Source organism: Inquilinus sp. CA228 (assembly GCF_052078665.1).
GTDB lineage: Bacteria > Pseudomonadota > Alphaproteobacteria > DSM-16000 > Inquilinaceae > Inquilinus.
On record NZ_JBQJIK010000010.1, the window covers coordinates 1 to 111,258 of the forward strand.

The window sequence follows — 111,258 nt, forward strand, 5'->3', positions numbered from 1 at the left end:
CCCCCGGCCGAGGGCCGCATCGTCTGCGCCTGCCTCGGCGTCGGCATCGAGCGGATCCTGCGCACCCTTCGCGAGGGCCAGGGCATCGGGGTCAAGGAGCTCGGCACCCTGCTCGGCGCCGGGACCAATTGCGGCTCCTGCGTGCCCGAGCTGAAGGAGATCGTCGCCCATGCCGCCCTCCCTGCCGCAGGTTGAGCCGTTGAATTCCGGCGTGGACGCCCAGGTCTGCTCGGCCGGCGCCAGCCCCCTCACCCTCCCGCCGCCTGCGGCGTCGGGCCCCTCCCTCTCCCCAAGGAGAGGGAAGGTTCACCTCTCCTCGGGGAGAGGTCGGAATCGCGAAGCGATTCCGGGTGAGGGGGCAGCTCCGGCCCCACCGGTTGCGCAGGACCAAGCCCCCCTGCCGCACCTCCCCGTGTTCCTGACCGTGCGCGGCCGGGTCTGCGTCCTGGTCGGCGGCGGCGACGCGACACCACCGAAACTCGAGCTGCTGCGCCGCGCCAGTGCTTCGATCCGGCTGGTCGGCGCCGATCCCAATTTCGCCGAGACGGCGGCCGCGGCCGGTGCCGAGATCCTGCCCGCCCCCTTGACCGCCGGCCACCTGGCCGGGGCCTGCCTGGTGATCGACGCCTCGGGCGACGACCGGACCAATGCCCGCAGCGCCGCCCTGGCGCGGGCGGCCGGCGTGCCGCTGAACGTCGTCGACCGGCCGGCGCTGTGCGACTTCATCCTGCCGGCGATCCTGGATCGGTCACCCGTCGTCGTCGCAGTCTCGACCGGCGGCGCGGCCCCTGCCCTGGCCGGGCTGATCCGGCAGGAGCTGGAGGCGCTGATCCCGCCCGGCCTCGGCCGCCTGGCCGCCCTGTCCGGCACGCTGCGCGGCGAGATCCGCCGCCGCATCGCCGACCCGGCCCGCCGCCTGGCCTTCTGGCGCCGGCTCTACCGCAGCGGCGCCTCGGACCGGGCGGCGGCGCTCGACCTGCTGGACCAGGTGGCGGCGGAGCGCTCGCCCACCGGGTCGCTGACCCGGATCACAATCGGCCCGGGCGGCGAGCAGGATCTGACGCTGCGGCAGGTGGCGGCGCTGCGCCGGGCCGATCTGCTGCTGGTCGAGGACGGCGGCGACCCGGCCGTGCTCGACCATGCCCGCCGCGACGCGCCGCGCCGAGGCCTGGTGCGAACGCCGGCCGAGGCCGCCGCCCTGCGCGAGGAGCTGGGACGGGGCCTGCAGGTGGTGCAGTTGGTCGCTGAGGAGATCCGGCAGGCCATGCCACGGCTGGCCGCGGAATAGCGGACGCTCTTGCCGCATGGCGTCGCCTCGCCCGCTTGCTTAGGTTTGGTGGGCCGTTGTCCCACGGATGCCGATGATGACCCGTCGCCTGATCCTGATCGCAGCCCTGACTCTGGCCGGGGGCGCCCCGGCCCTGGCGGCGCCCGAATTCCACGCCGGGGCCTGCGGCTTCACGGTGCCGGACGGCCGGGCCGCCACCTGCGGCACCGTCACCGTGCCGGAGAACCGGGACAAGCCCGACGGCGCCACCGTCACCCTGGCGGTCGCCATCCTGTCCACGCCCGACAAGCTCGGCGACGCGCCGCCGGTGCTGTATCTGGAGGGCGGCCCGGGCGGGGCGGCCGGGCTGGACCCCGACGGCATCGCCCGCTGGTGGGACCTGATCGCCCGCAACGACTGGCTGCAGCAGCGCAAGCTGGTGCTGTACGACCAGCGCGGCATGGGCAAGTCGGAGCCGAACCTGACCTGCCCCGAGATGGTCGACGCCCAGATCCGCAGCAACGGCCCGGAGGGGGACGGCGGCAATGACGCGGCCGCGGTCGACGCCGCCCGCGCCTGCCGCACACGCTGGGAGGGCGAAGGCCACGACCTGACCCGCTACACCACGCCAGACAGCGCCCGCGACGTCGCCGATCTGCGGCTCGCCCTCGGCATCGACCGATGGGTGCTGTTCGGGTCGTCCTACGGCACCCGGCTGGCGTTGGAGACGGTGCGGCGCTACCCCGACGGCATCGCCGCGCTGATCCTCGACGGCGTCTACCCGCCGGGCACGAGCCTGTTCACCGCGTCGGAGGAGGACGACCCGGACGGCGACCGGTCGCTGCAGCGCATCTTCGCCGCCTGCGCCGCCGATACGACCTGCAACGCCGCCTATCCCGACCTGGCCGGGCGCTACCGCACCCTGCTGGAGCGGCTGGACGACGAGCCGCCGACCGTCACCGTGGCGCGGCCGGACGGCAACGGCGAGGCCGAGCTGATGTTCACCGGCGGCCTGCTGGCGGAGGTGGTGTTCAACGACCTCTATTCCCGCGACGACGCCGCCACCCTGCCGGCGCTGATCGCCGGCATCGATGCCGACCGCGACGAGGCCTATGAGGAGGCGGCCGAGCAGTGGCTGGCCGGGCTACTGGACCCGACCATCGCCAACGGCGCCTACGACCTGGCCGAATGCCTGGCGCCGGATGCCGGCGACCTGCGCGACGCGCCGGGGTCGACCTGCCCGGCCTGGCCGGCCGGTGCCGCGGACGATCTCGGCTCGCAGCCGGTCGACAGCGCCATCCCGGCCCTGATCCTGTCCGGCGGGCTCGACCCGGTGACGCCGCCGGCCTGGGCCCGCGCCACCGCGTCGCATCTGCCGAACGGCTTCCTGGTCGAGCGCCAGGACCAGGGCCACGGCCTGATCGGCAGCGACCCCTGCGCCGAGACCCTGGCCGGCAAGTTCCTCGACGCGCCGGACCGCCAGCCGGTCGATTCCTGCCAGCTCGCGCCCGACCCGCTGCGCTTCCTGGTCAACGGCTGAGCCGGCGGCCCCGCGTCAGGCCGCTTCGGGCGTGTAGCCGGCCTCGGCGATGAGCGCGGCGACCTGGGCCCGGTCGGCGGCTCCGGTGACGGAGACCAGCTTGCGCACCGGGTCGGCCTCGACCTTGGCGCCGGGGATGCTGCCCTCGATCGCGCCCTTGATCGTGCCGGCGCAATGGCCGCAGGTCATGTCCTCGACCCGGAAGGACAGCGGGACACCCATGATGGTTCGGCTCCTGTTTCGCGTGGACCGGACAACTCTCCGACCTTCCAATATGGGAAGGTCAAGCCGCTTCTGCCGCCCTCAAGGCTGGTCTGCGGGCAGGCCGATCACCGCGTCGGCCAGCTCGGGGCGCTCGGCCTCCCCGACCAGCACCGCCAGCTTGACCTGGCTGTCGCGGCGCACACGGGCGACGGCGTCCTCGGTGAGACGGTCGAACCAGCCCGCTTGCATCACCCGCAGGACGGGCGGCGCCAGCTGCCGGTCGCCGCGGAGCGCGGCGTAGTTCTCGTTGACCGATCCCAGCGCCCGGTCGAAGCGCTGCAGCAGCTGCGGCAGGATCGCGGCCGGGACCGGCTCCGCCGGTTCGATCTGCAGCGCATAGCGGCGGGCCGGCAGCTCGGCCGCCACCTGGAAGTGGCGCAGGTTGAGCCCGGCCTCCGACGTCATGGCGGTGACGGCACCGACCACATGATCGACGGTCAGCATTTCGCCCTGCAGGTTCTGCACCTGGCCGCCCTTGTACAGGAAGTGCAGCACCGGCGAACCGGCCACCCGGCTGGTGACGCGGACGACGTCGTTCATGGCATAGCGGTACAGCCCACCGGTGGTGGTGAGGACCATCTGGTAGTTCTGCCCGGGCTCGACCTCATGCGCCAACAGGCTGCGGGCATCGGGCCGGCCGAACTCGTGCTCCGGCACGAACTCGAACACCGCGGTGTGCAGGGTCAGGATCCCCCCCGGGCTCTCATTGCCGAGCGGGATGGTGAAGATGCCCTCGCTCGCCATGTAGCCGACATCGCGCAGCGGCACCCCCGGGCGGCACCAGTCGCGCAGCGCCGGCGCGAAATGGCCCATCGAGCCGCCGATCCAGCAGCCCAGCGCCTGCAGGTCCGGCCAATAATCGGCCGGGCGCAGCCGGCCGCCGCGCCGGCGGCGTTCGGCCAGGGCCTGGGCCCGCTGCGGATCGGGCCGGAAGTCGTTCACGGCGATGGCGCGGATCGCGTCCGGCACCGCGAAGTCGCCGCACATCGTGCCGTCATGGAGGTCGCGGATCAGCACTTCGGAATGGCGGTCGGCGAATTCGAACACGCCCAGCAGCGCCGCGGCATTGCCGCTGAACACGAAGCTGCACGGCCGCTCGATGCCGAAGCGGAGCAGGGCATAGCGCCGCGCCGCGCCGTCCTCGATGTGATACGCCGCGTACGGATGGCAGAAGGTCCGCCGGATCGCCGACGGCAGGCGGAAGTAGGCACTGCCCGACAGCGCGCCATAGGGGAAGTGCCGCTCGGTCACCCCCTCGACGGCGGTGTTGAGCAGGGCCAGCGTCCGCCCCTGCAGCAGGCGGGGATTGTCGAGCACGGCGCGATCCAGCCAGCGGCGCAGCGTGTGCTGCTGCAGGGCCAGGCAGCGCCGGGTGAACGGAATCATCTTCGGCGTGCCGGTGGTGCCGGTGGTGCGGTGGAAGAAGAAGGGCGGCTCGGATGTCAGCACGCCGTCCCGCCCGGCCAGGACGGCGTCGACATAGGGCATCATGTCGGTCCACTGCCGGATCGGGACCGCCGCCCGGTACGCCTCGACCGACTTCAGCGCGCCGAAGCCGTGCTCCTGCCCGAAGCCGGTCCCGGCGTTGCGGCGCAGGATGTCGTTCAGCAGCGCCCGCTGCTGCGCCGCCAGGCCTTCATGCTGCCGCATGAAGCGCGTCCAGGCCCGTTGTCGATGGCTGATGGCGGCAGAAGGCATCGTCATGGGCTCCCTGAATATCTTTTTTTCAAATTCGCCTCGGATCTGCTGAAGGCTAGCAGAGGCTGCCGCGATCCGTGACTCCCCGCCGCGCCGAGCGCGCTCGGACACGTCGCATTCGCGCCGGCTTGACCGGTCCCGGCCGTTGTGATCCAAATTGTCTGATTATAATAGCAATGTTGACCGACCCCGCCACAGAGCGCGGTTCGGAAAACGGGAGGAACCCAATGAAGCGCCTGATTCTGGCGGGCCTCGCGGCCGCCGTCGCGTCGGTCCTCGCCATCGGCCCGGCCAACGCCGCCGACAAGACCATCGCCTTCGTCGTCAACGGCTCGTCCGATTTCTGGACCATCGCCCACAAGGGCACCGACAAGGCGGTGTCCGAGCTCAAGGGCTACAGCGTCGAGTTCAAGATCCCCGGCGAATCCAGCGCGGCGGAGCAGCGCCGCATCGTCGAGGACATGCTGGCCCGCGGCGTCGTCGGCATCGGCATCAGCCCGGTCGACCCGGACAACTCGACCGCGCTCCTGAACTCCGCCGCCGGCCAGGTGCCGCTGTTCACCTTCGACAGCGACGCGCCGAAGAGCAACCGGCTGCTGTACATCGGCACCGACAACGTCGCCGCCGGCGTGCAGGCGGGCGAGCTGATCAAGAAGACCCTGCCGGACGGCGGCAAGATCATGCTGTTCGTCGGCACGCTGGGCAACGCCAACGCCCGCGAGCGGGTCGAGGGCATCAAGAAGGCGATCGCCGGCACCAAGATCGAGATCGTCGACGTCCGCACCGACGACATCGACTTCGTCAAGGCCAAGCGCAATGTCGAGGACACGCTGACCAAGTATGACGACCTGGCGATGCTGGTCGGCCTTTACTCCTACAACACGCCGATCATCTACGACGCGATGAAGGCGGCCGGGAAGCTGGGCCAGATCAAGGTCGTCGGCTTCGACGAGGACCCGGTCACCCTGCGCGGCGTGCAGGAGGGCGTGATCGAGGGCACCGTGGTGCAGCAGCCCTATGAGTTCGGCTACCAGACGGTGAAGCTTCTGGCCCAGTACATTGAGGGCGACAAGTCCTTCATCCCGGCCGACAAGCTGAAGATCATCCCGACCCGGCTGATCGACCAGAGCAACGTCGCCGACTTCCAGAAGCAGATGAAGGAACTGCTGGGCAAGTAGCACCGGCAGCATGAGCCATCGGTTCCGACGATCCCCTTCCTTGTCCCCCCTCCCCTCGCGGGAGGGGGTCAGGGGGAGGGGATTCGCGCGACCAGAGCAGGCGGACTTCCAAGCATGACCGATGCCGTCCTCGCCATGGAGGGGATCTCCAAGACCTATCCGGGCGTGCAGGCGCTGAAGGATGTCAGCCTGTCCGTCCGCCGCGGCGAGGTGGTCGGGCTGATCGGCGAGAACGGGGCCGGCAAGTCGACGCTGATGAAGATCCTGGGCGGGGTCGAGGCCCCGACCGTCGGCACCGTCACCGTCGGCGGCACCCCGCGCGCGGCGCTGACGGTGACGGAGGCGATCGCCGCCGGCATCGCCTTCGTGCATCAGGAGCTGAACCTCTTCGACAATCTCGACGTCGCGGGCAACGTCTTCATCGGGCGCGAGCCGCGGCGCTTCGGCCCGCTGAAGCTGATCGACACCGCCCGGCTGCACGCCGACACGCAGAGGCTGCTCGACCGGCTCAGCGTCGATTTCGGGCCGGCCACGCCGCTGTCCGAGCTGTCGATCGCCCAGCGCCAGATGGTGGAGATCGCCAAGGCGCTGTCGCTCGACGCCCGCATCATCATCATGGACGAGCCGACCTCGAGCCTGACCCTGACCGAGACCCAGACGCTGCTGCGGGTGATCGGCGAGCTGAAGGCGGCCGGGGTGGCCATCATCTTCATCACCCACCGCCTGGGCGAGATCGAGGCCTGCGCCGACCGCGTGGTCTGCCTGCGCGACGGCCGGGTGGTCGGGGCGCTGGACCGCGACGAGATCCATCACGACCGCATGGTGCGGATGATGGTCGGGCGCGACCTGCGGGCGCTGTACATCCCGCCCGCCGTCGCGGCGCAGCCGGGCGCGGTCGAGATCCGCGGCGTGCGCACCGCCACCTATCCGGACCAGGAGGTGACGCTGTCGGTCGGCCGCGGCGAGATCCTGGGCCTGGCCGGCCTGGTCGGCTCCGGCCGCACCGAGCTGGCGCGCGCCATCTTCGGCATCGACCGGATGCTGGCCGGCGAGGTCCGGCTGGACGGCGCGAAACTGACCATCGGCACGCCCCGTGCGGCCATCGCCCAGGGCCTGTTCCTGGTGCCGGAGGACCGCAAGCGCAGCGGCCTGGTGCTGGACATGACCATCGCCGAGAACGTCACCCTGCCCGGCCTCGGCCGCGTTGCCAAACGCTGGCTGATCGACGGCCGCGGCGAGGCCAAGGAGGCCGAGGCCCAGCGCGAGAAGCTGCGCATCCGCACCCCGTCGGTCACCACCACCGCGCTGAAGCTGTCCGGCGGCAACCAGCAGAAGATCGTGCTGGCCAAGTGGCTGGCGCTGCAGCCGCGCTTCCTGATCTTCGACGAGCCGACGCGCGGCATCGACGTCGGCGCCAAGTCGGAGATCTACCAGCTGATGCGCAACCTGGCCGATCGCGGCGTGCCGATCCTGATGATCTCCAGCGACATGGAGGAGGTGATCGGCGTCAGTGACCGCATCGCGGTGATGCATGAGGGCCGGATCAGCGGCATCCTGGACCGCGACCGGTTCAGCGAGCCGAATGTGATGCAGCTGGCCGTCGGCCGGCCGCTGGCGGCGTAGCCGAGAGAAAGTCCGGGAGGACGTCAGGGACGATGAGGAAGGAACTGGGGCTGGCGATCCTGATCCTGGTGATCGGCACCATCTCGGCGCTGATCCAGCCGCGCTTCATCTCGGCGGTGAACCTGCTGAACATGGCCAATCTGGTCGGCCTGTACGGGCTGTTCTCGATCGGCCAGGGGCTGGTGATCATCACCGCCGGCATCGAGCTGTCGGTCGGGTCGATGTTCGCGCTGATCGGCGTCGTCTTCGTCGACATGGTGGTGAACTGGGGCTGGTCCTGGCCGCTGGCCCTGGCCGCCGCCATCGCCATGGGCGGGGTGTTCGGCGCCATCCACGGCTTCCTGGTCGCCCGGATCGGCATCCAGCCCTTCGTCGTCACCCTCTGCGCCCTGCTGATCTACCGCGGCGCCGCCCGCTACTACACCGACGACGCCACCGTCGGCTTCGGCTATGGCGGCGATTTCGACACGCTGGCGAACTTCGCCACCGGCCGCAGCTTCGGCATCCCGAACAGCTTCCTGGCCATGGTGGTGGTGGCGCTGGTGATGTGGGTGGTGCTGCACCGCTCGGTGTTCGGCCGCTACCTCTTCGCCGTCGGCAAGAACGAGGAGGCGGCGCGCTATTCCGGCATCAACACCCGCGCCGTGATCGCCTCGGCCTATGTCATCTGCGGCCTCCTGGCCGGCCTCGCGGCCGTGTTTCTCGCGTTCTACACCAACTCGATCCAGCCCTCGGCGCACGGCAATTTCTACGAGCTCTACGCCATCGCCGCGGCGGTGCTGGGCGGCTGCTCGCTGCGCGGCGGCGAGGGCTCGATCCTCGGCATCATCCTCGGCACCGTGCTGCTGCAGGTGCTGCAGAATCTGGTCAACCTGCTCGGCATCCCCTCCTCGCTCAACTTCGCGGTGATGGGCTCGGTGATCCTGATCGGCGTGCTGGCCGACCAGCATCTGCAGAGGATGCGCGCCGCCCGCCAGGCCCGCGCCGTGCCGGCCGCGGCCGACCGCCCGGCCCAGGCGGTCGCCGGATCGTCACCGAAGCCCTGACCGGGCGCGGCACCGACGAAACCGCGTGCGCCAGGGACCATCGAGGGTCATGATCGTCCCTCGGAGGCGCCAATGTCCGAATCCTCGATGCCGATCGTGGCGGTCGTCGAGCCGGCCGAGAGCGAGCGAGCCGTCGCCACCATCCTGCTGGCCTTCGCCACCGATCCGATGGCCCGCTGGACCTACCCCGACCCGCAGCAATACCTGCTGCATTTCCCGGGCTTCATCCGTGGCCTCGGCGGCGCGGCCTTCGCCGATGGAACGGCCTGGCAGGTCGACGATCATGCCGGGGCGATGCTGTGGCTGCGGCCGGGCGCTCATTCCGATGAGGAGGCTTTGGGAGCACTGATCGAAACGACCATTCCACAGGAGAGACAAGGCGAAATCGGCGCCATAGTCGAGCAGATGGCCCGGTATCACCCGGTCGAGCCGCACTGGCACCTGCCCCTGATCGGCGTCGACCCGCTGCACCAGCGCAAGGGTTATGGCGCGGCGCTGCTGCAGGACGCCTTGCAGCGCTGCGACCGGGACCATCTCCCCGCCTATCTCGAATCGAGCAACCCCGCCAATATCGGGCTGTACCGGCGGCACGGCTTCGAGGTCACGGGGACGATCCAGGCGGGGTCGTCGCCGCCCGTGACCCCGATGCGGCGCGCCGCGCGCTGATCGCCCGCGCGTCCGGAGCCTGGCCGGGCGGCCTGGCGGATCGAGCACCGTCGGTCGCGGGATCGTCATCGGAACCGTGATATCCTCTCCGAAACGCGGCGATCCGCCGTCTGATGGGAGGCAACGATGCCCGAACACGGAACCTTCTGCTGGAACGAGCTGAACACCCGCGACGCCGAGGCCGCCCGCGACTTCTACGCCAAGACCCTGGGCTGGACCTTCGATTCCATGACGATGGCGGCCGGCGGCGAATATCTGGTCGCCAAGGTCGGCGACCGCATGGTGGGTGGCATACTCGACATCCGGGCCGTCCCCGGCATGGAGAGCGTGCCGCCGCACTGGTTCGCCTATATCGAGGTCGACGACGTCGACGCCCGCGTCGCGGCGGCGCAGCAGGCCGGCGCCACCCTCATGCGCGACATCTTCGAGGTACCGGGCGTCGGCCGCATCGCCATCGTCCGCGACCCGACCGGCGCGGTCGTCGGCTGGATGACCTCGGCGCCCCAGCCCAGCTGACGGCCGCAGCCGACCCGTGCGATTGACGGCCCGGCGGCGCCGCGCATATGGTGCCGCCATGCGTCGCACCGTCTCCCTTCGCCTGCAACAAGCCCGCCGCAATCCGGCGGTCGCTGTCGCTTGCGCGCCCGGGACGAGGCTGCGGTCTTCCTGACCGGCGGCTGACGGCCCGACGCACGACGCCCCGCCCAACCGGCGGGGTTTTTCATGATCCTCGCCGGCCCCTCCTGCCTTCGGAGAGCCCGATGATCGACCCGCACCTCCTCCTCGCCTTCGTCGCCACCGTCACCCTGGTCATGCTGATCCCGGGGCCGAACGTCGCCCTGATCGTCGCCAACAGCGTCGCCTGGGGGCCGCGCTATGGCCTGCTGACCGTGTTCGGCACCAGCTCCGCCATGGTGCTGCAGCTCGGCCTCACCGCCCTCGGCATGGCCGAGGCGCTGGGCACCGCCGGCGGCTGGTTCGAGACGCTGCGCTGGATCGGCGTCGCCTATCTGGTCTGGCTCGGCATCGCCCATTGGCGGGCTCCGCCGGCTGACCTGACCCGGATTGCGGCGCAGCCGAAATCCGCCGGCGCCATCTACGGCCGCGCCGTGCTGGTGTCGCTGACCAACCCGAAGACCTTGCTGTTCTACGGCGCCTTCTTCCCGCAGTTCGTCGACCCGGCGCGGCCGGCCGGCGCCCAGATGGCGCTGCTGTCGGCGGTGTTCCTGCTGCTCGCCGTCATGCTCGACAGCGTCTGGGCGCTGCTGGCCGGCCGCGCCCGGACCCTGCTGGCCCGCCACGGCCGGCTGCGGCAGCGAATCACCGGCAGCCTGCTGGTCGGCGCCGGCATCGGCCTGGCCCTGGCGCGAGGCAAATAGGACAGATCGGCCGCTCCATCAGCTATTCGGCGATGGTCAGCCAGGGCCAGCGCGCCCGGTATGCCTCGACCTTGGCGCGAAACAGCCCGGGCGACGGGTTCAGCGGATTGGGCCGGAGGATGCCTTCGACCATGTCCTCGAGCCCGTTCGGGGCGTAGAGCCGGCCGGTCGCCGCCTCGATGCCGATGCAGGTGCATTGCACGAGGTAGCGGTCGATGCCGTCGGTGGCCGAGCGCAGCTGCGGATAGGCGCCGCCGAACCGCTTCCGGTACCAGAGATGGACCCGGGCCTGGTTCTTGACCTCGACCGGCACGCCGAGATCGGCGAACAGGACGGCGGCCTCGCGGATCATCGCATCCTCCGCCTCCCAGGACAGGTCGCGGTCGTCGAAATAGAAGACGTCGTAATCCTTGACCGACGTCTCCGGCGGCTGGCCGGAGCGCCGGTTCCACACCGCCTGGAACAGGCAGCCGGCGGTGAGATAGCACTGCGGCAGGCCGAGCCGCGGCAGCCGCTGCATCAGCGCGGCGTTCATCGGGTTCTCCATCGCCTGGGCGATGACGGTCTCGGCGGAGATCGGCATGGCTGGACGGCCGTCAGCCCCTCAATCTTCCGGCCCCTCCGGCTTCGCCTTCAGGTCGAAGTCGAAGTAGCGGAAGGTCGCCACCATGTGCGGCGGCAGGGGGGCGGTGACGTCGATGGTGCCGCGCGTCGGGTGCGGCAGCACCAGCCGGCGGGCGTGCAGATGCAGCTGGCGCGGCAGCTCCGCCCCGGCGATCGCGGCCTTGCCGGCGCCGTACTTGCCGTCGCCCAGGATCGGCGTGTTCAGCGCCGCCATGTGCAGGCGCAGCTGATGGGTGCGGCCGGTGACCGGCCATAGCGCCACGAAGGCAGCGTGCCGGACCGCGGCCTCGACCACGCTGTAGTCGGTGACCGCCCGTTGGCCGTCCTCGTCATCGTCCTCGACCACCCGGCCGACATTGTTCGGCGACCGCGCCAGGGCCAGGTCGATGCGGCCCTGATGCGGATGCGGCACGCCGACCGTCACCGCCCAGTACTCCTTGCGCGTGGCCCGCTCGCGAAAGGCCTCGCTCAGCCGCCGCGTCGCCTTGGCGGTGCGGCCGATCAGCAGCACGCCCGAGGTCTCCTGGTCCAGCCGGTGGACCAGCCGCGGTCGCTCCTTGGCGTCGAACTGCAGATGGTCGAGCAGCCCGTCGACATGCGCCTTGACCTTGCCGCCGCCCTGCGTCGCCAGGCCGGACGGCTTGTTCAGCACGATCACGTCGTCGTCGATCAAGAGGATGGCGCGCTTCAGCTCCGCCGCCAGGCCCTCGGCCTTCTCCGCCTTCAGCGGCATCGGCGCGCGCGGCACCGGCGCCTGCGCCGCGGCCTCGTCGAGCGGCGGGATGCGGATGGTCTGGCCGGCCTCCAGCCGCTGTGCCGCCTTGGCGCGCTTGCCGTCGACCCGGACCTGCCCGGTGCGCAGCAGCTTCTCCAGCCTGCCATGGGTCAGGCCGGGGAAGCGCTGGCGGAACCAGCGGTCGAGCCGCAGCTCGCCGTCGTCCTGCGACACCGCGACGGTCTGCACGGCGCGCGGCGCTGGGTTCCCGGATGGCGGGGTGGCGTCGGCCGCGGGCTTCGGCGCAGGATGGCGGATCTTCGGCGGGGCTGGCATTCGGCTCATCGGCGCTGTGTAGCATGCGGAGACGCAAGAGGGGATCGTCGCGTGGGGACGTATCTGTGGGTCGCGGCCGGCAGCGCGCTGGGCGGCATGGCGCGGTACTGGTGCTCCGGCTTCGTCGCCGAGCGCGCCGGCGAGGCCTTTCCCTGGGGCACGCTGATCATCAACGTCCTCGGCTCCTTCGTCATCGGCCTGTTCGGCGGCCTGACCGGGCCGGACGGCCGCTTCCTGGTCAGCCCGGAGGTGCGGATCTTCGTCATGGTCGGGCTGTGCGGCGGCTACACCACCTTCTCCGCCTTCAGCCTGCAGACCTTGGCGCTGATGCAGGAGGGCGAATGGGCCCGGGCCGGCGCCAATGTGGGGCTATCGGTGGTATTGTGCCTGATCGCGGTCTGGCTCGGCGTCGCCGCGGCCGGGGCGGCGCTGAAAGGAGTCTGACGGCACAGGATTTTCCCGCCATCCGTGCATAAAGGGATATTATCATCCCGCAAGGGAATCGAGTCGGTTCAAGGACGGGGAGAACAGGTGATGAGGCTCGGGATCGTGGCGGGAATCGTGCTGCTGGGGGTGCTGGCGGGCTGTGTACCGAAGCCGCTGCCGCCCGACCCAACCGCCGAGCAGCTGCTGGCCCACGGCGCCAAGCCGATCCCGCGCACGGCGCTGGCCGAACGGCTGACCGACAAGACGGTCTACGGCACCTTCTCGGTCGACACCAACACCGCCACGGCCGGCGACGCCTGGACCGAATACTTCGCCCCGGACGGGCAGCTCTGGTACCGCGACCGGCGCACCACCTTCCGCGGCCGCTGGCATGTGCCGGACGACAAGGACGAGCTGTGCCTGAGCTTCCGCGAGGGCGAGGACCGCTGCGCCAAACTCTATGAGCTCGGCACCACGCTGCAGTTCATCTCCACCGCCCAGGGCCCCTATCAGGGTCGCGCCATCTCCTACGCCGACAAGGTGGCGGATGGCGACATGGAAGGCTTCGTGCCGAAGAAGCCGGAGCCGCGCAAGCGCCGGCCGCGGAAATAGGGGTCATCCCAGCGGCCACATCACGCCGAAGCTGAACGGCGCCCACAGCGCGGTCGGCGCCCCGGCCGCGCGCAGCGCCTCCGCGGTCCAGACATTGCAGGTGCGCCAGGCGCGGTAGGTGCCGTGCGCGGCGTAGAAGGCCTCGTGGGTTCCGGTCCCCGGCGGCGCCGCCAGGATACCGCGGCCGGCCGGGTCCAGCGCCGCGGTGCCGCGGATGAAGCCGATCAGCGCGTCTCGCCCCGCCCGGTCCAGCGCCAGCCGGGTGCAGCCCGGCACGCCCGCCGGGTCCAGCACATAAACCACGTGCAGGGCGGTGGGGCCGCCGCCGAACAGCGCCGCCATCGCGGTGCGGAGGCGGAGATCGGCCCAGCTCGGCGTCTCGCGGTAGAAGGTCAGGTCGCCCCAGCCGAAGGCGACATGCAGGTTCGGCACGAAGGCGACCGGCACCGCATCCGGGAACACCGCGGTCCAGTCGACCAGCCCGTCCCGCGCCGGCAGCACGATGTCGGTGTGTGTCAGCGTGGCGCAGACATAGGCCGGCGGATCGCTCGCGGCGACCTGCTGCGCACGGCCGCCGAGCGGCACCAGGGCCAGCGCCGCGGCGACGGCGATGTAGAGCACGGCGAGGCCGAGCAGCCCGGCGGCCAGGGCGGCGACGGTCGCCAGCAGCAGGCGCAGCGCCCTCATCCGCGCACCCCGAAGATCCAGCCCTCGGTCCGGGCGGTGGCGGGGTCGAGGCCCGGCGGCGACCACACGGCGGGGTCCGCGGCCAGCGCCCGCAGCCCGGCCGCGGCCACCAGCGCGTCGGTGGCGTGGTCGGTCAAGGGATCGGGCGCCGCGGCCGGCCCGCTGCCGAGCCGCGCCAGCGCGGCATCGAGCTCGCCCCGGTCGCGCACCTTGGCGCTGGCGGTGCGGCCGGACCGGCGCCAGAACAGGCGCGGGAAGATCTCGACCATGACCAGCGGCTGCACCGCCGGCGCCTCGAACGGCCACACCGCCAGCCGCCCGTCGAGCCGGCGGCGCAGATGATGCAGCACGCGCATCCCGGCCAGCGCGCCGGGCCCGACCGTCTTCGGCCCGAACTGCTTGAACGGGCTGTCGGGCGCGCCCAGCCGGTCGCGGCGGCAGGCCAGCTCGGCGGCGCGGTGCGGCTCGACCCAGCCGGCCGGGCGCGGCCCGCGAAGCCAGAAATCGGCGACATAGTCGGCATGGCGGGCGAAGCCGGCACCGTGGAAGTCCGGCGCCTCCGCCGCGACCCGGTCGACCAGCGCCCACAGCGCCCGGGCATCGCCGCCCGGCGGCAGATAGCCGGCGGCGACGGCGAAGGGCAGCGAGAAGGCGCAGTCGATCCCGGCCAGCACCCTCCCGCCGCCCGCGGCCTGGGCCTCGAGCCATCCGGCCACGGCGGTCCGGGTCCAGCACCGGCCGGCCGGCGGCGGCAGCAGCATCGGCCCCTCGGCGCCGGCCCGGCACTCGGCCACGGCGACGCCGTCATAGGCGCCGAGCGCGCCGGACCAGTCGATGGCGACGAAACGGTCGAAGGTCTGTTCGCTGTCGGATGTCACGAGGGCCACGCCTGGCAAAGGCATTCCGGCAAGCCTGGTCCAGGGGCGTGGCCGAAGCGTGGCGGAGTTACGCGAGAACCAGGAAGGCGCCGAGCAGCCCGCCGAAGAAGGCGTATTTGATCGCGTAGTACAGCTTCCGGTTCTTCTTCTTGATGCCCTTGAAGTAGGTCCGGATCGGATAGATGTAGGCGAACGCCTTGTTCAGCCCCGAGACCTTGTCGCCGTCGGCGTTGCGGGTGGCGCCGGCCTGGATCAGGTATTTGGCGAAGAAGCGGTTCACCGCCAGCGCCCAGCGGAACCGCATCGGCCGCTCGACGTCGCAGAACAGGATCACCCGGTTCTCGTCGGAAAAATTCTCGGCGTAGTGGATGAAGGTCTCGTCGAACACCACATCCTCGCCGTCGCGCCAGCTGTAGGACTTGCCGTCGACGATGATGCGGCAGCGGTCGTCGTTCGGCGTGATCAGGCCGAGATGATAGCGCAGCGAGCCGGCATAGGGGTCGCGATGCGCCACCAGCTTGCCGCCCGGCGGCAGCGAGGTGAACATCGCCGCCTTCAGGGTCGGGATGGTCTGCACCAGCGCCACCGAGCGCGGGCACTGCGCCGCGGCCGAGGGCAGCGGGTCGCCGTACCACTTCAGATAGTAGCGCTTCCAGCCGCGTCGGAAGAACGAGTTGAAGCCGACATCGTCGAGCTTGTCCGAGCCCTTGATGTCGCCCTCCTCCTGCAGCTTCAGCGCCTCGTCGCGCAGGACGTGCCAGTTGTCCTTCAGCGCCTGCAGCTCGGGGAAGCTGCGCGGGTCGTGATAGGGCGTGCTCGGCACCCGCGAGAACAGGTACATGAAGCAGTTGATCGGCGCGAAGAAGGTCGAATGGTCGGTCAGCTGGCGGGTGAAGCGGTGCCGCACCTGGCCGCGGAAATGCACCCACAGCGCCGAGGCGATATAGGCGTAGACGATCAGGAACTTCGGCGCGAACACAGTGGCCAGCATCTGGGCCATACCTCCAACCGGGACCCGGGCGACGGGACCGGGTTTGCGACCAATTCGCACGCTCTATACCATTCCCCCGACCTTACCGATAGGTCAGGGCGCCGCAGGGCCCCTGCCCTGCCGCGGCCGGGTGGAGTCGCGGATCACCAGCTCCGGGTCGATCAGCCGGACCTCGGGCTGCGGCAGCCGGTCGGGCGACCCGATCAGGATCATCAGCCGCTCCACCGCCAGCCGGGCGACGGCATCGACCGCGTAATGCACGGTGGTGATCGGCACGGCCGAGAAGGCCGCGATTTCGGTGTCGTCATAGCCGACGATGGCCAGGTCCTGCGGGATCCGCAGCCGGTTCTCGACGCACCAGCGCATGGCGCCGATCGCCAGGGAATCGTTCGTGGCGAACAGGGCGCTGGGCCGCAGCCCGGCCTGCATCATCCCGGCCAGCGCCCGGTGGCCCTCGGTCGCGCCATGGCCGCCGGGATCGACGATCAGGGCCGGGTCCGCCGCCATCCCCGCCTCCGCCAGCGCCGCCAGATAGCCTTCCAGCTTCTCGCGGTTGCCGAGCGGATGCGCCGCATCCAGGAAGCCGATGCGGCGGTGGCCGAGATCGAGCAGGTGCCTTGTCGCCTTATAGGCGCCGCGCCGGTCGTCGACCGTGACCACATCCATGCCGGCATCCGGGTCCGCGACCAGCAGGATCAGCGGGTGGTCGGCGTCGCGCAGCGGCCGGATATGGTCCAGCCGGCGATGGCTGGTCGGATAGACCAGGATGCCGTCGACCTGGCGCGCCCGGAACACGTCGAGCGCCCGGATCTCCTTCTCCAGCACATTGTCGCTGGCCGCCAGCATCAGGCTGTAGCCGCGGTCGGCCAGTTCGCGCTCCAGCGCCCGCGCCGCCTGGGTCAGGATCGGGTTGGTGATGTCGGTCAGCAGCAGCCCGACCGTCCGGGTCCGGCGGCTGACCAGGGACTGGGCGACGCTGTTCGGCAGGTAGTTCAGCCGCCGCGCCTCGGCCCGGATGGCCGCCCGCGTCTCCTCGGGGATGCGCGGGCTGTCGCGCAGCGCCAGCGACACCGTGTTGGCCGAGAAGCCGGTGGCGTCGGCGATGTCCTTCAGGCGGGCGCGCGATTTCGGCATCAAGGTCCTCGCGGCCGGCTCAATCCCAGGCCGGCCCCCACTCCGGATCGATCATTCGCCCGCCGCGGTCAAGGCCGGCGATCGCCGCCCTCTCGGCATCGTCCAGCGTCAGCGCCGTGGCGGCGAAGTTGGCGCGCATCCGCTCCGGCCGGGCCGAGGCCGGGATCACGATCAGGCCGAGGCGCAGCAGGAAGGCCAGCGCCACCTGGCCGGGTTCGGCGCCGTGCCGCCGGGCGATGCCCTGCAGCACCGGGTCGTCCGCCACCTTGCCCTTGGCCAGCGGCATATAGGCGGTGACGGCGATCCCGGCCGCGGCGCAATGGTCGCGCAGGAGGCGGTTCTGCAGGAAGGGATGGACCTCGACCTGGTTGGTGGCGATCGCGTCGGCGCCGATCAGCCCCCGCGCCCGGTCGACCAGCGCGATCGGGAAGTTCGACACCCCGATCAGCCGGGCCAGGCCGCGGTCGCGCGCCTCGGCCAGCGCCGTGACGTAGTCGGCGAAGGGCACCGCGTCGCCGGGCGACGGCCAATGGATCAGCAGCAGGTCGACCCGGTCGGTCTGCAGCGCCTCCAGGCTGGCCCGCACGCTGGGCAGGAAGCGGTCCCGCGACAGGTTGGTGGTGTTGACCTTGGTGGTCAGGAACACCTCGTCCCGCTTCAGGCCGGACCGGCGCAGCGCCCGGCCGACCGGCCGTTCGGTGTCGTAGCTCTGCGCCGTGTCGAGATGGCGGTAGCCGATCTCCAGCGCCGCCAGGATCGCCTCGGCCCCCGCGTCGCCGGTGCGGCCATAGGTGCCCAGCCCCATCGGCGGAATCCGCGCCTCGCCCATACCTCCGCTCCATCCAAAGGACCCGATCGCCGGCCCGGTACACACGCTATCCTGCCCGTTCCCGGTTTAACGTTAATACGCAACCTCCCGACCGCGCGGTCAAGGGCCGCGACACGAAGGTGATCGGACTGTCCGGCCTGCCGCCTCGCGAACCGTGAGGCCCTGGGCGATGAGTGTCCTGGCCCGGCGGAGCTTTTTCTCCCGGCTTCTGTCCGCCCCGGCCGCGGGCCGCCCCGGCCGCGGGCGGCGTCGAGACCGGCGCGGGTCCGTTCCCGGATGAGGTCACGCTCGAATGGCCCGAGGGCGCCGAAGATGTGGTGGATCAGCCGGCCGCCGGGCGTGGTGGTGTCGATCGCCTCCGTCAGGGAGCGGAAGCCACGCGCCCCGAGTCTCCAACGCGTTCACGGTTTCGATCAGATGCGGTAGCGCGCGGCCGAGGCGGTTCAGCGTCCACGCTGCCCTCTCGCACGAAGGCCAAGGTCACCGTCAGACCTGGCCGGTCAGCTTCGCCGCCGGACGCATTGTCCTGGACCACCCGGACGCAGCCGCCCTTGGCAAGAGCGTCGAACTGCAGCGCCGGATCCTGGTCGGCCGTCGAAACCCGCGCATACCGATCTCCGCCATCGCGCACCGGCCCGTGTCCGGAAACCCGTCCGGCAAACCATCTGTCCGGAAAGCCATCGACACCGCGCCTGGCGGAAGATTGCGGCCCGGCCGTTGAGCGGACAGGCACCAACGCTTTCACGATGCTGCACCTCCCTTCGGGGCCTGCTTTCGGCTCGGTGCGGACCGCTCCCTGCGATGCCTCTGGAGGCCGCTCCGTCCCCTTTGCCGTCATTCAGAGGCCCACCAGGTTGCTCTGAACCGGACATGCCCCGTCACCGTGGCGGCTCCCAAAACCGGCGCCCAGGGCGGAGCCGTCCGTCGTCTTTGCGGACATGGGAAGCGTTAACCGATCACGTCCGGAAAGCACCGTCTGCCCGGCCGGCGGGCCGCGGCTCAGCCCGGCACCAGGCCGGCCAGCGGCGGCGGCAGGCGCAGCCCGGGCACCGCGGCGCACAGCCGGCCGGCGCGCAGCGCCATGGCCGGGTCGGCCGGGTCCTGCGCCAGCAGCAGCCCGGTCCCGGCCGCCGCCAGCAGCGCGCGCTGCCGGTCGCGCGCCTCGGCCACCGGCGGCAGCCGGATGCCCGGCAGCAGCGGGCCGCGGACCAGGCCGAGGGCCAGATCGAAGGCGGCGAGACGAGCCGCCATGTCCGCCGCCGGGTCCTGCATCGCCGCCAGGGCGGCGCGCAGCCGCGCCACGTCGGTCCGCACCTGCCCGGGCGCGAGCCCGATACGGTCGTCCTCGTGCCGGACGGCCCGGGTGCCGATCAGCTTCCGCAGCCGGTAGATCGCGCTGCGCAGCGCCGGGATGGCGCGGTCGCCCTCCAGCTCCGGCCACAGCTGGTCGGCCAGGTCTTCCTGGGTCCAGTCCTCGGCCGGCCCGGCGATCAGGCACCACAGCAGCTCCATCGGCTTGCGCTGCGCCTTGCCGGTGCCCATGGCGATGCGGGCGCCGTCGACCTCGACCGCGAAGCCGCCGAGGGCGTGGATCTCGACCGGGAAGGGCCACAGCTCATGCGCGCCCTTCGGCGGCGGCAGGTCCCACAGCGCGATCACCCGCCGCGTCGCCTCGGCTTCGGCGCCGGCGGCCAGCGCCCGGTCGGCCAGCCGGGCCAGGGCCGGGCGGTTCATCCCGGCGATCCGGCGGCAGCCGAGGCGCCCGGCAGCCTCGGCGACGCGGCTCCAGGGACCGGTGACATCGCCGTTCGTGGCCGCAGCCAGGAAGGCCTCGGCCAGATCGGCATGCAGCAGGAAGGTGGCGTTGCCGGTCTGCGCCGCCACCTCGCGCAGCGTCCCGATATACGGCCGCGCCGCCTCGTCCCCGGCCATGGCATGCGCGGTCGCCAGCGGCAGGCTCTGGAGCGCGATCTGGTGCGGCCCGGCATAGCGCCGGGCATAGTCCAGCGACTGCCCGGCCTCGGTGATCGCGGCCGCCGTGTCGCCGGCGCACAGCGCCACGAAGGCGCGCAGGTAGTGCAGCCCGATGAAATCGGTGTGCCGCCAGTGCTGCTGGGCGCAGGCGGCGTAGCGCTGCAGCATGGTCTCGGCGGCGGCCCGGTCGCCGGCGGCGGCCACCGCCTGGACGATCACATAGAAGACCATGGTCAGGCGGTGCGAAACCCGGCGGTCGCCGGCATAGGCCACGGCCTCGTCCGCCAGCCGCAGCAACGCCGCGTCGTCGCCGTCGAAATGGGCCTGGGCCAAGGCGGCATAGTACCAGGCCATGACCGACATGGCTGTCGGGCCGCGCTGCCGTGCCAGCCCCTCCAGCCGGGCCACGAAGGGACGGGCGGCGGCGAGGTCGCCGCGCAACCAGATCAGGTGGATGGCCAGCACGCTGCCCAGCATCAGCTGCATCGTCGGCGGCAGGAAGGGCAGGGTGGCCTCGATCCAGCGCCGCGCCTCCGCCGCCCCGGGATGGTCCGGCCAGCCGGTCAGGATCGCCATGCAGCGGGTGGCCATCAGGATCTGGCGGGCCACGGACGGCAGCGCCTCCAGCCGCGGCAGGGCGGCGTCGATCTGCTCGATCAGCAGCCGCAGCTCACGGTAGTCGAAGGCGTCCCACAACACCGCCCGTGCCTCGCCGCTGAGCGCCAGGGCGTATTCCAGCGGCGCCGTCTCCGGTTCCAGCGACCGGCGGATCTCGGCCAGGGTCCGCTGGGCCTCCCGCGGCTCGTAAGGAAGCCGGGCATAGGTCAGCCAGATCCGCGGCAGCGGCCGGGTCGCGACCTCGGCCGGGAACAGCTCGATCGCGTCGCACAGCTCGCGGGTGCGGCCGGTCCGCGACAGCACCGGCGCCTGGTCCAGCACCAGCAGCAGCGCCTCGTCCCCGGCGCCGGCGGCAACCAACAGGCGGGCGGCCGCCAGCGTCTCGCCGCGCCGGCCGAGATGCCGGGCCGCGATCGTCCGGGCCCGGTCCAGGGCGGGCGGCGGCAGCTCTTCGGCGGCAGCCCGCTCCAGCGCCGCCTGGAAGGCGTCGTGCTTGCGCAAGGTTCCGCCGGGCAGGCGCGAGACCAGGCCGCCGGCGCCGGCCAGGCGGTCGAGCACCGCCGGCGCCCCGGCCCCGCCCAGCTCGGCCCAGTCGGCGGCCTCCCCTTCCGGCAGGAAGGCGGTGGCCAGCAGGGCCTGCCGGTCCGCCGCAGCGTCCGCGCCGGGGCCGGCGGTGCCGGCCTGCAGCAGGGACGGGGTGACCGCGGCCAGGATGCCGGGCATCCAGCCGCCGGCCCGCCGCAGGCAGGCCAGGAACAGGTCCCGGGCCAGGGCATGGCCGCCCGGCAGGTCGCGCACGAAGTCCGGGTACTCGTCGGCGGCGACGCGCAGATCGGTCAGCAGCATCGGCGGCGGCCCGGACACTGGGTCAGGCGGGTCGAGCCGCGACAGGCAGAGGATTCGGTCCTCCGGCCGCAGCGCCGCGGCGAGGATGGGCAGCAGCGCAACCGTCACCGCCTCGGGCGGCGCCCGGTGCACGTCGTCGAAGACGATCAGCCGGGGGCCGGCCTTCCGGTCCGCCGGCGCTGAGGCGAGCCAGCGCCGCGCCGCCTCGGTGATCTCGGCGACGGCCCGGGGCGTCGGGTCGGGCGGAATGTCGGTGCCGAAGCCGTGCGGCAGGCCGAGGAAGCCGCCCAGCGTGGCGAAAAGACGCAGCGGGTCGGCGTCGGCCTCGTCGACCGCGTACCACAGCACCGCGGTGCCCTCGACCGGGTGCCAGCGCGACTCCGCCCAGGTGGCGGCCAGGGCAGTCTTGCCGGTGCCGGGCGCGGCCGAGACCCACAGCAGCGCCCGGGCCGGCGCCTGCTCCAGCCGCTCGAACAGGCGGGTGCGCAGGACCAGCCCCTCGGCCGACGGCACGGTCGGGGCGTCCAGGTCGCGGGCGTCGTCGCGCCGGCCCAATGCCTGCATGTCCGGCCCTTGTCACAAGGCGTTGAGCGTCCGGTTCTCCGGGCGGCGCCGGATCATCGGAAATATTTCCCGCTGCTGCAATCTGTGATGCATCCGTGAGGGGATCTCAGGGGCCGCGAGCCTATCGTGCCGTCAGGTTTCAAACCTTTGGAGACGGCCATGGGCACGGATTTCCTGCTGCAGGCAGCAGATGGCCGTGTCGTGAAGTCACAATGATCGGGCCTGCGGCCATGGACGGCATTCATGCCAGCTTCGACTACGGCTACGATCCCAACGTGGTCGAGACCTGCCCGATCGTGGTCCCGCCGCCGCCGGACCGGCTGCCGGTGCGGGCCACGGTCGATCCGGCCTGGCTGCCGCCGGTCGGCACCCAGACGACGCCCAGCGGCTTCGTCTGGGCGTCGATCTACGGGCTGGCCACCTACAAGGCGGCCCGCACCGCGCGCCGCACACCGTTCGAGCCAGCGTTGCAGGCCAGCCCATTCTATCCCTACATCAAGATCCTGGAGCAGTTCGGCGCGCAGCCGGGCGCCTGCACCAGCGGCCTGATCTCCTGGTGCCTCGATTTCTTGCTGGCCAATGACGGCACGCCGACTCTCGAGCAGGCGCCGGCACCGGTGCCGAAGCCCGGCCACAGCGACTGCCAGGCGGCCTGGCGGTCCTATGGCGGCGTCCTGCTGGTCTCCGACTATGCCTTCAGCATCAGCGGCTGCGGCCAGGTCGGCATCACCGGCAAGGACGGGCTCGACGCCCTGCGCGGCCTGATCGCGCGCGGCCTGCCGCTGGCCTGCGGCATCTCGCTCTATACCGATTTCCCGGCCTATGGCCAGGACGGGCCCGTGCCCTATGCCGGCAACGGCCGCCTCCTGACCCGGCCGAACGGCCGGCGCGCCGGCCAGTGCCTGATGATCCTGGGCTATGACGACGCCCTGGGCGCGGTGCTGCTGCGCAACAGTTTCGGCCCGGGCTGGGGCACCGAATGGGCCGGCAGCGGCGGCCACATGTGGATGGCCTACGACACCTTCCAGGCCCTGGCCCAGGGCAGCGCCTTCTTCATCCACGAGATCTGACCCCGTTCACCGACAGCACGCGCAACTGCAGGTCGTCCTGGCCTGTGCCGCCGGGGCGGATCAAGGCGGCGTCGAATGCGCCGCCGCGCAGCCCGGCGATCCGTTGCGTGCTGTCCGCCTCCTCGAGCGACAGACCCTTTGAAGGGACACCTCATGGCCCAAGACAGATCCCTCCCGATGCGCGGCTGGCTGTTCACGCCGGCGACGCGCCCCGACCGCTTCACCAAGGCCGCGGAGGCCGGGGCCGATGTCCTGATCATCGATCTGGAGGATGCGGTCGCGCCGGCCGACAAACCCCGCGCCCGCGCCACCGCCCTGGAGCATCTGGCGGCCCCGGCAGCGGCCGGCCCGCTGCGCGCCCTGCGCGTCAACGGGCTCGACACTCGGGCGGGCCTCGCCGATCTCGACGCGCTGCTCGGATCCGCGGCGGCGCCGGACATCCTGGTCCTGCCGAAGGCCGAGGGCCCCGGCCATCTCCAGATCCTCGACCGGCTGCTGACCGCGGCCGGCAAGGCAGCCCGGCTGGTCGGCATCGTCGAGAGCGCCCGCGGCCTCGTCGCTGCCGAGGCGATCGCCGCCGCGACGCCGCGGCTGGCCGGCCTGATGCTCGGCGCCGCCGACATGGCCGCCGATCTCGGCGCCGCCACGGCGTGGGAGCCGCTGGTGCATGCCCGCTCCCGGCTGGTTGCGGCCTGCGCGCTGGCGGGCGTGACGCCGATCGACTCGCCCTTCTTCGACCTGAAGGATGTCGCGGGCCTGGAGCGGGAGGCCGCCGCATCCGTGGCGCTGGGCTTCGCCGCCAAGGCGGCAATCCACCCGGCCCAGATCCAAGCCATCAACCGGGCGCTCACCCCGACGCCCGATCAGGTCGAGACCGCCCGCGCCATCCTGGCGGAGAACGCCAAGGGCGTCGGCACCGTCGGCGGCCTGATGATCGATGAGGCGGTGGCGCGCAACGCCCGCCGCGTCCTCGCGGCCGCCGGCCTGACCACCCATCCCCAACCCTAGGAGACATCCCCATGGACAGCATCCTGCCGGCCTACAAAGCGGTCGGCGAGCGCCGCTACCGCGAGACCTCGGGCCTCTACTGGGAGGATTTCGAGCCGGGCGACGTGTTCGAGCACCGGCCGGGCCGCACCATCCTCGACACCGACAATGTCTGGTTCACCCTGCTGACCCTGAACATCCAGCAGGTCCATTTTGATGCTGCCTACGCTGCCAAGACCGAATGGAAGAGGCTGCTGGTGGATTCGACCCTCACCCTGGCGCTCGTGACCGGCATGAGCGTGCGCACGGTCAGCGCGAAGGTCGTCGCCAATCTCGGCTGGGACAAGGTGAAGGCCAGCCATCCGGTGTTCGTCGGTGACACCCTCTATGCCGAGAGCAGGGTGCTGCACAAGCGCGAGTCAAAGAGCCGTCCGACCCAGGGGATCGTCACGGTCCTGACCCGCGGCGTCAACCAGGACGGCGTCGAGGTGATGGGCTTCGAGCGGACCATGCTGATCTACCGCCAGGGCCATTCGCCGGAAACCGCCGCCAACTACTGACCCACCCGCAGACAAGGAGACACGACGATGGACGTCGTCTTACTCTACCAGTCCAAGCTGACCACGGCCGAGGAGGCCGTGGCGGCGATCCCCTCCGGCTCCCGCCTGTCGATGGGCTTGTCCGCGGCCGAGCCGCCTGCGCTGCTGCGGGCACTGGCCGACCGCGCCGCCGCCGGAGCGGTCGGGGATCTCAGGGTCTACTACTACGAGGCCGCACGGACCGCCGGCGACACGATCCTCCGCTACGAGCTGAACGACCGCATCCGCCCCTATTGCATGTTCCTCAGCGGGGTCGAGCGGGCGCTGATCAAGCGGGGAATGGAGGAGGGTGGCCGCAAGGTGGTCGACTACGTGCCATCGACCTTCCACCAGGCCGTGCGGCTGATGACGGAGGAGATCGGCATCGACACCTTCGTCTGCACCGTCTCACCGATGGATCGGCACGGCTATTTCAGCTTCGGCACCGGCAACGACTACTCGACCAAGGTCGCCCGCTCGGCCAAGCGGCTGCTGGTCGAGGTCAACCAGAACATGCCGCGGGTGTTCGGCGAAGGCGCGCAGCTGCATGTGTCGGAGGTGGGCGCGATCGTCGAGAACCACGTGCCGCTGCTGGAGCTGCCGGGCCGCGACCCGGCGCCGGAGGACGAGGCCATCGGCCGCATCGTCGCCGGCCTGGTCCCGGACGGCGCCTGCCTGCAGATGGGCGTCGGCGCTTTGCCCAATCTGGTCTGCGCCGCGCTGCGGGACCGCAATGATCTGGGTGTGCACACAGAGGCCCTGAACCAGGGCCTGGTCGACCTCATCCGTGCCGGAACCGTGACCAACCGGCGCAAGGTACTCGACCGCGGCAAGTCGGTGTTCACCTTCGCCATGGGGCCGAAGGCGATGTTTGACTTCCTCGCCGACAACCCGGCGATCCAGAGCCGGCCGGTGGACTATGTCAACGATCCGCGGATCATTTCGCAGAATGACAATGTCATCTCGATCAACGCCACGATCCAGATCGACCTGACCGGGGCGTGCAACTCCGAGCACATGCTCGGCCACCAATACAGCGCCTCCGGCGGGCAGCTGGACTTTGTGCGCGGCGCCTATGCCTCTCGGGGCGGCAAGTCGATCATCGCCGCGCGTTCGACGGCGGCCAAGGGCACGGTCTCGCGCATCGTCCCGCGGCTCGAGGGGCCGGTGACGACACCGCGCATCGATACACATCATATCGTCACCGAGTTCGGCGCGGCGAACCTGAAAGGCTTGTCCTCGACGGAGCGCGCCCGGGCCCTGATCGGCCTGGCCCATCCCGACTATCGCGACGAGCTGACCGAGGCCGCGAAGCAGTTTCACCTGCTCTGAGCCGAGCGCCGCAACGAGGACACGGGAGAACATCATGGTTGCCGACCAGATGGTCGAGACCCTCGCCGCCGCCGGCGTCGAGCAAATCTACGGCATCGTGGGCGACAGCCTGAACGGCTTCACCGACTCGCTGCGGCGCGCCATGGCGGCATCTGGTGGCTACATGTCCGGCACGAGGGCGTCGCGGCCTTCGCCGCCGGCGCCTATGGGCGGCCGATGGTCTGTAAAAGACCGAACTCCGCCGGTGTAGCGGAAGTCCGCTTCCGGAACGCGCTCGCGATGTCTCCTATCGGGGCCTCTCGACAGGGCCTCGCGAGCGCAAAGGGCCGGCTGCGGCCAGTCCGGTGGGCGCCCGCTTTGAGGACAGCTCGGCCATGTCTGCAAATGGCGCACTCCAGCCCGCCTGGGCTGTCCGCAAATGGCCGGATCGGTTGGGTTCGGGCGGCGTCGTGGAGCCTTTCGCCAACGCCCGGTCACGGCCGACAGGGCACGGTCGCGCCGTGATCCTGCGACAGGCTATGCAGCGTGTTCCTGCAGGTCGCCGGCCACGAGGCTCCAGATGCGTCGCTTCAGCGCTCCATAGGCAGCCAGGAGTTGAGCCTCGATATCACGTGGTCTGGGCAGATCGTTCTCGATCACGGCGGCAATCCGGCCGGGACGGGGCGACATCACCACGATCCGGTCGGCCATCACCAGCGCCTCGTCGATATTGTGCGTGACGAAAACCACCGTCTTGCCGCTGTGGGCCTGAATGCGCATGAGCTCGCCTTGCAGCACCTCGCGCGTCATCGCGTCGAGCGCGGCAAAGGGCTCGTCCATCAGGAGCACCTGCGGATCGGCGGCGAGGCAGCGCGCGAGCGTCACGCGTTGCTGCATGCCGCCGGAGAGTTCGACCGGGTAGTGCTCCGCGAAGCCCGACAGTCCGACCAGCTCGATGAAGCGCTCGGCGATATCGCGTCGCTCTCCGCGTCGGAGACCTTTCATCTTCGGACCGAAGGCGACGTTCTCGCGAACGGTCTTCCATGGGAAGAGCGCATAGGACTGGAAAACCATGCCGCAGCGCGGGTCGATGCTTCGTATTCCCTCGCCGCGCAGGCTGACGTCCCCGCTCGTCGGCGCGACGAAGCCGGCGAACATGTTGAGCAAGGTGGATTTGCCGCAACCGGAGGCGCCGAGCAGGCAGAGGAACTCGCCTTCGCGCACGTCGAGCGTGACGTTGCTCAGGGCCAGCACGCCGCCACCATGACGGCCGCCGAAGCGCTTCGAGACAGTGTTGGCCGACAGGATGGTGGTCATGATCGCTCTCCGATCAGGGCGTGCGCCGGTTGCGTTCCCAGGGCAGGAGCCAGGCCTCGATGCGGTTGGCTGCGAGGTCGGCGATCAGCACGGTTGCCGAGATGCAGACCATGCCGACCAGCACGAGCGGCATGTTGCCCCAGTCCTTCGCCGACCAGATCAGGGCGCCGAGCCCGGTCTGGGCCGCGACCATCTCGGCCGAGAGAACGCAGGACCAGGCGATGGCGAGGCTGACCTTGAGGCCCGCCAGGATTCCCGGCAGCGATCCCGGCAGCACGACCTCGCGCATCACGGCCAGTCTGGAGGCCCCGAGATTGCGCGCCGCCTTGACCAGCAGCGGATCGACGCGCTTGGTGCTCTCGACCGTGTAGAGCAGGATGTAGATCCACGAGCCCATGAACACGATCGCGATCTTCTGGCTCTCGCCGATGCCGAGCCAGAGCATGGTCAGCGGGATCCAGGTGATCGAGGGCAGCGGCCGAAGCAACGAGATCAGCGGGTCGATCACCGCCTTGGCCGGCCACCAGGCGCCCATCACGATGCCGAGCGGCACGGCGACGACCGCCGCAAGCCCGAAGCCCAGGAACACGCGCCGCGACGAAGCTGCGATCGAGATCCAGAGGTCGGTCGTGCCGGCGATGCCCCTGGCCTCGGCCGCGACCATCGACGGCGAGGGAAAGAACAGCGGCGAGATCGCTCCGGTCTCGGTCGCCAGTGCCCACAGCCCGTAGAGCGCGAAAATGCCGAGGAGGTTGAGCAGGAGAACCGGTCGGCCAAGGCTCGGCAGCCGCCATCTCGGCCGGCTGGCCGGCTCGTCAACGGCGGACAATGCGAGATCGCTGATGGCGGGTGTGGACATGGCTTCGCTCCACTGCGGCGGGTCAGGGCTTCGGCACGAAGGCGGTGTTCTCCCAGGCGCGGACATCGGGCTTGACCGGGATCTTGCCGCTTTCGGCAAGCCAGCCGGCGAGATAGTCCATCTGCTCGCCATGCTTGCGCATGTGCTCGGGCCAATCCTTCGTCCCGTAGTAGGTGAAGCCCTTGATGCCCGCGAGAACGGCTTCGGGCGGCTGGCGGAAGTAGTGCGCGACCGTCTGCGCCGCCTCCTCGGGATTGGCGTTGACGAAGTCCGCCGCCTTCATCACGGCCGCAGCCAGCTTGCCGGCCGAGACCGGGTCCTCTTCTACGAGCTTGCGGGAGATGATCATGATGTCGGGCGCCGACATCGTGCCGAAGCGCTCGAACATCTCGGTGTCCTTGTCGGTGCCGAGCAGGGCGCCGTCCGGCACGGCCTTCTTCAGCCCGTCGAGGATGGGCTGCCAGATGCAGGCCGCATCGACATCGCCACGTGAGAGCGCGAGCTGCATCTCGTTCGGCGGCAGGTTGACGTACTGGATGTCCGACGACGTCAGTCCAGCCTTGGCAAGGAGACCCGCCATGGTGATCTCGGCCGAGGTGTTGGCTGCGATCTTCTTCCCCTTGAGATCGGCGAAGCTCTTGAAGCCCGGCCGCGCCCAGCAACCCTCGCTGCCGGGGGAGTCGTCGATGTTGGCAAAGTAGTAGAAGCTGGCATTGCCGCGCGCCATCTCGCTGATCACGGTGGTGCGGCCGAGATTGCTGAAGGCGACGGAGCCGGCGGTCAGCGCGCGCACCCGGTCGCTCGAGTTCAGCACCACCTGCAGGCTGACATCGAGCCCGGCCTCGGTGAAATAGCCCTTGTCGACGGCGAACAGCACCGGGACCATCCCGAGCCATGTGACAGAGCCGGCGAAATCGAGCTTCGGCCTCTCGGCGTCTTGGGCGATGCCGGCGGCGGGAGCCGCGACCGTGGCAAGGCCGAGCGCGACCGCGAAGGCCGCTGCTGCGAGGAAACGGGGTCTGGCCATGGTCGATCTCCAATCCTGGTCGAGTGGGGTGGACGGCGGTGGGCCTAGTAGCCGGCGACGGTATCGACCTCGTTCACAAGCTCCCGGCCGGAACGGAAACGGCGGACGTTCTCGGCGAAGGTGTCGACGATCGTCCTGATGCTTGCCGTCGAGGAGCAATGAGGCGTGACATGGAGGTTCGGCACGTCCCAGAGGGGGCTGTCCTTCGGCAGCGGTTCGACCGGAAAGGCGTCGATCGTGGCGGCGCGAAGCCGTCCGTTCCGCAACGCGGCGACCAGGTCGGCCTCGACCAGGTGCCCGCCGCGCCCGGCCGAGATCACGACGCCGCCTGGCGGCATGCCCGCGAAGGTCGCGGCGCTCAGGATGCCGCGCGTCGTCTGCGTCAGCGGCAGCAGGTTGATCAGGATCTCGGTGCGGGCGAGAAATTCATCGAAGCCATCAGGTCCGGCAAAGCAGGTGACGCCCGGCACCGCATGGCGCGAGCGCGACCATGCGGCGGTGTCGTAGCCGACGCCGGCAAGGCGCTCGGCCGCGAGGCGGCCCATCTGGCCAAGCCCCATCACGCCGACGCGGACCTCGCGCGCGGAGCGCATGATCTTGTAGGCCCATTCGTGCTGCTGCTGGGCGGCGAGGAAATGCGCGATGTCGCGGTGGTGGAACAGCGTCCAGGCGAGGGCGTAGTCGGCCATACGCGAAGCGAAGTCGTGGTCGACGATGCGCACCATCCGGATCCCCTTGGGGAAGTCGGGATCGAGCAGGTAGTGGTCGATGCCGGCGCCGGTCGCCGACATCAGCTGGAGGTTCCGGAACAGCTTGAGGAAGCCATGCGGCATGCGGAAGACGATGCAGATGTCGATCTCGGCGGGATCGCCGGCATCGGGCCATTCGCGGACATCCTCATCGGGCAGCGCGGCGCGGATGCCCTCAATCAGATCGCGTCCGTAGGCGTTGTGGAGCCAGGCGAGGATGGCCATGGGCGTCAGGATCCGTTTCTGATGGCAGGAGAGCGGGCTGGCGGCGCCTCCCGGCGCGCCTGGCGGTCATCGATGCGGCGAATGAGTTCGGCCGCGGCGGCGACGGCCAGCCGCGAGCCCGGCAACCAGGCTCTCCGGCGCCCCGCGGCATCGGGGAACCCCGTCTCCTCGGCCCGTTCACCACGGGCTCTTTGCGCAAGAGCCACCCCGAGCGCAGTGCCGAGCCCGATGCCTCGTCCGCTCAGCCCATAGCCGACGAGCAGACCCGGGAGCGGTTCCGTCAGCCGGGGATATTGGTCCGTCGCCAGATCGACCCAGCCTGACCAGGTCTCGGCAAAGGATTCGATCCCGAGGGCGGGGAAGAGCGTTCGAAGGCGCGCGAGGCCTTTCGCGAGATCACCCATAGCGCACCCGCTCGCCGGACCTGAGAGCGTGACGATGAGCCGGCCGTCGCCCGTCCGCCTGACGCCGGAGGGCAGCCGTCGTGTATCGGTCAGCGCCCGGTAGCGCTCGAGAACACCGGCGAGCGACTCCGCCGGCAACGGCGCGGTCGCAGCCTCGTGAATGCGGAACGGCAGAATCCTGCGCCGCAAGGCCGGCAGGAGATGTCCTGTCTCGATTCCGGCTGCGACGATGACCGTTTCGCAGGCGAGGCTGCCGGCCGGCGTGACAACGCGCCAGCCGCCAGCCGCCGGTGCGATCCCGATGACGGGACTTTCCTCATGCAGGCGTGCGCCTGCCGCGATCGCGGCGCGAACCAGGCCACGGACATAGGCCAGAGGATTGAGCGTGCAGCCGCGCGGCTCGACGAGAGCGCCGTGATAGGCCCCCCCGCCGATCGCGGCCGCCGTTTCGCCGGCGTCGAGGTACGGCAGCGAGACGCCGCGTCGGCCCCACGCGTCGCGCCGGATGGCAAGCGTTCCCGCGCCCGCAGCCGAATGGGCGGCGAAGAGCAGGCCGCTGTCGTCGAGGTCGCAGGCGATGGCGTGGCGGGCGACGTTCTTTCGGACCAGGGCCGGAGCGTCCGCTGCCAGGGCGATGAGCCTTTCTCCGGCGTCCTGCCCGAGATCGGCGACCGCGCGGGCCGGCTCGGTGCGGAGATAGGGGACGACCTGGCCGAAGGCACGGCCGCTGCCGCCGGCGCCGACGCTCCGCGCCTCCACGAGGCGCACCGAAAGACCTGCCTGTGCGAGATGGAGGGCCGCGCTCGCTCCGGTGATCCCGGCGCCGATCACGGCGATGTCGGTCCGCACCTCGCTGCGCAGGGGTTCGCCAGCGGGCTCCCGCTCGCCCGAACCCGCATAGGCTTGCGGCAGCGATGATGTCGTCAGATCGGGATGGCGCGCCATGGTCAAGGCTCCGTCACGGGTGGCAGGCCACGTCGGCGCAGCACGGTTTCAAGGCGCATCAGCAGGAGCGGCGCGGTCCAGGACGCGGCGATGGCGAGCCAGGCCACCCGGTCCATGCCGGCAAGCATGCCGTTGGGCCTGACGCTCAGCAGCAGCGGCGCCGTGCCGGCGCCGATCGCCTGGGCGAGATTGGTCACGGCCGCCGCCAGCGACTGGAAGGCGGCGCGCTCCGCGGGCAGCGGCACGCGCGTCGCGGAGCCCTGGCTCACGGTGCTGCGGACGAGCTGCAACACCAGCACCATCGCCAGGATGGGGAGCGCCGGCAGCAGCGGTGCTTCGCCGAGGAATGCGGCGCCGAGGACGAGCGTGGTCGTGAGCGCAGCGCCCGCAGCGACCGGCAGGGCGCCGAAGCGATCGCTCGTGCGGCCCGCCAGCGGCACGACCGCGAGCGTGAGCGCGCCGCCCAGCAGATAGACCGCCGAGAGGCCGGTCGGCCCAAGGCCCGTATTGCGCAAGACGAAGACCGGAAGGTTTGGCGAGACCAGCAGCGCCGAGAAGGAGGCGGCGGCGATCAGCAGAAAGGCGATCAAGCTCGGCTGACCTGCAATCAGCCTGAACACGGCGCGCCATTCGACGTTGAAGGGCTTAGCCACGACATCGGACAGATGCCCTCGGTGCGGGCCGATCGCGTAGACGGTCACGGCCGAGATTGCACCGCCGCCGAGAGCCAGGGCGAGCAGCGCCCAACGCCAACCGCCTGGCATCGCCGCCAGCAGCGTGCCGGCCGGCAGACCGAGTACGAGCGCTAGACCATAGGTGCCGACCAGCCGGCCGACGGCAAGGCCCCGCCGCTGCGGCGGGACGACATCGCTGGCGACGGCGATGAGAAGGCCCCAGAGCGGACCTGCCGCACAGCCGGCAAGCGCGCGCGTCAACATCAGCGCGGCCATATCGGGCGCTGCGGCGCTCGCGCCGATCGCGAGCGTGAAGGCGCCGACGCAGCACGCCAGCGCATCGCGGCGGTCGAAGCGGTCGAGAACGAAGGAGGCCGCGAAGCCGCCCACCGCGGCGGCCAGCGAGTAGACCGCGCCGAGATAGCCGACCGCATCGGCCCGGCCGCCGACCTCCGCGACGAGGAACGGCCCAAGCGGAAACATCACCGTGGCGTTCAGCGCCACGACGAAGGCGACCGCGGCGAGCAGGGCCACCAGGCCGCGCTCCGAGAGACCGTTTGTCGTCGCGAACATGCGATCGCCCTTCATCTGGCCTGGCTCAGGCTTCTCACGCGCGTGCCCGCGCCGGAGCAGCGGCGGGCGCAAGCGCAGCGCAGGCCGAGGCGATACGCTCGATCGCCCGGTCGAGCTTCTCGTCGGACGCCGCATAGGAGAGCCGGAGATGGCCGGGACAGCCGAAGGCCGAACCGTGCACGAGGCCGATTCCGGCGGCATCGAGCAGGTAGAGCGCGAGATCCTCGTCCGTGGCGATGACACCCCCATCGGGGGCCTGGCTGCCGAGCAGCGCTCCGCAGGACGGGAAGACGTAGAAGGCGCCCTCGGGCACGCGGCAGGACAGGCCCTCGACGGCATTGAGACCGGCAACGACCTTGTCGCGCCGCCGTTCGAAGGCCGCGACATGGTCGGCAATGAAATCCTGCGGTCCATTCAGCGCCGCGACCGCGGCGGCCTGGCTGATGGAGGCGGCGTTGGTCGTCGAATGCGACTGGATCGCCGACATCGCCCGGATCAGCGGCTTGGGTCCCCCGGCATAGCCGATGCGCCAGCCGGTCATGCAATAGGTCTTGGAGACGCCATTCATCGTCAGCGTCCGCTCGCGCAGCTTCGGTTCGACCGCCGCGATCGTTGCAAAACGGAAGCCGCCATAGGTCAGGTGTTCATAGATGTCGTCGGTGAGAATCCAGACCTGCGGATGACGCAGCAGGACCTCGGCAATTGCCGCGAGTTCCTCCCGCGAATAACCCGCGCCGGAAGGATTGGCGGGCGAGTTCAGGATCAGCCAGCGCGTCCGCTCGGTGATTGCCGCCTGGAGAGCCTTCGGGTCGAGGCGGAAGCCGTCCTCCGGTGCGCAGGGCACGATCACCGGCGTGCCTTCGGCCAGCAGAACGATCTCGGGATAGGACACCCAGTATGGCGCCGGAATCACGACCTCGTCGCCGGCGGAGAGGCTCGCCATCAGCGCGTTGTAGACGACCTGTTTGCCGCCTGTGCCGACGATGATCTCGTCCTGGGCATAGGCAAGCCCGTTCTCGCGCTCGAACTTCGCAGCAACGGCGCGACGCAGGGCGGGCGTCCCGTCGACGGCGGTGTACTTCGTTTCACCGCGGTCGATCGCCTCCTTGGCCGACTGCTTGATATGCGCCGGCGTGTCGAAGTCAGGCTCGCCCGCCACCAGGCTCAGCACGTTGCGTCCCTGTGCGGCCAGATCGGCGACACGTCCGTTGAGGATGACCGTCGGGGACGGCTTGACCCGCCGGAGGCGCTCCGCTGTCTGGAACATGTTCATTATCCCCAAAATGGCGTTGGATAAATTCTGACATATCCGTATCTTGAGTCAATGAACCGGTTCCAAATTCTTTGCACAAATGCCACGCATAAGCTGCCCGATCAGGCAACTTCGTGCCTTGATTTGCGGCAGGCGGCGCTTGGGGTGGGCATCGGCGTTTGACAGGATGGCGCCGCGATGAAGCAGGGTGGGGCGATGGCAGTGATCAAGAAGGCGACGATTCGGGACGTGGCGGCCAAGGCCGGCGTTGCGCTCGGGACGGTGTCGCGCGTGCTGAACGACCATCCGTCGGTGACGCTCCAGGCGCGCCGCCGCGTGCAGGACGCGATCAAGACACTCGGCTATCAGCGCGACGCGGTCGCCGGAAGTCTGCGCAACGCCCGCACCCGAATGGTTGCCTGCGCGATTCGCGACTTCGATATCCCGGCCTTCGCGAGCTATGTGAAGGCGGCCGAGGCCGTGTTCCGACGCGCTGGCTATACCTTGCTTCTGGCCAGCACCTCGAACGAGAAGGATGTCGAACTCGGGCTTCTGCGCGGTTTTGCGCAACGTCGTGTCGAGGGCGTCATGATGACGATGAGCGACGAGGCGGATGCCGAGCTCGCGTCAGCGATCGTCGGCGCGCCGATGCCGATCGTGCTGATCGACCGCGAACTGCTGCAGAACGTCGACCGCGTGATGGCGGACCATCAGTCCGGTGCCGAGGAGGCGACGGGGCATCTGCTGTCGCTCGGCCACACCCGCATCGGCATGATCGTCGGCGACCCGGCGGCTTATCCGTCACGCAGCCGCATCGCCGGGTTCAGGCGCGCCCATGAGCAACGAGGCGTCGAAGTCGACGACGCGTTGATCCGCGACCATGCCCTCTCCAACGAGATCACGTTCCGCGAGACCTGCGCCTTGTTGTCGGGGCCGAATCGGCCGACGGCCCTGTTCGTCGCCGCGGTCGACATGCTTGCCGGCACGCTGCGCGCGATCCGCAGCAGCGGCCTCGAGCCCGGGCGCGACATCACGATTGTCGCGGGCAGCGATTCCGACCTCGCGGAACTCGGAACTCCCCCTGTCTCGGCACTGTCCTGGGACCGTGCCGAGATGGGCCGTCATGCCGCCGAGATGCTGCTGGAGCGCATCCGCGATCCGCAGCCGCGGGCGCCGCGCTGCGTCAGACTGCCGGTGTCCTTGATCGTGCGGGGCAGCACCGCGGAATCCCGGTCCCGATAGCGAGGTTGCCGACGATCATGCCACATGCTTGACGACCGGTGCGACCAGCGAGGGCAACTCGAGCCGAGCGACTCCATCTCTCATGCTGGGGAGAGGCGTCTTTCCACGATTCGCGCCAGGAGGCTCGCGCCGACCGGCAGGATGCCGTCATCCAGCACGAAGCCGGGATTGTGCACCGGCACCGAACCTGCATGCCCGACGGTGCAGTAGACGCCCGGCGTCGCGTGCAGCATGTCCGCAAAATCCTCGCTGCCCATCACCGGCGCCGTCTTCAGATAGACCTGATCCGGCCCGACGATATCGCGAGCCGCTTCGAGATAGCCCTCGACCAGATCCTCGGTGTTCACCAGGACGTCGAACACGTTGCGGATGTCGCATTCGATCTCGACCTCGAAGGCGGCGGCGGTGCCCTCGGCGATGGCGCGCATCCGCTGGCGCACGAGCTCATTGACCTCCCGGTCCAGGAACCGGACCGTGCCGGAGACGACGGCCTCCTCCGGCACGATGTTATAGGCGCCGCCCGCGTGGATCTGGGTGACCGAAAGCACGGCCTGCTTGAGCGGACTGACGTTGCGGCTGACGACTGATTGCAGCGACTGGACCAGCGCGGTGGCGACGATGATCGGGTCGCGCGAATGCTCGGGCATGGCGCCATGGCTGCCGCGCCCGCGGATCCGGAAGTCGACCCAGCAGAACATCAACGAGGCCGGTCAGCGCCTCACCGAGAAGTCGCTCGACATCCAGCCCACCATCACTATCCGCCCTGGCTGGCCGCTGCGCGTCATCGTCCACAAGGACCTGGTGCTGCGGCCCTATCGGGGCTGACGGGAGACCGCCATGACCGAATTGAAGCTCGGCCGGCTGCCGGATCGGACGCCCGCCCCGATCACCTTCGTGGCGCCGCCAGAACTTGCGCGGGCGCTCCAGGCCTATGCCGAAGCCTATCGCACCGAGATATGGAATTATTGCGCACCTCAGATGCGGAATAATTCCATGCTGCACCTCGTCGGCGAAACCATAGACGCCAAGCGTGCCCATCTGCGCGCCCAAGCCGGCGAGCTTATCCAACTCGTCCGCGGTGTCTATGTCGATGCCGACGGTGATGCCGAGACAACGGTTCTTGGCCATGCCGTCCGCATCGCGCGCTATCTCTATCCGATGGCCTACCTGTCTTCGGCGAGCGCCGTCCTGCTCGGGCCGGCACCGAACGGACGACTGTTCATCACCGGGCGCCGCAACCAGCGCACCCGTCTTCGATCGCTCGAGATCATCCAGAACGAGGCTCCCGCACACCCATCCACGGTCGGCGTCGTTGTCGGCGACGATCTGGGAGAATTGCGGGCGGAGGCCTCGTCGCCACGGCAGCGTCTCCTGGAAGCCTTCCGCCTGCGCAGCGAGCATGCGAGCGCGATCACGGACACGATGCGGGCCCAGATGGCGACGCGCTTGGTCGAGGAATATGGATCGTCGGGCGCGGCCGCGGATGCGGTATGGGCTCTCGCCCGCGAGAACGGCTGGTATCGTGAAGGCGAAGCTGCCGAGCGCTATTTCCTGGTCCGGCCGGATGCCGAGAAGGTCAGCCGGAACAAGGCGGCCCTGGATTTCATCGTCGCTTGGCACGGCACGCCGCTCGGGCACCTGATTCCATGACGGCGGACAACCGGGAACGGTCCGTCCGCCTTCCAAGCCCTTGTCCCGTCGCGGAATTCCGCCGGAACGCACAGGAAATTCGATGGTAGCTGGGGAGGGATTTGAACCCCCGACCAAGGGATTATGATTCCCCTGCTCTACCACTGAGCTACCCAGCCATCGGGGCCGAGCGTATACGCGCCCGCCGCCGCCCCTGTCAAGCCACCCGGGACAGTGTCGCAGAACGCCGCCTTTGCTTGCGGCAGCGGCTGTGCTTCCGGTACCTAGAAGCATGACCGCGATGCCCCCCTCCGTCCGCCGGTTGGCCGCCGCCTTCGTGCTGAGCGCCGCCGTCGCCGCGCCGGCCCTCGCCCAGGAGGCCGCTCCCCCGGCTGTGCCGACGGCCGCCCCGCCGCTGGCGGCGCCGGCGCCGCTGCCGGACGATCTGCGGATCGCGCCGCAGGCCCAGAGCTTCACCCTCGGCAACGGGCTGCAGTTCATCGTCATCCCGGCCGGCACCGCCCCGGTGGTGACGCAGATGGTGTGGTACCGCGTCGGCGCCGCCGACGAGGCGCCGGGCCAGTCCGGCATCGCCCATTTCCTGGAACACCTGATGTTCCACGGCACCAATTCCCATCCGCAGGGCTACTCGCAGGAGCTGGCGGCGATCGGCGGGGTCGAGAACGCCTTCACCACCGCCGACTACACCGCCTACTACCAATCCGTGGCCAAGCAGAACCTGCCGCTGGTGATGCGCTACGAGGCCGACCGGATGCAGAACCTCGTGCTCGAGGAGAAGCGGGTCAACGCCGAGCGCAACGTGGTGCTGGAGGAGCGGCGGATGCGGATCGAGAACGAGCCGTCGTCGCGTCTCGGCGAGGCGATGAACGCCGTCCTGTACCTCAACCACCCCTACCGCGCACCGGTGATCGGTTGGCCGTCGGAGATCGAGGCGCTGCGGCGCGAGACCGCGCTGGCCTTCTACGACCGCTTCTACACGCCGAACAACGCCACGGTGGTGATCGCCGGCGACGTCGACCCCGCCGCGGTGAAGGCGCAGGCGGAGGAAATCTACGGGCCGGTCAAGCGCCGGGCCGAGCCGCCGCCGCGGGTGCGGCCGCAGGAACCGGAGCCGCCGGCGCCGCGCCGGCTGGAGCTGACCGACGCCCGCGCCGGGCAGCCCTATCTGCGCCGCAACTACCTGGCCCCGTCGGTGGTGACGGCGGCGCCGGGCGAGGCCGCGGCGCTGCAGGTGCTGGCGGCGGTGCTGTCGGGCGAGACCGGCCGGCTCTACCGCGCCCTGGTGACCGAGCAAGGCAAGGCGGCGATGGCCGGCGCCGGCTACGACCCCGACGCGCTCGACTACAGCCCCTTCGCCGTTTACGCCGTGCCGCGCGGCGACGTGGCGCTGCCGGATCTCGAGGCGGCGATGGACGCCGTTCTCGCCGGCGTTCGCGACGAGGCGGTGCCGGAGGATGAGCTGGCGCGGGCCAAGCGTCGCCTGCTGGCGGGCGCGATCTACGGCCAGGACGATCCCGGGGCGCTGGCCCGGGCCTTCGGCGAGGCGGCGGCGCTGGGCCGCGGCGTCGCCGACGTGCAGGGCTGGCCGGGCCGCATCGCCGCGGTCAAGGCCGCCGATGTGCAGAAGGCGGCGCGGACATACCTGCAGCCGCCGCGCTCCGTCACCGGGCTCCTGACCCGGCCGGCGGATGCGACCCAGGCCAAGCAGCCCTGACCGCGCGAGGACCATGCCGATGAACGCGATGCTTTCCCCATTGCGCGCTGCCCTGGGCGCCGCCCTGACCGGTCTGCTGCTCGCCGCCGCCACGCTGCCCGCCGCCGCGACCACGATCGACCGCGTGGTCAGCCCCGGCGGCATCGAGGCCTGGCTGGTCGAGGACCACACCGTGCCGGCCGTCACCGTCTCCTTCTCCTTCGACGGCGGCGCCGCCCAGGACCCGGACGGCAAGGCCGGCCTGGCCTCGCTGCTCAGCGAGATGCTGACCGAGGGGGCGGGGCCCTACGACGCCCCCGGCTTCAAGACCGCCCTGGCCGACCGCTCGATCCAGCTCGGCTTCTCTGCGTCGCAGGATTACAACGGCGGCCGGCTGAAGACGCTGACCACCGAGCGCGATGCCGCCTTCGAGCTGCTGCGCCTGGCGCTGGCCGAGCCGAAGCTGGCGCAGGGCGACTTCGACCGGATCAAGGCCGGCCGCATGGCCGAGCTGAACTTCCAGGAGAACGACCCCGGCACCATCGCCGACGACCGCTGGTCCGCCGCCGCCTTCCCCGGCCATCCCTACGGCCGGCCGTCGATCGGCACCAAGGACAGCGTCGCCGCGATCGGCACGGCCGACCTGCAGGACCTGCGCCGCCGCCTGTTCGCCCGCGACGGGCTGCGCCTGGCCGTGGTCGGCGACATCGACGCCGCCACGCTCGGGCCGGCGCTGGACCGCGTCTTCGGCGGCCTGCCGGCGAAGGGCGACCGCACACCGGTGCCGGAGATCGAGGCCGCCGCCAAGGGCACCGAGATGGTGCCGCTGGCGGTGTCGCAGGCGTCGATCCAGCTCGGATTCCCGGCGCCGCGGCGCGACGACCCCGACTATTTCCCGGCGATCGTGATGAACCACATCCTCGGCGGCTCGACCTTCACCTCGCGGCTGTACCGCGCGGTGCGCGAGCAGCGCGGCCTGGCCTATTCGGTCGACAGCGACACCATCCAGCTCAAGCACGCCGGGCTCCTGCTGATCACCGCCGGCACCCGGGTGGACAAGGCGGGGGAGAGCCTGTCGGTGATCCGGGACGAGATCGCGCGGCTGGCGAAGGACGGCCCGACCGAGCAGGAGGTGGCCGAGGCCAAGAGCTACCTGATCGGCAGCTACCCGCTGGGCTTCGCCTCGCATGACAGCCTGGCGTCCTATGTGCTGTCGCTGCAGCTTGCCGGCCGCGGCCGCGACTTCATCGACAAATATCCCGGCCTGATCGAGGCGGTGACGCCGGCCCAGGTCAAGGCGGTGGCCGCCCGGGTGCTGCAGGTCAAGGACCCGACCGCGGTGGTGGCGGGAACGCCGGCCAGCTAGGCCGGCTGCGCCTTCCGCGCCCGGCCGGGCAGGGTCATGGCGGCAACGCCGATCACCACCAGCACCAGGCCGTACAGCGCGGTCGGGGCCAGGGTCTCGCCCAGCAGGACCACGCCGATCGCCACCCCGATCGGCACCCGCAGATAGGCCTGCGCCATGGTGGCGACCGAGCCGAGCGAGGCGATCAGCCGGAAGTAGAGCACGAAGGCCAGGGCGGTCGAGACCACGGCCAGCCCGGCCAGTGCGCCGAGCGAGCTGGCGGAGGGCGCCAGCGTCCAGGGCCGGTCCAGCACCAGGCTCAGCGGGATCAGCATGGCGGCGCCGGACAGCATCGACCCGGCGGCCGGCACCATCGGGTCCAGCCCCTTGAAGTTGCGGCCGAAGATGGCGGCGATGCCGTAGCACACCGTGGCCGCCACGATCGCCAGCTGCGGCAGCAGGTCGTGCCCGGCGCCGGACAGAGCGTCGAGGCCGATCACCAGCGTGATCCCCGCGACCCCGGCGGCGATGCCGAACATCTTGCGCCCGGTCACCGCCTCATGCCGGGTGATCGCCCAGGTGAACAGGAAGGTGAAGATCGGCGAGGTCGAGTTCAGGATCGCCGCCAGCCCGGCATCGACCCGGGTCTCGGCCCAGGCGATCAGCACGAAGGGGATGGTGCTGTTGACCAGCGCCTGCACCGCGAACAGCCGCCATGTGCGCCCATCGGTCGGCATGCGGATGCCGCGCAGCCGCAGCACCAGCAGCAGGATGGCGCCGGCGATCACGGTGCGCGCCGCGATCAGCGTCACCGGCGGGATGGTGGCGACGCCGAGCTTGATGAAGCTGTAGGAAGCACCCCAGAGGGTGGCGAGCAGCACCAGCAGCAGATAGTCGGTGACGGGCGCGCGATCGGCGGCGGGTGCGGACATGGAGGCCTCCTCGTTTGGTGGCCCGACCATGCCCTGCGCGCGGGCGCCTGTCGCGCGCCGACGCTGCGGTTTCCGTCGAAGTGTCGGGGCTTCGCCGCAGCCCTCAGTCGTCCAGCAGCGCCGCCAGCTTCATGCCGACGGTCAGGGAGCCGTTGGCTTTGATCTTGCCGGTCATGTAGGCCATGGTCGGGCTCAGGCTGCCGTCGACCATCCGCCGCAGCGTCTCCGCCTTCATGCTCAGGGTGACGTCGGCCGGGGCGTCGCCGATCGACACCGCCGGCGCCGGGCCGGTGCCGTCGAGCACGATGAAGCCATCGGTGCCGAGGTCGAACTTGACGCGGGCGTCGAGCGGGGCACCGCCGGCAGCACGGCCGCGCACGGCTTCGGCGAGGGCGTCGAGCGACATGGGCAAAGTGTCCTTTCTGTCGGCGGAAAACTGAGGTCAGGCGGCGGCGCGCTCGGCCCGGGCGATGAAGCCGCCGCCGAGCACGCGGTCGCCGTCATAAAGCACGGCGGCCTGTCCCGGCGCCACCCCGTGCTGCGGCGCATGCAGCTCCAGCACCGCCGCATCCGGGCCGGTCAGCCGCACCGTCGCCGGCACCGGCGACTGGGCGGAGCGCAGCTTGGCCTCGACCGTCCGGCCCTCCGGGCCGGGCGCCGCGTCCAGCCAGTTCAGCTCGGTCAGGGCGACGCTGTGCCGGGCCAGGGCCGACCACGGGCCGACGATGACGCGCTTGGCCTCGGGGTCGAGCCGGACGACGTAGAGCGGCTCGTCATTCGACTTGCGGCCGCCGATGCCCAGGCCCTTCCGCTGGCCGATGGTGTAGTGGACGATGCCCTGGTGGCGGCCCAGCACGGTGCCGTCGAGATGCACGATCTCGCCGGGCCCGACCGCGCCCGGGCGCAGCCGCGCCACCACCTCGCCGTAGCGGCCCTCGGGCACGAAGCAGATGTCCTGGCTGTCCGGCTTGTCGGCGACCACCAGGCCCAGGCGCACCGCCTCGGCCCGGGTCTCGGACTTGCTGTTGCCGCCCAGCGGGAAGCGCAGGAAGCCCAGCTGCTCGGCGGTGGTGGCGAACAGGAAGTAGCTCTGGTCCTTGCCCGGGTCGATGGCGCGGTGCAGCTCCGGCCCCTCTCGCCCCTCGACCCGGCGGACATAGTGGCCGGTGGCCAGGCAGTCGGCGCCCAGGTCGCGGGCGGTGTCCATCAGGTCGCGGAACTTGACCTTCTGGTTGCAGCGGATGCAGGGGATCGGCGTCTCGCCGCGCAGGTAGCTGTCGGCGAAATCCTCCATCACCGCCTGGCCGAAGCGGCTCTCGTAATCCAGCACATAGTGCGGGAAGCCGATGCGGTCGGCCACGGTGCGGGCGTCGTAGATGTCGGCCCCGGCGCAGCAGGCGCCCTTCTTCTGGATGGCGATGCCGTGGTCGTACAGCTGCAGCGTGATGCCGACGACGTCGTAGCCCTGCTCGGCAAGCTGGGCCGCGACGACGGAGCTGTCCACGCCGCCGGACATGGCGACCACGACGCGCGTCGCGGCCGGGGGCTTGTCGAGACCGAGTGAATTCATGGCGGGCTGAATATAGGGAGGGATCGGCGCCGAGAAAACCGGCAGATGGTCCGGGCCGCCATGCTGGCCTGTTGTCGGACATAACGAGGGGTGCGTACACTCCTGGGAAAGCGAGGAGGGAACCCCGGAATGTTTCGCCCCAACCGGTTGAAGGAACGGCTGCGCCGCGGCGACCAGCTGTTCGGCGCCTGGGTCGGCAGCGGCTCGCCCACGGTGGCCGAGATCATGGCCCATGCCGGCTTCGACTTCGTCATCCTGGACACCGAGCACGGGCCCGGCGGCATCGACGAGACCGTCGACCTGCTGCGCGCGATCCAGGCGTCCGACACCCCGGCGGTGGTGCGGGTGCCGGCGCATGACCCGGTCTGGCTGAAGCGGGTGCTCGATGCCGGCGCCGACAGCCTGATGGTGCCGATGATCGAGAGCGCGGCCGAGGCCGAGGCGCTGGTGCGCGCCTGCCGCTACCCGCCGGCCGGCCGCCGCGGCTATGCCGCCGGCGCGGTGCGCGCCTCGACCTACGGCTTCGAGCCGGACTACATGCGCAAGGCCAACGACAACCTGCTGCTGCTGGCCCAGATCGAGTCCAGGGATGCGGTGCCCGAGGCCGCGGCGATCGCCAGGGTCGACGGCGTCGACATGGTGTTCATCGGCCCCAACGACCTCGGCGGCTCGATCGGCCTGCTGGAGCAGTTGCACGATCCGCGGGTGCAGGACCTGGTCCGGCAGATCGAGGATGCGGTACGGCCGACCGGCACGCCGCTCGGCACCGTGCCCAGCTCGGCCTCGACCTGGGCCGAGCTGTTCGACCGCGACTACCGCATGGTCACCGGCGGCGGCGACGTGCCCTATCTGCGGCAGGCGGCGTCGGACTCCGTCGCCGCGTACAAGGCCTATCGCGAAGGCGCCGGGAAGGGGACCAAGGGCGGCGGCTACTGACGGAAATTTGTAGGTTGGGTTCGCCCTGCGAACCCAACATGGCGACGCCGACAATGTGTTGGGTTCGCGCCGCGAACCCAACCTACGACACCAAACCGGCGCCAAGACCGGTGCGGAAGCACACAGAAAACAGAAGGGGGAAACCATGCTCAAGACCGTGATCGCCGGCCTCGCCGGCGCCCTGCTGGCTGCCGTGGCAGCGCCCGCCGCCCAGGCCGAATGGCCGGAGCGGCCGATCACCTACATCGTGCCCTGGGCGGCCGGTGGCGGCACCGACGCCGTCTCCCGCATCCTCGCCTCGTTCCTGGAGAAGGAGCTGGGGCAGCCGGTCAACGTCGTGAACCGCACCGGCGGCAGCGGCGTGGTCGGCCACACCGCGATCGCGACCGCGGCGGCCGACGGCTACACCATCGGCACGCTGACGGTCGAGATCAACATGATGCACTGGCAGGGCCTGACCGACCTGACCTGGGAGAGCTACACGCCGCTGGCCCTGGTCAACGCCGATCCGGCGGCGGTCGAGGTGGCCGCCGACTCCCCGCATGGCGACATCAAGGCACTGCTGGAGGCGGTCAAGGCCAATCCCGGCAAATTCAAGGCCTCCGGCACCGGGCAGGGCGGCATCTGGCACCTGGCGCTGGCCGGCATGCTGCGCGATGCCGGGCTCGACCCCGCGGCGGTGACCTGGGTGCCCAGCCAGGGGGCGGCGCCGGGGCTGCAGGACCTGGTCGCCGGCGGCGTCGACCTGACCCCGGTGTCGCTGCCGGAGGCCCGATCGCTGATCGACGCCGGCAAGGTCAAGGCGCTGGTGATCATGGATGCGGAGCCGAGCGCCCTCTACCCCGACGTGCCGACGCTGAAAAGCGCGACCGGCAGCGCCTGGACCATGGGCGCCTGGCGCGGCGTCGGCGGGCCCAAGGGCATGCCGGAGGACGTGACCAAGAGGCTGACCGAGACCATCGGCCGGATCGTCCAGAGCGCCGAATACCAGGACATGGTCAAGTCGCGCGGCTTCGGCACCAAGGTGGCGCTGGGCGGCGAGTTCGCGACCTATATGAAAACCTCGAACGACGCGCTCGGCGAGGTGATGAAGGCCACCGGCCTCGCCAAGTAGCCGGACGCTTCCCGTGCGCTTCAACGATGCGTTCTTCGGTGCCGTGCTGCTGCTGGCCGGCATCGCCATCGCCTGGGCCACGGCAGGGCATCCGCCGATGCCCGGCCAGGCCTTCGGGGCGGGGTCGTTCCCGCTCGTCATCGGCGTGGCGCTGGCGGTCACCGCCTTGCCGCTGATCCTGTCCGGGCTGCGCCGGCGCAGCCCGGCGCTCAGCCTCAGCGACTGGGCGCGGTCGCCGCGCTGCTGGCGCGACCTGGCCCTGACCCTGGCGGCGCCGGCCGTCTACATCGTGGCGGCGGATCTCATCGGCTTCGTGCCGACCGCCTTCGTCATCCTGCTGGTGCTGGCGGCCGCGCTCGGCGCCCGGCTGGCGACGGCGACGGTGTTCGCCGCCGTGCTGGCGGTCGGCCTCTATCTCGGCTTCGCCCGGGGGCTGCGCGTGCCGCTGCCCCGCGGCTGGCTGGGCCTGCTCCTGGGGTGACGCCATGACCGACCTGCTGCTGGCCCTCGAGCTGGTCTTCGATCCCTATGTCCTGGCCGTGATCGCCGGATCGGCCGTCTATGGCATGCTGGTCGGCGCCATTCCGGGGCTGACCGCGACCATGGCGACCGCGCTGCTGGTGCCGGTCACCTTCTTCATGCCGCCGATCCCGGCGGTGGCGGCGATCGTCACCGCCACGGCGATGGCGATCTTCTCCGGCGACATCCCGGGCTGCCTCTTGCGCATGCCCGGCACCCCGGCCTCGGCCGCCTACACCGACGAGGCCTACGCCATGACCCGCAGCGGGCGGGCGGAGATGGCGCTCGGCGCCGGGCTGTTCTTCTCGGCGCTCGGCGGGCTGTTCGGCACGGCGGTGCTGATCGTGGCGGCGCCGGCCCTGGCCGATTTCGCGCTGAACTTCAGCTCCTATGAGTATTTCTGGCTGGTCCTGCTGGGCCTGTCCTGCGCCGTCTTCATCTCCGGCGCCCAGGTGACCAAGGGTATCGCCGCGCTGCTGGTCGGGCTGTTCATCTCCTGCGTCGGGCTGCAGAACCCGGCCGGCGTGCCGCGCTTCACCTTCGGCAGCGTCGACCTGATGGGCGGCATCAACGCCATCAACGTCATGGTCGGCCTGTTCGCGGTGTCCGAGGTGATGCGCGGCGTCCTGGCCATCCGCCAGCCGATCGAGGTGGCGCGCCGGCCCTCGGGCAACGTGCTGGCCGGCCAGTTGAAGCTGCTGTTCACCTATCCGAAGAGCTTTTTGCGCGGCAGCGTGCTCGGCACCGTGATCGGCATCCTGCCCGGTGCCGGGGCCGACATCGCCGCCTGGATGTCCTATGCCGTGTCCAAGCGCTTCTCGAAGACGCCGGAGAAGTTCGGCACCGGCCATGTCGAGGGCATCATCGAAAGCGGCTCGGCCAACAACTCGGCCCTGGCCGGCGCCTGGGTGCCGGCGCTGGTGTTCGGCATCCCCGGGGATTCGATCACCGCGATCGCCATCGGGGTGCTGTACCTCAAGGGCCTGAACCCCGGGCCGACCCTGTTCATCGAGCAGGCGCCGCAGATGTACGCCATCTTCCTGATCTTCATCCTGGCGAACATCGTGATGATCCCGCTCGGCCTCGCCACCATCCGGGCGGCGCGCCAGATCCTGCTGCTGCCGCGCAGCCTGCTGAGCCCGCTGATCCTGATGTTCTGCATCGTCGGCGCCTTCGCGATCGAGAACTCGCTGCTCGGCGTGCTGGTGATCCTGGTGTTCGGCGTGATCGGCTTCGTGATGGAGGAGAACGGCTTCCCGGTGGCGCCGCTGATCCTGGGCCTGATCCTCGGGCCGATGCTCGAGGACCATTTCTTCACCTCGATGATCAAGGCCGACGGCAGTATCCTGGCGTTCTTCGAACGGCCGATCGCCGGCGTGCTCGGGGTGCTGGCGGTGGCGATCTGGGCGCTGGTCCTGCTGGCCGGGCTCCGTCGGGCCGTTACTTCAGCGCCCCGGCCGTCAGCCCGCTGACGATCCGGCGCTGCAGCAGGGCGAAGACGATCAGGATCGGGGTCACATAGATCGCGGCATAGGTCATGATCCCGCCCCAGTCATTGGTGTTCGGGCCCATGAAGGAGGACAGGCCGACCGTCGCGGTCTGCAGGGTCTCCGCCGCGATCAGCGAGCGCGAATAGACGTATTCGCCGAAGGACTGCAGGAAGATCAGCACCGACACCACCAGGATGCCGTTGCGGGCGAGCGGGATCATGATGCGGAGGAAGGCGCCGATGCGCGAGGCGCCGTCCACCCGCGCCGCATCCTCCAGTTCGCGCGGCACCTGCAGGAAGGTCGACCGGCACAGCACGATGTAGAGCGGCAGCACCTTGGCGGTCTGCGCCAGCACCACGGCGGCGCGGGGCGTCTCGAGCAGGCCGACCTGGTTGAAGGCGACGAAGATCGGCGTCACCATCAGCGACGGCGGCAGCACCTGCAGCATCAGCACCAGGAACAGCGCCACCGCGGTCCAGGCGTTGCGGTGCCGCGACAGGGCATAGGCGGCGCCGGTGCCGACCAGCGTCGCCAGCGCCGTGGTGCCGACCGCGATCAGCAGCGAGTTCCACAGATACCGGTCCATCGCATGCTCGGCGAAGATCTTGCCGAACTGCCATTGCGGGTCGGCCGGCCAGAAGCTCGGCGGGAAGGCGAAGATCTCGGTGCCCGACTTCAGCGCCGTGACGTACATCCAGTACAGCGGGAACAGGTAGATCGCGGCGAAGACCAGGGCCAGGCTCAGCAGGATGAAGGGCTTGGCCGTCCTCATGCCGCGTGCTCCCGCTCGGTCGAGCGGACATAGAGCGCCGCGACCAGGATCACCAGGGCGATCATCAGCACCGCGACGACGCTGCCGGCCGAGATCTCGTAGGTCTCGAACGACATCTGCCAGGACCAGTACTGGGCGACGTTCGACGCGTTGGCCGGGCCGCCTTTGGTCAGGGCCGCGATCAGGTCGAACTGCTGCAGCGTGAAGATGATGCCCAGCGACACCACGGCGCCCAGCGTCGACCGCATCATCGGCAGGGTGATGTGCAGGAAGCGCCGACCGGCCCGGGCGCCGTCGATCTCCGCCGCCTCGTACAGGTCGCGCGGGATCGCCGCCAGCCCGACCGACAGCAGGATCATGTTGAACGGGATGCCCAGCCAGATGTTGGCGATGATCACGGCGAACAGGGCCATGTCCGGGTCCGACAGCCAGAAGATCTTGCCGCCGGTCAGGTGCAGGCTGGTCAGGGCGTAGTTCAGCACGCCGAAATCGCCGGCCAGGATCCATTTCCAGATCGCGCCGACCACCAGCGCCGGCATGATCCAGCCGGCCAGGAACACGCCGCGGATATAGGTCGCGCCCGGGAAGGGCTGCTGGAAGAACAGCGCCAGGCCGAAGCCGATGCTGAGCTGGAAGGTGATCGACAGCACCACGAAGATCACGGTGTTCTTCAGGATCTGCAGCGCCTCCGGCCGCGAGAACACGTCGCGGTAGTTGTCGAGCCCGGCGAAGGGCCGGTCGAACGAGGCCAGCGAGAACATGTCGACCTGCTGCAGCGACATCACCAGCGTGTAGGCCAGCGGGAAGGCGGCGAAGACCAGCAGGTAGCCGACCGCGCACAGCACCAGCGCCACGTCGAAGCCGCTGCCGTCCCGCAGAGTGCGCAGCAGCGGGATGCCGGCCAGGGCGGGGCGTGCATTGACCGGACGATCGGTCGCCGATTGGCGGATCCGGGCACTCGTCATCGACACCCCCTCCCCCTGCCCCCTCCCGCGAGGGGAGGGGGAGCTTGAATGACCAGGCCGCGCCCGGCCCGCCTCACTTCTTCAGCACGCGGTCGATCGTCGCCTGGGCGGTCTGCAGCGCGGTCCTGGCGTCGGCCTGGTGCGTCAGGGCCGACTGGATCGCGGTCTGGATCGCCTTCGAGATCTTCGGCCAGTCCGGGTTCGGGCCGCGCGGCCGGGCGTACTGCATCTGCTCGGTGAACACGGCATAGGCCTTCGGCCATTGCGGCGAGTCGACCTTGACGTCCTGGACCGGCGGCAGCAGGCCGAACTCGTTCCAGATCCGGTGGTTCTGCGAGTAGATGTACTCCAGCAGCATGAAGGCCTCCTTCGGGTGCTTGGAGGTCTTGAAGATCGCGTTGTTGAAGTCGCCCAGGGCCGAGGCGCGCGGGCTGCCCTGCTTCTCGATCGGGAACAGCGCCACGCGATAGTCGAACTTGGCGTCCTTGGCCATGAACGGCAGCTCCCACGGGCCGGAGATGACCATGGCGGCGCTGCCGGCGTTGAAGGTGCCGGACGAATCATGCTGGCCGCGGATCAGCGTGTCGGGCGAGGCCAGCTTCTCGTCGAGCAGCGTCTGCCAGAACTCCAGCGCCCGAATTGCGCCGTCCGACCCGACGCTGTCGTAATCGGCACCGGCGCTCTGGATGAAGGGCAGGAACTGGAAGGTGCCTTCCTCCGTGCCGATAGCGGAGAAGGCCAGGCCGTACACGTTCTTGGCCGGGTCGGTCAGTTTCTTGGCCGCCTGGTGCAGCTTGTCCCAGGTCTGCGGCGGCTTCTCCGGGTCGAGGCCGGCCGCCTTGAACATGTCGGCGTTGTAGTAGAGGGCCAGCGTGTTGGAGGCGCGCGGGATGGCGTAGAGCTTGCCGTCCCAGGTCGCCGAGTTGCGCGGCCCGGGATAGAAGGACTCGGCCTTGATCACCTGCGACTGCTGGACATAGGGCGACAGGTCCAGGAGCACCCCGCGCGACGAGAACATCGCGGTCTCGGGGTTGTCGATGCCGATCACGTCGGGGGCCGAGCCTGCCGCATAGGCCCGCATCACATCGTTGACCACATCGGCGAAGTTGACGTGCTTGATGTTGACCGTGATGTCGGGGTGCTGGGCCGCGAACTCCTTGGCCAGCACGTAGGTGAACTCGCCCTCGTCGTCATGGGTCCAGACCTCCAGAGTCACCGGCTCGGCCTGGGCGAGGGTGGCGGAGGCCAGAAGGGCGGCGGTTCCCAACAAGAGTCGCAGGGTCCTGGACATGAGCTTCCTCCACTGTGTTGATTGTTCTATTGCGGATTGGCGATGAACTCCCCGCCGCGGCAGCGCTGCAGGTGGCGCAGCCCCTGGACCTGGCCGGTCATCTCGAGGTCATCGCGGTAGACCGGGTCGTGCCAGCCCTCGATGTCGATCGCGCCCCGGAAGCCGCCCAGCCGCAGCTCGGTGATCACCCGGGTCCAGTCGGTGTCGCCGAAGCCGGGGGTGCGGTGGAAGGCGAACGGCTCCTTCCCGTGCACGCCGTGCTCCTTGACCACGTCCCAGCGCACCGTCGCGTCCTTGCCGTGGACGTGGAAGATCTTCGGCGCCCAGCGCCGGATCTGCGGCACCGGGTCGATCAGGTAGTACAGCTGGTGGCACGGCTCCCATTCCAGGCCGAGATTGTCGTCCGGCAGGGCGTCGAACATCAGCTCCCAGGCGGCCGGGTTGTGGGCGATGTTCCAGTCGCCGGACTTCCAGCTGCCCTCCATCGGGCAGTTCTCGAAGGCCAGGCGCACGCCCTTGTCGGCGGCGCGCTTGGCCAGCCGGCCGAACACCTCCTTGAACCGCGGCAGGCTCTCCTCCAGCGGCTTGCCGCGCACCCGGCCGGTGAAGCCGGCGACGATGTCGGTGCCGAACAGATGGGCGTTGTCGATCAGCGCCTCCCACCCGGCCAGGGTCTCGCGGTCCTGCGCCTGGTCCTCCAGCGGGTTGCCGAAGATGCCGAGCGCGCCGATGGTGACGCCGCTGTCGCCGATCGCCTCGCGGATCTGGCCGGCCAGGCGGGGGATGTCCTTGCCGCCCAGCGTCTGCCAGAAGAACGGTTCGATGCTCTCGAAGCCATGGGCGATGATCTGGCGGACGTATCCGGCCGGGTCGTCGCCATTGGCGCGCACCATGGTGCCGATGCGGATGTCCTGGTGCCCGGTCCGGGCAGGCTTGGCGCTGGTCATGGTTCCTCGATCGTCTGGATGGCCACGCGGCGGCCCTGGCGCGCACTGTCGATTGCGGCGAAGACCATGGCGAGGCTGTGGAAGTTCTGGTGGCCGACCGTCTCGGGCTCGGTGCCCGAACGGATCGCGCCGACGAAGTCGCGGATGACGCCCAGATGGCCGCCGGTCCGGTCGGCCGGGTCCGCCGGCGGCATCTCGACGGCGGCGGGCTCGAAGAACAGGCCGTCCCGGCGGTCGCTCGCCACCTCGGCCCGAAAACCCTCGGCCCCGTCCCAGCTCAGGCTGCCCCTGGTGCCGGTCAGGCGCCAGGCGCTCTCCCAGCTGGTGCGCAGCCCTTCGGCGCACCAGCTGCCGCGATAGGTCAGGACGGCGCCGCCCTCCAGCTCGAAGATCGCATGGGCGCTGGCGCCATGGGCGTACCAGGACCCGGCCGGGTTGCTCTCATGGCAGTAGACGGCCAGGGGGCGACGGCCGGCGACCAGGCGGGCCGCATCCAGCGTGTGGATCGCCATGTCCAGCAGCAGCACATGCTTCATCTCCTCGCGGAAGCCGCCGAAATGCGGCCCGACGAAGAAGTCGCAATGCACGCCCGTGATGTCCCCGATCAGGCCGCCCGCCGCGGCCCGCTGCAGCCGGCGCACGCCGGGATGGTAGCGCCGGTTCTGCACCACCGCATGCACCCGCCCGGCCTTTTTCGCCGCCGCCACCAGCTCACGCGCCGCGTCGAGGCTGTCGGCCATCGGCTTCTCGCTCAGCACGTGGCAGCCGCGCTGGAGGCCGGCCAGCACCATTTCGCGGCGGGCGGAAGGCACGACCACGTCGAACAGGATGTCGGGCTTCAGCCGGTCCAGCAGGGCCGGCACCTCGGTGCCGATCTCGGCATCGGTCAGACCGAACTCGGCCGCGCGTCCGCGAGCTCGCCCGAGGTCGAGATCGGCCAGGCCGACCACCTCCAGCCCCTCGATCTGGCGGGCGGCTTCGAGCCAGGCCCGGCTCATGGCGCCGCATCCGGCAAGGACGGCTCGCACTTGGTGTCGCTCCCGTCGCTTCGGCGGCCCGGCGCTGGCCGTTTGTACGATTGTGTCGCCGTAAACGTTTACGATACCCTGCGTGATAATGAAGTCGGACAATTCATCCTGTCAATCGGCTTGCGGCGCCGGCCTCGCATCGGTTGCACTCTGTCGCCGCCGGAAGGGAGGGACTGCGTGGGGATCCGCGAGCTCGCGAAGCATCTGAACATCTCGATCGGGACCGTCTCCCGCGCCCTCAACGGCCGCGGCGACGTCAACCCGGAGACCCGGCGCCGGGTGCTGGAGGCGGCGGCGGAGCTCGGCTATTCGCCGAACCAGTCCGGCCGGAGCCTGCGCCAGGGGTCGACCAACGCGGTCGGCTTCATGCTGCAGACCTACAGCGGGGGCGAGCTGTACGGCGAGCCCTTCTTCATGGGGCTGTTCAGCGGCGTGCAGGAGGCGCTGGGCCGCCATGGGCTGGACCTGATCGTGCTGCTGAACACGCCGGATGGCGACCAGGAGGCGCAGCTGCGCCGGGTGGTCGAGCGGCGCATGGCCGACGGCATCCTGCTGCCCTGGACCCGGCGGATCGACCCGCGGCTGGACTATCTGATCGACCGTCGCTTCCCCTTCGCCGCCTTGGGCCGCAGCCTGTCCGGCGGCGACCACCCCTGGCTTGACCTCGACTTCGAGCAGGCGGCGGATGTCGCGGTCGACCGCTTCGTCGGCTTCGGCCATCGCCGCATCGGCCTGGCCAACAACGGCCACGACCTGATGCACGCCCATATCCTGGCGGACAGCTACCGCCGGGCCCTGGCGCGGCACGGCATCGGCTTCGACGAGACCCTGGTGCGGAGCGAGGAGATGACCGAGGCCGGCGGCTACCGCCTGGCGGAGGGGCTGCTGGGCCAGGGGCCGCTGCCGACGGCGCTGCTGGTGTCGAATGAGCGCATGGCGGTCGGCGTCTACCGCCGGCTGAACGAGGCGGGGGTGCGGCCCGGGCGGGACATCGCCATCATCGGCGGCATGATCGACAGCCCGGCCAGCCGCTTCCTGTCGCCGGCGCTGACCTGCTTCCGCCTGTCGCTGCACGATCTCGGGGTGAAGCTGGCCGAGGCGCTGCTGGCGACCATGCCCGGCCATGCCGATGCCTATGGCGGCCTGGTGCAGGACCTGTGGCCGCTGGAGCTGGTGCCGCGCGAGAGCGACCGGGTGCTGCTGGGCGGGTAATCCCGCTCCGTGAGGGTTCTGATTGACGGAATGGGAATTCCATCCGTAGCCTTCCCTGTCACAATAATTTCAGGAATGCGTCACAGCCGACGGGAAGGCGATCATGAGCCTGAGCTTCAGGGATGCCCTTTCCGGAGTCGCGCAGACTCGCGGCCCGGCCGCCGTCAAGCGGACCCCGAACGCGGACCAGTTCAACCAGTCCGTGCAGCGCGCCAAGGACGAGACGCCGGCCACGCCTGTCGCGCAGCAGCCGGAGGCGCCGCCCGTCTATCGCTGGAACAGCGATCCGGCGGGGATTTCCGAGCACAAGATCAAGCCCGGGCTGTGGCCATTCCGAATCTATGCGAAGGCGGGCGTCGACCCGAACGACAACAAGGCCCTGCATGACCAGCTGGCGGCCACGCCCCAGCTCGACCCGAAGGCCTTCGGCAACCGGCCCGGCGCGCCCGCCGACATCGACCGCGCGCTCGAGACCTGCGACAAGGTCTATGTCCTCGATTCGGACCGGCTCGGGCTGCTGGACAACCAGCGCAAGGCCCTCGGCGTCGCCAGCGACCCGAAGAAGAGCGAGGCGGAGCGGGACACGGCGAAGGACGACCTGGTCGTCGCCATCGCGCAGGAGGTCGACCAGGCCTCGCTGGGCCAGGGCGCGCCCAGCTTCGGCCGCGACGCCAATGGCGACGGCAAGCTCGCCGGCAGCGAGTTCAGCCCCCTGGTCGCCCCGATCGCCGAACGCGCCCCGAACGACCCGGTCTTCCTCGACGCCCTCAACCAGGTCCGCGAGATGAAGGAGCGGTCGTGGAAGGCCGACGGCCGGACCACCGACCAGCTCGGCAAGATCGCCGAGGCCGGCGACCGCGGCGACTATGCCGCGGTGACGGCCGAGACCAAGCGGCAGCTGGTCGCCCTGGCCGACGGCACGGAGGGGCCGGACGCGGCGAAGATCACCGCCCTCACCAAGCGGGCCGGCATCTACCAGGCCTATGTCGGCGGGGACGAGAAGCAGTACCTCGCCGCCGTCCAGGAAGGGACCAAGCAGGCGGTCCAGGAGCTTCGGGTCGACCGTCCGGTGCGGGAGCTCCAGGCCGCCTGGGGCAAGGGCGGCACCGACGGGGCCAAGGCCTTCCTGGCCAAGCTGCGCGAGACGACCGACACCAAGGACACCCTGCCGGGCAGCGGCTCGCTGCTGGCGTCCGACCCGCGCGTCCAGGGGCTGGTCGACCAGTCGATCGACGCGATCGCCGGCTCGCAGTCCACCGGCGACGACCGGGGGGCACAGATGCAGGCCCTGCTCGACCTCGGCGCGGCGTCCCAGACCATCCTCTACAACGACGGGGACAAGGCCGGCGCGGGCAAGGCCTTCGTCGATCGGGTGGCGTCCCGCATCGTCGACAAGATGAACAGCGATCTTCCCGCGGACCGCTTCAGCCTGCTCCACGAGGAGCAGTTCTTCAGCATCATGAGCCGCGAGGACGCGGCGGGGTCGGGCACGTCCCTGCTGACCGCCGTCGCCGCCCGGACGGCGGTGCTCGGCAGTGACAAGCAGGCGGAGCTCGAGCAGAAGGGCGAGCTCGGGTGGAACGACTACCTGTCGCAGAACTCGAACGCCCAATGGGCGGTGCGGCGCAGCATCGAGAACTTTGACGCCGCCGCGACCGGCCAGGACGAGAAGATCAACAAGCTCTACAACGAGCTGTACCACGGCCTCACCGGCTGGGGCGGGGTCAAGGGCGACGACCCGATCCCCGCATCGGACCAGCTGGCGCGCGACATGGAGGCGATCGACAACCTGTCGCCGGAGAACAAGCAGAAGGCCCAGGACCTGACCAAGGAGGGCGAGAAGAAGCTGCCGCAATGGGAGCGGCAGGAGAGCATCCAGCTCGCCCTCGGCCTGTACAAGACCGACCTGAAGAAGGTCGACGGCTTCGACAGCGCCGCCCCGATGCCGATGCTCATGGGCACCGGGATCATGATGACCAAGTCGCAGTCGATGCAGGAGGCGATGGACGACCTGCCGGAGCTGCCCAAGACCAAGACCGATCCCTACGCCAATGCCTCGACCACGGATCCGGCGACCGCCGGCACGATCTGGGTCCAGCGCGCCACCCGCGCCCTCGCCACCTTCGCGGTGGTCGAGACGATGAAGGGCGGCGTCAAGGACATCAACCAGGCCATGGCGGAAAATCGCTACCAGGCGATTCTCCGCGGCGAGGCCGTGGCCAGCCGGGCCGAGATCGACGCCCTGCAAAGGTACGTCAAGGGCACCACGCCGAACCCCAACGAAGACTTTGCCAAGTTCTTCAACGGGCTGAAGGCAAGCATGGGGCAGGGACGGCTGGAGGACATCATCGCCGGGCGGGCGCAGCCGACCGACGCCGAGCGGCGCCAGCTGGCGAGCGCCGACCGGCTGAACATCGGCACCAACGCCATCACCCGCCTGTCCGGCGGCGGCAGCGCCATCCTGTTCGGCCGCAACCTCGGGGCGCTCGACGGCTCGCCGGCCGATCTCGTCTACTACGTGCCGCACACGATCATGATGCTCAACGCCGCCCAGACGGCGCTGCTGCCGAACGCCCGGGAGATCCTGACCGGGAAGGATGCGGGCGCGCCGGGCAGCCTGGAGACCCGGCTCAAGGGTGCCCAGGCCCGGGTCGCCGGCAGCAATCTCGGCTCGGCGCAGAAGGCGATCTGGGGCAAGTCCCTCGGCGCGCTGAACGGGCTGCGCGGCGGCGGGGTCGACGTGCTCTATGTCGGGGCCGATCTGAGCAACGCCATCATGAACGGCTTCGGCGTGGCCGGCACGAAGCAGGATTTCGTGAAGACGGCCGGCTACGCCACCGCCACGGTCAGCGACGCGATGTTCGCCCTCACCGCCAGCGCGACCCTGTCGAACGGGGTGATCGCCGAGACGGCCCTCGGCCGGCTGATCACCGCCCTCGGCCCGCTGAGGATCAGCGGGGTGGCGGCGGTGCTGCAGGTGGCGGGCGCCGGTATCGTCGGGGGCCGGGGCGCCTACAACGCCGCGCACACCTTCGACAAGGCGGATGCCGACGCCATCCAGGTGCTGTACGGCGTCAAGGACCGGAAGGTGGCGGAGGTGCTGGCCGACCACAACGACCTGCTGGACGAGGGCCTGCTCGGCATCCTGCAGACGGTGTTCCCCGGCGACGAGCACCTGATGGGCGGCGACGAGCGGACCCGCAGCGCCGGCAATGAGCTGACCGGCGCCTACAGCGATCTCGACTACACGCGGGCCCGCCTCGGCGCGATCTTCAACGGCTGGACCCCGGAGCAGGCGGAGGAGGTGGCCAACACCGTCAAGGACATGACGGCCAAGGACGGCAAGCTGCCGGACAGCCAGGACGACCTCAAATATCTCGAGCTGCCGCCGGACCCGACCAAGGCCGATCTCTCGAAATACCCGGCCGTCCGCTACAACGGCGAGACCAAGCGCTACGAGGATTCGACCACCAAGATGTACTGGCAGGGCGACCGCTGGTGGGCGCCGCCGAAGAAGGTCACCGCCCCGGTCGGCCTCGGCTCGGTGCCGAGCCAGGATCCGCTCTGGTACGATCCGGAGCAGCAGACGCTGATGCGCGAGGACGGGTTCGCCTGGCAGGTGAGGCCGGACAGCAAGCAGGGGCTCAAGGCCTGGCTCAAGGGCAAGGGCTATCTCGACTAGGGGCCCTCGCGCCGGTGGCCGGGTGACGCCGGCCGGGTAGGATCCTACTCCGCCGCGGCCGCGCACCCCATCGTCCCCACCGCGGCGGCGAAGCTGGCCAGGCTGGCGGTGCGCAGGGGCACGAACGGCTTCTCGGCCTCGCGGCACAGGCGCTTCACCTGGCCCGCCGCGTGGTGGCTGACGCAGTCCACCGGGAAGAAGGCGACATCGGCCTGGCTGACCAGGCCCGGCAGCAGCGTCGGGCTGTCCTCGACGCCGCCATCATGGCTCAGCAGCACGCCGCCGAACCGCGCGGTCAGGGCCCGCAGCTGCTCGACCTGCTTCGGCCGGCCGCCGACATAGAGCAGCGTCCGCCCCTGCAATTCCGGCGCCGGTCCGGTCGCCTCGGCAGGCCCCGCCGCCGGCCCGTCCAGCGCCGCCTCCAGCGCGGCGATCTCGTCCCGCAGCGCCGTGGCTTGCCCTTCCGCCCGCTCCGCCCGCCCGGTCAGCCGGGCGACGGCCTCGTCCTGCGCCGCCAGCCGCTCGGCCAGCAGGGCGGAGCGCGCCTGCTCGTCGGCCAGGCGCCGGCGCAGCGCCTCGTCCTCCGCCGGGGCGGCGGGTGCCGGCACCGTGGCCAGTCGCCGCGCCGCCTGCTCCAGCTCCGCCACCCGGCGTGCCAGGGCGTCGCGCTCGGCCCCGATCTGCTGCAGCCGCTCCTCCTGCCGCGCGATCCTGTCGTCGCGGACGCCGAACTCCTGCTCCAGGTGCCGCAGCCGGGCGATGTCGGCGCGGTTCGACATGCCGACGAGATGCGACAGCATGTGCACCTCGCCATACACCTCCTGCACCAGCGGGCCGTCGGTGGCGGGGTGGCTCAGCACCGCCCAATAGGCGCCGGGGATGTCGCCGCGCTCCAGCGCCTCCTGCCACAGCGCCCGCACCTCGGCTGCCGTGCGGGCCTTGGCGAAGCGCTTGATCGCGATGTCGTGCCGCTTGTCGAGCAGCTTGTTCAGCAGCTTGCCGGCGACCTCCTTCTGCCCGGCGGCCCGCACCGCCCGGCCGTGCAGCACATGGTCGGAGGCGGTGCGTGCGTCCGGGTCGTCCAGCTTGGCGAAGAGCTGCCGCAGGTCACCGGTCGACAGGCAGGTGCCGACCACCGAGCAGTGCAGGTTCGGCGACAGCTCCCAGATCCGGTCGCGGCCCTTGGCCGGGAGGAGGAGGTCCCCCGACTCGGCCGCGGACGGGCGCGGGATGGCGACCCGGGATGGCGTCAGCGCCGAGGCCGCCTGAAGCGGATGCGCGAAAATCGGCAGGGTTGGCACGCCGAGACTCCCAACGATATATTCGTCTGAATATAACGATGACAGATCATCGCTCGCTCGGCAACGGCGCTCCGTCGCTGGTTCATCCCGACACCGGATGACGGGTCTATGGTGCGATCCGGACAGTGATCATGTCTGCCGCAAGCTGCTATCCAGGTCTGCGGCCGAGACTTATTCTATGCACGGGCGATCATGGAGGAACGGCATGTCCGCAGCGGCCGACATCATGGCCGAACTGGCCTCGCTGGAAGATCCGAAGCTGCGGGCAGCCAATGAAGACCGCGGCGACGATCATGGCGTCAACCTGTCTGCTCTGCGTGCGGTCGCCAAGCGCCTGAAGACCCAGCATGAGCTGGCAAAGGAGCTCTGGGCCACCGGCGACACGGCCGCACGGCTGCTGGCGACGCTGATCGCCAGGCCGAAAGCCTTCTCCGCCGACGAGCTCGACACGATGATCCGCGACATTCGCGCGCCGAAACTCCTGGACTGGTTCATCACCAACATCGTCAAGCTCGGGAAGCACGCTGAAGAGCTGCGTCTGCGCTGGAAGGACGGCACGGATCTGGTCGGACGGGCCGGCTGGAGCTTGACGACCGATCGCGTGGTCAAACGTGCTGCCGGGTTGGACCTGGACGGCCTGCTGGACCAGATCGAGGCGGAGATGAAGGATGCGCCTGCACCCAAGCAGTGGTCGATGAACCACTGCCTCGCCGAAATCGGCATCCGTCACCCCGCGCACCGCGCTCGCGCCATCGGCATCGGCGAAAAGCTCCAGGTTCTTATCGACTATCCGGCGTCGCCGGGCTGCACGCCGCCTTACGTTCCGGTCTGGATTGCCGAGATGGTGCGTCGCCACGAGGCGTCGGCCTAAGAGAGACCGCGGCGCGCCGCGGTCCTCAGGCGATCACCGGCCGAGCCGTTTCGCCGGCGGGGATTCGCCGGGCGGTGTCGGCTCCGGCCGGGTGCCGAGCCGGGCCACCGGCGCCGGGGCGTAGCGGAACGGCTCGCCCAGCGCGCCGCAGGCGGCGGCGAAGCTGCCCGCGGCGCCGAGCATGGCGCCGGCGGCGAAGCGGCGGAGGAACGACAGGCTCATCAAGGCCTCCCGGTCAGAGCCTGGCGACGTCGAGCACCGCCCGGGCGAAGGCCTGCGGGGCCTCCTGCGGCAGGTTGTGGCCGATGCCGCCGGTGATGGTGCGGTGCTCGTACCGGCCCGAGAACTTGCCGCGATAGGCCGCGGGCTCAGGGTGCGGCGCGCCGTTGGCGTCGCCCTCCATGGTGATCGTCGGCACCGTGATCGCCGGGGCCTGGGCCAGGCGCTGCTCCAGCTCGTCGTACTTCGCCTCGCCCTCCGCCAGGCCCATGCGCCAGCGGTAGTTGTGGATCACGATGTCGACATGGTCCGGGTTGTCGAAGGCCGTGGCGCTGCGGTCGAAGGTGGCGTCGTCGAACTGCCATTGCGGCGACGCGAGCCGCCAGATCAGCCTGTTGAAGTCGTGCCGGTTCGCGCTGTAGCCCTCGCGGCCGCGCTCGGTGGCGAAGTAGAACTGGTACCACCATTGGAGTTCGGCCTTCGGCGGCAGCGGGCGCTTGCCGGCGGCGACGCTGCTGATCAGGTAGCCGCTGACCGAGACCAGCGCCTGGCAGCGTTCCGGCCACAAAGCCGCGACGATGCAGGCGGTGCGGGCGCCCCAGTCGAAGCCGGCCAGGATCGCCTTCGGGATCTTCAGCGCGTCCATCAGGGCGATGGTGTCGACCGCCAGGGCCGCCGGCTCGCCGTTGCGGGCGGTGGCCTCCGACCGGATCCGGGTGGTGCCGTAGCCGCGCAGATACGGGATGATCACCCGGTAGCCGGCCGAAGCCAGCACCGGGGCGACGTCGACGAAGGCGTAGATGTCGTAGGGCCAGCCGTGCAGCAGCAGGACCACGGGCCCGTCGGCCGGGCCGGCCTCGGCGTAGCCGATGGTCAGGTCGCCGGCGTCGATCTGCTTCAGCGGGCCGAAGCTGGCGCCGGACTTGGCGGGGGCCGCCCCCGCGGCCATGGTCTGGGCGGCGGCCGGGCCGATCGAGACGAACGGGGCGGCGGCCAGGGTCATCAGCGCGGTGCCGAACAGGCGGCGGCGCGGGAGATCGATGTCTTCGGACATGGGGACTTCCTTCGGGACCGGCAGGGGGCGGCTCAGACCACGGTCAAGGTAACGTCGATGTTGCCGCGGGTGGCCTTCGAGTAGGGGCAGATCTGGTGCGCGGCGTCGACCACGGCGCGGGCTACCTCGCGGTCCAGGCCGGGCAGGCTGATGGTCAGCCGGGCCTGCAGGAAGAAGGCGCCGTCGGTGGTGCCCAGGTTGACCTCGGCGTCGACGGCGCGGTCGGCCGGCAGGGTGACCTTCAGCTCGCTCGCCGCCCGGCCCATCGCGCCGATGAAGCAGGCCGACCAGCCGGCGGCGAACAGCTGCTCCGGATTGGTGCCGGTGCCCGGGCCGCCGGGGGGCGACAGCTTGAGGTCCAGCCGGCCGTCGGAGCTGCGGGCCAGGCCGTCGCGGCCGCCGGTGGCGTGGGTCCTGCCGGTGTACAGCACCTTGTCGATCCGGGTCATGATGGGCTCCTTGCTGATAGGGGGGTGACGGCCTGCGCCGCCGTCTGATTGCGCCGGCGCCAGGCGCTCGGGGTCTCGCCGAGCCAGCGGCGGAACAGCTTCGACAGATGCGCCTGGTTGGTCAGGCCGCAGGCCAGCGCGATCTGGCTCAGCGGGTCGCGGGTGGTCAGCATCAGCCGCTGGGCGCGTTGCAGCCGCAGGCCGGTGATGTAGCTGTGCGGGGTGGTGCCGAAGCTGTCCTTGAAGGCGCGGGCGAAGTGGCTGACGCTCAGCGCCGCCTGCTCCGCCAGCTCCTCCAGCCGCAGCGGGCGATGCAGCGACCGCCGCAGATAGCGGTCGACCCGGCGCTTCTGCCATGGGGCCAGCCCGCCGCGGGTGCCGTCCGCCGCGCCCGACAGCGTCAGCAGCGTCACCAGCCGCACCGCGGCGGCGCGCGCGGCCGCCGGGTCCCGCGCCAGTCCGCGGCGGACATCCTCGATCAGCGCCGCGGCGGTCTCCGCCGGACCGCAGGGCGCGTCGGCGGCCAAGGCACCGTCCTTCTCCATCCTCGCGTCCTCCAGGCCGTCGTCGATGCTGGATATCTAGGCGGCGGGACGGGAGGACGCTCGTTAGGGCTTGTGAGCCGTCGTTAGCGGTCATCGGGCCCGGCAGGAAGGCCGGGCCCGTGCCGTGCCGCTCGACGCGGTCAGCGCAGCGTCCGGAACGCCGCCCGCAGCTCGGTCGAGAACAGCTCGGGCTCTTCCCAGGCGGCGAAATGGCCGCCCTTGTCGACCTGGTTGAAGTGGATCAGCTTGTGGTAGGCGCGCTCGGTCCAGCTGCGCGGGGCCTGATAGATCTCGCCCGGGAACACCGTCACCGCGGCCGGGATCGAGATGTCCACGGCGTTGAAGTTGTTGGCGTTGTTCTCCCAGTACAGCTGCGACGCCGAGGTCGCGGTGCCGGTCAGCCAGTACAGGGTGATGTCGTCGAGCATCTCGACCGGCCGTGGCCGCTCCGTGCGCGAGCCTAGCGCCGCGGCCGCGCCCGTGCTTTCACCGGACCGCCGGGTTTGCCGCCGCTTGCTGGATTCTGCGGCCCGGGGGCGCCGATGGCATGCCGCGGGCCCTTCCCCTAGGATGCGCACCGAGTCATGGCAGAGAGTTGCGAATGATCATCGGGCGGACGCAGGACGTCTTCGCCTTCGGTCCGTTCCGCCTGGCCGTGGGCGAGCGGCTGCTGACCCGGGACGGCGCCCCGGTCGACCTCGGCGCGCGGGCGCTGGACATCCTGGCCGCCCTGGTCGCCCACCCGAACGAGCCGGTCGGCAAGCGCGAGCTGATGGCCGAGGTGTGGCCCGACGTGACGGTCGAGGAGGGCAGCCTGCGCTTCCACATCGTCGCGCTGCGCAAGGCGCTCGGCGACGGCCAGGACGGCGCGCGCTACATCACGACCCTGCCGGGCCGGGGCTATTGCTTCGTCGCGTCGGTCGTCCGGTCGGGCGGCGCTGCGAACGGGGCGGCTTCCTTCACCGGCGCCACCTTCCTGCCGGCGCGGCTGGTCCGGATGGTCGGGCGGGAGGACAGCGTCCGGGCGCTGTCGGCCCAACTGGCCACGGCGCGCTTCGTCACCATCGTCGGCCCCGGCGGGGTGGGCAAGACCACGGTGGCCGCCGCGGTCGCGCATGAGCTGCTGGAGGGTTTCGCCGGCGCTGCCCTGTTCGTCGATTTCGGGCTGGTGACCGACCCGCGCCTGGTGCCGGTCACGGTGGCGTCGATGCTGGGCCTGCCGATCCGGTCGGAGGACCCGGTCCCCGGCCTGATCGCCCATCTGCGCGGCCGGCGCTTCCTGCTGGTGCTGGACAGCTGCGAGCATGTCATCGACGGCGCGGCCGGCCTCGCCGCCGAGATCTTCCGGACCGCGCCCGAGGCCCATATCCTGGCCACCAGCCGCGAGGCGCTGCGGGTCGAGGGCGAGCAGGTCCACCCTCTGGCGCCGCTCGGCTGCCCGCCGGACGAGCCTGGGATCACCGCCGCGACCGCCGGGTCCTTCCCCGCCGCCCAGCTGTTCCTGGAGCGCGCGGCGGCGGCCGGCGCGCCTCTCGAACTCAGCGACGCGGACGCCGTCCTGGTGGCGGAGATCTGCCGCCGGCTCGACGGCGTCGCGCTGGCGATCGAGCTGGCGGCCGGGCGGGTCCAGGCCTATGGCCTGCGCCAGACCGCGGCCCTGCTGGACCAGCGCCTGCCGCTGTCCTGGCCCGGGCAGCGCAACGCGCCGCCGCGGCAGCGGACCCTGCAGGCCACGCTGGACTGGAGCTACGGCCTGCTGTCCGAGCCGGAGCGCCTGGTGCTGCGCCGGCTCGCCGTCTTCGTCGGGCCGTTCACGATCGAGGCCGCGCTGGGCGTGGTGACGGGCGGGGCTGTGGACGATGCCACGGTCTTCAGCGCCATCGACAGTCTGGTCGCCAAGTCGATGGTCGCGACCCGCCCGGTCGGGGCGATAATGCGCTACCGCCTGCTGGACACCACGCGCGCCTACGCCCTGCAGGTCGAAGGCGACGAGGCCGAGCGCGCCGCCCTGGCCGTGCGCCATGCCGGCTACCATCGGCGCTGGCTGGAGCTGCTCAAGGTCGAATGGCCGACCTTGTCGAACGCGGCGGAGCGGGGGCCGCAGCTGTCCGCCATGAACAATGTCCGCGCGGCCCTGCAATGGTGCTTCGGCCCGGGGGGCGATGCCGGGCTCGGCATCGCCCTGGCGGCCGCCGCGGCGCCGGTGTTCCTGGCGATGTCCCTGCTGACCGAATGCGAGCGCTGGTCGGACCAGGCGATCCGGGCCCTCGACCTCGGCACCCGCGGTGGCAGCGACGAGATGCATCTGCAGGCGGCGCGCGGCATGGCGCTGATGCTGATGCAGGGCGGCAGCGGCGCGGCCCGCGCGGCGCTGGAGCAGGCCATGGCGATCGCCGAGGCCCGCGGCGACGTCCCCAGCCAGCTGATGGTGCTGGGCCCGCTGCACATGTACCACCTGCGCATCGGGGCGTTCGACACGACACTGGAGCTGGCGCGGCGGGGCGTCGTCCTGGCCGGCTCGGTCGAGGACCCGGCCGCCGTGGCGTTGGCGCAGTTCCTGCTCGGCATCTCCCTGAATCTGGCCGGCGATCTCGGCGGCGCCCGCACGGCGCTCGAGGCGGCGCTGCGCCATCCGCCGGGCGCGCCATCGGCCGGCCTGATCTATCTCGGCTTCGAGGGGCCGAACCTGGCCGGCGTGATCCTGGCGAAGACCCTGTGGCTGCAGGGCCGGCCGGTCCAGGCGGCGGAGCGTGCCGCCCGCGCCGTGTGGGAGGCGGAGCGCATGGACCATCCGGTCACGCTGTCCGTCGTCCTGCTGTGGGCGATCACGGTGTATCTCTGGATTGGCGACCTGGACCGGGCGGAGGCGGCGGTGGCCCGCTTCACCGCCCGCGCCGGCTCGCATTCCCTGGGGCCCTATCTCGCCGTGGGCCAGGCTCTCGCCGCCGCCGTCGCCATCCGCCGGGGCGACGCCGAGGCCGGGGTCGCGGCCCTGCAGCCCGGCCTGGCGGCGCTGCACGAGGCGCGCTACGAGGTGCTGACCATCTCGCTCGAGATCACCCTGGCCGAGGGGTTGGCGGCGACCGGCCGGGCGGCCGAGGGCCTGGCGGTGGCCGATGCGTCGCTCCGGCGGGTCGAGGCCCGGGGCAACCTCGTCTACATGGCGGAGCTGCTGCGGGTGAAGGGCCGGCTGCTGGCGGCGCTGCAGCGGGCGGCGGAGGCCGAGGCGTGCTTCGGGCAGTCGCTGGACTGGGCCCGCCGCCAGGCCGCGTCGGCCTGGGAGCTGCGGACCGCGACCGACCTCGCTTCGCTGCTGGCCGGCCAGGGCCGGTCCGCGGAGGCCGCGGCACTGCTGCGGCCGGTGTTCGAGCGCTTCACCGAAGGCGCGGAGACGGCTGATCTGCAGGCCGCCGGGCGCCTGCTGGCGACGCTGAAGTAGCGAGAACGCGCTAAGCTCCGTCGATCTCCGCCGTGATCCATCGGGCAAACGCCTGCATCGACGCCGTCTCGGTTCTCGACTTCAGGCGCGTCAGCCAATAGCTGCCCATGGACGCGGTGACGTCGAAGGGCTGGACGATCCGCCCCGCCTCGATCTCCCGGGCGAACATGGCGACGGGAACCAGGGCCACCCCGACCCCCTGCGCCGCCGCCTCCACCAGGGTCAGCGAGGAATCGAACATCCAGCCCCGCAGCTTCGGCGGCTCGATGCCGGCCGCCCGGAACCACAGGCCCCATTCGTCGACCCGGTACGATCGCAGCAGCTGCTCGTTGGCCAGGTCCGCCGGGCTGCGCAGGCGCGGAAGAAGCGACGGGGCGCAGACCGGCGACAGGGGGGCGTCCATCAGGCGCACCGCATCGGTGCCGTGCCAGGCGCCGTCGCCGAACCGGATGAACCAGTCCAGCCCGTCGAGCAGCATGTCGGCAGTGTTGTTGTTGGTCTTGATGCGCAGATCCACGAAAGGGTTCTGCTGCTTGAAGCCGTGCAGCCGCCGCAGCAGCCAGCCGGTCGCGAAGGTGGCGACCACGCCGATGGTCAGGATCTCCTGGAAATTGCCGTCCTCGAACTGGCTCAGCGTCGTGCTCATGCGCCGGAACGCGTCGGTCAGCACCGGCAGCAGCGCCAGCCCCTCATCGGTCAGGGCCAGGCCGCGCGGCAGGCGCTCGAACAGGGTCACGCCCAGCGTCTCCTCCAGCGCCTTCACCTGGTGGCTGATGGCGGTCTGCGTGACCCGCAGCTCCAGCCCCGCGCGGGTGAAGCTGCCCAGCCGGGCGGACGCCTCGAAGGCCCGCAGGGCGTTGAGCGGCATCTTCGAGACTTCCATGGTCCGATCTCTATGGCCAACATTATCTCATGTCTATGCGAAGTATTCTTCGTTTGGCTAGGGGCATGGCATCCGCTTATTCAGGGTCTCGGACAGGGCCCGTCCGGCAGCCACCCGACTCATGGAGACAGGATTGACGATCTTGGTATCGCGCCGGCTGGCGCTGGCCGGCTCTCTGCTTGCGGTTCCCGCGCTGGCCGCTCTTCCGGCGGTGGCGCAGTCCGGTGAGGACGTCGCGGCCCGGCTGACCGAGCTCGAACGCGCGCAGGGCGGCCGCCTCGGCGTCGCCGCGCTGAACCTCGCGACCGGCGCCCGCATCGGCTATCGCGCCGATGAGCGCTTCCTGCTGTGCAGCACCTTCAAGGCCCTGGCGGCGGCCTTCGTCCTCGCCCGGGTCGACCGGAAGCAGGAGCGGCTCGACCGGCGCCTGCTGGTCTCGCGCAAGGATCTCGTCGGCAAATCGGTGCTCGAGCCCCGCATCGGCGGGGCCGGCATGACGATGGCCGAGATCTGCGATGCGGCGGTGACCTACAGCGACAACACGGCGGGCAACCTGCTGCTGGCCAGCTTCGGCGGCCCGGCCGGCCTGACCGCCTTCCTCCGCTCGCTCGGCGACGAGGTCTCGCGGCTGGACCGCACCGAGCCGACGCTGAACGCCTATGCCGGGCCGGGTGATCCGCGCGACACCACGACGCCGGCGGCGATGCTGGAGACCCTGCGCAAGCTGCTGTTCGGCGATGCGCTCTCCGCCGCCTCGCGCCACCAGCTGGCGGCCTGGCTGATCACCAACAAGACCGGCGACACCCGGCTGCGGGCCGGCTTCCCGGCGGGCTGGCTGGTCGGCGACAAGACCGGGACCGGCGGCAACCCGGAAGGCAGCACCAACGACGTCGCCGTGGCCTGGCCGCCGGATCGCGGCGCGGTCATCGTCACCGCCTATTGCGAGCTGCCGTCGCAGAATTTCGAGCAGCGCAACCCGGTGGTCGCCGAGATCGGGCGGATCGTGTCGCGGGTGTGAAACGGCCGGAGCGCCGCCGGACCCATGGTGGCGCTCCGGATCTGCCGGTCAGGCGATGTGCAGCCGGACGTCGACATTGTTGCGGGTGGCGTTGGAGTACGGGCAGACGTGGTGCGCCTTTTCCACCAGCGCCTGCGCCTGGGCCTTGTCCAGCCCGGGCAGCGTGATCGTCAGGTCGACATCGATGCCGAAGCCGCCCGGGATCTCGCCGATGCCGACCTCGGCCTTGACCGAGGCGTCGGCCGGGACCGCGACCTTCTCCTTGCCCGCCACGAATTTCAGCGCGCCCAGGAAGCAGGCGGAATAGCCGGAGGCGAACAGCTGCTCCGGATTGGTGGCGCCGCCCTTGCCGCCCATCTCCTTCGGCACGGCCAGGGGCAGGTCGATGATGCCGTCGGACGACTTCGAGCGCCCGTCGCGGCCGCCGGTCGAGGTCGCGGTGGCCTTGTAGATGATCTTTTCGACAGACATTGCGCGCTCCTTGGTTGAGCCGCACCGGCGATGCGGCCAGGGGGATGACGGTACAAAGATGGGGCGGCGGCCTGAGGCTGCCACCCGGGTCCGGCGCTATCGGTCGAAGCGCCGGGGATCGACCGCGGCGAAGCTGCCGCCGCGGCTGAAATCGTCGAAGCGGACCACCAGCGGCGCCGGCGACGGGTCGCGGTAGGGCCCGAACTTGAAGTACTGGTCGCGCCCCGCCGGGGAGCCGACCGGGCCGCGCACGGTGACGACCGGCCGGCCGTCGGCCCAGACCTCGATCAGGTCGTCGGGGCGGCCGGCGACGCGCAGATGCACCACCATGTCGACCCAGGCGCCGAAGGGCGAGGGCAGCGGCGCCGTGCGGTCGATGGCGAGGCCGCGGGCGCATTCGGCGGCGGGGGCGGGTGGCGGCGACTCCAGCTCGTCGCCGCCGCCATGCAGGAAGCTGCGCGTGCCGGCGGAAAAATCCGAGAAGTCGTAGCCGTCCTGCCAGGCGATCAGCACCCGGCATTGCCGGCCGGGCGACGCGGTCGCCTGCTCCACGGTCAGGTGGAAGGCGCCGCCCTTGAAGCGCTGGGCCAGGATCGGGCTCTGGCTGCCGCTCTGCTTCCACTGGCCGACCACCAGCCGGTTGCCGCCGGCCCCGGCGTCCGGGCTGTCGATGCGGAAACTGAAGCCGAACCAGCTGTCGGTGCCCGGCGGCTCGGTCGATTGCAGCCACAGCTCGGCGCGCTGGTCGTCCTCCGGCGCGAACATCGCCCCCGGCGCGGTGTCCAGGCAGCCGCTGCGCCGGCGCTGCACCTCGGCCGGCGGGATGGCGGGCGGCATGGTCGCGTCCGGCAGCAGGGCCATGCCGGCGGCATAGCGGCCGGACCGCACCACCGTCTCCTCGATGAAGAAGCGGTTCTCCGTGCGCGGGCAGGGGGCCCAGACCTGGGGATCGATGCGGCCCGATTCGAAGCCGTCGCTGATCTCGGCGGCGGCGGCCGGTGCTGTTGTGAGGATCAGGATGGCCGGCAGCAGAAGCCGCCGCAACGGGGCTGGGAGCATGATCGTCCCGGGGGTGTCGGGCCGCGGCAGGATAGCGGACGCAGCCAAGCGGCGGGGCCTCCTATTGATCGAACCGGCGGGGGTCGACCTCTTCGAAGCTGTGGCCCAGGCCGAAATTGTCGAGATGCGCCACCACCGGGGTGTCGCCGGGGTCGCGATACGGCCCGATCTTGAAGTACTGCCGGCCGCTGTCGCGATAGCCCAGCCGGCCGCGGACCGTGACGATCTTCCGGCCATTGGCCCAGACCTCGATCAGGTCGTCCGGCTGCGCGTCGACCTTGATGTGGATCACCATGTCGACCCAGGCGCCGTAGGGCGAGGGCAGCGAGGCCTTGCGGTCGATGGTCAGGCCGGTCGCGCAATCGGTGGTGGTGTCCGGCGGCAGCCTGGCGCCGCTGGCGTCGAAGCCGTCATGCAGGAAGCTGCGATGCGGCGGGAAGTCGGAGAAGTCGTAGCCGTCCTCCCAGGCCACCAGCACCCGGCATTGCTGCAGCCGGGCCGGCCCGTCCTGCTCCACCGTCAGGTAGAATTTGCGGTTGCGGAAGCGCTGCCCCAGGAACGGGCTGTACTGCCCGGCCTGCTTCCATTGCCCGACCAGCAGGCGCCGGGCATCGGCCTCGGGCGCCGGCGGCGCGTCGATCCGGAAGCTGAAGCCGTACCACAGGTCCGTCCCCTTCGGCTCGGTCTCGCGCAGCCACAGCTCGGCCCGCTGGTCGCTGCCGGCCATGAAGTCCATGTCCCGGTCGGAATCGATGCAGCCGCTGCGCCGGTGCTCGGTGTTGACCGCCTCGACCTCGGGCGGCAGGTCCGGCGTCGGCAGCAGCGCCATGCCGGCCGAGTACCGGCCGGAGCGCGCCAGCATGTCGTCGATGAAGAAGCGCCCCTCCGGCCGGCGGCAGGGCGACCAGACCTGCGGCGGGATGCGCCCGCCCTCGAAGCCGTCGCTGAGCCGGTCGCTCATCGGATCGGCGGCGGCCGGGGTGGCGGCCAGCAGGAGGACGATCGCCGGCAGGGACCACCGCAGGAAGGCTGGAAGCATGGATCTGTCGGGCCGCCGAATCGGGAGACGAAGCGGCAGGATAGGTCAACGCGGCGGCCGGGTGGCCCCGAGAAGACGCGGCAGGTCGCCGCGCCAGGCCACCAGCGAGAACACCAGCGCCGCCACCAGCACGAACAGCACCGTCACCGAGGCCATCACCGGGGTGTAGCCGTAGCGCAGGGCGTTGAAGATCTTGATCGGCAGCGTCTCCACCGTCGACCCGGCCACCATGTAGGCGACGATGTACTCGTTCAGGCTCAGCACGAAGGCGAAGGCGTAGCCGGAGATGATGTAGGGCCGCGCCAAGGGCAGCACGATGGTGCGGAACACCGTGCGCTCGTCGGCGCCCAGCGTGCGCGCCGCCTCCACCGCCGCGCGGTCGATCGAGGCCAGGCCGAGGGCGATGTTCACCAGCGGCAGGGTGACGAAGAAGATGCCGTGCGAGACGATGGTGGCGGCGATGTGCCCGTACAGGCCGATGATCTGCCAGAAGATCAGGAAGCCCAGGGCCGAGACCACCGGCGGCAGGATGAAGGGGGCGATGCCGAGGGTGTAGAGGGCGCGGCCCCAGCGCGGGTTCCAGCGCCACAGATACCAGGCCATCGGCAGCGCGATCGACACCGACAGGGCGGCGGCCAGCACGGCGATGATCACGCTGTTGCTCAGCGCGCCGACCCATTCCGGGTCCTGCAGCATCTCGCCGTACCAGGCGACGGACAGGCCCTGCGGCGGGAACAGCAGGCGCTTCTTCTCGTTCAGCGACACGCCGATGATGACGACGATCGGCGCCAGCAGCACGGCCCCGATCAGGCCCATATAGAGGCGGGAGAGCATGCGTCCCATGGTCAGCGTCTCCGGCCCTGGCCGAGCAGCAGGGTCAGCCCGATCAGGGCCAGGCTGACCAGCACCAGGAACACCGCCAGCGCCGCGGCGAAGGGGATGTTCGACTGGTAGATCGCCTGGTCGGTGATCAGCACCGACAGGGTCCAGTGCTCCGGCTTGCCCAGCACCTGCGGCAGCACATAGCAGCCGAGGGTGAAGACGAAGACCAGGATGGCCGTGGCCAGGATCGCTTGGCGCAGCGACGGGATCACCACGGTGAAGAAGCCGCGCAGCGGCGAGGCGCCGAGGGTGCGGGCGGCCTCGGTGATCTCGGGGTCGAGGCGGTTCACCGCCGGGTACAGCATCAGCACCGAATAGGGGAAGCCGATGAAGCACAGCCCCATCAGGAGGGCGCCGAAGCTCGGCGTCCAGGCCTCGGGCGTCGAGAGGACACCGAGCGTGACCAGCAGGTTGGACAGGCCGGCCGACCGCGACAGCAGGATCGACCAGGCGAAGCCCATGATCACCTCGGACAGCGACAGGATCGACAGGATGCCGACCAGCCACGCCACCTGCGCCCGGCGGGGCGTGCGGCTGAGGCACCAGGTGAAGGGCACCGCGGCGATGACGCAGAACACGGCCGCCAGGCCGCAGATCAGCAGCGAGAAGCCCAGCACCCGGGTGAACAGCGGCGTCCAGAACCGGGCGTAGTTGTCGAGCTCGAAGGCCGGCTCGTACAGCCCGCCCTCGACCCGATGGTAGAAGCTGAACGCCACCATGATCACGAACGGGATCAGGAAGAACACGCCCAGCATCGCCGCCGGCCACAGCGCCGGCAGCCGGGCGACCAAGCCGCGGGGGGCGTTCCGGGCCGGCGCCGGCGGGGCCGATGCTGCGGTGATGGCGGGCGCGGTCATGCCGCCAGCACCACGCAGGATTCGGGGGGCAGCTCGACCGTCACGGTCTGGCCGGCGGCGATCGGCGGCAGGTCCTTGCGCGCGGCGGCGGCGACCAGCCGGGTGCCGGCGCAGTCGACATAGACCTCGACCGAATTGCCGACGTCGCGCACGAAATCGACCGTGCCGGCCACCCGGTTCGGCCCGGCCTCGCCGGCCGGGCGCAGCTGCACCTCCTCCGGCCGCACCAGCAGGGTGGCGCCGGCGCCGGAAGCGAGACCGCCCAGCCCCTCGCTCGCGGTCAGCACGGTGTCGCCGAGGCGCAGGCCCCCGCCGTCGACCCGGACCGGCAGCAGGTTGCCGGTGCCGATGAAGTCGGCGACGAAGGCATTGGCCGGGCGGCGATAGATCTCCAAGGGCGCGCCGGCCTGCTGGATCCGGCCCTGGCCCATCACCACGATCACGTCGGCCATGGTCATGGCCTCGCGCTGGTCGTGGGTGACCAGGATGGTGGTGACGCCCAGGCGCTGCTGCAGCTGCCGCAGCTCGATCTGCATCGCCTCGCGCAGCTTGGCGTCCAGCGCCGACAGCGGCTCATCCAGCAGGAACAGGCTGGGGTCGATCGCCAGGGCCCGGGCGATGGCGACGCGCTGGCGCTGGCCGCCGGACAGCTGCGAGACATGGCGGTCGGCCACGCCCGGCAGCTGCACCAGGGCCAGCAGCTCCTCCGCCCGCCGGCGCTGCGTCGCCTTGTCGGCGCCGCGGATGCGCAGGGCATAGGCGATGTTCTCGCCGACCGTCAGGTGGTCGAACAGCGCCAGCGACTGGAACACCATGCCGAAGTTGCGCTGGTGCGTCGGCACCGGGGTGACGTCGCGGCCGTCCAGCAGCAACTGGCCCTTGGTCGGGGATTCGAGGCCGGCGATGATGCGCAGCAGCGTGGTCTTGCCGCAGCCCGACGGGCCGAGGAAGCAGACCAGCTTGCCGGCCGGGACGGCCAGGTCGACATCGGTGACGGCGGTGACCCGGCCGTAATCCTTGGCGATGCCCTGGAGGCGGAGCTCGTGCATGCGGCGCGGGTCCTGTCTCGGAGGTAAAGGCCCCGGCCGCAGGGTCTGCGGCCGGGGCGTGCTCGATCAGCCGGTGATCATGCCGGTCCACTTCTCCGCGACCCAGTCGCCGCGTTCGGTGTACAGCTTGTAGTCCGGGATGATCGGCTTGACGTCGCTGGAGACGGCGGCGAACTCCTCCGCCGACAGGCTCAGGATCTCGCGCGGCACGATCGGCGCGGTGCCGACCTTGCGCGACAGCGTCTCCTGCTGCGCCGGCTGGCACATGTAGTCGATGAAGACCTGCGCCTCCTCCAGCTTTTTCGACGCCTTGCTGACGGCCCAGGAGCCGCGGTCGGACACGCCGCCCTCCTTCGGGAAGGTCGAGCGCACCGGGAAGCCGTCTTTCACCGCGAGGCCGGTGACGTCGTGATAGTACTCGCCCATCGGGATCTCGCCCGACTGCAGGGCGTTCTGGAACTGGCCCTCGTCGCGGTACCACAGCGACACGTTCGGCTTCAGCTCGGCCAGCTTGGCCAGCACGGTCTCGACGCCCTCATTGGTCGCCAGGATGTCGCTGTTGCCGCCGAAATGGGTGTGGGCGGCGATCTCCAGCAGGAAGGAGTTGCTGGCCAGCGCCATCAGCCCCAGCTTGCCCTCATTCGCCTTGTCCCACAGCGCCGCCCAGCTGGTCGGCGCATCCTTGTAGGTCTCGGTGTTGGTGACCAGGGTGATGAACCAGGCCACCGCCGCCACGCCGGCGATGCGGCCGTCATCGTATTTGTTGATGAAGTCGGGGAACACCTTCGCGGCGCCCGGCATCTTCGCCGGGTCCAGCGCCTGCCACAGGCCGGACTTGATGCCGCGCAGCATGGCCACCTGGGCCATCATCGACACGTCGGCCGGGGCCTCGCCGGCATTGGCCGCGGTCTGCAGCTGGACCAGCCAGGCCTCGCCGGTCGGCTCGCCGACGCCTTCGACCTTGATGCCGCTGGCCTTGGTGAACTCCGGGAAGACGTGCTTGCCGAAGCTCTCCTCGAAATAGCCGCCATAGGTGCCGATCTTGATGCTGCGCTCCTGCGCATGCACGAAGGGCGCCCGGCCGATCGTGGCCAGGGCGGCGCCGGCGGCGGACAGCTTCAGCAGCGTCCGCCGGCTCGGGGAAGTGCGATAGATCTCGCGGGTCATGAAACCTCCTCGTGTTTTCTTATGATGACGCTAAAGCGGCCGTCAGCCGGTCCGCGACGATCGGGGCCGCGTCGCTGCCGACATTGGCGAAGGCGACGCGCAGGAACCGGTCCTGCCCCGGCCCGAACATGCTGCCCGGCAGGGTCAGCAGATTGTGCTCCAGCGCCAGCCCGCGGGCCACCGCGACCGCGTCGCGGCCGGGGAAGGGATGCTCGAGATAGGCGAAGAAGGCGCCCAGGCTGACCAGCCGCCAGCCCTCCAGCTGCGACAGGGCGCTGCGGAATACCGTCGCCCGCTCGCGCATCGACGCGGTGTTGGTCTCGACCCAGCCGCCGAGCTGCTCCAGCCCGAACAGCGCCGCCTCCTGCCCGATGCGCGGGGCGCAGATGGCGACGCAATCCATCGCCTTCTCGATCTGCGCCATCAGCGCCGGGCCGGCGGTCAGGGCGCCGACGCGGTGGCCGGTGATCGCGAAGACCTTGGAGAAGCTGTAGAGATGGACCACCGTCGACGCCCAGTCCGGATCCGCGAACAGGTCATGCGGCCGGTCGTCGGTCGGCAGGAAGTCGATATAGGTCTCGTCCAGCACCAGGGCGATGCCACGGCGCCTGGCCAGGTCGTAGAAGGCGCGCAGCGTCTCGGCCGGATAGATCGCGCCGGTCGGGTTGTTCGGCGTCACCAGCACGATGGCGCGGGTGCGGTCGGTGATCAGCCGCGCCACCTCCTCGACATCGGGCACGCCGCCGGCATCGGGCCGGAAGGCCGGGTGCAGCGCCTCGATGCCGGTCGCGTCCAGCCACATGCGGTGGTTGAAGTAATAGGGCAGGGGCAGCACCACCTGGTCGCCGGGCCGGGCCAGCGCCGCCATGGCCAGGCAGAAGGCCTGGTTGCAGCCGGCGGTGATCGCGACATTGGCCGAGCCGATGGCGCCGCCGTAGTAGCGGGCGAAGCGTGCCGCCAGCGCCGCGCGCAGGGCCGGCAGGCCGAGGATCGCGGTGTAGCGGTGCACGGCCGGGTCGCGCAGCCGCTCGGCCAGATGTGCCGTCAGCGCCTCCGGCGGGGCATAGCCCGGCACCGCCTGGGCCAGGTCGATCAGCGGCCGGTCGGCCGGGAAGCTGCGGCCTTCGACCCAGCGCTGGGCCTCGGCGATCGGCGGCGCCGCGACCGCGGCGAGGAGAGGATTCAGCATGGTCATGGCCATGACTATACCGGATCGCGGCGCAGCGGCATGGTCATGCAATGGATGCTGCCGCCGCCGGCCGCCAGCAGGTCCAGCTCCGGCTCCAGCACCGTCAGCCCTTCGGCCCGCAGCACGGCATTCACCCGGGCGCTGTGCTTCGGTGACAGCACCCGGTCGCGGCCCAGCGCCAGCAGGTTGCAGCCCATATGCATCACCTCCTTGTAGCTGACGTCGATCAGCCGGATGCGGCGGCTGCGCAGCCAGTCCAGCAGGCCGTCGTCCAGCACCTCGGTGCAGGCCACGGCCAAGCCATCCGCGGCCATGCAGAAGATCACGTCGAGATGCAGGAAATGCTCGGGGAAGGGCTCGACCCGCGCCTCCCAGCCCTCGGCCTCGAACCAGCGGGCGAATTGCCGGGCGCCGACCTCGTTGGTGCGCTCGCCGGAGCTGCCGATCAGCACCAGCCCGGGGCGGATGATGTGGATGTCGCCGCCTTCCAGCGTGCCGTCGGTGGCATAGCGCCAGATGCCGCCATGCTGCTGGTAGAACTCGATCACCGAGGCGTATTCGCCGCGGCGCTGCGGCCGGAACAGCTGGGTCACCACCGGGCCCCAGGGCGTCACCTGGCTCGAATCCCTGGTGTAGACCTGATAGGGCAGGTGCGGCTCGATCTTGAGGTAGTGGCAGGTGACGCCGGCGCTCTCCAGCGCGTCGACCATCTGCCGGTACTGGCCCTGCACCCGCTGATGGTCATAGGCCGACCCGGCCTTCAGCGTGGCCCGGGCGATGCTGTTGGTCGGCTGCCAGGCATAGTGCTCCGGCGTCGCCAGCAGCACGTCGCGCAGCACGCCGGTCTCGGAATCCAGGGTCCAGGTCACGCGCCGCCTCGCTGTTCATCACGTTTCGTTGGCGGAAGGATGGCAAATGTCGCGGCGCTGAAAAATAGCGGCGTCGCGACGTTCACTTCGCAGATTCTCGATGTAATCTCGTCGGCATGAAGAACGTATCCGATGTCGAGCTGCGGCTGCTGCGGATCTTCGTCACCGTGGCCGATGCCGGCGGCTTCGCTGCGGCGCAGGCGGCGCTGAACCTCGGCGCCTCCACCGTCTCGACCCAGATGGCGCATCTCGAGCAGCGGCTCGGCGCCCGGCTATGCGAGCGCGGCCGCTCCGGCTTCCGGCTGACCGAGAAGGGGCGGGCGGTCTATGACGCGGCGCGCCGCCTGCTCGACTCGGTCGAGGCCTTCCGGACCGAGACCCTGGCCCTGGACGCCCGGCTGGCGGGCGACCTGCGCGTCGGGCTGGTCGACGCCACGGCGGGCGACCCGGGATCGCCGGTGATCGACGGGCTGCGCCGGTTCGGCGACCGCGATCACCGGGTGCATCTGCATCTGGCGATCGACACGCCGCCGCTGCTGGAACAGCGGCTGCTGGACGGGCGGCTCGACCTGGTCGTCAGCGCCTTCCCGCGCCACATCGCGGGGCTGGTCTACACGCCGCTCTACCGCGAAAAGCAGGTGTGCTACTGCGGTGCCGGGCACCGGCTGTTCGGTGCGCCGGACAGCCCGGACCTCCTGGCCGAGATGCGGCGCGAACGGCTGATCACGCGCGGCTACTGGAATCTCAGCGACCTGGCGCGGCTGGGCCTGTCCGAGGCATCGGCATCGGCCACGGTCGACTGCATGGAGGCACAGGCGATCCTGATCCTGTCCGGGGGCTATATCGGGTTCCTGCCGACCCACTACGCGGCGCCATGGCTGGCGGCGGGCCGGCTGTACCAGCTGTTGCCGGGTCTCTTGTCGTATGACGCGCCGTTCGAGATCGTGACCCGCAAGGGCGTCACCATCTCCCGCGCGGCGCAGCTCCTGATCCAGGATCTGCAGGCGTCGCGGCGCTCTGTCGCGGAGCCGGCATCGCGCGCCTGAGGCGGCCTGGTCAGGCCCCGGAATCGGCCGGGGAAGGGCACATTTGTTTAAAGTTTCGAACACTTGTCAATTTGTCCGATAAATCCGATAGTGCCGCCGCCGGACGCGATTCCGGACAGAATATTTCGGGAGGAACCATGCGTGGTGTGAGAAACTGGGCGCTGGCGGCGCTCCTGTGCGGCGTCGCCGCGGTGCCGGCTCATGCGGCGGACGGCGTCGCCACCGGCGACACCTCGGGCAAGAAGATCGCGCTCAGCAACAACTACGCCGGCAATTCCTGGCGCCAGGCGATGCTGAAGAGCTGGGACGAGGTCGGCAAGGCGGCGGTCGACAAGAAGCTGGTGGCCGAGGCCCCGGCCTTCACCACCGCCGACAACTCGCCGACCGACCAGGCGGCGCAGATCCAGAACATGATCCTGCAGGGCTATGACGCGATCGTGATCGACGCGGCCTCGCCGACCGCGGTCAACGGCGCGGTGAAGGAGGCCTGCGACGCCGGCATCGTCGTCGTCTCCTTCGACGGCATCGTCACCGAACCCTGCGCCTGGCGCATCGCCATCGATTTCGAGGGCATGGGCAAGGCCCAGATGGACTACCTCGCCGGCCGCATGAACGGCGGCAAGCTGCTGGAGATCCGCGGCCTGGCCGGCGTCTTCGTCGACGACGAGATCCACAAGGGCATCGAGGCGGGGGTGAAGGCCCATTCCGGCTTCTCCGTCGCCGGCTCGGTGCATGGCGACTGGACCCAGACCGTGGCCCAGCGCGAGGTCGCCGGCATCCTGCCGACCCTGCCGCAGATCGACGCGGTGGTGACCCAGGGCGGCGACGGCTACGGCGCGGCCCAGGCCTTCCAGGCGGCCGGGCGCAAGGTGCCCCTGATCATCATGGGCAACCGCTACGAGGAGCTGAAGTGGTGGAAGGAGCAGACCGCCGGCGGCTATGAGACGATGAGCCTGTCGATCGCTCCCGGCTCGGCCCAGGTCGCCTTCTGGGTGGCGCAGCAGATCCTGGCCGGCAAGGACGTGCCGAAGGACCTGCGGCTGCCGACCGTGGTGGTGGAGCAGGCCAAGCTCGACTACTGGCTAGCCCACACGCCGGAAGGCGGCGTCACCAACGCCACCTACCCGCAGGACTGGACGGTGCAGCTGATCGACGCCATCACCGCGGGGAAGGAGCTGCCGGCGACGCCGACGGAGGGGTAAGCGCGGGCCAGAGCCTATGGTCTCTGTTCTCGAGAACCTCGTAGGTTGGGTTCGCTGCAAGCGAACCCAACAAGGCCCCCGGCGACGGCTCGGACGGGATGTTGGGTTCGCGTTCGCGAACCCAACCTACGACCCGAAGTCGTTCGATCCGGGAATCCTGGGCCCGATCCGGAGCATCCGGTGATGACCGTTGTACCGATCGTCGACTTCGCCGGGGTGGCCAAGAGCTTCGGGGCGGTCCGGGCGCTGGGCGGGGTCGACCTCGCGGTGGCGCCCGGCGAATGCCTCGGCCTGGCCGGGCACAACGGCGCCGGCAAGTCGACGCTGATGAACGTCCTGGCCGGCACACTGGCGCCGGACGAGGGGCGGCTGACCGTGCTGGGCGAGGACCGCACCGGCCGCTACGCCATCGGCCCGGCCCAGGCGCTCGGCATCCGCTGCGTGTTCCAGGAGCTGTCGCTCTGCCCCAACCTGACGGTGGCGGAGAACGCCCGGATCACCCATCCCGGGCTGACCGGACCGGGCTGGCGCCGCCGCGCCGGCGATCTCATCATCGGCACGCTCGACCGCATCTTCCCCGGCCACGGCATCGCGCCGGAGGCCGAGGTGGCGGACCTGTCGATCGGCCGGCGCCAGATGGTCGAGATCGCCCGCGCCTTCAGCGTCACCGATGCGCCGCTGCACCTCGTCATCCTGGATGAGCCGACCTCCTCGCTCGACGCCGTCGCCGCCGGGCAGCTGCTGGACTATGTCCGCCGGCGGGTGGCCGAGGGCCTGTCGGTGATCCTGATCACCCACATCCTGGGCGAGATCCTGTCGACCGCCGGCCGCATCGTGGTGATGCGCGACGGCCGGGTGGTCGGCGCCTGGCAGGCGGGCGAGATCGACAAGCCCGGCTTGGTCGCCGCCATGGGCCACGCCGCCGCCACGGCCGCCGAGGCCCGGGCGGAGGTCGACCGGTCGGCGCCGATGCGGGTGCGCGTGCCGGCCGGGGCGGGGCTGGAGCTGGTGGCGCGCGAGGGCGAGATCATCGGCCTCGCCGGCCTGGCCGGGCATGGCCAGAGCCGGCTGCTGCAGCGGGTCTACGACGCCGCCACGGGATCGCGCTTCGGACTGCGCCGCGGCATGGAGGTGCGCGGCCGCGTCGCCTTCGTCGCCGGCGACCGCCAGACCGAGGGCGTGTTCCCGCTGTGGTCGATCGAGCGCAACATCACCATCCGCTCGCTGTCGGCGCTGCGCCGCTTCGGCCTGATCTCGCCCGCCGCCGAGGCCGCGCTGGGCCGGGAGTGGCAGGAGCGGATCGGCATCCGCGCCCCCGATTTGTCCGGCGGGATTCTCACCCTGTCCGGCGGCAACCAGCAGAAGGCGCTGTTCGCCCGCGCCCTCGGCTGCGACGCCGACACGGTGCTGATGGACGACCCGATGCGCGGCGTCGATGTCGGCACCAAGCACGAGGTCTACGGGCTCGTGCGGGCCCAGGCGCAGCGGGGCCGCAGCTTCCTCTGGTACACCACCGAGATGGAGGAGCTGGAGCACTGCGACCATGTCTATGTGTTCCGCAACAACCGCATCGTCGCCGATCTCAGCCGGTCGCAGCTGACCGAATCCGCCGTCCTCCAGGCCTCCTTCGCGGAAGAAGAGCGCCGCGCCTCATGACCGATCTCGTTTTGCCCCGCCCGCGTGCCCCCTGGTCCGCGCCCCTGACCCGCGCCTCGACCTGGCGGGCGCTGCTGCCCTTCCTGTCGCTGGCCGCGATCCTGGTGGCGATCTTCCTGCAGCAGCCCAGGGCGATGAGCTATTTCGGGCTGAACCTGATGCTCGGCCTGGCGATCCCGATCATGTTCGCCACCCTGGCGCAGATGTGCATGCTGACGGTCAACGACCTCGACCTCGGCATCGGCGCCTATGTCGGCTTCGTCACCTGCGTCGCCGCCACCTGGCTGGTCGACGAACCGCTGCTCGGCATCGCCGTGCTGCTCGGCGGTGTCCTGGCCTATGGCGCGGCGGGCGCGCTGATCCATTGGCGCAACGTGCCGTCGCTGGTGGTGACGCTGGGCATGAGCTTCGTCTGGCTCGGCCTCGCCATCCTGGTGCTGCCGTCGCCGGGCGGCGCCAGCCCGGCCTGGCTGCGCGCAGCGATGAGTTGGAAGCCGCCTTTCGTGCCGCTGCCGATCCTGGTCGCGGTCGCTCTGGCCGCGCTGGTGCATCTGTTCCTGATGCGCTCCGCCCTCGGCGCGGTGCTGCGCGGCGCCGGCGGCAACCCGAAGGCGATCACCCGGGCCGGCTGGTCGCTGCTGCGGATCCGGGTCGGGCTCTACGCCCTGGCCGGGGTGTTCGGGCTGCTGGCCGGGCTGTCGCTGCTGGGCCTCTCCACCTCGGGCGACGCCAACATCGCCCAGCGCTACACCCTGCTGTCGATCGCCGGCGCCATCCTCGGCGGCTGCGACTTCGTCGGCGGCCGGGTGTCGCCGGTCGGGGCGGTGACGGGCGCGCTGGTGCTGACCCTGGCCGGGTCGCTGCTGACCTTCATGCGGATCTCGCCCGACTGGCAGATCGGCGCCCAGGGCGCGATCCTGATCATCGTCCTGGCCCTCAGGGCCCTGACCAGCCGGAGGCGGCGATGACCCGGTTCTCGACCTGGACGTCGGACCGGCCCTGGCTCTGGTCCTGGGTCGGCGCGCTGCTGCTGTGGCTGGCCGTGGTCGTCATCGCCTCGGGCGAGGGCGCGGGGCAGGTGCTGACCGCCGCGCTCAGCTTCGGCGTGTTCTGCGTCGTCGTCGCCATCGGCCAGATGTTCGTGATCGCGATGGGGCCGGGCAACATCGACCTGTCGATCCCGGCCAACATCGCCCTGTCCGGCTCGGTCGGCATGATCGTGATGGCCGGGCAGGACGGCATGATCCTGCCCGGCCTGGCCGCGGCGCTGGCGTGCGGCCTCGCGGTCGGCATCGCCAACTGGGCGCTGATCCGCGGCTTCGCGATGCCGCCGATCATCGCCACCCTGTCCTCCAGCCTGGTGTTCCAGTCGGTCGCCATCGCCTATGGCCGAGGCCTGCGCATCTCGCCGCCCGACGGCTTCGCCGCCTTCACCACGGCGCAGGTGGCGGGCGTGCCGGTGATGGCGGCCGGCGGCTTCATCCTGGCCGCGATCATGGCGGTGGTGCTGCAGCGCACGATCTACGGCCGGTCGGTGCTGGCGGTCGGGCAGAACCCGCGCGCCGCCCATCTGGCCGGGGTGAAGGTCGAGCGCACCCGGTTCGTCACCTACACCCTGTCCGGCGGCTTCGCCGGCCTGGCCGGGGCGCTGATGGCCGGGTATTTCGGCGGCGCCTCGCTCGACATGGGCAAGGACTACCTGCTGAACTCGATCGCCGTGGTGGTGATCGGCGGCACCAGCGTCGCCGGCGGCCGGGCCAACCTGCCCGGGCTGTGGGGCGCGGCGCTGTTCCTGTTCCTGCTGGTGACGATGCTGAACGCGCTCGGCACCGGAACCGGGTTGCGGCTGGTGCTGACCGGCCTGATCATCATCGCCGTAATCGTCGCGGCGGGCGGCGAGAAGACGCGCTGAGACTGGAGACCCCTTTGACCACCCACAAGATCGCCGTCATCGGCCTCGGCAAGATCACCCAGGACCAGCATCTGCCGGTGATCGACAAGAGCGGCGCCTTCGAGCTGGCGGCCGTGGTCAGCACGCGCGGCCTCAGCCATGGCGGGGTGCCCAGCTACCGCACCCCGGCCGAGCTCTACGCCACCCGGCCCGACATCGGCGTCGTCGCGGTCAACACCCCGCCGGAGGTGCGCCACGCCATCGCCCGCGAGGCGCTCGAGGCCGGCCGGGACGTGCTGCTGGAGAAGCCGCCGGCGGCGACGCTGACCGAGCTTGCCGACCTCGAGGCGACGGCCGCTGCCCAGGGCCGGGTGCTGTTCGCCACCTGGCATTCGCGCTTCAACCCGGCGGTCGAGGCGGCGCGCGACCTGCTGGCCGCGGGCGTCCGCTCGGTGAAGATCGAATGGCGCGAGGATGTCCGCAAATGGCATCCGGGCCAGGATTGGGTGTGGGCGCCCGGCGGCTTCGGCGTGTTCGACCCGGGCATCAACGCGCTGTCGATCTTCACCCGCATCCTGCCGTTCACCCCCTTCGTCCGCAGCGCGGAGCTGACCTACCCGGCCAACCGGCAGACGCCGATCGCGGCCCAGATCGTGTTCGGCAGCACCGACCCGGCGGCGCCCACCCTGACCGCCGATTTCGACTGGCGCGAGCAGGGCGACGAGAAGTGGCACATGACGATCGAGACGGCGGACGGCCGCCCGGCCCGGCTGTTCAAGGGCGGCGGGGCTTTGTCGGTCGGCGGCACGGTGGTGGCCGAGGCGCCGAGCGAGGAATACGAGCGGATCTACGAGCATTTCGCCGCGCTGCTCGACGCCCGCCGCAGCGACGTCGACGGCGCCCCGCTGCGCCTGGTCGCCGACGCCATGCTGGTCGGCAAGCGGCTGACCACGGACGCGTTCGAGTGGTAGCGTCACAGGCAAGCTGAGCGTACTGCCTCTCCCGCTTGGCGGGAGAGGTCGGGCGTCCGCAGGAGGACCGGGTGAGGGCTGGCCCAGGCCTCGACAAACTCCCCTCACCCGGAGCCGCTTCGCGTCTCCGACCTCTCCCGCAAGCGGGAGAGGCAACGCGAAAGAGCCCTCGTCGATCCCGTAGGCCAGAAGGCTTCACTTGCAGGCGCAGGTGGCGCCCTGGCTGCCGAAGTTCTTGGCCACGAAGCTCTGGGCGTCCGAGAGATAGTCGAAGGCGCCGAACTGGCAGACATTGCTGCCGCGCGCGGTCTTTTCCTGCTCCAGGGTGCGCATCTCGATCTCGATCCGCCCGTCGGCGCAGAACACGCCGTACTCGCCGGCGGCCCAGGCCGGCCCCGCCGCCGCGATCAGGCCGGCAAGGCCGAGCAGAACGCCACGCATGATTGACCTCCCCCTGTCGGTTCGTTCCGCCGAGCATAGCACAGGGGAAGGGTCCGCGCCGGCCCGGAGACCGGCGCGGGACTGTCCGTCAGGCCTGGCCGAAATCGCTCATGGCGGGGTCGGACACGCTCGGGTTGCCATCCTCCATGCGCCCGGCGAAGCGGCGGGTGAACAGGGAGTCGCCGTCGATCCGCGCGGTGAAGTCGTACCACTTGCCCGACAGCAGCAGCGGCAGGTAGGCCGTCGACTGGCCATGCGGCAGCACCAGCTGACGCCAGGGGAAGTTGAACAGGCTGTAGGCATTGGCCTTCAGCGTGAACACGCAGGGGGTGCTGCCGCGGTTGCTCAGCCGCACGATCAGGCCGCCGGCACGCTTCTCGTAGCTGACCGCGATCTCCGGCACGGCCTTGCGGCCGCCGGCGACGACGGTGCCGGTGAAATGCCGGTGGAAGCCGTTCGGCCCCAGCACCCACAGGTCGTACTTGCCGTAGTCGGGCGACGTGGTCCACTCGCCGTCCAGATCCTTGCCGGCCTCGACCGAATAGCGCCGCGGCACCCGGTCGAGATGCAGCCGGTCATAGACGTGGAACACCGCGCCGGCCTTGCCGGTGTTGGCGAAGCTCAGCCGCACCCGGTTGTCGTCGGCCTCGGCATTGACGGCCAGCTCATAGGGCAGGGCGCGCGACGGGCGGATGCCGCGGTCCTGGCGCGGCGCCGCCTGGCTGGCCTCGGCCGGCACCGGCACCTGCGGCAGCGTCTCCTGCTGCGCCCGGACGGCGTCGGCCGCGGCCTTGGTCTGGCTCGGCAGCCGCGGCGGCCGCTCGCTGTTCGGGTTGAAGAAGTTGAAGGCCGAGGTCAGGTCGCCCAGGACCGCGCGGCGATAGGGCGGGATGTTCGGCTCCTGCACCTCGAAGCGACGCTCCAGGAAGCGCAGCACCGAGGTGTGGTCGAAGCTCTCGGAGCAGACCCAGCCGCCGCGGCTCCAGGGCGAGACGACGTAGCAGGGCACGCGCGGGCCCGGGCCGAAGACGCGGCCGTCCGGCTTCGGCTGGCCGGTGGTGCCGGGCGGCACCGGGTAGTTGAAGCGCTCGAAGGCGATCGCCTGGTCGGACAGGGTCGAGGCGCCGGCCGGGCTGCCGTCGGCGTTCAACGAATGCACCGTCGGCGGCGGCACATGGTCGAAGAAGCCGTCATTCTCGTCGAAATTGACGATCAGGACGGTGCGGCTCCACAGGTCCGGATCGGCGATCAGCGCCGCCAGCACCTCCTGGATGTACCAGGCGCCCTGCACCGGGCTGGACGGGCCGGGATGCTCGGAATAGGTCGCCGGCGCCACCACCCAGGACACCTGCGGCAGGCGGCCCGCCTGGATGTCGGCCCGGAACTCCTCCAGCCGGTTGCTGGAAGGGGTGGTCAGGGCGCTCTTCGGCATGGTGTTGCCGACGCCCTTGTACAGCGGCTGGGCCTGGTCCTGCGCCTGGGTCCAGGGGACGTAGGGCGCGCCGGTCGGGCCGTTGCCGACCGCCTCGCTGGCGCGGCGGTACTGCTTGAAGCCGACCAGCGGGTTGTCGCCGAAATTCTCCGGGATGTTCTGGTAGACCTTCCAGCTGACGCCGGCCTTGTGCAGCCGCTCCGGATAGGTGGTCCAGGTGTAGCCCAGGCTGGACGGGCCGAAATCGTCCCACTCGTTGACCACCGCGGCGACGCCGGCGCCGGTCGCGCCGTTGGTGCCGGTCCAGTGGTACAGCCGGTTCGGGTTGGTGCCGCCATGCAGCGAGCAGTGATAGGAATCGCAGAGGGTGAAGGCGTTGGCGAGGGCGAACTGGAAGGGAACCTCGCCCTCCTTGTAGTAGCCCATCGACTGGTTCTGCTTGTAGCGCGGCCAGTCGGTCATCCGGCCGTTCGCCCAGGCTTCCTGCGAGTCGACCCAGCTGTGCGGCGTGCCGCTGACGCGCTGGGCGTTGCCCTTCTTGGCGTCGAGGTGATACGGCATCACCACCCGGGTGCCGTTCGACTGCTGGAACACGCTGCGCCCGTTCGGCAGCGGGATGGTGAAGCGGTCGCCGAAGCCGCGGACGCCCGGGAAGGTCCCGAAATAGTTGTCGAAGGACCGGTTCTCCTGCATCAGCACGACCACATGCTCGACATCCTTGATCGAGCGGGTGGCGTTGTGCGCCGGGATGGCCAGCGCGTCGCGGATCACCGGCGGGAACATCGACAGCGCAGCGGCGCCGCCGGCGGCGGCTCCGGCCATCTTCAGGAAGTCGCGCCTGCTTTCGGATGTCATCTCAGGACTCTCCTGGCTTTTGGATCTTATTCTTATGACCGGGCGGGCCTGTCCCGCTCCGGCCGTGGGTTCGGCCGGATCAGGCGGCGCCTGTCTGGCCGAAGGCCGGGTCGGAGACGCTCGGCGTCCCGTCCTCCAGGCGACCGGCGAAGCGGCGGGCGAACAGGGCGTCGCCCTCGACCCGCACGGTCGCGTCGTACCAGCGCCCCTGCGCCAGCAGCGGCAGGCGCAGCGTCGCCTGGCCGCCGGCCGGAACCGGGTGGCGCGGCGACCCCTCGATCTCGCGATAGGCGTTGGCGGCGATGGTGAAGACGCAGGCGCGGCCGCCGCGGTTCAGCAGCCGCACCACCAGCGCGCCGGCCGGCTTGTCGTAGGCGACCACGACCTCCGGCGCCGGCTTGCCCGCGCCCAGCGCGGCGACGCTGCCGGTGAAATGCCGGTGGAAGCCGTTGGGCCCCAGCACCCACAGGTCGTACTGGCCGAAATCCGGGTCGGTCGCCCAGTCGCCGGCCAGCGACTTGCCGGCCTCGACCGTGTAGCGGCGCGGCACCCGGTCCAGGTGCAGCCGGTCATAGACATGGAACACGGCGCCGGCCGCGCCGCTGTTGGCGAAGGCCAGCCGGACCCGGCCGGGGCCGGCGTCGGCGGTCACCCCCAGCTCATAGGGCAGGGCGCGCGACAGGCGCAGGCCGGGCGATTGCTGCGGCGGCTGCTGCGCCGCCTCGCCCGGCACCGCCACCTGCGGCAGCAGCGCCTGGCCGAGGCGGATCAGGTCGGCGGCGACCTTGGTCCGGCTCGGCAGCTCCGGCGCCCGGTCGGTGTTCGGATTGTCGAAGTCGAAGGCCGAGGTCAGGTCGCCGCAGACGGCGCGGCGATGGGCGCCGATGTTCGGCTCGTGCACCCCGAACCGCGCCTCCAGGAAGCGCAGCACCGAGGTGTGGTCGAAGCTCTCGGAACAGACCCAGCCGCCGCGGCTCCAGGGCGAGACGACGTAGCAGGGCACGCGCGGGCCGGGCCCGTAGACCCGGCCGTCGGGCTGCGGCTGCCCGGTGCTGCCCGGCGGCTTCGGATGGCTGAAGTATTCCGGCGCCAGCGCCGCGGCGGACAGGGTCGAGCCGCCGGCCAGGGTGCCGTCGGGGTTGCGCGAGGCGGCGGCCGGCGGCGGCGCATGGTCGAAGAAGCCGTCATTCTCGTCGAAATTGACGATCAGGACGGTGCGGCTCCACAGCTCCGGGTTGGCCACCAGCGCCGCCAGCGTCTCCTGCACATACCAGCCGCCCTGCACCGGGCTGGACGGCGCGGGATGCTCGGAATAAGTCGCCGGCGCCACCAGCCAGGACACCTGCGGCAGCTTGCCCGCCTGGATGTCGGCGCGGAACTCGGCCAGCCGGTTGCTCAGCAGGCCGAGCCCGCTGGTCGGCATGGTGTTGGCGACGCCCTTGTACAGCGGCTGGGCCTTGTCCTGGGCTTCCCGCCAGGGGAAGAAGGGCAGGCCGTTCGGCAGGTTGCCGACCGCCTCGTTGGCCTTGCGGTACTGGCGGAACCCGGCCAGCGGGTCGTCGCCGAAATTGTCCGGCAGGTTCTGATAGACCTTCCAGGTCACGCCGGCGGCCTGCAGCCGCTCCGGATAGGTGGTCCAGGCGTAGCCCTGGCTCGACGGGCCGAGATCGGTCCATTCGTTCAGCACCGCGGCGACGCCGGCACCGGTCGGGCCGTTGCTGCCGGTCAAGTGGAACAGCCGGTTCGGGTTGGTGCCGCCGTGCAGCGAGCAGTGATAGGCGTCGCAGAGCGTGAAGGCGTTGGCGAGGGCGAACTGGAACTCCAGCTCGGTCTCCCGGTAATAGCCCATCGACTGGTTCTGCTTGTAGCGCGGCCATTCGGACAGCCGGCCGTCGGCCCAGGCGTCGTGCGCGTCGCTCCAGGTGTGCGGCGTGCCGGTCACCCGCTGCGCGTTGCCGCGGCGCTGGTCCAGGTGATACGGCATCACCACCCGGCTGCCGTTCGACTGCTGGAACACCGAGCGGCCGCCCGGCAGGGGGATGGTGAAGCGGTCGCCGAAGCCGCGGACGCCGGTGAAGGTGCCGAAGTAATGGTCGAAGGACCGGTTCTCCTGCATCAGCACCACCACATGCTCGACATCCTTGATCGAGCGCGTGGCGTTGTTGGCCGGGATCGCCAGGGCCTGGCGGATCACCGGCGGGAACGCCGCCAGCGCGGCGGCGCCGCCGGCCGCGGCGCCGGCCATCTTCAGGAAGTCGCGCCTGCTGTCGGATGTCATCCCGGCCCCCCGGAAAAAAACGCGATGCCTCGAATCCCGCTGCGACAGTGATCGCCGGGCACGAACAACGGACAACGCCACCCTTCGCCGCGAACCCCTGGGATTCCGGCGCTGGTAATGGCGCTGATCAAAAAGATGGCCGGACCCTAGTCGAGGTTTGTTGCAGACAGATGTCGCTTCGCTGGGTTTTCTTAAGAATGTTGTGGACGATTTCTCTTGCCGAAGTCGGCGAAAGGTTCCGTGGATGCTTTTCGAATCTGGTTTCGTGTCCAGTAGAGTGAGATTAAGAATGATTTGCAGAATATTGTTGACGTTTCGTTGCCGCTGCGGATAACTCACAGCCGGATCGCGCGGTGCCGAGGCCAGTCAGAGCCCGCGCCGTCGCATTCCCGGTTCAGCCAGGTCGGATTCACCCCCAGCCGCCGGACTCGTTCTCGCGCAGTGGGGGAAGTCAGCATGGTCGGTCGGTATCGCGGCGCATTGCGCCTGGGCGTGGCGCTGGGCGCCTTGGGTCTGGGTGGGGCGGCCGCCCTCGCGCAGTCGGTGCCGGACACCGCCACGCCGGCCGCGCCGGTCCAACCGTCCGACCCGGCGCTGCAGCTGGCGCCGATCCCGGTCACCGGCGCCGCGGCCGAGGAGCAGCCGGCCTGGACCGACAGCACCGACCGGGAGGAGCTGGACCAGCGCTTCGTGCGCAGCTGGACCGATCTCGGCCGCCGCGTCGACGCCGGGGTGAACTTCAACCGCGCCAATGACAGCATCAACATCCGCGGCCTGGACGGCGACCGGGTGCTGACCACGCTCGACGGCATCCGGCTGCCCTATCTGAACGACGGCGCCCGCGAGGTCCGCGGCGGGCTGCGCAGCTTCGATTTCGACTCCCTGTCCATGGTCGAGGTCATCCGCGGCGCCGATTCCAGCCGCTACGGCTCGGGCGCGCTGGGCGGCGTGCTGGCGCTCCGCACCTTCGATCCGGAGGACCTGCTGATCGACGGCCAGGACTATGGCGGCATCGCCAAGTTCGGCTATCAGGGCGACGACGACAGCGTCGGCGGCAGTGCCGCGGTCGCCGGCCGCATCGCCACCGACACCTACCTCATGCTGCAGGGCGGCTTCCGCATCGGCCACGAGCTCGACAATCGCGGCAACGTCGGCGGCTATGGCGCCGACCGCACCAAGCCGAACCCGGACGACTACAACCAGCAGAACATCCTGGTGAAGCTGGCGCATCATTTCGAGGGCGGCCACCGCCTGTCCTTCACCGGCGAGTATTTCCGCCGCCAGGACAACCTCGACATCCGGACCGACCAGGGGCCGGGCGAGAGCTACCTGATCGGCCATGACGACGGCATCGAGCGCACCGAGCGCAAGCGCGCCTCGATCGACTACGACTACACGGCGCCGAAATCGGGCGGCCTGCTCGACCAGGCGCATCTGACGCTGTACTGGCTGGCGACCGAGCGGCTCGACGGCAATGACGGGCTGCGCAGCGTCGATTCCCGCGCCTTCATCATCCCGGGCGACCCGTTCCAATACGGCTATCCCAGCGGCCGCTACGAGCGCCGGAACCGGATCGAGGAGACGCTGTGGGGCCTGAACGGCGAGGCCGGGAAGACGGTCGACCTGGCCGGGCTGCCGAACCGCCTGACCCTCGGCGGCGAGTACTACCACATCGGGGTCGAGCAGCATTCCGGCGGCGTCGACAACTGCCCGACGCCGCCGACCACGCGGCCGGCGATCTTCGGCCCGCGGCTGTGCGACTTCCTGCACAGCAACCAGGCCGACATGCCGGAGGTGCAGGGCAACACCGTCGGCCTCTATGCCGAGGACGAGATCGCGCTGCTCGACGGCCGGGTCAAGATCACCCCCGGCCTGCGCTTCGACTGGTACGAGCTGAACCCGCAGGAGACCGCGGCCTATCGCGACAATGCCAATGTCGGGCCGAATGGCGGCGACCTGCCGTCCTCGTCCTCCGACAGCGCGCTGTCGCCGAAGGTGCTGGTGTCGTGGCAGGCGCTGGAGGAGGTGACGCTCTACGCCCAATGGGCCAAGGGCTTCAAGGCGCCGACCGCCGACCAGCTGTACCTCAACTATGGCGGCGCCGGCACCTATCTCCGGCTCGGCAACCCGGACCTGAAGCCGGAGACCAGCAGCGGCTACGAGATCGGCGCGCGGCTCGGCGACGACGACCTCGGCGGCTCGATCACCTGGTTCGACAACTGGTACCGCAACTTCATCGACGCCGTCGATGTCGACCCCGAGAGCGTCGGCGTGCCGTCCGGCACCTATCCGCTCGGCGTCAGCGCCTATGAGAATAGGGCGCGGGTGCGGATCTACGGCATCGAGGCGGCGGCGCATTGGCGCTTCGGCGACGGCTGGCGCAGCTGGGCCTCGCTGGCCTGGGCCGTCGGCCGCGACGAGGGCGAGAAGGTCTATCTCAACTCGGTGCCGCCGCTGCGCGCCATCCTCGGCCTCGGCTACGACGCCGCCAGCTGGGGCGCCGACGCCTCGGTGACCATGGCGACCAAGCGCGACAAGGTCGAGGAGGACACCCAGTTCAAGGCGCCGGGCTACGCCATCGTCGACCTGACCGGCTGGTGGGAGCCGGAGCGGCTGAACGGCGTGCGCATCCAGGCCGGCGTGTTCAACCTGTTCGACCGGAAATACTACGACGCGCTGAACATCCCCGACGAGAACCGGGCCCAGCCGCTGCGCTACTACACCGAGCCGGGCCGCAGCGTGCGGCTGAACCTGACCTACAAGTTCTGAAGCGGCATCCTGCCGCCTGAGAGGGGCCGCCCTGGCGGCGGCCCCTCTCAGGCGCATCGCCTGTTCAGGTGTACCCGAGGGTGACGAGAAACATCCAATTCTGCTGATTCGAGATCTTGAGCAGAACCACCTCAAGTGAGTACGGCGAAGGTGGTTGATTCAGGTCTTCTATGTCTCCGCTCGTAAAGACCGATACGCCACCCAATTTTGCATTTTCTTCCGAATATGGAACAATGCTGAGAATTGATCCGCTCTTCGGATTGCCCTCGATGTCGGCGATAACAAGGTCGTACGGGCCTATATTGGCGTAGTAGCTTTGGGCATCATTCTCAGGCTGGCCGTTGACACCCGAGCCGTACAGATTGACATAGATTTTCGTATCGGTCGCATTCCTGACGATGACGTAGCAGCATCCGCCGGTGGCGAGCAGCTCCTTGATCGGGATCTGCCAGCCGTCGATGCCACGAAAGACCGAGTTCAGGGTCGCCTGGCTTTCCAGAATGTAGTCGACCAGCCGCGTCGGCCAGCTGGCCACGTATTTGGTATAGGTGTTGAACGTCGAGCCGCCCGAAGACTCGGTGGTGAGTGGCGTATTGATGGCAATATAGGTCTGGCTGGGAGAGCTGGAGCTCATATCGACGGCAAGTCCGGCGGTCGCGGTTCCGGATTCGAAGCTGTAGCTATCGATAACGTACTTGCTATTGGTGGGAATCAAGGCCTTCAGAACCTGCTCGATATAGCCGGGCAGCATCTTGCGGGCCTGCGACGGCGTGGCCTTGGACGGCCAGAACAGCGAGTCGACGCCCGACGGCACCAGGCACATGTCATAGAAGATCTGGAGCTTGCGCCAATCGGTCAGCACCATCTCCTCGATCGTGGCGATCTCCTCCTCGATCTGCTCGAAGGCCAGCAGGAGGCTCGCCTCCATCTGCGCGTATGTGTTGAACCCGGCGTCCTTCGGCTGCTGGCGTTCCGATTTCAGCTGGGTGCTGTTGAAGGCGGTCTGCAGCAGGTTGGCGACGGCCGAGATGCCGGTGGAAGCGAGCGTCTTGGCCATCGAGCTTTCTCCCCCCGTGGCGAGGCCGGCCCCGACATTCAGCGCCGTGTAGATGATGCCCATGACGAGTTGCTCCCATTTGAACTTGGCCTTCAGGGTGGTGGCGGGGGCCACCTGCAACTCCGCTGCAATGTCGTTGAGAACCAGGGACTGCGCCTGCGTCAGCTCCATCGCCACGAGCGACATCTGCTGAAACAGGTTCTGGACCGCCTGTGCCGCGGTCAGCTCGGCGACGAGCTGACTGACGACCTCGTCCCAGTCCGGGTATGGCGGTGGGCTGCCGTCCGGCGGATTGGGATTGGGGATCGCCAGGATCTGGGATTGAAAGTTGGCCAGCGGGGCGGCGAGATTCGTGTATTGCGGCCGCAGCCCGCCTGGTGGCGGTCCCCCGACCGTCTTGGTGCCCCCTCCGGAGACGGTGATCGTCTTCGTCGGCCAGAGCTGCTTTTCAATGTAGTCGTAGGTTGTCGAATTCAGTGTGGGGAAGGCGACGGGCGGCTGCGCGAGCAGCGTCTGAAGCGCAAGGCCGGGAAAGAACTCCCACTGCTGCCCTGGCGTCGGGCGGCCCTGGGCGTAAGGGGTCATGGTCAGCTGGGCGCCAGACTGCGGCGCGTCGCCCTGCATCGGCGCCGTCAGCGCGCAGGTGGCCTCATTCGCATTGGTGGCCAGGCTGACCAGAACGCCACGTTGCGAGACGATCCAGACCTGGTTGGCCGAAGGCGTGCTGGCGGTCAACGGGAACACCCAGACCGTGCCGTCGAGATCGCCGCTGGAATCAATGCCGGCCGTCAGCACCAGCTCGGAGTTCCAGGCATTCACAAGGCAGCCGGTCGCCGTCAGCTGCCAGGTCGACCCGTTGCCGAAGCCGACGCGCGGAGCAACGATGGCCTGGGTGCTCGTGGGCATGATGTCCAGCGAATGACCCGACTTCAGGCTGCCGGAGATCTTCATCGGCAGCGAGACGAGGAGGTCCTCGCCAGCCGGGCTCTGCAGGCTTTTGATCGTCGTCCACTGGTCGACCACGGTGTAGCAGGGAAGGATGCTCCACTGCTGCATCGTGGTGGGAGCCGTTCCCGGATAATCCTGACCATTGGTGGTCAGCACGGAACCGTTGCCGGGCGATCCTTCCACCGAGAGAACCTGGATCTGAGGCGGCGCGCTGCTGTTCCTGTTTGCCAGCCAGGCGGTATAGGACTCCTTTGTGGCGATCATTGCCGTCCCGCCCCCGCCCGACAGGATCACCCATTGCTGGATCTGCCCCGGGCCGATGGCCGCCAGGGTAACGGTTGAGCTGCTTTCATCCAGGGTGAGAAAGAGTTCCGAATTGATGGCGCTGCAGATGTATCCGTCCCAGCTGATCGACCACTGCTGGTTCCCGAAACTGGCTCCCCCCTTTTGCGGTGTTATTGTCGATGCCTGCAATTGCTGCTGCCAAAGCAGCAATGTGCCTCTCGAGTCACCCCAGGTATTATAGCATAAGACGTAAGGCGGATTCCAATTACCGGTCGTTGTAAGTTGAATGGCAAAATATTGAGACATAATATTCTCCTGTTACAGAGCCAAGAAAAACTATTGTCGCTGAAGGTCCGTTCTTTTGTTGGATAGACTGTCTGATGCCTGGATTGGCGTATGTGGTCCGGCTTACGGCGCCACGAATGCATAATATGGTATGACGAAAAATTGCGATCCCATAGATCCAAATTGGACCGATCGAGGGCGACGACAGCGTTGGCGGCGCCGACATCTCTCTCGACTCGGTGCCCGCCGCTGCGCGCCATCGTCGGTCTCGGCTATGACGCCGCCAACTGGGGCGCCGAGCCCGCGGTGACCATGGCGACCAAGCGCGACAAGATGGAGGAGGACACCCAGTTCAAGGCGGCCGGTCGAGTTGTAAACGCAATGTGCAATTGCTTTAATTCGCGATTTTGTTCGTGCTATGTTCTATTAACAAGGCGCACTCCGTTTCCACCCTGCAGCCCGCCGCACCGGCCTACGACCAGGCCGATGCCGAGCAGGCGGAGGCGATGCATCAGGCCACGATGACCGCCATCGGGGCCAATGACGCCGCCAAGGCCAGGGAGTTCGGGCTGGCCTTCGACCGGGCCGGCCGCGGCGTTCGCCGCACGCTGGCGCTCAAGCTCCACCTCGCCCGGAAGCGCCAGGAGATGGCGGAGAAGGCCGCTGTCCACGCCCGCGACAGCGCGGCGGCGAAGGAGACGCGCCGCCACCGGGTGGCCCGCGCCGTCGCCTGCTCGGTCGCCGCCAACCGCGACCTCGATGTCGGGACCTGCGAGGCGCAGATCGCCGCGATGTGGAAGCGGCTGGTCGACGACCCGGAGATCGATGCCGACCTCGCCCTCGCCGGGCATGCGCTGGAGGAGATCGTCTTCCATCTCTGCCGCGACATGCGCATCCGCCCCGACCCGGCCTGGATCGACCCGCAGTATTCCGGCACCGACTGGTTCGGACGGCGCCCGAGGGCGGAGGGCGACAAGCCGCCCGCGTCCTGGTGGCCCGAGGACGGCCCCGATGCCGGCCGCTACTGGCATCTCGAGGAGAGCGACAAGATCTCGGTCCGGGGCTGGTACGACATCGACACCGGCGAAAAGCTCGACCGCGCCCCCTGGCTGCTGAAACCGGGCGGCGGCTGACCGCCGCCGCACAAACCCTTGTGTGCCCGAGAGGCCGATGGCTTTGCCGTTCCCACCTGGCGGGAGAGGCAACGCGTCCGTGTCCTATGCCCTTGTCCGCTCCAGCAGGACGACCGGATGGTCCTTGTAGGTGAGGCGGCGGATCTCCTGATAGCCGCAGGCGCCGGCCAGGCGCAGCGACGGCGCGTTCTCCGGATCGATGATGCAGACGCTGCGGTCCCAGCCGCGGGCGTCGGCCCAGCCCAGGGCGGCACGGACCGCCTCGCCGGCCAGGCCGCGGCCCTGGGCCCAGGGCATCAGGATCCAGCCGCCCTCCGGCACGCCGTCGAATCCCAGTCCGCGGCGGAAATCGGCGAAGCCGACCTCGCCGACGAAGCGGCCGCCGGCGCGCTCGCGCACCGCCCAGTAGCCGAAGCCGAGCAGCCCCCACAGCCCGCCATAGCGCAGCAGCCGGGCCCAGCTCTCCTCGGCCGTCGAGGGCCGGCCGCCGATGAAGCGGGTCACCTCCGGATCCGCCCACATCGCGGCGAGGTCGTCGAAATCCTCCGCCCGGTGGGGGCGGAGGACCAGGCGTTCGGTCTCGATGGTGCTCACTTCTTGGTCACCAATCGATAATAAATCTGGTCGGTGGTGGCGCCGTTGACGTAGCCCTGCACCGACTTCGCCATCGCCACCTGGCTGACCGCCTGGAACATGATCACGATCGGCGACGAAGCCTGGACCTTGCGCTGCAGGTCGACATACATCGCGTCGCGCTTGGCGGCGTCGCGCTCCTTCAGCGCCGCATCGGTCTCGGCGCTCAGCTCCGGCACCAGCCAGTTGTTGCGCCAGGTGGTGGTGCTCTGCGGCGACCCGTCGGAATTGTCGACGTTGTAGGCGAAGGCGCCGGCGTTGGAATGCGGGTCCATGAAGTCCGGGCCCCAGTACAGCAGCACCGCCTCGTGGTTGCGGGCGCGGTACTTGGTGATCACCTGGCTGCCGGTGCCGGGCACCAGCTCCAGCGTGATGCCGGCCTGGGCGAAGGTCGATTGCAGCGACTGCGCGATCTCGGTGAAGGGCGGGCTGGAGATCACGTCCATCTTGATGGTCAGCCCGTCCTTGACGCCGGCCTCGGCCAGCAGCGCCTTGGCCTTGGCGACGTCCAGCTTGAACGGCGTGTCGTTCAGGGCGCCGGGGAAGCCCTCGGGCCAGAAGGCCTGGTGAATCTTCATCTGGCCGCGCAGGAAGCTCTTGGTCATGCCGTCATAGTCGACCAGGTACCGCACCGCCTCCCACAGCTTCGGGTTCTGCAGCGCCTCGGCCTTCTGGTTCAGGCTGAAGAAATGCACCGCGGCCTGCGGGTAGGTGCCGATGGCGATGCCGTCCTTGCCCTCCAGCGCCGCCACCTGGTCCGGCGTCAGGTCGCGCGCGATGTCGGCGTCGCCGGCCTCCAGCAGCAGGCGCTGGGTCGCCGGCTCGGCAACATGGCGGTAGATCACCGACTTCATCGCCGGGGCGCCGCGGAAATAGGCCGGGTTGGCGCGCAGCGCGATCGACTCGGCCGGCTTGTAGGCGCGCAGCGCGAACGGGCCGGTGCCGGCCGAGTTCTGGCCCAGCCAGGCATTGCCCAGATCGCCGTCCTTGGCATGCTCCATCACCGTGGTCTCGTCGACCACCGAGGCGGGGCGGGAGGCCAGGATGTTGAGCACGAAGCTGGGGGCGAAGCCGCCGCTGGTGGTGACCGTGACCTCGGCATCGCCGGTCTTGCGCACCATCTGCTCGACATTGTCCGGCGTCCAGCCCAGCTGGGTCAGGACGAAGGCCGGCGCCTTGTTCAGCTTGACCGTGCGGGCGAGCGAGAACACCACGTCCTCCGGCTGCAGCGGGTTGCCGCCCTGGAAGGTCACGCCCGGCCGCAGCTTGAAGATCAGGGTCTTGCCGTCGTCGGACACCGCCCAGCTCTCGGCCAGACCGCCGACCAGCGTCTGCATGTCCTCGGCCTCGTACTGCACCAGCCGGTCATAGGTGTTGGTGACGATCTCGCCGGAGGTGAACTCGTAGGCCTGGGCCGGGTCCAGGCTGACGATGTCGTCGATGTTCTTGGCCACCACCAGCGCGTCGGCCGGCGTCGCCGCGACCGCGGGAAGCGGCGCCAGCAGCGCCGCGGCGAGAAGGAAGGACGGTAGGGTCCGCATTCTTTGTCTCCCTGTTTGGTGTTCGCGAGTCCGTCAGCCGGCCAGCAGGGCCGGCACCAGCAGCGGGGCCAGCCAGCGGCCGCGCTCGGCGGCGGCCGTGTCGTAGCGGCCCTCGGCGTCCAGCACGTTGACCGTGCCCAGCACCCGCCCGTCATAGAGCACCGGAAAGTTCAGCACCGCGCCGCAGCCCAGCGAGCCGATCAGCTCATGGTCCGGGAACACCTCGGCGATCTCGGCCAGGGTGCGGCCCAGGAACACCTCGCGCCGGCCGATCACCTGGGCCGACCAGCGATTCTCCTGCATCGGCTTGCGGCCGGTGACCGGGTAGGAGGAGGCGTCGTTGGTGTAGACCCGCTCCGCCTCCGCCATGTCGGCGCGCAGCGCCATGATGGTGAACAGCCGGTGGCCCAGCAGCGCCCGGTAGGCGGCGTCGGCGGCGCGGTACAGCGCTAGCGGCTGGCCCGGCTCGGCCTGTGCCGCGGCCAGCGCCGCCACGGCCGTCCATATATGTGCTGATCGATCCACCCTGTCCCCCATCCGCGTCCCGGTGTTCGGGCGAGCCTAGGCGGAATTCCGCCGGCGGCAAGCGTCTTCCGATGGCCGGGAACGTTCCTTGACTCCGGTCCGATGCGGCCCGGAAGATGAGCCGACCCCGGGAGCCGACGCCCGGTTCCGTCCCGTGGTCTTGGACATAACAAACAGGGAGGGGAAAACGTGATCAAGCGTTTCACCCGCAACATACTCGCAGCGACGATCCTGGCCTGCGCCAGCCTGCCGGCGATGGCCGAGACGCCGAAGGACACTCTGGTCGAGGCCTGGCAGATCGACGACATCATCTCGCTCGACCCGGCCGAGATCTTCGAGTTCTCGGCGGCCGAGTACCAGGCCCAGGTCTATGAGCGGCTGATCGGCTACGACGTCAAGGACGTCAGCAAGATCCTGCCCGGCGTGGCCGAAAGCTGGACCGTCTCCGACGACGGCCTGACCTACACCTTCAAGATCCGCAGCGGGGTGAAGTTCCACTCCGGCAACCCGCTGACCGCCCAGGACGCGGCCTGGTCGCTGCAGCGCGCGGTGAAGCTGAACCTGTCGCCGGCCTTCATCCTCGGCCAGTTCGGCCTGACTGCGGAGAATGTCGACCAGGTGGTCACGGCGCCGGACGACCGGACGCTGGTGTTCAAGACCGACAAGGCCTACGCCCCGACCTTCGTGCTGAACTGCCTGACCTCGGGCGTCGCCTCGGTGATCGACAGCAAGGAGGCGATGGCCCATGCGGCGAACGGCGATTTCGGCCATGAATGGCTGAAGACGCATTCCGCCGGCTCCGGCCCGTTCAAGCTGTCGGCCTGGAAGCCGAACGAATCCCTGGTGTTCGACCGCAACGACGACTACTGGCAGGGCAAGGCGGCCTTCCGCCGCGTCTTCATCCGCCATGTGGCCGAGGCGGCGACCCAGATGCTGCTGCTGCAGAAGGGCGATGTCGACGTCGCCCGCAACCTCAGCGCCGAGCAGCTCAAGTCGCTGGACGGCAACCCCGACATCAAGCTCGAGAACTCGCCCAAGGGCTCGGTCTGGTATGTCAGCTTCAACACCACGCACCCGCCCTTCGACAAGCCGGAGGTGCGGCAGGCGCTGAAATACCTGATCGACTATGACGGCATGGCCAACAGCTTCATGCGCGGCATCGCGGTGAAGCATGAGGGCTTCATCCCGCAGGGCATGCTGGGCGAGATCGCCGACCAGCCGTTCAAGCTCGACGTCGCCAAGGCCAAGGAGCTGTTGGCCAAGGCCGGTCTGCCGGACGGCTTCAAGACCACCTTCGACGTCTGGAACGCCTCGCCCTCGATGGACATGGCGCAGTCGATCCAGTCGACCTTCGCCCAGGCCGGCGTGCAGATCGAGATCATCCCCGGCGACAACAAGCAGACCTTGACCAAGTACCGGGCCCGCAACCACGACATGTATATCGGCCGCTGGGGCACCGACTATCAGGACCCGAACTCCAACGCCGAGACCTTCGCCATCAACGTCGACAACGGCGCCGACGCCAAGTCGAAGACCCTGGCCTGGCGCAATGGCTGGCAGGACGCGGATATGACCAAGCTGGCGCAGAGCGCGGTGACCGAGCGCGACGGCGCCAAGCGGGCGAAGATCTATGAGGACCTGCAGCGCAAGCACATGGAGATCTCGCCCTTCGCGGTGATGTTCCAGCAGACCGAGGTGCCGGCCATGCGCAAGAACGTCGAGGGCATCACCTGGGGCCCGGCCTTCGACAGCAACTTCTACTGGACCGGCAAGAAGTCCTGATCGCGTGACGGCCACCGATCTCCAGCCGGCCCCGGCCCGGCCCGGCGGCATCCGCCGCCGGCGCCGGCGCGGGCTGGTTCTCCGCATCGCCGGGGTGGTCGCCTCGCTGGCGACCACCTTCTTCGGCCTGCTCCTCGTCACCTTCTTCATCGGCCGGGTGGTGCCGATCGACCCGGTGCTCGCCGTGGTCGGCGACCGGGCGCCGCGCGACGTCTATGAGAAGGCGCGGCTGGAGCTCGGCCTCGACAAGCCGCTGTGGGACCAGTTCGCCCGCTATGCCGGGGACGTGCTGTCGGGCGATCTCGGCACCTCGGTGCTGACCTCGCGCCCGGTGCTCGAGGATATCGCCCGCGTGTTCCCGGCGACGCTGGAGCTGGCGACGCTGGGCGTCCTGTTCGGCATCGTCTTCGGAGTGCCGGCGGGGGTGATGGCGGCGGTCCATCGCGGCCGATGGCCCGACCATCTCGTCCGCGTGGTCGGGCTGATCGGCTATTCGGTGCCGATCTTCTGGCTCGGTCTGGTCGGCCTGTTGCTGTTCTACGCCAAGCTCAGCTGGGTGGCGGGGCCAGGGCGGCTCGACGTGTTCTATGACGGCCTCGTAGATCCGGTGACCGGCGTGATCACGCTCGACGCCGCGCTGGCCGGCGAATGGGACGTGTTCTGGAACGCGATCGACCATTTGCTGCTGCCGGCGGCGCTGCTCGGCTATTACAGCCTCGCCTATATCAGCCGGATGACGCGGTCCTTCATGCTCGACCAGCTGCGCCAGGAATACGTCACCACGGCGCGGGTCAAGGGCGTGTCGGAGCGGGCGGTGATCTGGCGCCATGCCTTCCGCAACATCCGGGTGCCGCTGCTGACCGTGGTCGCGCTGTCCTATGCCGGGCTGCTGGAGGGGGCGGTGCTGACCGAGACGGTGTTCGCCTGGCCGGGCCTCGGCCAGTACATCACCAACTCCCTGCTCAACGCCGACATGAACGCGGTGCTCGGCGGCACCATCGTGGTCGGCGCCGTCTATATCGGGCTGAACATGCTGTCCGACCTGATGTACCGCGTGCTGGACCCGAGGGCGCGATGACCGACCTGACGTCCCCACGCCCCGAGACCTGGCGCGGCTGGCTGCTGTCCGACACGCCGCAGTCGCGCGGCCAGGCCCGGCTCGGGCGGTTGTACCTGCTGTGGCTCGGCCTCGCCCGCAATCCGCTGGCCATGGTCGGCCTCGTCATCGTGCTGGCGCTGCTGGTCGCCGCCGCGATCGCGCCGATCCTGGCGCACCAGTCGCCGATCGAGCAGGACCTGGCGGACCGGCTGCAGCCCTTCAGCGCCGCGCATTGGCTCGGCACCGACGAGCTCGGCCGGGACATCTGGTCCCGCATCATCTACGGCACCCGGCTGACCCTCTTGATCGTCGTGCTGGTGGCGATCACCGCGGCGCCGGTCGGGCTGCTGATCGGCACCGTCTCCGGCTATCTCGGCGGCTGGGTCGACGCGGTCTTGATGCGGATCACCGACATCTTCCTGGCCTTCCCGAAGCTGATCCTGGCGCTGGCCTTCGTCGCCGCGCTCGGCCCCGGCATCGAGAACGCGATCATCGCCATCGCCATCACCTCCTGGCCGCCCTATGCCCGCATCGCCCGGGCCGAGACGCTGACCATCCGCAACGCCGACTTCATCAGCGCGGTGCGGCTGCAGGGCGCCTCCAGCGCCCGCATCGTCGCCCGGCACGTGGTGCCGCTGTGCCTGTCCTCGGTGATCGTCCGGGTCACGCTCGACATGGCCGGCATCATCCTGACCGCGGCGGGCCTCGGCTTCCTCGGCCTCGGCGCCCAGCCGCCGCTGCCGGAATGGGGGGCGATGATCTCCAAGGGCCGCAGCTTCATCCTCGACCAATGGTGGGTCGCGACCATGCCCGGCATCGCCATCTTCGTGGTCAGCCTGGGCTTCAACCTGCTGGGCGACGGGCTGCGCGACATCCTCGACCCGAAGCAGGGCGGGCAGTCATGAGTGCGGGGGGCGTGAGCCGCCCGCTGCTGGAGGTCGAGAACCTCTCGGTCACCTTCGACACCGCCAAGGGCCCGGTACGAGCCGTGCGCGGCATGGGCTTCACCCTCGGGCGCGAGAAGCTGGGCATCGTCGGCGAAAGCGGCTCCGGCAAGTCGATGACCGGCCGCGCGATCCTGCGCCTGGTCGGCCCGCCCGGCCGGGCCCAGGCCGACCGGCTGGTGTTCGACGGCATCGACCTGCAGCGCCAGAGCGAGCGGCAGATGCGCGCCATCCGCGGCCGTCGCATCTCGATGGTGATGCAGGACCCGAAATTCTCGCTCAACCCCGTGGTCACCGTGGGCGAGCAGGTGGCCGAGGCCTACCGCATCCACAAGCGCGCCTCCGCCCGCGAGGCCAAGAGGCGGGTGCTGGAGATGTTCGAGGCGGTGCGCATCCGCGACCCGGAGCGGGTCTGGGGCCTGTATCCGCACGAGGTCTCGGGCGGCATGGGCCAGCGCATCATGATCGCGATGATGCTGATCCCCGACCCGGACCTGCTGATCGCGGACGAGCCGACCTCGGCGCTGGACGTCACCGTGCAGATGCAGGTGCTGGCGATCATCGACGACCTGGTGACCCAGCGCGGCATGGGGCTGATCTTCATCAGCCACGACCTGAACCTGGTCGCCAGCTTCTGCGACCGGATCCTGATCATGTATGCCGGCCGGGTGGTGGAGAGCTGCCGGGCGGCGGAGCTGCACCAGGCCAAGCACCCCTACACCCGCGGCCTGCTCGAATCGCTGCCGCAGATCGGCGACACCCGGCCGTTCCTGCCGGTGCTGCAGCGCGACCCGGCCTGGCTGGAGGCGTGACGATGGATGCGATGATCACGATCACCGGGCTGGACGTCGTGTTCGGCGACACCCATGCCGTGCGCGACGCCTCGCTCACCGTGGCGCGGGGTGAGAGCTACGGCCTGGTCGGCGAAAGCGGCTCCGGCAAGTCGACCATCCTGCGCGCCTTGTCCGGCCTGAACTGGGACTGGACCGGCCGGATCGCGGTCGACGGGCGGGAGCAGGGGCGGCGCCGCGACAAGGGCTTCTTCAAGCTGTGCCAGATGGTGTTCCAGGACCCCTATGGCTCGCTGCATCCGCGCCAGACGGTGGACGCGACGCTGATGGAGCCGCTGGCGATCCATGGCTTCGACAACCGCGACGCCCGGGTCGAGCGGGTGCTGCAGGAGGTCGGGCTCGGCCCCAGCTTCCGCTTCCGCTATCCGCACCAGCTGTCGGGCGGGCAGCGCCAGCGCGTCGCCATCGCCCGGGCGCTGGTGCTGGAGCCGCGGGTGCTGCTGCTGGACGAGCCGACCTCTGCGCTCGACGTCTCGGTGCAGGCGGAGATCCTGAACCTGCTGAAGCGGCTGCGGGCCGAGCGCGGGCTGACCTATCTGCTGGTCACCCACAACCTCGCCGTGGTGTCGGTGATGTGCGACCGGCTGGCGGTGATGAATCGCGGCCGCATCGTCGAGACCCTGACCGCGGCGCAGCTGCATGACAGCACCGTGACCCAGCCCTACACGGCCCAGCTCCTCGAGGCCAGCCGCGGCTACGACCGCGCCGCCGCCGACCGGATCGAGGATTTCGCGGCGTGACGGCCGGGGGCGCGGAGATCCCGCGCCCCCGGCCCCGGGCTCACTGGCCGAGCTTGGCGACCTGCGCGTCGGACAGCTGCACCATCTTGCCGTCCTGCCAGGCGTAGAGGACGTAGTTGCTGCCGGCGGGGTCGCCCTTGGCGTCGAAGGTGAGGGGGCCGATCACCGTGTCATAGGCGCTGCCGTCATGCAGCGCCGTGGCGACCTTTTCGCCGTCGACCGATCCCGCCTTCTTGGCCGCCGCAGCCCAGGCCTGGACGGCGGCGTAGGTGTAGAGGGTATAGCCCTCCGGCTCGTAGCCCGCGGCGCGGAACTGGGCGACGGCCTCCTTGGCCCCCGGCTGGTCGCGCGGCTCCGGCCCGAAGGTGACCAGGGACCCCTGGCCGGCCGCGCCGGTGATGGCCCAGAACTCCTGCGACACGGTGCCGTCGTCGGACAGGAACTGCGCTTTCAGCCCCTGGTCGCGCATCTGGCGCAGGATCAGCCCGGCCTCGTTGTGCAGCCCGCCGAAGAAGACGGCGTCGACATTGGCCGCCTTCATCTTAGACACCACGGCCGAGAAGTCGCGCTCGCCGACGGTGATGCCCTCGTACAGCACCTCGGTCAGGCCGAGGCCGTTCATCCGCGCCTTGGTCGCATCCGCCAGGCCTTTGCCATAGGTGGTCTGGTCGTGCAGGACCGCGACCTTGCGGCCCTTGTAGGCGCTGGCCAGGAACTTGCCGGCGACGTCGCCCTGCTGGTCGTCGCGGCCGCAGGTGCGGAACACGGTCTTGATGCCCTGCTCGGTCAGCTGCGGGTTGGTCGAGCCCGGGGTGATCTGCAGCACGCCCTCCTCGGCATAGACGGTCGAGGCCGGGATCGAGACCGAGGAGTTGTAGTGGCCGATCACCGCGGCCACGCCCTCATCCACCAGCTCGTTCGCCGCCGCCACACCCTGGCGCGGGTCCGAGGCGTCATCGCCATAGACCAGCGCGACCTGTTCGCCATTGACGCCGCCGGCGGCGTTCAGGGCCTTGACCGCGGCCTCGGCGCCGCGGCGGTACTGCTCGCCCACCGAAGCGTTCGGGCCGGTCAGCGGCCCGGCGACGCCCAGCTTGACCTCGGCCATCGCCGGGGCCTGGACGGCGAGTGCGCCGAGGGCCGCGGTCGCCAGCAGGGTGATCGCAAAACGTGCTTTCAAAGCATCTCTCCTTGATTCGGCAGAGGCCGTCTGTGTTATCGGGACTGACGGCTGTTCGATCTTGAATTATGGCTACAGCCGTAAGCCGGGTGTCGCAGGTAGTGGCCGTAGAGCCGGGCGCTCGGCTCAGAGCGAGAAGTCGGCGGCGACCAGGCCGATGGCGCCGGTCAGCTGGATGTGGAAGTCGGAGACGCCGTCGCCATTGACGTCGCCGGCGATGGTGGTGACGCCGCCGACGATGGAATAGCGCAGCTCGCCGGCGTGATGGGTGTAGAGGCCGCTGCCGATGAAGCGGAACGCCTGGTCGCCGGCGGCGCCGGTGTTGGCGTCGATCCCCATCAGGTCGATGCGGTCGCCCTGGGCATGGCTGAAATCGGTGATCCGGTCGGCGGCGCCCCCGACCGGGCTCTGCGCCGCGCTGCCATAGACGAAGCGGTCGGCCCCGGCACCGCCGGTGAGCGTGTCCTTGCCGCCGGCGCCGGTGAGGACATCGTTGCCATTCCAGCCCTGCAGCACATTGGCGCCGGTGAGGACATCGTTGCCATTCCAGCCCTGCAGCACATTGGCGCCGGTGTTGCCGACGAGGTTGTCATTGCCCTGGCTGCCCGAGAGATTCTCGATCCCGGTGAGCCTGTCGCCCTGGGCCTCGCCGCCGCTGCCGGTGCCGGAGGCCAGGTTGACCACGACCCCGATCGAACCGGTGTAGTAGCTGGCGGTGTCGCTGCCGGCGCCGCCGTCGAGCGCATCCGCCCCGGCGCCGCCGCGCAGCACGTCGGCGCCGTTCCAGCCCTGCAGCACGTTGGCGCCGCCATTGCCGGCGAGGATGTCGTTGCCCTGGCTGCCGGAGAGGTTCTCGATGCTGATCAGGATGTCGTCCCGGGCCTCGCCGCCGCTGCCGGTACCGGAGGCGAGGTCGACCGTGACCCCTGCGGTGCCGTTGTAGTAGCTGGCGGTGTCGGTGCCGGCGCCGCCCTCCAGCACATCCGCCCCATACCCGCCGCGGAGCACGTCGTTGCCGCCGCCACCCACCAGGGTGTCGTCACCGGTCATGCCGCTCAAGGTGTTGGCCCCGGCGTCGCCGCTCAGGCTGTCGTTGAACTGGCTGCCGCCGAGATTTTCGATGCCGGTGAGGCTGTCGCCGCTGGCGTCGGCGCCCTGGCCGCTTCCGGTGGCCAGATCGACGATCACCCCTTCGAAGGTATCGAGATCCCCACCGTAATACGCCGTGTCTATGCCCTCGCCGCCGTCGAGCTGGTCGGCCGCGAAGCCCAGGCCGCCCTGGAGCATGTCGTCACCGGCGCCGCCCACCAGCTGGTCGCTCCCCTCGGCTCCGCCGAGGGTGTCGTTGCCGCCGAGGCCGGAGAGGATGTCGTCGCCGTCGCCGCCATAGAGATCGTTGGCGGCACCCGATCCGGTCAGCTGGTCGTAGCCGAAGCCGATGACGACGATGTTCTCGATGTCGGCACCGATGGCGTCGCCTTCCGCCTGGTCGCCTTGCCCGGTGCCGCCGATCGTCACGATGACACCGTCGAAGCCGTAATACATGATGGTGTCGTTGCCGTCCCCGCCGCTCAGCGTGTCGGCGCCGTTGCCGCCGGCGAGGACATCGTCGCCGCCCTCTCCGAACAGACGATCGTTGCCGTCCGTGCCCGACAGATCATTGCCGCCCGCCGATCCGATCAGCCAATCGTCGAAGTCGGATCCCGTGACGTTCTCGACATCGAGCCCGACCCGATCGCCTTCGGCATCGCCGCCGCGCGACACGCCCCCGATCTTCACCGTCACCGGACCGGAGCCGTTGTATCCCACCGTATCGATGCCGGCCCCGCCGCTGAACTGGTCGGCCCCGGCTCCGCCGACCAGGCTATCCCAGCCGTCGCCCCCGTTGAGGACGTCGTCGCCGGCGCCGCCCTTAAGGTAGTCTTGGCCATCCAGGCCGGAGAGGGCGTCGTTGCCGTCGTTGCCGGAGAGGTCGTTGTCTTCGGCAGAGCCCGTCAGGATATCGCGGGCGCTGCTGCCGATGATCCCCTCGATGTCGTCGCCAAGCACGTCGCCTGCGGCATCGCCACCCGAAGCGCTGCGGGTGCTGAGATTGACGGTCACACCGGCAGCGCTGTCGGAATAGTCGATGATGTCACGGCCGGTGCCGCCGAACAGCGTGTCCGCCCCGTCGCCGCCGTGCAGCACATCGTCACCGTGGCCGCCATCCAGCTGATCATTGCCGGCCAGGCCGTCGATGGTGTCGCCGTCGTCCGTGCCGACGAGGATGTCGTTGCCGTCCGTACCGATGATCGGTGCCATGGTTGCCTCTTTCTGAATGGGGGAGGAGGGCCGTTGCCCTCAGAGACGGTCTCTCAGAAGTCGACGCAGGTCTGGGACAGGGTCAGGCCGACCGATTGCTGGTGGAACCGGGCCTTGTAGGCGGCCCGGATCTCGGACAGGCGGGTCAGCGTGTCCGGCGCCAGGATCATCACGATGTAAGACGGCTCGTGCACGATCTGCCTGGTCTCGCTGTCGCGCCATTGGCCGCTGGCCTCGAACACCGTCAGCCCGTCCGGGAAGCGCGGCGTGACCTCGCCGCCCAGGAAGTCCGACCACTGCGCGTCGGAGACCGTGCCCTTGCCTTCGATGTTGCGGCCGAACAGCAGCTCGGCCTCCAGGCTGCCGGTGCCGCCGACGGTCTGGCACAGCGCCGGAGTGCTCTGCGCGTCCTGCGCCCGGGCCGTGGCGCCCGCCAGCAGGACGACGGAGATCAGCGCGGCACAAAGTCGTGTCGCCATGGTGTGTCCTCGTCTCTTGGCCCTGCCGGAAAGGCGGGCCATCATCGGTTCATGGAGGGGTCGGATGCGGATCGGACGGCGAAGCGGCGCCGCTAGTCCGGGCCGGTCGGCATCGGTCGGGACTCCGGGGCCGGGCAGATCCCCGGCGGGATGCACCAGACGTCCTCGATCCAGGCGACCGTCTCCGCCGCCGGTGTGGTGCCGGACCAGGCGTCGGGCGCCAGGTCCAGGCGCAGGCAAGGCCGGTCCCCGGTCGACCGATTGTCGTTGGCGGCATCGCCGCCGGAAAGGACAGGCATCGAGTGCTCCTGACTCGCGGCCGGGCACGGCCGCTCCGCCGGTTGCCGCATGCGGCCGGCGCAGTGTCGGAAGATCCCCGTTCAGATCCCGCGCCGCGGCGCGGCTTCGGCCGCGCTTCACCACTGCCGGCTTGCCGCCGGGGCACGGGATCGACTGTGGGCATTGTCCCGGGATGGGAAAAATCTCTCAATCCCCGAGGATTGGGGGATTGCCCGGCGGCCGAGGCTACGGGTCGAGCAGGCCGAGGCCGAGGGCGTTGGCCACCGCCTCGCTGCGGCTGGTCGCCCGCAGCTTGCGCATCGCCGAGGCGACGTATTCGTTGACGGTGTGGACCGACAGGGCCAGGCGCCGCGCCGCCTGCTTGCTGGAGTCGCCGCGCGCGACCCAGGCCAGGCAGTCGCGCTCGCGCGGCGCCAGCAGCGACGGTCCGTCGCCGCCGTTGCGCGCGCCAGCCGCGGCGAGCCGGTCCCGGATCTTCAGCGCCCGGCCGATATGCGGGCCGAGATGCTGCAGCAGCCGGACCTCCTCGTCGCCCCAGTCGGGGCGGCGCCGCGACCGCCACAGGGACAGGTGGGTGCCGAGGCCGCGCCGGTCGACATCGACCCAGTACAGGCCGCTGTGCCGATCCTGCGGCCGGGCATAGTCGTTGTAGAATTCGGTGCGGGTGAACGCCCGATCGGGCATCAGCATCCGGTCGACGAACACCGCCGGCAGCTGCGGCAGCATCGGCAGGATCGGCCAGGTCTGGTGATAATGCGCGTTGTAGAACGGGACGTAGCCGGGATCGGACTGGATCCGGATCGCCGCATCGGTCGGCATCGGCGTGCCGGTCGGATGCAGCGTCACGGCGGAGTCGCTGCCGAGCAGCCGGGCCAGGCGGCCCAGCACCGATCCCCAGTCATCCTCGCCCAGCGCGGCGTCATAGGACTGGCTGATCAGGCCGGTCAGCGCGCGTCCGTCGATCGCGCCCTGAAGCTCAGGCATCGAGCAGGCCGAGGCTGAGGGCGGTCGCCACCGCTTCGCTGCGGCTGGTCGCCCGCAGCTTGCGCATCGCCGAGGCGACATATTCGTTGACGGTGTAGACCGACAGGGCCAGGCGCTGGGCCGCCTGCTTGCTGGAGGCGCCGCGGGCGACCCAGGCGAGGCAGTCGCGCTCGCGCGGCGCCAGCAGCGACGGCGCGTCGCCGCCCCGTGTGCCCGTCGCGGCGAGCCGGCCCTGGATCTTCAGCGCCCGGCCGATATGCGGGCCGAGATGCTGCAGCAGCCGGACCTCCTCGTCGCTCCAGTCGGGGCGGCGCGGCGACCGCCAGAGCGAGAGATGCGCGCCCAGGCCCAGCCGGTCGAAATCGACCCAGTACAGGCCGCTGTGGCCGTCCTGCGGCCGGATGTAGTCGTTGTAGAACTCGGTGCGGAGAAAGTCGTCCTGCGGCACCAGCATGCGGTCGACGAAGACCGGCTGGGCCTGCAGCTGCTGCATCATCGGCAGGATCGGCCAGGTCTGGTGGTAATGGGCGTTGTAGAGCGGGATATAGGCCGGATCGCAGCCGACGCGGATGGCGACGTCGGTCGGCATCGGGGCGCCGGTCGGGTGCAGCGCCACCGCCTCGCCGCCGAGCAGCGCCAGCATCCGGCGCAGCACCGCCGCCCAGTCCTCGTCGCCGAGGGCGGCGTCGTAGGTCTGGCCGACCAGCTGGGCGATAGCGCGGTCATCCGGCATGGCGAAGCAGGGCAAGGACGCAGCAAACCGCCGGCGCTGTGCCGGCGGTTGGCCGAGACTATAGCAGATCTGGGATCGTTTGACGGCTCTTGCCGAAGCCGCGCGCCGCGCCTTCAGTGCAGGGTCAGCAGCAGCACTGCCGCCGACAGGGCCGTGCCGCCCGTGACCGCCGCGAAGCCCGGGCCGGCGCGCCACAGCAGCACCGCGATCAGACCGAAGGCCGCCATCAGAACCGGATTCATCTGCACCTCCCACCCCAATGGCGATCCCGCATCGCGCCCGGCGGCCGCACCACAATCAGAACAGAATTTGCGTCGAATTGTTTCCATCTCGGCGCAAAAAACCGGAATTTGCGGCGGGCGCACCGCGCGACACTCCACGGCAAGGGTCGCGGATTGTGGCGTTTGCCTCAATCCCCGAGGATTAGGGGATCACCTGCCGAGCAGGTCGAGCACCAGCGCCTTGGCCACGGCCTCGCTCCGGCTGGTCGCCGCCAGCTTGCGCATCGCCGTTCCGATGATGTCGTTGACCGCATGGATCGGCAGCGCGAGCTGGCGCGCGATCTCCTTGCTGGAGGCGCCGCGGGCGATCCCGGCCAGGCAGTCGCGCTCGCGCCCGGTCAGCTCCGCGGCGCCCTGCACCAGCTCGGCCGCCGCCCGATGGGCCGCGCTGGCGCCGAGGCGGCGCTCGATCTCCAGCGCCTGCTCGAGATGCGGGGCCAGCTGGTGCAGCAGGCGCAGCTGCGCCGGCTCCCACTCCGGCTGCCGGCGCGAGCGCCAGACCGAGATCAGGGCCGGGGTGGCCCCGCCGCCCTGCCGGTTGCGGGCCAGCCAGGACAGGCTGGCATGCTGGTCCTGCGGGGTCAGGAAGTCGGTGTAGAACTCGGTCCGGACATAGTCCCGGTCGGCCAGCAGCATGCGGTCGACGAAGACCGACCCGCCGGGCAGCCGCGGCAGCCAGGACCGGATCGGCAGGACGGTGTGGTAGTGGGCGCCGTACAGCCCGACATAGGCGAGGTCGATGCCGCTCACCAGCACCTGCACCGCCTGCCCGGGCGCCTGGGGGCGCTGCAGCACGGCCGCCTGGCCGCCGAGCATCCGCGCCAGGCCGCCCAGCACCCTGGTCCAGTCCTCGTCGCCGGCCGCGGCGTCGTAGATCTGGCCGATCAGGTCGAGGAACTGGTGCTCGTCCGGCATGGCGGGCATGGCGATGGGCGGCTTCGGCCGGGGGCCGGGCGGCGTGTTATAGCACGGCCGCCGGCCCCCGCCCCCTGTCGTCCCGGCGCGGCCGCTATTCCCCGGCGGCGGGGCTGGAGGCGAGCTCGGATCTGAGCCGCGCCGCGCCGAAGGCGACGCCCCGCCGCTCCGGCCCGAAGGCGATCAAGAGCGCGATCACCACCGCCACCACGCCGGTCACCCAGGCCATGGCCAGGGCGTAGTCGTTGCCGTTGGTGACGGCGATATGGGTCTGCAGGGTCAGGTTGATCGCCGCCAGCAGGTTGCCGGTCTGGTAGACGAAGCCGGGGAAGGTGCCGCGCGCCTCCTCCGGCGACAGCTCGTTCAGATGGGCCGGGATCACGCCCCAGGCGCCCTGCACCGCGACCTGCATCAGGAAGGCGCCGGCGGCCAGCAGCACCGGGCCGGACGAGAAGGCCCAGAGCGGCAGGGCCGGCAGGGCCAGCAGCGCCGCGATCACGATCACCCGGCGCCGGCCGAAGCGCTCCGACAGCATGCCGCAGGCGATGCCGCCGATGATGGCGCCGATGTTGTAGACGATGGCGATCAGGCTGACCTCGTGCGGGCCCATGCCGTGCTGGACCTTGAGGAAGGTCGGGTAGATGTCCTGGGTGCCGTGGCTGAAGAAGTTGAAGGCGGTCATCAAGAGGATGGCGTAGATCCCGAGCCGCCAGTGCCGCCGCAGCGTGTCGCCCAGCGAGATGCCCTCGCGCGTCGTCCTGGTCTCGGTCCAGGACGGCGATTCCGGCACGCTGCGGCGGATGTACAGCACCAGCAGCGCCGGCAGCACGCCGATCATGAACATGCCGCGCCAGCCGATCGAATCGTAGAACAGGCCGTAGACGACCGAGGCCAGCAGGTAGCCGGTCGGGTAGCCGGCCTGCAGCAGGCCCGAGACGAAGCCGCGCGAGCGGACCGGCACCGTCTCCATGGTCAGCGAGGCGCCGACGCCCCATTCGCCGCCCATGGCGATGCCGTACAGCATGCGCAGGACCAGCAGCACGGTGAAGGTCGGGGCGAAGCCCGAGGCGAATTCCAGCAGCGAATAGGCCAGCACGTCGACCATCAGCGTCGGCCGGCGGCCGAAGCGGTCGGCGGCGCGGCCGAACAGGAAGGCGCCGAGCGGCCGCATCGCCAGGGTCAGCGTCACCAGCCAGGAGGTGGTCTCGGCGCCGGTGCCGAACTCCTGGCCGATGTCGGTCAGGATGAAGACGAGGAGGAAGAAGTCGAAGGCGTCGAGGGTCCAGCCGAGGAAGCTGGCGACGACGACGCTCCGCTGCTGGGCAGTCCATCCCTGCATGTCGGGCCTCTGAGCCATGGCAGCGCCGGGCCGCGCCCCTTCCCTTCGCCCCCGTCGCCTGGCGTCAGCTTCCCCCCGCTCCGGCGCCCGCGTCTCGCGCCGATCGGGCATGGCTCATGTGCCGGAACGGCCCCTCAGTCGGTCGGCATCTTGTCGATGCCGCCATGCGCGGCCGACCAGGAGACCGGGTCGTGCAGGAATTTCTCGACCTCGGCCAGCGTCTTCGGGTCGAAATGGTTGCCGGCCTTGCAGACCTCCAGCACGTCCCACCAGGTCGCCAGCCCGTGCAGCTCGACCCCGATCGATTCGAAGAACTTCGGCGTGTCCTTGAAGATGCCGTAGTTGAACACGACGAAGACATGCTCGACCACCGCGCCGGCGTCGCGCAGCGCCTGGCAGAACTTGGCCTTGCTGCGGCCGTCGGTGTTCAGATCCTCGACCAGCAGCACCCGCTGGCCCTCGGTCAGCACGCCCTCGATCTGGGCGTTGCGGCCGAAGCCCTTCGGTTTCTTGCGGACATACTGCATCGGCAGGGCCAGGCGGTCGGCGATCCAGGCGGCGTAGGAGATGCCGGCGGTCTCGCCGCCCGCCACCGCGTCGATCTTCTCGAAGCCGATCTCGCTCAGGATCACCGAGGTGGCGAAGTCCATCAGCACGCCGCGGATGCGGGGGAAGGAGATCAGCCGCCGCGTGTCGGTGTAGACCGGGCTGGCCCAGCCCGAGGTGAACTTGTAGGGCGTCTCGGCGTTGAAGCTGACCGCGCCGGCCTCGAGATAGGCCTGGGCGGTCAGGCGGGCGATGGTCTTGCGGTCGGGGAAGCTGGTCGAGAGGATCATGGCGCGCTCCGGCGGATTTGGGCTGTCTTAGGGCCGGGGCAGCCATCCGGCAAGCAGGCTTGCGGACGAAACCACGCACGGCCATGATCCGGCCGCCGCTGCAGGACGCCCCGCCATGACCGACCGCCTGACGATCCGCCGCCCCGACGACTGGCACCTGCATCTGCGCGACGGCGCCATGCTGCGCGCGGTGCTGCCGCACACGACGGCGCATTTCGCCCGCGCCATCATCATGCCGAACCTGACGCCGCCGGTGGTCACCACCACCGACGCCCGGGCCTATCGCGACCGCATCCTGGCGGCGCTGCCCGACGGCGCGCGCTTCACCCCGCTGATGACCGCCTACCTGACCGAGGGCACCGACCCCGACGACCTCGCCCGCGGCCACTCGGAGAGCGTGCTGACGGCGGTGAAGCTGTACCCGGCCGGCGCCACCACCAACTCGCATGGCGGGGTGCGCGACCTGGCCAAGGTCCGGCCGGTGCTGGAGCGGATGCAGGCGATCGGCCTGCCGCTCTTGGTGCATGGCGAGGTGGTCGATCCGGAGATCGACATCTTCGACCGCGAGGCGGTGTTCATCGAGCGCCACCTGCAGCCGATCCGCGCCGACTTCCCGGAGCTGCGCATCGTGGTCGAGCATGTCACCACCCAGGACGGGGTCGATTTCGTGCTGGCCCAGGGTGACGGCCTGGTCGGCGCCACGATCACGCCGCAGCACCTGGTGCTGAACCGCAACGACCTGCTGGTCGGGGGGGTGCGGCCGCACTATTACTGCCTGCCGGTGGTCAAGCGCGAGCGCCACCGCCTGGCGCTGCGGGCCGCGGCGACCTCGGGCGACCCGCGCTTCTTCCTCGGCACCGATTCCGCGCCGCATCCGGTGCACGCGAAGGAGACGGCCTGCGGCTGCGCCGGCGTGTTCAACGCCCGGGTC

Annotated in this window: 104 protein-coding genes, 1 tRNA gene and 1 pseudogene (1 of these 106 only partly in view); 44 read left to right on the forward strand and 62 right to left on the reverse strand. The window is 70.1% G+C overall.

Going from position 1 to position 111,258, the window contains the following annotated elements; all coding sequences use genetic code 11:
- The 3 genes from ACTOWL_RS06380 to ACTOWL_RS06390 form a co-directional block, all read left to right on the forward strand.
- On the forward strand, nucleotides 1-195 hold a 195-nt coding region (locus ACTOWL_RS06380), incomplete at its 5' end, for a (2Fe-2S)-binding protein (protein ID WP_441320365.1).
- A gap of 217 nt (nucleotides 196-412) precedes the next feature.
- Entirely contained in the window at nucleotides 413-1,288 is an 876-nt protein-coding gene (locus ACTOWL_RS06385) for an NAD(P)-dependent oxidoreductase (protein ID WP_441320366.1), read from the forward strand.
- A gap of 76 nt (nucleotides 1,289-1,364) precedes the next feature.
- Nucleotides 1,365-2,807: an alpha/beta fold hydrolase gene (locus ACTOWL_RS06390; RefSeq protein ID WP_441320367.1), complete on the forward strand. Its 1,443-nt coding sequence runs from the start codon at nucleotides 1,365-1,367 to the stop codon at nucleotides 2,805-2,807.
- 15 nt (nucleotides 2,808-2,822) lie between these two features.
- Here ACTOWL_RS06390 and ACTOWL_RS06395 read toward each other — a convergent pair whose 3' ends face one another.
- Together ACTOWL_RS06395 and ACTOWL_RS06400 are read right to left on the reverse strand one after the other, a co-directional pair.
- Nucleotides 2,823-3,029 carry a heavy-metal-associated domain-containing protein gene (locus ACTOWL_RS06395; protein ID WP_441320368.1) on the reverse strand — a complete coding sequence of 69 codons (207 nt, stop codon included), beginning with the start codon at nucleotides 3,027-3,029 and terminating at the stop codon, nucleotides 2,823-2,825.
- Between the two features lie 81 nt (nucleotides 3,030-3,110).
- The gene (locus ACTOWL_RS06400) at nucleotides 3,111-4,721 is read right to left on the reverse strand and encodes a GH3 auxin-responsive promoter family protein (RefSeq protein WP_441320369.1); all 1,611 of its coding nucleotides are present in this window, start codon (nucleotides 4,719-4,721) and stop codon (nucleotides 3,111-3,113) included.
- Between the two features lie 275 nt (nucleotides 4,722-4,996).
- On the opposite strand from ACTOWL_RS06400, the gene ACTOWL_RS06405 reads away from it, so the two are divergent.
- The 6 genes from ACTOWL_RS06405 to ACTOWL_RS06430 all read left to right on the forward strand — a co-directional run bounded on the left by ACTOWL_RS06405 (nucleotide 4,997) and on the right by ACTOWL_RS06430 (nucleotide 10,661).
- Nucleotides 4,997-5,947 (forward strand): sugar-binding protein, encoded by a 951-nt coding sequence (locus tag ACTOWL_RS06405; protein ID WP_441320370.1) that lies wholly within the window; start codon nucleotides 4,997-4,999, stop codon nucleotides 5,945-5,947.
- Nucleotides 5,948-6,061: 114 nt separating this feature from the next.
- Entirely contained in the window at nucleotides 6,062-7,570 is a 1,509-nt protein-coding gene (locus tag ACTOWL_RS06410; protein ID WP_441320371.1) for a sugar ABC transporter ATP-binding protein, read from the forward strand.
- Nucleotides 7,571-7,602: 32 nt separating this feature from the next.
- Entirely contained in the window at nucleotides 7,603-8,616 is a 1,014-nt protein-coding gene (locus ACTOWL_RS06415; protein ID WP_441320372.1) for an ABC transporter permease, read from the forward strand.
- Between the two features lie 72 nt (nucleotides 8,617-8,688).
- On the forward strand, nucleotides 8,689-9,282 hold the full coding sequence (locus ACTOWL_RS06420) for a GNAT family N-acetyltransferase (RefSeq protein WP_441320373.1): 594 nt from the start codon (nucleotides 8,689-8,691) through the stop codon (nucleotides 9,280-9,282).
- A 126-nt stretch (nucleotides 9,283-9,408) separates the two neighbouring features.
- On the forward strand, nucleotides 9,409-9,798 hold the full coding sequence (locus ACTOWL_RS06425; protein WP_441320374.1) for a VOC family protein: 390 nt from the start codon (nucleotides 9,409-9,411) through the stop codon (nucleotides 9,796-9,798).
- A 245-nt stretch (nucleotides 9,799-10,043) separates the two neighbouring features.
- The gene (locus ACTOWL_RS06430; protein ID WP_441320375.1) at nucleotides 10,044-10,661 is read left to right on the forward strand and encodes a LysE family translocator; all 618 of its coding nucleotides are present in this window, start codon (nucleotides 10,044-10,046) and stop codon (nucleotides 10,659-10,661) included.
- A 22-nt stretch (nucleotides 10,662-10,683) separates the two neighbouring features.
- Here ACTOWL_RS06430 and ACTOWL_RS06435 read toward each other — a convergent pair whose 3' ends face one another.
- Entirely contained in the window at nucleotides 10,684-11,244 is a 561-nt protein-coding gene (locus ACTOWL_RS06435; RefSeq protein WP_441320376.1) for a nucleotidyltransferase family protein, read from the reverse strand.
- 21 nt (nucleotides 11,245-11,265) lie between these two features.
- The gene (locus ACTOWL_RS06440) at nucleotides 11,266-12,336 is read right to left on the reverse strand and encodes an RluA family pseudouridine synthase (RefSeq protein ID WP_441320377.1); all 1,071 of its coding nucleotides are present in this window, start codon (nucleotides 12,334-12,336) and stop codon (nucleotides 11,266-11,268) included.
- A gap of 51 nt (nucleotides 12,337-12,387) precedes the next feature.
- On the opposite strand from ACTOWL_RS06440, the gene crcB reads away from it, so the two are divergent.
- Together crcB and ACTOWL_RS06450 are read left to right on the forward strand one after the other, a co-directional pair.
- A complete protein-coding gene (gene crcB, locus ACTOWL_RS06445; protein ID WP_441320378.1) occupies nucleotides 12,388-12,780 on the forward strand; it encodes a fluoride efflux transporter CrcB in 393 nt (130 codons plus the stop codon).
- Nucleotides 12,781-12,870: 90 nt separating this feature from the next.
- On the forward strand, nucleotides 12,871-13,374 hold the full coding sequence (locus ACTOWL_RS06450) for a hypothetical protein (protein WP_441320379.1): 504 nt from the start codon (nucleotides 12,871-12,873) through the stop codon (nucleotides 13,372-13,374).
- A gap of 3 nt (nucleotides 13,375-13,377) precedes the next feature.
- Here the strand turns inward: ACTOWL_RS06450 and ACTOWL_RS06455 are convergent, their stop codons facing one another.
- From ACTOWL_RS06455 to ACTOWL_RS06490, 8 genes and pseudogenes are all read right to left on the reverse strand, one after another.
- Entirely contained in the window at nucleotides 13,378-14,061 is a 684-nt protein-coding gene (locus tag ACTOWL_RS06455; protein WP_441320380.1) for a DUF2459 domain-containing protein, read from the reverse strand.
- Entirely contained in the window at nucleotides 14,058-14,939 is an 882-nt protein-coding gene (locus tag ACTOWL_RS06460; protein ID WP_441320381.1) for a hypothetical protein, read from the reverse strand. The genes ACTOWL_RS06455 and ACTOWL_RS06460 overlap by 4 nt, the downstream gene beginning before the upstream one ends.
- Nucleotides 14,940-15,006: 67 nt before the next feature.
- Complete coding sequence (locus ACTOWL_RS06465) at nucleotides 15,007-15,930, reverse strand: aspartyl/asparaginyl beta-hydroxylase domain-containing protein (RefSeq protein WP_441320382.1); 924 nt, start codon at nucleotides 15,928-15,930, stop codon at nucleotides 15,007-15,009.
- A gap of 93 nt (nucleotides 15,931-16,023) precedes the next feature.
- Nucleotides 16,024-17,064: a LacI family DNA-binding transcriptional regulator gene (locus tag ACTOWL_RS06470; protein WP_441320383.1), complete on the reverse strand. Its 1,041-nt coding sequence runs from the start codon at nucleotides 17,062-17,064 to the stop codon at nucleotides 16,024-16,026.
- Between the two features lie 19 nt (nucleotides 17,065-17,083).
- Nucleotides 17,084-17,893, reverse strand: coding sequence for an aldo/keto reductase (locus ACTOWL_RS06475; protein WP_441320384.1), 810 nt, complete (start codon nucleotides 17,891-17,893; stop codon nucleotides 17,084-17,086).
- Nucleotides 17,894-18,183: 290 nt separating this feature from the next.
- Nucleotides 18,184-18,258: pseudogene (locus ACTOWL_RS06480) on the reverse strand (recombinase family protein); the annotation flags it as partial.
- Nucleotides 18,255-18,731 carry a recombinase family protein gene (locus ACTOWL_RS06485; protein ID WP_441320385.1) on the reverse strand — a complete coding sequence of 159 codons (477 nt, stop codon included), beginning with the start codon at nucleotides 18,729-18,731 and terminating at the stop codon, nucleotides 18,255-18,257. The pseudogene ACTOWL_RS06480 and the gene ACTOWL_RS06485, both read right to left, overlap by 4 nt.
- Before the next feature lie 161 nt (nucleotides 18,732-18,892).
- Entirely contained in the window at nucleotides 18,893-21,895 is a 3,003-nt protein-coding gene (locus ACTOWL_RS06490) for a hypothetical protein (protein WP_441320386.1), read from the reverse strand.
- A 212-nt stretch (nucleotides 21,896-22,107) separates the two neighbouring features.
- On the opposite strand from ACTOWL_RS06490, the gene ACTOWL_RS06495 reads away from it, so the two are divergent.
- From ACTOWL_RS06495 to ACTOWL_RS06515, 5 genes are all read left to right on the forward strand, one after another.
- Entirely contained in the window at nucleotides 22,108-22,965 is an 858-nt protein-coding gene (locus ACTOWL_RS06495) for a hypothetical protein (RefSeq protein ID WP_441320387.1), read from the forward strand.
- Between the two features lie 177 nt (nucleotides 22,966-23,142).
- The gene (ripC, locus tag ACTOWL_RS06500; protein WP_441320388.1) at nucleotides 23,143-23,973 is read left to right on the forward strand and encodes an itaconate degradation C-C-lyase RipC; all 831 of its coding nucleotides are present in this window, start codon (nucleotides 23,143-23,145) and stop codon (nucleotides 23,971-23,973) included.
- Nucleotides 23,974-23,984: 11 nt separating this feature from the next.
- The gene (ripB, locus tag ACTOWL_RS06505) at nucleotides 23,985-24,512 is read left to right on the forward strand and encodes a (R)-specific enoyl-CoA hydratase RipB/Ich (RefSeq protein WP_441320389.1); all 528 of its coding nucleotides are present in this window, start codon (nucleotides 23,985-23,987) and stop codon (nucleotides 24,510-24,512) included.
- Nucleotides 24,513-24,539: 27 nt separating this feature from the next.
- Nucleotides 24,540-25,862: an acetyl-CoA hydrolase/transferase family protein gene (locus tag ACTOWL_RS06510; protein ID WP_441320390.1), complete on the forward strand. Its 1,323-nt coding sequence runs from the start codon at nucleotides 24,540-24,542 to the stop codon at nucleotides 25,860-25,862.
- A gap of 34 nt (nucleotides 25,863-25,896) precedes the next feature.
- Complete coding sequence (locus tag ACTOWL_RS06515) at nucleotides 25,897-26,112, forward strand: hypothetical protein (RefSeq protein WP_441320391.1); 216 nt, start codon at nucleotides 25,897-25,899, stop codon at nucleotides 26,110-26,112.
- A gap of 266 nt (nucleotides 26,113-26,378) precedes the next feature.
- On the opposite strand, the gene ACTOWL_RS06520 is transcribed toward ACTOWL_RS06515, so the two are convergent.
- From ACTOWL_RS06520 to ACTOWL_RS06550, 7 genes are read right to left on the reverse strand one after another with little or no spacing between them, the layout of a single operon-like run.
- Nucleotides 26,379-27,158 carry an ABC transporter ATP-binding protein gene (locus tag ACTOWL_RS06520; RefSeq protein ID WP_441320392.1) on the reverse strand — a complete coding sequence of 260 codons (780 nt, stop codon included), beginning with the start codon at nucleotides 27,156-27,158 and terminating at the stop codon, nucleotides 26,379-26,381.
- A 13-nt stretch (nucleotides 27,159-27,171) separates the two neighbouring features.
- Nucleotides 27,172-28,017, reverse strand: coding sequence for an ABC transporter permease (locus tag ACTOWL_RS06525; protein ID WP_441320393.1), 846 nt, complete (start codon nucleotides 28,015-28,017; stop codon nucleotides 27,172-27,174).
- A 22-nt stretch (nucleotides 28,018-28,039) separates the two neighbouring features.
- Nucleotides 28,040-29,044, reverse strand: coding sequence for an ABC transporter substrate-binding protein (locus ACTOWL_RS06530; protein ID WP_441320394.1), 1,005 nt, complete (start codon nucleotides 29,042-29,044; stop codon nucleotides 28,040-28,042).
- A 44-nt stretch (nucleotides 29,045-29,088) separates the two neighbouring features.
- Complete coding sequence (locus ACTOWL_RS06535) at nucleotides 29,089-30,018, reverse strand: 2-hydroxyacid dehydrogenase (protein WP_441320395.1); 930 nt, start codon at nucleotides 30,016-30,018, stop codon at nucleotides 29,089-29,091.
- Nucleotides 30,019-30,023: 5 nt separating this feature from the next.
- Complete coding sequence (locus tag ACTOWL_RS06540; RefSeq protein WP_441320396.1) at nucleotides 30,024-31,367, reverse strand: NAD(P)/FAD-dependent oxidoreductase; 1,344 nt, start codon at nucleotides 31,365-31,367, stop codon at nucleotides 30,024-30,026.
- 2 nt (nucleotides 31,368-31,369) lie between these two features.
- The gene (locus ACTOWL_RS06545; protein ID WP_441320397.1) at nucleotides 31,370-32,629 is read right to left on the reverse strand and encodes an MFS transporter; all 1,260 of its coding nucleotides are present in this window, start codon (nucleotides 32,627-32,629) and stop codon (nucleotides 31,370-31,372) included.
- A 19-nt stretch (nucleotides 32,630-32,648) separates the two neighbouring features.
- Complete coding sequence (locus tag ACTOWL_RS06550) at nucleotides 32,649-33,881, reverse strand: pyridoxal phosphate-dependent aminotransferase (RefSeq protein WP_441320398.1); 1,233 nt, start codon at nucleotides 33,879-33,881, stop codon at nucleotides 32,649-32,651.
- Between the two features lie 201 nt (nucleotides 33,882-34,082).
- Here ACTOWL_RS06550 and ACTOWL_RS06555 point away from each other — a divergent pair, with 201 nt between their 5' ends.
- A complete protein-coding gene (locus ACTOWL_RS06555; RefSeq protein ID WP_441320399.1) occupies nucleotides 34,083-35,108 on the forward strand; it encodes a LacI family DNA-binding transcriptional regulator in 1,026 nt (341 codons plus the stop codon).
- 80 nt (nucleotides 35,109-35,188) lie between these two features.
- On the opposite strand, the gene ACTOWL_RS06560 is transcribed toward ACTOWL_RS06555, so the two are convergent.
- On the reverse strand, nucleotides 35,189-35,755 hold the full coding sequence (locus ACTOWL_RS06560) for a M20/M25/M40 family metallo-hydrolase (protein WP_441320400.1): 567 nt from the start codon (nucleotides 35,753-35,755) through the stop codon (nucleotides 35,189-35,191).
- On the opposite strand from ACTOWL_RS06560, the gene ACTOWL_RS06565 reads away from it, so the two are divergent.
- On the forward strand, nucleotides 35,754-35,933 hold the full coding sequence (locus tag ACTOWL_RS06565; RefSeq protein WP_441320401.1) for a TrbI/VirB10 family protein: 180 nt from the start codon (nucleotides 35,754-35,756) through the stop codon (nucleotides 35,931-35,933). The two genes, ACTOWL_RS06560 and ACTOWL_RS06565, sit on opposite strands and share 2 nt — an antisense overlap.
- 12 nt (nucleotides 35,934-35,945) lie before the next feature.
- Nucleotides 35,946-36,758 (forward strand): DUF2274 domain-containing protein, encoded by an 813-nt coding sequence (locus ACTOWL_RS06570; RefSeq protein WP_441320402.1) that lies wholly within the window; start codon nucleotides 35,946-35,948, stop codon nucleotides 36,756-36,758.
- 83 nt (nucleotides 36,759-36,841) lie between these two features.
- On the opposite strand, the gene ACTOWL_RS06575 is transcribed toward ACTOWL_RS06570, so the two are convergent.
- Nucleotides 36,842-36,916 (reverse strand) — tRNA-Met (locus ACTOWL_RS06575).
- A 122-nt stretch (nucleotides 36,917-37,038) separates the two neighbouring features.
- Here ACTOWL_RS06575 and ACTOWL_RS06580 point away from each other — a divergent pair.
- Complete coding sequence (locus tag ACTOWL_RS06580; protein WP_441320403.1) at nucleotides 37,039-38,472, forward strand: M16 family metallopeptidase; 1,434 nt, start codon at nucleotides 37,039-37,041, stop codon at nucleotides 38,470-38,472.
- A gap of 19 nt (nucleotides 38,473-38,491) precedes the next feature.
- Complete coding sequence (locus tag ACTOWL_RS06585; protein ID WP_441320404.1) at nucleotides 38,492-39,817, forward strand: M16 family metallopeptidase; 1,326 nt, start codon at nucleotides 38,492-38,494, stop codon at nucleotides 39,815-39,817.
- On the opposite strand, the gene ACTOWL_RS06590 is transcribed toward ACTOWL_RS06585, so the two are convergent.
- The 3 genes from ACTOWL_RS06590 to mnmA form a co-directional block, all read right to left on the reverse strand.
- Nucleotides 39,814-40,728 (reverse strand): DMT family transporter, encoded by a 915-nt coding sequence (locus ACTOWL_RS06590; protein WP_441320405.1) that lies wholly within the window; start codon nucleotides 40,726-40,728, stop codon nucleotides 39,814-39,816. The genes ACTOWL_RS06585 and ACTOWL_RS06590 overlap by 4 nt on opposite strands.
- Before the next feature lie 103 nt (nucleotides 40,729-40,831).
- Complete coding sequence (locus ACTOWL_RS06595; RefSeq protein WP_441320406.1) at nucleotides 40,832-41,134, reverse strand: SCP2 sterol-binding domain-containing protein; 303 nt, start codon at nucleotides 41,132-41,134, stop codon at nucleotides 40,832-40,834.
- A gap of 36 nt (nucleotides 41,135-41,170) precedes the next feature.
- Nucleotides 41,171-42,298, reverse strand: a complete 1,128-nt coding sequence (gene mnmA / locus ACTOWL_RS06600; protein WP_441320407.1) for a tRNA 2-thiouridine(34) synthase MnmA — start codon at nucleotides 42,296-42,298, stop codon at nucleotides 41,171-41,173.
- A gap of 129 nt (nucleotides 42,299-42,427) precedes the next feature.
- Here mnmA and ACTOWL_RS06605 point away from each other — a divergent pair, with 129 nt between their 5' ends.
- The 4 genes from ACTOWL_RS06605 to ACTOWL_RS06620 all read left to right on the forward strand — a co-directional run bounded on the left by ACTOWL_RS06605 (nucleotide 42,428) and on the right by ACTOWL_RS06620 (nucleotide 46,339).
- Nucleotides 42,428-43,234 carry an HpcH/HpaI aldolase family protein gene (locus tag ACTOWL_RS06605; protein ID WP_441320408.1) on the forward strand — a complete coding sequence of 269 codons (807 nt, stop codon included), beginning with the start codon at nucleotides 42,428-42,430 and terminating at the stop codon, nucleotides 43,232-43,234.
- Nucleotides 43,235-43,379: 145 nt separating this feature from the next.
- Nucleotides 43,380-44,348, forward strand: coding sequence for a tripartite tricarboxylate transporter substrate binding protein (locus tag ACTOWL_RS06610; RefSeq protein WP_441320409.1), 969 nt, complete (start codon nucleotides 43,380-43,382; stop codon nucleotides 44,346-44,348).
- Nucleotides 44,349-44,361: 13 nt separating this feature from the next.
- Nucleotides 44,362-44,829, forward strand: coding sequence for a tripartite tricarboxylate transporter TctB family protein (locus tag ACTOWL_RS06615; RefSeq protein WP_441320410.1), 468 nt, complete (start codon nucleotides 44,362-44,364; stop codon nucleotides 44,827-44,829).
- Nucleotides 44,830-44,833: 4 nt separating this feature from the next.
- Nucleotides 44,834-46,339, forward strand: coding sequence for a tripartite tricarboxylate transporter permease (locus ACTOWL_RS06620; protein WP_441320411.1), 1,506 nt, complete (start codon nucleotides 44,834-44,836; stop codon nucleotides 46,337-46,339).
- Here the strand turns inward: ACTOWL_RS06620 and ACTOWL_RS06625 are convergent.
- The 5 genes from ACTOWL_RS06625 to ACTOWL_RS06645 form a co-directional block, all read right to left on the reverse strand.
- Entirely contained in the window at nucleotides 46,308-47,129 is an 822-nt protein-coding gene (locus ACTOWL_RS06625; RefSeq protein WP_441320412.1) for a carbohydrate ABC transporter permease, read from the reverse strand. The genes ACTOWL_RS06620 and ACTOWL_RS06625 overlap by 32 nt on opposite strands.
- Nucleotides 47,126-48,094, reverse strand: coding sequence for a carbohydrate ABC transporter permease (locus ACTOWL_RS06630; protein ID WP_441320413.1), 969 nt, complete (start codon nucleotides 48,092-48,094; stop codon nucleotides 47,126-47,128). Before ACTOWL_RS06630 ends, ACTOWL_RS06625 begins: the two co-directional genes overlap by 4 nt.
- A gap of 73 nt (nucleotides 48,095-48,167) precedes the next feature.
- Nucleotides 48,168-49,385: an ABC transporter substrate-binding protein gene (locus tag ACTOWL_RS06635; protein WP_441320414.1), complete on the reverse strand. Its 1,218-nt coding sequence runs from the start codon at nucleotides 49,383-49,385 to the stop codon at nucleotides 48,168-48,170.
- 26 nt (nucleotides 49,386-49,411) lie between these two features.
- Nucleotides 49,412-50,332: a sugar phosphate isomerase/epimerase family protein gene (locus tag ACTOWL_RS06640; RefSeq protein ID WP_441320415.1), complete on the reverse strand. Its 921-nt coding sequence runs from the start codon at nucleotides 50,330-50,332 to the stop codon at nucleotides 49,412-49,414.
- Nucleotides 50,329-51,360 (reverse strand): Gfo/Idh/MocA family protein, encoded by a 1,032-nt coding sequence (locus ACTOWL_RS06645; RefSeq protein WP_441320416.1) that lies wholly within the window; start codon nucleotides 51,358-51,360, stop codon nucleotides 50,329-50,331. Before ACTOWL_RS06645 ends, ACTOWL_RS06640 begins: the two co-directional genes overlap by 4 nt.
- 177 nt (nucleotides 51,361-51,537) lie before the next feature.
- Here ACTOWL_RS06645 and ACTOWL_RS06650 point away from each other — a divergent pair, with 177 nt between their 5' ends.
- Nucleotides 51,538-52,572, forward strand: a complete 1,035-nt coding sequence (locus tag ACTOWL_RS06650; protein ID WP_441320417.1) for a LacI family DNA-binding transcriptional regulator — start codon at nucleotides 51,538-51,540, stop codon at nucleotides 52,570-52,572.
- 103 nt (nucleotides 52,573-52,675) lie between these two features.
- Nucleotides 52,676-56,254, forward strand: coding sequence for a hypothetical protein (locus ACTOWL_RS06655; RefSeq protein ID WP_441320418.1), 3,579 nt, complete (start codon nucleotides 52,676-52,678; stop codon nucleotides 56,252-56,254).
- 44 nt (nucleotides 56,255-56,298) lie between these two features.
- Here the strand turns inward: ACTOWL_RS06655 and ACTOWL_RS06660 are convergent, their stop codons facing one another.
- Complete coding sequence (locus ACTOWL_RS06660) at nucleotides 56,299-57,555, reverse strand: DUF2325 domain-containing protein (protein ID WP_441320419.1); 1,257 nt, start codon at nucleotides 57,553-57,555, stop codon at nucleotides 56,299-56,301.
- Nucleotides 57,556-57,760: 205 nt separating this feature from the next.
- Between ACTOWL_RS06660 and ACTOWL_RS06665 the strand changes: the two genes are divergently transcribed.
- Entirely contained in the window at nucleotides 57,761-58,426 is a 666-nt protein-coding gene (locus ACTOWL_RS06665) for a DNA alkylation repair protein (protein WP_441320420.1), read from the forward strand.
- A 33-nt stretch (nucleotides 58,427-58,459) separates the two neighbouring features.
- Here ACTOWL_RS06665 and ACTOWL_RS06670 read toward each other — a convergent pair whose 3' ends face one another.
- The 5 genes from ACTOWL_RS06670 to ACTOWL_RS06690 form a co-directional block, all read right to left on the reverse strand.
- Nucleotides 58,460-58,648 carry a hypothetical protein gene (locus ACTOWL_RS06670; RefSeq protein WP_441320421.1) on the reverse strand — a complete coding sequence of 63 codons (189 nt, stop codon included), beginning with the start codon at nucleotides 58,646-58,648 and terminating at the stop codon, nucleotides 58,460-58,462.
- A gap of 13 nt (nucleotides 58,649-58,661) precedes the next feature.
- Complete coding sequence (locus ACTOWL_RS06675) at nucleotides 58,662-59,699, reverse strand: alpha/beta fold hydrolase (RefSeq protein ID WP_441320422.1); 1,038 nt, start codon at nucleotides 59,697-59,699, stop codon at nucleotides 58,662-58,664.
- Between the two features lie 32 nt (nucleotides 59,700-59,731).
- Nucleotides 59,732-60,148 carry an organic hydroperoxide resistance protein gene (locus ACTOWL_RS06680; RefSeq protein ID WP_441320423.1) on the reverse strand — a complete coding sequence of 139 codons (417 nt, stop codon included), beginning with the start codon at nucleotides 60,146-60,148 and terminating at the stop codon, nucleotides 59,732-59,734.
- Entirely contained in the window at nucleotides 60,145-60,693 is a 549-nt protein-coding gene (locus ACTOWL_RS06685) for a helix-turn-helix domain-containing protein (RefSeq protein WP_441320424.1), read from the reverse strand. Before ACTOWL_RS06685 ends, ACTOWL_RS06680 begins: the two co-directional genes overlap by 4 nt.
- A 140-nt stretch (nucleotides 60,694-60,833) precedes the next feature.
- Nucleotides 60,834-61,121, reverse strand: coding sequence for a hypothetical protein (locus ACTOWL_RS06690; protein WP_441320425.1), 288 nt, complete (start codon nucleotides 61,119-61,121; stop codon nucleotides 60,834-60,836).
- 173 nt (nucleotides 61,122-61,294) lie between these two features.
- Between ACTOWL_RS06690 and ACTOWL_RS06695 the strand changes: the two genes are divergently transcribed.
- The gene (locus tag ACTOWL_RS06695) at nucleotides 61,295-64,132 is read left to right on the forward strand and encodes an ATP-binding protein (protein ID WP_441320426.1); all 2,838 of its coding nucleotides are present in this window, start codon (nucleotides 61,295-61,297) and stop codon (nucleotides 64,130-64,132) included.
- Nucleotides 64,133-64,142: 10 nt separating this feature from the next.
- On the opposite strand, the gene ACTOWL_RS06700 is transcribed toward ACTOWL_RS06695, so the two are convergent.
- Nucleotides 64,143-65,015: a LysR family transcriptional regulator gene (locus ACTOWL_RS06700; protein ID WP_441320427.1), complete on the reverse strand. Its 873-nt coding sequence runs from the start codon at nucleotides 65,013-65,015 to the stop codon at nucleotides 64,143-64,145.
- Nucleotides 65,016-65,148: 133 nt separating this feature from the next.
- On the opposite strand from ACTOWL_RS06700, the gene bla reads away from it, so the two are divergent.
- Nucleotides 65,149-66,033, forward strand: a complete 885-nt coding sequence (gene bla / locus ACTOWL_RS06705) for a class A beta-lactamase (RefSeq protein WP_441320428.1) — start codon at nucleotides 65,149-65,151, stop codon at nucleotides 66,031-66,033.
- 48 nt (nucleotides 66,034-66,081) lie between these two features.
- Here bla and ACTOWL_RS06710 read toward each other — a convergent pair whose 3' ends face one another.
- The 9 genes from ACTOWL_RS06710 to ACTOWL_RS06750 form a co-directional block, all read right to left on the reverse strand.
- A complete protein-coding gene (locus tag ACTOWL_RS06710) occupies nucleotides 66,082-66,504 on the reverse strand; it encodes an organic hydroperoxide resistance protein (RefSeq protein WP_441320429.1) in 423 nt (140 codons plus the stop codon).
- A 96-nt stretch (nucleotides 66,505-66,600) separates the two neighbouring features.
- Nucleotides 66,601-67,611 carry a heparin lyase I family protein gene (locus tag ACTOWL_RS06715; protein WP_441320430.1) on the reverse strand — a complete coding sequence of 337 codons (1,011 nt, stop codon included), beginning with the start codon at nucleotides 67,609-67,611 and terminating at the stop codon, nucleotides 66,601-66,603.
- 13 nt (nucleotides 67,612-67,624) lie between these two features.
- Complete coding sequence (locus ACTOWL_RS06720) at nucleotides 67,625-68,602, reverse strand: heparin lyase I family protein (protein WP_441320431.1); 978 nt, start codon at nucleotides 68,600-68,602, stop codon at nucleotides 67,625-67,627.
- Between the two features lie 45 nt (nucleotides 68,603-68,647).
- Nucleotides 68,648-69,445, reverse strand: a complete 798-nt coding sequence (locus tag ACTOWL_RS06725; RefSeq protein ID WP_441320432.1) for an ABC transporter permease — start codon at nucleotides 69,443-69,445, stop codon at nucleotides 68,648-68,650.
- Nucleotides 69,446-69,447: 2 nt separating this feature from the next.
- Complete coding sequence (locus ACTOWL_RS06730) at nucleotides 69,448-70,341, reverse strand: ABC transporter permease (RefSeq protein WP_441320433.1); 894 nt, start codon at nucleotides 70,339-70,341, stop codon at nucleotides 69,448-69,450.
- Nucleotides 70,338-71,390 (reverse strand): ABC transporter ATP-binding protein, encoded by a 1,053-nt coding sequence (locus tag ACTOWL_RS06735; RefSeq protein ID WP_441320434.1) that lies wholly within the window; start codon nucleotides 71,388-71,390, stop codon nucleotides 70,338-70,340. The genes ACTOWL_RS06730 and ACTOWL_RS06735 overlap by 4 nt, the downstream gene beginning before the upstream one ends.
- 66 nt (nucleotides 71,391-71,456) lie before the next feature.
- Nucleotides 71,457-72,557: an ABC transporter substrate-binding protein gene (locus ACTOWL_RS06740; protein ID WP_441320435.1), complete on the reverse strand. Its 1,101-nt coding sequence runs from the start codon at nucleotides 72,555-72,557 to the stop codon at nucleotides 71,457-71,459.
- Between the two features lie 19 nt (nucleotides 72,558-72,576).
- Entirely contained in the window at nucleotides 72,577-73,746 is a 1,170-nt protein-coding gene (locus ACTOWL_RS06745) for an aminotransferase (protein WP_441320436.1), read from the reverse strand.
- Nucleotides 73,747-73,760: 14 nt separating this feature from the next.
- On the reverse strand, nucleotides 73,761-74,615 hold the full coding sequence (locus ACTOWL_RS06750; protein ID WP_441320437.1) for a dimethylarginine dimethylaminohydrolase family protein: 855 nt from the start codon (nucleotides 74,613-74,615) through the stop codon (nucleotides 73,761-73,763).
- A 116-nt stretch (nucleotides 74,616-74,731) separates the two neighbouring features.
- Here ACTOWL_RS06750 and ACTOWL_RS06755 point away from each other — a divergent pair, with 116 nt between their 5' ends.
- The 6 genes from ACTOWL_RS06755 (at nucleotide 74,732) to ACTOWL_RS06780 (ending at nucleotide 81,381) form a co-directional block, all read left to right on the forward strand.
- Nucleotides 74,732-75,661: a LysR family transcriptional regulator gene (locus tag ACTOWL_RS06755; protein ID WP_441320438.1), complete on the forward strand. Its 930-nt coding sequence runs from the start codon at nucleotides 74,732-74,734 to the stop codon at nucleotides 75,659-75,661.
- A 137-nt stretch (nucleotides 75,662-75,798) separates the two neighbouring features.
- On the forward strand, nucleotides 75,799-76,863 hold the full coding sequence (locus ACTOWL_RS06760; protein WP_441320439.1) for an ABC transporter substrate-binding protein: 1,065 nt from the start codon (nucleotides 75,799-75,801) through the stop codon (nucleotides 76,861-76,863).
- A 183-nt stretch (nucleotides 76,864-77,046) separates the two neighbouring features.
- Nucleotides 77,047-78,519: an ATP-binding cassette domain-containing protein gene (locus tag ACTOWL_RS06765; protein ID WP_441320440.1), complete on the forward strand. Its 1,473-nt coding sequence runs from the start codon at nucleotides 77,047-77,049 to the stop codon at nucleotides 78,517-78,519.
- On the forward strand, nucleotides 78,516-79,487 hold the full coding sequence (locus ACTOWL_RS06770) for an ABC transporter permease (protein ID WP_441320441.1): 972 nt from the start codon (nucleotides 78,516-78,518) through the stop codon (nucleotides 79,485-79,487). Before ACTOWL_RS06765 ends, ACTOWL_RS06770 begins: the two co-directional genes overlap by 4 nt.
- Complete coding sequence (locus tag ACTOWL_RS06775; protein WP_441320442.1) at nucleotides 79,484-80,431, forward strand: ABC transporter permease; 948 nt, start codon at nucleotides 79,484-79,486, stop codon at nucleotides 80,429-80,431. The genes ACTOWL_RS06770 and ACTOWL_RS06775 overlap by 4 nt, the downstream gene beginning before the upstream one ends.
- 14 nt (nucleotides 80,432-80,445) lie before the next feature.
- A complete protein-coding gene (locus ACTOWL_RS06780; RefSeq protein WP_441320443.1) occupies nucleotides 80,446-81,381 on the forward strand; it encodes a Gfo/Idh/MocA family protein in 936 nt (311 codons plus the stop codon).
- Nucleotides 81,382-81,576: 195 nt separating this feature from the next.
- Here the strand turns inward: ACTOWL_RS06780 and ACTOWL_RS06785 are convergent, their stop codons facing one another.
- From ACTOWL_RS06785 to ACTOWL_RS06795, 3 genes are all read right to left on the reverse strand, one after another.
- Complete coding sequence (locus tag ACTOWL_RS06785) at nucleotides 81,577-81,822, reverse strand: hypothetical protein (protein ID WP_441320444.1); 246 nt, start codon at nucleotides 81,820-81,822, stop codon at nucleotides 81,577-81,579.
- 88 nt (nucleotides 81,823-81,910) lie between these two features.
- Nucleotides 81,911-84,109, reverse strand: a complete 2,199-nt coding sequence (locus tag ACTOWL_RS06790; RefSeq protein ID WP_441320445.1) for a phosphocholine-specific phospholipase C — start codon at nucleotides 84,107-84,109, stop codon at nucleotides 81,911-81,913.
- A 79-nt stretch (nucleotides 84,110-84,188) separates the two neighbouring features.
- Nucleotides 84,189-86,387 (reverse strand): phosphocholine-specific phospholipase C, encoded by a 2,199-nt coding sequence (locus tag ACTOWL_RS06795; protein WP_441320446.1) that lies wholly within the window; start codon nucleotides 86,385-86,387, stop codon nucleotides 84,189-84,191.
- Between the two features lie 456 nt (nucleotides 86,388-86,843).
- On the opposite strand from ACTOWL_RS06795, the gene ACTOWL_RS06800 reads away from it, so the two are divergent.
- Nucleotides 86,844-89,156, forward strand: a complete 2,313-nt coding sequence (locus ACTOWL_RS06800) for a TonB-dependent hemoglobin/transferrin/lactoferrin family receptor (RefSeq protein ID WP_441320447.1) — start codon at nucleotides 86,844-86,846, stop codon at nucleotides 89,154-89,156.
- Nucleotides 89,157-89,220: 64 nt separating this feature from the next.
- On the opposite strand, the gene ACTOWL_RS06805 is transcribed toward ACTOWL_RS06800, so the two are convergent.
- A complete protein-coding gene (locus tag ACTOWL_RS06805; protein WP_441320448.1) occupies nucleotides 89,221-91,656 on the reverse strand; it encodes a hypothetical protein in 2,436 nt (811 codons plus the stop codon).
- Nucleotides 91,657-92,144: 488 nt separating this feature from the next.
- On the opposite strand from ACTOWL_RS06805, the gene ACTOWL_RS06810 reads away from it, so the two are divergent.
- Nucleotides 92,145-92,864 (forward strand): hypothetical protein, encoded by a 720-nt coding sequence (locus ACTOWL_RS06810; RefSeq protein ID WP_441320449.1) that lies wholly within the window; start codon nucleotides 92,145-92,147, stop codon nucleotides 92,862-92,864.
- Between the two features lie 84 nt (nucleotides 92,865-92,948).
- Here the strand turns inward: ACTOWL_RS06810 and ACTOWL_RS06815 are convergent, their stop codons facing one another.
- From ACTOWL_RS06815 to ACTOWL_RS06825, 3 genes are read right to left on the reverse strand one after another with little or no spacing between them, the layout of a single operon-like run.
- On the reverse strand, nucleotides 92,949-93,458 hold the full coding sequence (locus tag ACTOWL_RS06815; protein WP_441320450.1) for a GNAT family N-acetyltransferase: 510 nt from the start codon (nucleotides 93,456-93,458) through the stop codon (nucleotides 92,949-92,951).
- Nucleotides 93,455-95,038, reverse strand: coding sequence for an ABC transporter substrate-binding protein (locus ACTOWL_RS06820; RefSeq protein ID WP_441320451.1), 1,584 nt, complete (start codon nucleotides 95,036-95,038; stop codon nucleotides 93,455-93,457). Before ACTOWL_RS06820 ends, ACTOWL_RS06815 begins: the two co-directional genes overlap by 4 nt.
- Nucleotides 95,039-95,071: 33 nt before the next feature.
- Nucleotides 95,072-95,533 carry a hypothetical protein gene (locus tag ACTOWL_RS06825; protein ID WP_441320452.1) on the reverse strand — a complete coding sequence of 154 codons (462 nt, stop codon included), beginning with the start codon at nucleotides 95,531-95,533 and terminating at the stop codon, nucleotides 95,072-95,074.
- A 219-nt stretch (nucleotides 95,534-95,752) separates the two neighbouring features.
- Here ACTOWL_RS06825 and ACTOWL_RS06830 point away from each other — a divergent pair, with 219 nt between their 5' ends.
- From ACTOWL_RS06830 to ACTOWL_RS06850, 5 genes are read left to right on the forward strand one after another with little or no spacing between them, the layout of a single operon-like run.
- On the forward strand, nucleotides 95,753-97,345 hold the full coding sequence (locus ACTOWL_RS06830) for an ABC transporter substrate-binding protein (RefSeq protein ID WP_441320453.1): 1,593 nt from the start codon (nucleotides 95,753-95,755) through the stop codon (nucleotides 97,343-97,345).
- 4 nt (nucleotides 97,346-97,349) lie between these two features.
- Nucleotides 97,350-98,423 carry an ABC transporter permease gene (locus ACTOWL_RS06835; RefSeq protein WP_441320454.1) on the forward strand — a complete coding sequence of 358 codons (1,074 nt, stop codon included), beginning with the start codon at nucleotides 97,350-97,352 and terminating at the stop codon, nucleotides 98,421-98,423.
- Complete coding sequence (gene nikC, locus ACTOWL_RS06840) at nucleotides 98,420-99,349, forward strand: nickel transporter permease (protein ID WP_441320455.1); 930 nt, start codon at nucleotides 98,420-98,422, stop codon at nucleotides 99,347-99,349. The genes ACTOWL_RS06835 and nikC overlap by 4 nt, the downstream gene beginning before the upstream one ends.
- 11 nt (nucleotides 99,350-99,360) lie before the next feature.
- Nucleotides 99,361-100,200 carry an ABC transporter ATP-binding protein gene (locus ACTOWL_RS06845; protein ID WP_441320456.1) on the forward strand — a complete coding sequence of 280 codons (840 nt, stop codon included), beginning with the start codon at nucleotides 99,361-99,363 and terminating at the stop codon, nucleotides 100,198-100,200.
- Nucleotides 100,201-100,211: 11 nt separating this feature from the next.
- Nucleotides 100,212-100,979 carry an ABC transporter ATP-binding protein gene (locus tag ACTOWL_RS06850; protein ID WP_441320480.1) on the forward strand — a complete coding sequence of 256 codons (768 nt, stop codon included), beginning with the start codon at nucleotides 100,212-100,214 and terminating at the stop codon, nucleotides 100,977-100,979.
- A gap of 40 nt (nucleotides 100,980-101,019) precedes the next feature.
- On the opposite strand, the gene ACTOWL_RS06855 is transcribed toward ACTOWL_RS06850, so the two are convergent.
- The 10 genes from ACTOWL_RS06855 to ACTOWL_RS06900 all read right to left on the reverse strand — a co-directional run bounded on the left by ACTOWL_RS06855 (nucleotide 101,020) and on the right by ACTOWL_RS06900 (nucleotide 110,327).
- Entirely contained in the window at nucleotides 101,020-102,159 is a 1,140-nt protein-coding gene (locus tag ACTOWL_RS06855) for a branched-chain amino acid ABC transporter substrate-binding protein (RefSeq protein WP_441320457.1), read from the reverse strand.
- Nucleotides 102,160-102,285: 126 nt separating this feature from the next.
- Nucleotides 102,286-104,460 carry a beta strand repeat-containing protein gene (locus ACTOWL_RS06860; RefSeq protein ID WP_441320458.1) on the reverse strand — a complete coding sequence of 725 codons (2,175 nt, stop codon included), beginning with the start codon at nucleotides 104,458-104,460 and terminating at the stop codon, nucleotides 102,286-102,288.
- A gap of 53 nt (nucleotides 104,461-104,513) precedes the next feature.
- Nucleotides 104,514-104,939, reverse strand: coding sequence for a DUF3574 domain-containing protein (locus ACTOWL_RS06865; RefSeq protein ID WP_441320459.1), 426 nt, complete (start codon nucleotides 104,937-104,939; stop codon nucleotides 104,514-104,516).
- 92 nt (nucleotides 104,940-105,031) lie between these two features.
- Nucleotides 105,032-105,238 carry a hypothetical protein gene (locus ACTOWL_RS06870; RefSeq protein ID WP_441320460.1) on the reverse strand — a complete coding sequence of 69 codons (207 nt, stop codon included), beginning with the start codon at nucleotides 105,236-105,238 and terminating at the stop codon, nucleotides 105,032-105,034.
- 226 nt (nucleotides 105,239-105,464) lie between these two features.
- On the reverse strand, nucleotides 105,465-106,223 hold the full coding sequence (locus tag ACTOWL_RS06875) for a response regulator transcription factor (protein WP_441320461.1): 759 nt from the start codon (nucleotides 106,221-106,223) through the stop codon (nucleotides 105,465-105,467).
- A complete protein-coding gene (locus tag ACTOWL_RS06880) occupies nucleotides 106,216-106,956 on the reverse strand; it encodes a LuxR C-terminal-related transcriptional regulator (protein WP_441320462.1) in 741 nt (246 codons plus the stop codon). The genes ACTOWL_RS06875 and ACTOWL_RS06880 overlap by 8 nt, the downstream gene beginning before the upstream one ends.
- 113 nt (nucleotides 106,957-107,069) lie before the next feature.
- Nucleotides 107,070-107,198, reverse strand: a complete 129-nt coding sequence (locus tag ACTOWL_RS06885; RefSeq protein ID WP_441320463.1) for a hypothetical protein — start codon at nucleotides 107,196-107,198, stop codon at nucleotides 107,070-107,072.
- Between the two features lie 189 nt (nucleotides 107,199-107,387).
- Nucleotides 107,388-108,161, reverse strand: coding sequence for a helix-turn-helix transcriptional regulator (locus ACTOWL_RS06890; protein ID WP_441320464.1), 774 nt, complete (start codon nucleotides 108,159-108,161; stop codon nucleotides 107,388-107,390).
- Between the two features lie 85 nt (nucleotides 108,162-108,246).
- The gene (locus ACTOWL_RS06895; protein WP_441320465.1) at nucleotides 108,247-109,491 is read right to left on the reverse strand and encodes an MFS transporter; all 1,245 of its coding nucleotides are present in this window, start codon (nucleotides 109,489-109,491) and stop codon (nucleotides 108,247-108,249) included.
- Nucleotides 109,492-109,625: 134 nt separating this feature from the next.
- Nucleotides 109,626-110,327, reverse strand: coding sequence for an orotate phosphoribosyltransferase (locus tag ACTOWL_RS06900; protein ID WP_138887575.1), 702 nt, complete (start codon nucleotides 110,325-110,327; stop codon nucleotides 109,626-109,628).
- A 115-nt stretch (nucleotides 110,328-110,442) separates the two neighbouring features.
- Here ACTOWL_RS06900 and pyrC point away from each other — a divergent pair, with 115 nt between their 5' ends.
- A protein-coding gene (pyrC, locus tag ACTOWL_RS06905; RefSeq protein WP_441320466.1) for a dihydroorotase crosses the window boundary here: on the forward strand, nucleotides 110,443-111,258 show its 5' portion. 228 nt of this gene lie beyond the right edge of the window; the window shows 816 of its 1,044 coding nt (coding positions 1-816); it begins with the start codon at nucleotides 110,443-110,445; its stop codon lies off the right edge, out of view.

Bases quoted from the DNA above. Each gene is read 5' to 3' on its own strand.
- ACTOWL_RS06890 (WP_441320464.1), bottom strand. From the start codon at position 108,161: ATGCCCGCCATGCCGGACGAGCACCAGTTCCTCGACCTGATCGGCCAG.
- ACTOWL_RS06595 (WP_441320406.1), bottom strand. From the start codon at position 41,134: ATGTCGCTCGACGCCCTCGCCGAAGCCGTGCGCGGCCGTGCTGCCGGC.
- ACTOWL_RS06700 (WP_441320427.1), bottom strand. From the start codon at position 65,015: ATGGAAGTCTCGAAGATGCCGCTCAACGCCCTGCGGGCCTTCGAGGCG.
- ACTOWL_RS06775 (WP_441320442.1), top strand. From the start codon at position 79,484: ATGACCCGGTTCTCGACCTGGACGTCGGACCGGCCCTGGCTCTGGTCC.
- ACTOWL_RS06655 (WP_441320418.1), top strand. From the start codon at position 52,676: ATGAGCCTGAGCTTCAGGGATGCCCTTTCCGGAGTCGCGCAGACTCGC.
- ACTOWL_RS06710 (WP_441320429.1), bottom strand. From the start codon at position 66,504: ATGTCTGTCGAAAAGATCATCTACAAGGCCACCGCGACCTCGACCGGC.
- ACTOWL_RS06900 (WP_138887575.1), bottom strand. From the start codon at position 110,327: ATGATCCTCTCGACCAGCTTCCCCGACCGCAAGACCATCGCCCGCCTG.
- ACTOWL_RS06410 (WP_441320371.1), top strand. From the start codon at position 6,062: ATGACCGATGCCGTCCTCGCCATGGAGGGGATCTCCAAGACCTATCCG.
- ACTOWL_RS06605 (WP_441320408.1), top strand. From the start codon at position 42,428: ATGTTTCGCCCCAACCGGTTGAAGGAACGGCTGCGCCGCGGCGACCAG.
- ACTOWL_RS06545 (WP_441320397.1), bottom strand. From the start codon at position 32,629: ATGAAGGGCGATCGCATGTTCGCGACGACAAACGGTCTCTCGGAGCGC.
- ACTOWL_RS06685 (WP_441320424.1), bottom strand. From the start codon at position 60,693: ATGGAGAAGGACGGTGCCTTGGCCGCCGACGCGCCCTGCGGTCCGGCG.
- ACTOWL_RS06865 (WP_441320459.1), bottom strand. From the start codon at position 104,939: ATGGCGACACGACTTTGTGCCGCGCTGATCTCCGTCGTCCTGCTGGCG.
- ACTOWL_RS06555 (WP_441320399.1), top strand. From the start codon at position 34,083: ATGGCAGTGATCAAGAAGGCGACGATTCGGGACGTGGCGGCCAAGGCC.
- ACTOWL_RS06515 (WP_441320391.1), top strand. From the start codon at position 25,897: ATGGTTGCCGACCAGATGGTCGAGACCCTCGCCGCCGCCGGCGTCGAG.
- ACTOWL_RS06730 (WP_441320433.1), bottom strand. From the start codon at position 70,341: ATGACCGCGCCCGCCATCACCGCAGCATCGGCCCCGCCGGCGCCGGCC.
- ripB (WP_441320389.1), top strand. From the start codon at position 23,985: ATGGACAGCATCCTGCCGGCCTACAAAGCGGTCGGCGAGCGCCGCTAC.
- ACTOWL_RS06720 (WP_441320431.1), bottom strand. From the start codon at position 68,602: ATGCTTCCAGCCTTCCTGCGGTGGTCCCTGCCGGCGATCGTCCTCCTG.
- ACTOWL_RS06570 (WP_441320402.1), top strand. From the start codon at position 35,946: ATGACCGAATTGAAGCTCGGCCGGCTGCCGGATCGGACGCCCGCCCCG.
- ACTOWL_RS06690 (WP_441320425.1), bottom strand. From the start codon at position 61,121: ATGCTCGACGACATCACCCTGTACTGGCTGACCGGCACCGCGACCTCG.
- ACTOWL_RS06560 (WP_441320400.1), bottom strand. From the start codon at position 35,755: ATGCCCGAGCATTCGCGCGACCCGATCATCGTCGCCACCGCGCTGGTC.
- ACTOWL_RS06425 (WP_441320374.1), top strand. From the start codon at position 9,409: ATGCCCGAACACGGAACCTTCTGCTGGAACGAGCTGAACACCCGCGAC.
- ACTOWL_RS06590 (WP_441320405.1), bottom strand. From the start codon at position 40,728: ATGTCCGCACCCGCCGCCGATCGCGCGCCCGTCACCGACTATCTGCTG.
- ACTOWL_RS06765 (WP_441320440.1), top strand. From the start codon at position 77,047: ATGACCGTTGTACCGATCGTCGACTTCGCCGGGGTGGCCAAGAGCTTC.
- ACTOWL_RS06440 (WP_441320377.1), bottom strand. From the start codon at position 12,336: ATGCCAGCCCCGCCGAAGATCCGCCATCCTGCGCCGAAGCCCGCGGCC.
- nikC (WP_441320455.1), top strand. From the start codon at position 98,420: ATGACCGACCTGACGTCCCCACGCCCCGAGACCTGGCGCGGCTGGCTG.
- ACTOWL_RS06465 (WP_441320382.1), bottom strand. From the start codon at position 15,930: ATGCTGGCCACTGTGTTCGCGCCGAAGTTCCTGATCGTCTACGCCTAT.
- ACTOWL_RS06680 (WP_441320423.1), bottom strand. From the start codon at position 60,148: ATGACCCGGATCGACAAGGTGCTGTACACCGGCAGGACCCACGCCACC.
- ACTOWL_RS06665 (WP_441320420.1), top strand. From the start codon at position 57,761: ATGTCCGCAGCGGCCGACATCATGGCCGAACTGGCCTCGCTGGAAGAT.
- ACTOWL_RS06540 (WP_441320396.1), bottom strand. From the start codon at position 31,367: ATGGCGCGCCATCCCGATCTGACGACATCATCGCTGCCGCAAGCCTAT.
- ACTOWL_RS06875 (WP_441320461.1), bottom strand. From the start codon at position 106,223: ATGCCTGAGCTTCAGGGCGCGATCGACGGACGCGCGCTGACCGGCCTG.
- ACTOWL_RS06550 (WP_441320398.1), bottom strand. From the start codon at position 33,881: ATGTTCCAGACAGCGGAGCGCCTCCGGCGGGTCAAGCCGTCCCCGACG.
- ACTOWL_RS06790 (WP_441320445.1), bottom strand. From the start codon at position 84,109: ATGACATCCGAAAGCAGGCGCGACTTCCTGAAGATGGCCGGAGCCGCC.
- ACTOWL_RS06760 (WP_441320439.1), top strand. From the start codon at position 75,799: ATGCGTGGTGTGAGAAACTGGGCGCTGGCGGCGCTCCTGTGCGGCGTC.
- ACTOWL_RS06785 (WP_441320444.1), bottom strand. From the start codon at position 81,822: ATGCGTGGCGTTCTGCTCGGCCTTGCCGGCCTGATCGCGGCGGCGGGG.
- ACTOWL_RS06455 (WP_441320380.1), bottom strand. From the start codon at position 14,061: ATGAGGGCGCTGCGCCTGCTGCTGGCGACCGTCGCCGCCCTGGCCGCC.
- ACTOWL_RS06675 (WP_441320422.1), bottom strand. From the start codon at position 59,699: ATGTCCGAAGACATCGATCTCCCGCGCCGCCGCCTGTTCGGCACCGCG.
- ACTOWL_RS06525 (WP_441320393.1), bottom strand. From the start codon at position 28,017: ATGTCCACACCCGCCATCAGCGATCTCGCATTGTCCGCCGTTGACGAG.
- ACTOWL_RS06640 (WP_441320415.1), bottom strand. From the start codon at position 50,332: ATGACCAGCGCCAAGCCTGCCCGGACCGGGCACCAGGACATCCGCATC.
- ACTOWL_RS06745 (WP_441320436.1), bottom strand. From the start codon at position 73,746: ATGCTGAATCCTCTCCTCGCCGCGGTCGCGGCGCCGCCGATCGCCGAG.
- ACTOWL_RS06740 (WP_441320435.1), bottom strand. From the start codon at position 72,557: ATGACCCGCGAGATCTATCGCACTTCCCCGAGCCGGCGGACGCTGCTG.
- ACTOWL_RS06485 (WP_441320385.1), bottom strand. From the start codon at position 18,731: ATGACGGCAAAGGGGACGGAGCGGCCTCCAGAGGCATCGCAGGGAGCG.
- ACTOWL_RS06895 (WP_441320465.1), bottom strand. From the start codon at position 109,491: ATGCAGGGATGGACTGCCCAGCAGCGGAGCGTCGTCGTCGCCAGCTTC.
- ACTOWL_RS06695 (WP_441320426.1), top strand. From the start codon at position 61,295: ATGATCATCGGGCGGACGCAGGACGTCTTCGCCTTCGGTCCGTTCCGC.
- ACTOWL_RS06795 (WP_441320446.1), bottom strand. From the start codon at position 86,387: ATGACATCCGACAGCAGGCGCGACTTCCTGAAGATGGCCGGCGCCGCG.
- mnmA (WP_441320407.1), bottom strand. From the start codon at position 42,298: ATGAATTCACTCGGTCTCGACAAGCCCCCGGCCGCGACGCGCGTCGTG.
- ACTOWL_RS06630 (WP_441320413.1), bottom strand. From the start codon at position 48,094: ATGACGAGTGCCCGGATCCGCCAATCGGCGACCGATCGTCCGGTCAAT.
- ACTOWL_RS06450 (WP_441320379.1), top strand. From the start codon at position 12,871: ATGAGGCTCGGGATCGTGGCGGGAATCGTGCTGCTGGGGGTGCTGGCG.
- ACTOWL_RS06850 (WP_441320480.1), top strand. From the start codon at position 100,212: ATGATCACGATCACCGGGCTGGACGTCGTGTTCGGCGACACCCATGCC.
- ACTOWL_RS06885 (WP_441320463.1), bottom strand. From the start codon at position 107,198: ATGAATCCGGTTCTGATGGCGGCCTTCGGTCTGATCGCGGTGCTGCTG.
- ACTOWL_RS06495 (WP_441320387.1), top strand. From the start codon at position 22,108: ATGATCGGGCCTGCGGCCATGGACGGCATTCATGCCAGCTTCGACTAC.
- ACTOWL_RS06880 (WP_441320462.1), bottom strand. From the start codon at position 106,956: ATGCCGGATGACCGCGCTATCGCCCAGCTGGTCGGCCAGACCTACGAC.
- ACTOWL_RS06755 (WP_441320438.1), top strand. From the start codon at position 74,732: ATGAAGAACGTATCCGATGTCGAGCTGCGGCTGCTGCGGATCTTCGTC.
- ACTOWL_RS06475 (WP_441320384.1), bottom strand. From the start codon at position 17,893: ATGGGCGAGGCGCGGATTCCGCCGATGGGGCTGGGCACCTATGGCCGC.
- ACTOWL_RS06860 (WP_441320458.1), bottom strand. From the start codon at position 104,460: ATGGCACCGATCATCGGTACGGACGGCAACGACATCCTCGTCGGCACG.
- ACTOWL_RS06580 (WP_441320403.1), top strand. From the start codon at position 37,039: ATGCCCCCCTCCGTCCGCCGGTTGGCCGCCGCCTTCGTGCTGAGCGCC.
- ACTOWL_RS06510 (WP_441320390.1), top strand. From the start codon at position 24,540: ATGGACGTCGTCTTACTCTACCAGTCCAAGCTGACCACGGCCGAGGAG.
- ACTOWL_RS06405 (WP_441320370.1), top strand. From the start codon at position 4,997: ATGAAGCGCCTGATTCTGGCGGGCCTCGCGGCCGCCGTCGCGTCGGTC.
- ACTOWL_RS06870 (WP_441320460.1), bottom strand. From the start codon at position 105,238: ATGCCTGTCCTTTCCGGCGGCGATGCCGCCAACGACAATCGGTCGACC.
- ACTOWL_RS06735 (WP_441320434.1), bottom strand. From the start codon at position 71,390: ATGCACGAGCTCCGCCTCCAGGGCATCGCCAAGGATTACGGCCGGGTC.
- ACTOWL_RS06535 (WP_441320395.1), bottom strand. From the start codon at position 30,018: ATGGCCATCCTCGCCTGGCTCCACAACGCCTACGGACGCGATCTGATT.
- ACTOWL_RS06470 (WP_441320383.1), bottom strand. From the start codon at position 17,064: ATGCCGAAATCGCGCGCCCGCCTGAAGGACATCGCCGACGCCACCGGC.
- ACTOWL_RS06565 (WP_441320401.1), top strand. From the start codon at position 35,754: ATGGCGCCATGGCTGCCGCGCCCGCGGATCCGGAAGTCGACCCAGCAG.
- ACTOWL_RS06430 (WP_441320375.1), top strand. From the start codon at position 10,044: ATGATCGACCCGCACCTCCTCCTCGCCTTCGTCGCCACCGTCACCCTG.
- ripC (WP_441320388.1), top strand. From the start codon at position 23,143: ATGCGCGGCTGGCTGTTCACGCCGGCGACGCGCCCCGACCGCTTCACC.
- ACTOWL_RS06725 (WP_441320432.1), bottom strand. From the start codon at position 69,445: ATGGGACGCATGCTCTCCCGCCTCTATATGGGCCTGATCGGGGCCGTG.
- ACTOWL_RS06400 (WP_441320369.1), bottom strand. From the start codon at position 4,721: ATGCGGCAGCATGAAGGCCTGGCGGCGCAGCAGCGGGCGCTGCTGAAC.
- ACTOWL_RS06820 (WP_441320451.1), bottom strand. From the start codon at position 95,038: ATGCGGACCCTACCGTCCTTCCTTCTCGCCGCGGCGCTGCTGGCGCCG.
- ACTOWL_RS06625 (WP_441320412.1), bottom strand. From the start codon at position 47,129: ATGAGGACGGCCAAGCCCTTCATCCTGCTGAGCCTGGCCCTGGTCTTC.
- ACTOWL_RS06670 (WP_441320421.1), bottom strand. From the start codon at position 58,648: ATGAGCCTGTCGTTCCTCCGCCGCTTCGCCGCCGGCGCCATGCTCGGC.
- ACTOWL_RS06420 (WP_441320373.1), top strand. From the start codon at position 8,689: ATGTCCGAATCCTCGATGCCGATCGTGGCGGTCGTCGAGCCGGCCGAG.
- ACTOWL_RS06415 (WP_441320372.1), top strand. From the start codon at position 7,603: ATGAGGAAGGAACTGGGGCTGGCGATCCTGATCCTGGTGATCGGCACC.
- ACTOWL_RS06530 (WP_441320394.1), bottom strand. From the start codon at position 29,044: ATGGCCAGACCCCGTTTCCTCGCAGCAGCGGCCTTCGCGGTCGCGCTC.
- ACTOWL_RS06520 (WP_441320392.1), bottom strand. From the start codon at position 27,158: ATGACCACCATCCTGTCGGCCAACACTGTCTCGAAGCGCTTCGGCGGC.
- ACTOWL_RS06770 (WP_441320441.1), top strand. From the start codon at position 78,516: ATGACCGATCTCGTTTTGCCCCGCCCGCGTGCCCCCTGGTCCGCGCCC.
- ACTOWL_RS06490 (WP_441320386.1), bottom strand. From the start codon at position 21,895: ATGCAGGCATTGGGCCGGCGCGACGACGCCCGCGACCTGGACGCCCCG.
- ACTOWL_RS06635 (WP_441320414.1), bottom strand. From the start codon at position 49,385: ATGTCCAGGACCCTGCGACTCTTGTTGGGAACCGCCGCCCTTCTGGCC.
- ACTOWL_RS06800 (WP_441320447.1), top strand. From the start codon at position 86,844: ATGGTCGGTCGGTATCGCGGCGCATTGCGCCTGGGCGTGGCGCTGGGC.
- ACTOWL_RS06390 (WP_441320367.1), top strand. From the start codon at position 1,365: ATGACCCGTCGCCTGATCCTGATCGCAGCCCTGACTCTGGCCGGGGGC.
- ACTOWL_RS06395 (WP_441320368.1), bottom strand. From the start codon at position 3,029: ATGGGTGTCCCGCTGTCCTTCCGGGTCGAGGACATGACCTGCGGCCAT.
- ACTOWL_RS06585 (WP_441320404.1), top strand. From the start codon at position 38,492: ATGAACGCGATGCTTTCCCCATTGCGCGCTGCCCTGGGCGCCGCCCTG.
- ACTOWL_RS06610 (WP_441320409.1), top strand. From the start codon at position 43,380: ATGCTCAAGACCGTGATCGCCGGCCTCGCCGGCGCCCTGCTGGCTGCC.
- ACTOWL_RS06620 (WP_441320411.1), top strand. From the start codon at position 44,834: ATGACCGACCTGCTGCTGGCCCTCGAGCTGGTCTTCGATCCCTATGTC.
- ACTOWL_RS06435 (WP_441320376.1), bottom strand. From the start codon at position 11,244: ATGCCGATCTCCGCCGAGACCGTCATCGCCCAGGCGATGGAGAACCCG.